At 69.1% G+C, this 115,343-nt stretch carries 99 protein-coding genes (2 of these 99 running past the window's edge); 45 read left to right on the forward strand and 54 right to left on the reverse strand.

Going from position 1 to position 115,343, the window contains the following annotated elements; genetic code table 11:
* Both GNT64_RS17285 and GNT64_RS17290 read left to right on the forward strand, forming a co-directional pair.
* Positions 1–239, forward strand: the 3' portion of a protein-coding gene (locus GNT64_RS17285) for an electron transfer flavoprotein subunit beta/FixA family protein (protein ID WP_156680644.1). 511 nt of this gene lie to the left of the window's left edge; 239 of the gene's 750 nt are visible here — the last part of the coding sequence; its start codon lies beyond the left edge, outside the window; its stop codon occupies positions 237–239.
* Positions 236–1,165, forward strand: coding sequence for an electron transfer flavoprotein subunit alpha/FixB family protein (locus tag GNT64_RS17290; protein WP_156680645.1), 930 nt, complete (start codon positions 236–238; stop codon positions 1,163–1,165). The genes GNT64_RS17285 and GNT64_RS17290 overlap by 4 nt, the downstream gene beginning before the upstream one ends.
* A 56-nt stretch (positions 1,166–1,221) precedes the next feature.
* Here GNT64_RS17290 and GNT64_RS17295 read toward each other — a convergent pair whose 3' ends face one another.
* Entirely contained in the window at positions 1,222–2,091 is an 870-nt protein-coding gene (locus tag GNT64_RS17295) for a peptidylprolyl isomerase (RefSeq protein WP_156681724.1), read from the reverse strand.
* 162 nt (positions 2,092–2,253) lie between these two features.
* On the opposite strand from GNT64_RS17295, the gene GNT64_RS17300 reads away from it, so the two are divergent.
* Positions 2,254–3,318 (forward strand): extracellular catalytic domain type 1 short-chain-length polyhydroxyalkanoate depolymerase, encoded by a 1,065-nt coding sequence (locus tag GNT64_RS17300; protein WP_156680646.1) that lies wholly within the window; start codon positions 2,254–2,256, stop codon positions 3,316–3,318.
* Here the strand turns inward: GNT64_RS17300 and alkB are convergent, their stop codons facing one another.
* The 3 genes from alkB to ada are packed head-to-tail and all read right to left on the reverse strand — an operon-like array spanning position 3,319 to position 5,700.
* Entirely contained in the window at positions 3,319–3,960 is a 642-nt protein-coding gene (alkB, locus tag GNT64_RS17305; protein ID WP_156680647.1) for a DNA oxidative demethylase AlkB, read from the reverse strand.
* Positions 3,950–4,642: a 2OG-Fe(II) oxygenase gene (locus GNT64_RS17310; RefSeq protein WP_197277056.1), complete on the reverse strand. Its 693-nt coding sequence runs from the start codon at positions 4,640–4,642 to the stop codon at positions 3,950–3,952. Before GNT64_RS17310 ends, alkB begins: the two co-directional genes overlap by 11 nt.
* Positions 4,639–5,700 (reverse strand): bifunctional DNA-binding transcriptional regulator/O6-methylguanine-DNA methyltransferase Ada, encoded by a 1,062-nt coding sequence (ada, locus tag GNT64_RS17315; protein ID WP_156680648.1) that lies wholly within the window; start codon positions 5,698–5,700, stop codon positions 4,639–4,641. Before ada ends, GNT64_RS17310 begins: the two co-directional genes overlap by 4 nt.
* A 163-nt stretch (positions 5,701–5,863) precedes the next feature.
* On the opposite strand from ada, the gene GNT64_RS17320 reads away from it, so the two are divergent.
* From GNT64_RS17320 to csgH, 9 genes are all read left to right on the forward strand, one after another.
* A complete protein-coding gene (locus GNT64_RS17320; RefSeq protein WP_231639072.1) occupies positions 5,864–6,460 on the forward strand; it encodes a peptidylprolyl isomerase in 597 nt (198 codons plus the stop codon).
* Positions 6,461–6,473: 13 nt separating this feature from the next.
* Positions 6,474–7,967, forward strand: coding sequence for a helicase HerA domain-containing protein (locus GNT64_RS17325; protein WP_156680650.1), 1,494 nt, complete (start codon positions 6,474–6,476; stop codon positions 7,965–7,967).
* A gap of 303 nt (positions 7,968–8,270) precedes the next feature.
* Positions 8,271–8,708 (forward strand): curli assembly protein CsgF, encoded by a 438-nt coding sequence (locus tag GNT64_RS17330; RefSeq protein ID WP_231639073.1) that lies wholly within the window; start codon positions 8,271–8,273, stop codon positions 8,706–8,708.
* A complete protein-coding gene (locus GNT64_RS17335) occupies positions 8,708–9,700 on the forward strand; it encodes a CsgG/HfaB family protein (protein ID WP_156680651.1) in 993 nt (330 codons plus the stop codon). Before GNT64_RS17330 ends, GNT64_RS17335 begins: the two co-directional genes overlap by 1 nt.
* A 187-nt stretch (positions 9,701–9,887) precedes the next feature.
* Positions 9,888–11,744 (forward strand): beta strand repeat-containing protein, encoded by a 1,857-nt coding sequence (locus tag GNT64_RS17340; protein WP_197277058.1) that lies wholly within the window; start codon positions 9,888–9,890, stop codon positions 11,742–11,744.
* 115 nt (positions 11,745–11,859) lie between these two features.
* On the forward strand, positions 11,860–13,359 hold the full coding sequence (locus tag GNT64_RS17345) for a hypothetical protein (protein WP_156680653.1): 1,500 nt from the start codon (positions 11,860–11,862) through the stop codon (positions 13,357–13,359).
* Positions 13,360–13,426: 67 nt separating this feature from the next.
* The gene (locus GNT64_RS17350) at positions 13,427–14,014 is read left to right on the forward strand and encodes a hypothetical protein (protein ID WP_156680654.1); all 588 of its coding nucleotides are present in this window, start codon (positions 13,427–13,429) and stop codon (positions 14,012–14,014) included.
* Positions 14,015–14,242: 228 nt separating this feature from the next.
* A complete protein-coding gene (locus tag GNT64_RS17355) occupies positions 14,243–14,752 on the forward strand; it encodes a hypothetical protein (protein ID WP_156680655.1) in 510 nt (169 codons plus the stop codon).
* On the forward strand, positions 14,749–15,093 hold the full coding sequence (gene csgH, locus GNT64_RS17360) for a curli-like amyloid fiber formation chaperone CsgH (protein ID WP_156680656.1): 345 nt from the start codon (positions 14,749–14,751) through the stop codon (positions 15,091–15,093). Before GNT64_RS17355 ends, csgH begins: the two co-directional genes overlap by 4 nt.
* A 106-nt stretch (positions 15,094–15,199) precedes the next feature.
* Here the strand turns inward: csgH and GNT64_RS17365 are convergent, their stop codons facing one another.
* From GNT64_RS17365 to GNT64_RS17375, 3 genes are all read right to left on the reverse strand, one after another.
* Positions 15,200–16,123: an SDR family oxidoreductase gene (locus GNT64_RS17365; protein WP_156680657.1), complete on the reverse strand. Its 924-nt coding sequence runs from the start codon at positions 16,121–16,123 to the stop codon at positions 15,200–15,202.
* Entirely contained in the window at positions 16,123–18,459 is a 2,337-nt protein-coding gene (locus GNT64_RS17370) for a TonB-dependent receptor (protein ID WP_197277059.1), read from the reverse strand. The genes GNT64_RS17365 and GNT64_RS17370 overlap by 1 nt, the downstream gene beginning before the upstream one ends.
* Before the next feature lie 233 nt (positions 18,460–18,692).
* Positions 18,693–19,628 carry a LysR family transcriptional regulator gene (locus GNT64_RS17375; RefSeq protein WP_156680659.1) on the reverse strand — a complete coding sequence of 312 codons (936 nt, stop codon included), beginning with the start codon at positions 19,626–19,628 and terminating at the stop codon, positions 18,693–18,695.
* Positions 19,629–19,749: 121 nt separating this feature from the next.
* Here GNT64_RS17375 and GNT64_RS17380 point away from each other — a divergent pair, with 121 nt between their 5' ends.
* Positions 19,750–22,050: an FdhF/YdeP family oxidoreductase gene (locus GNT64_RS17380; protein WP_156680660.1), complete on the forward strand. Its 2,301-nt coding sequence runs from the start codon at positions 19,750–19,752 to the stop codon at positions 22,048–22,050.
* A 171-nt stretch (positions 22,051–22,221) separates the two neighbouring features.
* On the opposite strand, the gene GNT64_RS17385 is transcribed toward GNT64_RS17380, so the two are convergent.
* Genes GNT64_RS17385 through GNT64_RS17410 form a run of 6 tightly spaced genes read right to left on the reverse strand, consistent with a single transcriptional unit; the run spans position 22,222 to position 28,916 of the window.
* Positions 22,222–23,193, reverse strand: coding sequence for a DUF7064 domain-containing protein (locus tag GNT64_RS17385; RefSeq protein WP_156680661.1), 972 nt, complete (start codon positions 23,191–23,193; stop codon positions 22,222–22,224).
* A gap of 22 nt (positions 23,194–23,215) precedes the next feature.
* Positions 23,216–24,244, reverse strand: coding sequence for an NADP-dependent oxidoreductase (locus tag GNT64_RS17390; RefSeq protein ID WP_156680662.1), 1,029 nt, complete (start codon positions 24,242–24,244; stop codon positions 23,216–23,218).
* Positions 24,244–25,767: an AMP-binding protein gene (locus GNT64_RS17395; RefSeq protein WP_231639574.1), complete on the reverse strand. Its 1,524-nt coding sequence runs from the start codon at positions 25,765–25,767 to the stop codon at positions 24,244–24,246. The genes GNT64_RS17390 and GNT64_RS17395 overlap by 1 nt, the downstream gene beginning before the upstream one ends.
* 37 nt (positions 25,768–25,804) lie before the next feature.
* On the reverse strand, positions 25,805–26,596 hold the full coding sequence (locus tag GNT64_RS17400) for an enoyl-CoA hydratase/isomerase family protein (RefSeq protein WP_156680664.1): 792 nt from the start codon (positions 26,594–26,596) through the stop codon (positions 25,805–25,807).
* 30 nt (positions 26,597–26,626) lie between these two features.
* Positions 26,627–27,769: an acyl-CoA dehydrogenase family protein gene (locus GNT64_RS17405; protein ID WP_156680665.1), complete on the reverse strand. Its 1,143-nt coding sequence runs from the start codon at positions 27,767–27,769 to the stop codon at positions 26,627–26,629.
* A 43-nt stretch (positions 27,770–27,812) separates the two neighbouring features.
* Positions 27,813–28,916 carry an NAD(P)-dependent alcohol dehydrogenase gene (locus GNT64_RS17410; protein ID WP_231639074.1) on the reverse strand — a complete coding sequence of 368 codons (1,104 nt, stop codon included), beginning with the start codon at positions 28,914–28,916 and terminating at the stop codon, positions 27,813–27,815.
* A 110-nt stretch (positions 28,917–29,026) separates the two neighbouring features.
* Between GNT64_RS17410 and GNT64_RS17415 the strand changes: the two genes are divergently transcribed.
* Positions 29,027–30,505, forward strand: coding sequence for an aldehyde dehydrogenase (locus GNT64_RS17415; protein ID WP_197277061.1), 1,479 nt, complete (start codon positions 29,027–29,029; stop codon positions 30,503–30,505).
* 8 nt (positions 30,506–30,513) lie between these two features.
* Here the strand turns inward: GNT64_RS17415 and GNT64_RS17420 are convergent, their stop codons facing one another.
* From GNT64_RS17420 to GNT64_RS17440, 5 genes are read right to left on the reverse strand one after another with little or no spacing between them, the layout of a single operon-like run.
* Positions 30,514–31,293: a tyrosine-protein phosphatase gene (locus tag GNT64_RS17420; RefSeq protein ID WP_156680666.1), complete on the reverse strand. Its 780-nt coding sequence runs from the start codon at positions 31,291–31,293 to the stop codon at positions 30,514–30,516.
* A 6-nt stretch (positions 31,294–31,299) separates the two neighbouring features.
* Entirely contained in the window at positions 31,300–31,776 is a 477-nt protein-coding gene (locus GNT64_RS17425) for a hypothetical protein (protein ID WP_156680667.1), read from the reverse strand.
* On the reverse strand, positions 31,773–33,020 hold the full coding sequence (locus tag GNT64_RS17430) for a phosphotransferase family protein (protein WP_197277062.1): 1,248 nt from the start codon (positions 33,018–33,020) through the stop codon (positions 31,773–31,775). The genes GNT64_RS17425 and GNT64_RS17430 overlap by 4 nt, the downstream gene beginning before the upstream one ends.
* Positions 33,013–33,984 carry a DUF7064 domain-containing protein gene (locus tag GNT64_RS17435; RefSeq protein WP_156680668.1) on the reverse strand — a complete coding sequence of 324 codons (972 nt, stop codon included), beginning with the start codon at positions 33,982–33,984 and terminating at the stop codon, positions 33,013–33,015. The genes GNT64_RS17430 and GNT64_RS17435 overlap by 8 nt, the downstream gene beginning before the upstream one ends.
* A gap of 28 nt (positions 33,985–34,012) precedes the next feature.
* Positions 34,013–36,319 carry a TonB-dependent receptor gene (locus GNT64_RS17440; RefSeq protein ID WP_277873279.1) on the reverse strand — a complete coding sequence of 769 codons (2,307 nt, stop codon included), beginning with the start codon at positions 36,317–36,319 and terminating at the stop codon, positions 34,013–34,015.
* On the opposite strand from GNT64_RS17440, the gene GNT64_RS21635 reads away from it, so the two are divergent.
* Positions 36,201–36,542, forward strand: a complete 342-nt coding sequence (locus tag GNT64_RS21635; protein ID WP_197277064.1) for a hypothetical protein — start codon at positions 36,201–36,203, stop codon at positions 36,540–36,542. The genes GNT64_RS17440 and GNT64_RS21635 overlap by 119 nt on opposite strands.
* On the opposite strand, the gene GNT64_RS17445 is transcribed toward GNT64_RS21635, so the two are convergent.
* A complete protein-coding gene (locus GNT64_RS17445) occupies positions 36,539–37,552 on the reverse strand; it encodes a DUF7064 domain-containing protein (protein ID WP_156680670.1) in 1,014 nt (337 codons plus the stop codon). The genes GNT64_RS21635 and GNT64_RS17445 overlap by 4 nt on opposite strands.
* Before the next feature lie 90 nt (positions 37,553–37,642).
* On the opposite strand from GNT64_RS17445, the gene GNT64_RS17450 reads away from it, so the two are divergent.
* From GNT64_RS17450 to GNT64_RS17460, 3 genes are read left to right on the forward strand one after another with little or no spacing between them, the layout of a single operon-like run.
* Positions 37,643–38,728, forward strand: a complete 1,086-nt coding sequence (locus GNT64_RS17450) for a DUF7064 domain-containing protein (RefSeq protein WP_156680671.1) — start codon at positions 37,643–37,645, stop codon at positions 38,726–38,728.
* 47 nt (positions 38,729–38,775) lie between these two features.
* Positions 38,776–39,900, forward strand: coding sequence for a phosphotransferase family protein (locus GNT64_RS17455; protein WP_231639075.1), 1,125 nt, complete (start codon positions 38,776–38,778; stop codon positions 39,898–39,900).
* Entirely contained in the window at positions 39,897–40,403 is a 507-nt protein-coding gene (locus GNT64_RS17460; RefSeq protein WP_156680673.1) for a hypothetical protein, read from the forward strand. Before GNT64_RS17455 ends, GNT64_RS17460 begins: the two co-directional genes overlap by 4 nt.
* Before the next feature lie 40 nt (positions 40,404–40,443).
* Here the strand turns inward: GNT64_RS17460 and GNT64_RS17465 are convergent, their stop codons facing one another.
* The 7 genes from GNT64_RS17465 to GNT64_RS17495 are packed head-to-tail and all read right to left on the reverse strand — an operon-like array spanning position 40,444 to position 47,554.
* A complete protein-coding gene (locus GNT64_RS17465) occupies positions 40,444–41,322 on the reverse strand; it encodes an NAD(P)H-dependent flavin oxidoreductase (RefSeq protein ID WP_338420391.1) in 879 nt (292 codons plus the stop codon).
* Positions 41,323–41,375: 53 nt separating this feature from the next.
* Complete coding sequence (locus GNT64_RS17470; RefSeq protein WP_156680675.1) at positions 41,376–42,290, reverse strand: SDR family NAD(P)-dependent oxidoreductase; 915 nt, start codon at positions 42,288–42,290, stop codon at positions 41,376–41,378.
* 11 nt (positions 42,291–42,301) lie between these two features.
* Positions 42,302–43,480 (reverse strand): acyl-CoA dehydrogenase family protein, encoded by a 1,179-nt coding sequence (locus GNT64_RS17475; RefSeq protein ID WP_231639076.1) that lies wholly within the window; start codon positions 43,478–43,480, stop codon positions 42,302–42,304.
* A 2-nt stretch (positions 43,481–43,482) separates the two neighbouring features.
* Positions 43,483–44,352 carry an HpcH/HpaI aldolase/citrate lyase family protein gene (locus GNT64_RS17480; protein WP_156680677.1) on the reverse strand — a complete coding sequence of 290 codons (870 nt, stop codon included), beginning with the start codon at positions 44,350–44,352 and terminating at the stop codon, positions 43,483–43,485.
* Positions 44,349–44,801 (reverse strand): MaoC family dehydratase, encoded by a 453-nt coding sequence (locus GNT64_RS17485; protein ID WP_156680678.1) that lies wholly within the window; start codon positions 44,799–44,801, stop codon positions 44,349–44,351. The genes GNT64_RS17480 and GNT64_RS17485 overlap by 4 nt, the downstream gene beginning before the upstream one ends.
* Positions 44,802–44,810: 9 nt before the next feature.
* Complete coding sequence (locus tag GNT64_RS17490) at positions 44,811–46,010, reverse strand: acetyl-CoA acetyltransferase (protein WP_156680679.1); 1,200 nt, start codon at positions 46,008–46,010, stop codon at positions 44,811–44,813.
* A 2-nt stretch (positions 46,011–46,012) separates the two neighbouring features.
* A complete protein-coding gene (locus tag GNT64_RS17495; protein WP_156680680.1) occupies positions 46,013–47,554 on the reverse strand; it encodes a hypothetical protein in 1,542 nt (513 codons plus the stop codon).
* A gap of 29 nt (positions 47,555–47,583) precedes the next feature.
* Here GNT64_RS17495 and GNT64_RS17500 point away from each other — a divergent pair, with 29 nt between their 5' ends.
* The 11 genes from GNT64_RS17500 to GNT64_RS17550 all read left to right on the forward strand — a co-directional run bounded on the left by GNT64_RS17500 (position 47,584) and on the right by GNT64_RS17550 (position 58,356).
* Positions 47,584–48,462 (forward strand): SDR family oxidoreductase, encoded by an 879-nt coding sequence (locus tag GNT64_RS17500; protein ID WP_231639077.1) that lies wholly within the window; start codon positions 47,584–47,586, stop codon positions 48,460–48,462.
* On the forward strand, positions 48,459–49,655 hold the full coding sequence (locus GNT64_RS17505) for an acyl-CoA dehydrogenase family protein (RefSeq protein ID WP_156680681.1): 1,197 nt from the start codon (positions 48,459–48,461) through the stop codon (positions 49,653–49,655). The genes GNT64_RS17500 and GNT64_RS17505 overlap by 4 nt, the downstream gene beginning before the upstream one ends.
* A gap of 33 nt (positions 49,656–49,688) precedes the next feature.
* Positions 49,689–50,219: a MarR family winged helix-turn-helix transcriptional regulator gene (locus tag GNT64_RS17510; RefSeq protein WP_197277065.1), complete on the forward strand. Its 531-nt coding sequence runs from the start codon at positions 49,689–49,691 to the stop codon at positions 50,217–50,219.
* A gap of 14 nt (positions 50,220–50,233) precedes the next feature.
* Positions 50,234–50,992, forward strand: a complete 759-nt coding sequence (locus GNT64_RS17515) for a glucose 1-dehydrogenase (RefSeq protein WP_156680683.1) — start codon at positions 50,234–50,236, stop codon at positions 50,990–50,992.
* 7 nt (positions 50,993–50,999) lie between these two features.
* Positions 51,000–51,413 carry a PaaI family thioesterase gene (locus tag GNT64_RS17520; protein WP_156680684.1) on the forward strand — a complete coding sequence of 138 codons (414 nt, stop codon included), beginning with the start codon at positions 51,000–51,002 and terminating at the stop codon, positions 51,411–51,413.
* 1 nt (position 51,414) lies between these two features.
* The gene (locus GNT64_RS17525) at positions 51,415–52,206 is read left to right on the forward strand and encodes an enoyl-CoA hydratase-related protein (RefSeq protein ID WP_156680685.1); all 792 of its coding nucleotides are present in this window, start codon (positions 51,415–51,417) and stop codon (positions 52,204–52,206) included.
* A 20-nt stretch (positions 52,207–52,226) separates the two neighbouring features.
* Positions 52,227–53,462 carry an acetyl-CoA hydrolase/transferase family protein gene (locus tag GNT64_RS17530; RefSeq protein ID WP_156680686.1) on the forward strand — a complete coding sequence of 412 codons (1,236 nt, stop codon included), beginning with the start codon at positions 52,227–52,229 and terminating at the stop codon, positions 53,460–53,462.
* Between the two features lie 15 nt (positions 53,463–53,477).
* A complete protein-coding gene (gene kce / locus GNT64_RS17535) occupies positions 53,478–54,407 on the forward strand; it encodes a 3,5-dioxohexanoate:acetyl-CoA acetone transferase (RefSeq protein WP_156680687.1) in 930 nt (309 codons plus the stop codon).
* Complete coding sequence (locus GNT64_RS17540; protein WP_156680688.1) at positions 54,407–55,795, forward strand: AMP-binding protein; 1,389 nt, start codon at positions 54,407–54,409, stop codon at positions 55,793–55,795. Before kce ends, GNT64_RS17540 begins: the two co-directional genes overlap by 1 nt.
* Complete coding sequence (locus GNT64_RS17545; protein ID WP_156680689.1) at positions 55,792–57,075, forward strand: enoyl-CoA hydratase-related protein; 1,284 nt, start codon at positions 55,792–55,794, stop codon at positions 57,073–57,075. The genes GNT64_RS17540 and GNT64_RS17545 overlap by 4 nt, the downstream gene beginning before the upstream one ends.
* Before the next feature lie 198 nt (positions 57,076–57,273).
* Entirely contained in the window at positions 57,274–58,356 is a 1,083-nt protein-coding gene (locus tag GNT64_RS17550) for a DNA topoisomerase IB (protein WP_156680690.1), read from the forward strand.
* A 110-nt stretch (positions 58,357–58,466) separates the two neighbouring features.
* Here the strand turns inward: GNT64_RS17550 and GNT64_RS17555 are convergent, their stop codons facing one another.
* The 5 genes from GNT64_RS17555 to GNT64_RS17575 form a co-directional block, all read right to left on the reverse strand.
* On the reverse strand, positions 58,467–59,318 hold the full coding sequence (locus GNT64_RS17555) for a hypothetical protein (RefSeq protein ID WP_156680691.1): 852 nt from the start codon (positions 59,316–59,318) through the stop codon (positions 58,467–58,469).
* Positions 59,319–59,385: 67 nt separating this feature from the next.
* Positions 59,386–59,889 carry an acyloxyacyl hydrolase gene (locus tag GNT64_RS17560; RefSeq protein WP_197277067.1) on the reverse strand — a complete coding sequence of 168 codons (504 nt, stop codon included), beginning with the start codon at positions 59,887–59,889 and terminating at the stop codon, positions 59,386–59,388.
* Positions 59,890–60,056: 167 nt separating this feature from the next.
* The gene (locus GNT64_RS17565) at positions 60,057–61,346 is read right to left on the reverse strand and encodes a Xaa-Pro dipeptidase (protein WP_156680693.1); all 1,290 of its coding nucleotides are present in this window, start codon (positions 61,344–61,346) and stop codon (positions 60,057–60,059) included.
* Positions 61,347–61,514: 168 nt separating this feature from the next.
* Complete coding sequence (locus GNT64_RS17570) at positions 61,515–63,125, reverse strand: phytoene desaturase family protein (RefSeq protein WP_156680694.1); 1,611 nt, start codon at positions 63,123–63,125, stop codon at positions 61,515–61,517.
* Positions 63,122–64,309, reverse strand: coding sequence for an aromatic ring-hydroxylating oxygenase subunit alpha (locus GNT64_RS17575; RefSeq protein WP_156680695.1), 1,188 nt, complete (start codon positions 64,307–64,309; stop codon positions 63,122–63,124). The genes GNT64_RS17570 and GNT64_RS17575 overlap by 4 nt, the downstream gene beginning before the upstream one ends.
* Before the next feature lie 78 nt (positions 64,310–64,387).
* On the opposite strand from GNT64_RS17575, the gene GNT64_RS17580 reads away from it, so the two are divergent.
* A complete protein-coding gene (locus GNT64_RS17580; RefSeq protein WP_156680696.1) occupies positions 64,388–65,665 on the forward strand; it encodes a Xaa-Pro dipeptidase in 1,278 nt (425 codons plus the stop codon).
* On the opposite strand, the gene GNT64_RS17585 is transcribed toward GNT64_RS17580, so the two are convergent.
* The 3 genes from GNT64_RS17585 to GNT64_RS17595 are packed head-to-tail and all read right to left on the reverse strand — an operon-like array spanning position 65,662 to position 69,302.
* Entirely contained in the window at positions 65,662–66,264 is a 603-nt protein-coding gene (locus GNT64_RS17585; protein WP_156680697.1) for a TetR family transcriptional regulator C-terminal domain-containing protein, read from the reverse strand. The genes GNT64_RS17580 and GNT64_RS17585 overlap by 4 nt on opposite strands.
* The gene (locus tag GNT64_RS17590; protein WP_156680698.1) at positions 66,264–67,682 is read right to left on the reverse strand and encodes an APC family permease; all 1,419 of its coding nucleotides are present in this window, start codon (positions 67,680–67,682) and stop codon (positions 66,264–66,266) included. Before GNT64_RS17590 ends, GNT64_RS17585 begins: the two co-directional genes overlap by 1 nt.
* A 3-nt stretch (positions 67,683–67,685) precedes the next feature.
* Complete coding sequence (locus GNT64_RS17595; RefSeq protein WP_156680699.1) at positions 67,686–69,302, reverse strand: phytoene desaturase family protein; 1,617 nt, start codon at positions 69,300–69,302, stop codon at positions 67,686–67,688.
* 75 nt (positions 69,303–69,377) lie between these two features.
* Between GNT64_RS17595 and GNT64_RS17600 the strand changes: the two genes are divergently transcribed.
* From GNT64_RS17600 to solA, 4 genes are all read left to right on the forward strand, one after another.
* Positions 69,378–70,469 (forward strand): aromatic ring-hydroxylating oxygenase subunit alpha, encoded by a 1,092-nt coding sequence (locus GNT64_RS17600; protein ID WP_156680700.1) that lies wholly within the window; start codon positions 69,378–69,380, stop codon positions 70,467–70,469.
* A 33-nt stretch (positions 70,470–70,502) separates the two neighbouring features.
* Positions 70,503–72,404, forward strand: a complete 1,902-nt coding sequence (locus GNT64_RS17605; RefSeq protein ID WP_156680701.1) for a tetratricopeptide repeat-containing sulfotransferase family protein — start codon at positions 70,503–70,505, stop codon at positions 72,402–72,404.
* 141 nt (positions 72,405–72,545) lie between these two features.
* Complete coding sequence (locus GNT64_RS17610) at positions 72,546–74,915, forward strand: TonB-dependent receptor (RefSeq protein WP_231639078.1); 2,370 nt, start codon at positions 72,546–72,548, stop codon at positions 74,913–74,915.
* A 20-nt stretch (positions 74,916–74,935) separates the two neighbouring features.
* A complete protein-coding gene (gene solA / locus GNT64_RS17615; protein WP_156680703.1) occupies positions 74,936–76,111 on the forward strand; it encodes an N-methyl-L-tryptophan oxidase in 1,176 nt (391 codons plus the stop codon).
* Positions 76,112–76,183: 72 nt separating this feature from the next.
* On the opposite strand, the gene GNT64_RS17620 is transcribed toward solA, so the two are convergent.
* The 10 genes from GNT64_RS17620 to GNT64_RS17665 all read right to left on the reverse strand — a co-directional run bounded on the left by GNT64_RS17620 (position 76,184) and on the right by GNT64_RS17665 (position 90,525).
* On the reverse strand, positions 76,184–77,359 hold the full coding sequence (locus tag GNT64_RS17620) for an acyl-CoA dehydrogenase family protein (protein ID WP_197277068.1): 1,176 nt from the start codon (positions 77,357–77,359) through the stop codon (positions 76,184–76,186).
* Positions 77,359–78,561, reverse strand: a complete 1,203-nt coding sequence (locus GNT64_RS17625) for an acetyl-CoA acetyltransferase (RefSeq protein WP_156680704.1) — start codon at positions 78,559–78,561, stop codon at positions 77,359–77,361. Before GNT64_RS17625 ends, GNT64_RS17620 begins: the two co-directional genes overlap by 1 nt.
* 11 nt (positions 78,562–78,572) lie before the next feature.
* On the reverse strand, positions 78,573–80,006 hold the full coding sequence (locus GNT64_RS17630; RefSeq protein ID WP_156680705.1) for a hypothetical protein: 1,434 nt from the start codon (positions 80,004–80,006) through the stop codon (positions 78,573–78,575).
* A gap of 190 nt (positions 80,007–80,196) precedes the next feature.
* Positions 80,197–81,096, reverse strand: coding sequence for an SDR family NAD(P)-dependent oxidoreductase (locus GNT64_RS17635; protein WP_156680706.1), 900 nt, complete (start codon positions 81,094–81,096; stop codon positions 80,197–80,199).
* Positions 81,093–82,691 (reverse strand): class I adenylate-forming enzyme family protein, encoded by a 1,599-nt coding sequence (locus tag GNT64_RS17640; RefSeq protein WP_156680707.1) that lies wholly within the window; start codon positions 82,689–82,691, stop codon positions 81,093–81,095. Before GNT64_RS17640 ends, GNT64_RS17635 begins: the two co-directional genes overlap by 4 nt.
* The gene (locus tag GNT64_RS17645; protein WP_156680708.1) at positions 82,688–84,523 is read right to left on the reverse strand and encodes a flavin-containing monooxygenase; all 1,836 of its coding nucleotides are present in this window, start codon (positions 84,521–84,523) and stop codon (positions 82,688–82,690) included. The genes GNT64_RS17640 and GNT64_RS17645 overlap by 4 nt, the downstream gene beginning before the upstream one ends.
* Complete coding sequence (locus GNT64_RS17650) at positions 84,523–85,314, reverse strand: enoyl-CoA hydratase/isomerase family protein (RefSeq protein WP_156680709.1); 792 nt, start codon at positions 85,312–85,314, stop codon at positions 84,523–84,525. Before GNT64_RS17650 ends, GNT64_RS17645 begins: the two co-directional genes overlap by 1 nt.
* The gene (locus tag GNT64_RS17655) at positions 85,311–86,255 is read right to left on the reverse strand and encodes an SDR family NAD(P)-dependent oxidoreductase (protein ID WP_156680710.1); all 945 of its coding nucleotides are present in this window, start codon (positions 86,253–86,255) and stop codon (positions 85,311–85,313) included. The genes GNT64_RS17650 and GNT64_RS17655 overlap by 4 nt, the downstream gene beginning before the upstream one ends.
* Positions 86,252–89,497, reverse strand: a complete 3,246-nt coding sequence (locus tag GNT64_RS17660) for a carboxyl transferase domain-containing protein (RefSeq protein WP_156680711.1) — start codon at positions 89,495–89,497, stop codon at positions 86,252–86,254. Before GNT64_RS17660 ends, GNT64_RS17655 begins: the two co-directional genes overlap by 4 nt.
* Entirely contained in the window at positions 89,494–90,525 is a 1,032-nt protein-coding gene (locus tag GNT64_RS17665) for an alpha/beta hydrolase fold domain-containing protein (protein ID WP_197277069.1), read from the reverse strand. The genes GNT64_RS17660 and GNT64_RS17665 overlap by 4 nt, the downstream gene beginning before the upstream one ends.
* 163 nt (positions 90,526–90,688) lie before the next feature.
* Between GNT64_RS17665 and GNT64_RS17670 the strand changes: the two genes are divergently transcribed.
* Genes GNT64_RS17670 through GNT64_RS17680 form a run of 3 tightly spaced genes read left to right on the forward strand, consistent with a single transcriptional unit; the run spans position 90,689 to position 92,874 of the window.
* Positions 90,689–91,198, forward strand: coding sequence for a MarR family winged helix-turn-helix transcriptional regulator (locus GNT64_RS17670; RefSeq protein WP_156680712.1), 510 nt, complete (start codon positions 90,689–90,691; stop codon positions 91,196–91,198).
* 25 nt (positions 91,199–91,223) lie between these two features.
* Complete coding sequence (locus GNT64_RS17675; RefSeq protein ID WP_156680713.1) at positions 91,224–92,066, forward strand: MaoC/PaaZ C-terminal domain-containing protein; 843 nt, start codon at positions 91,224–91,226, stop codon at positions 92,064–92,066.
* A gap of 4 nt (positions 92,067–92,070) precedes the next feature.
* On the forward strand, positions 92,071–92,874 hold the full coding sequence (locus tag GNT64_RS17680; protein ID WP_197277070.1) for an enoyl-CoA hydratase/isomerase family protein: 804 nt from the start codon (positions 92,071–92,073) through the stop codon (positions 92,872–92,874).
* A gap of 9 nt (positions 92,875–92,883) precedes the next feature.
* Here GNT64_RS17680 and GNT64_RS17685 read toward each other — a convergent pair whose 3' ends face one another.
* The 7 genes from GNT64_RS17685 to GNT64_RS17715 all read right to left on the reverse strand — a co-directional run bounded on the left by GNT64_RS17685 (position 92,884) and on the right by GNT64_RS17715 (position 102,502).
* Positions 92,884–93,606: a GntR family transcriptional regulator gene (locus tag GNT64_RS17685; protein WP_156680715.1), complete on the reverse strand. Its 723-nt coding sequence runs from the start codon at positions 93,604–93,606 to the stop codon at positions 92,884–92,886.
* Positions 93,607–93,647: 41 nt separating this feature from the next.
* Positions 93,648–94,847, reverse strand: coding sequence for a cytochrome P450 (locus tag GNT64_RS17690; RefSeq protein WP_156680716.1), 1,200 nt, complete (start codon positions 94,845–94,847; stop codon positions 93,648–93,650).
* A gap of 54 nt (positions 94,848–94,901) precedes the next feature.
* Positions 94,902–96,359, reverse strand: a complete 1,458-nt coding sequence (locus tag GNT64_RS17695; protein WP_156680717.1) for an aldehyde dehydrogenase family protein — start codon at positions 96,357–96,359, stop codon at positions 94,902–94,904.
* 14 nt (positions 96,360–96,373) lie between these two features.
* Entirely contained in the window at positions 96,374–98,407 is a 2,034-nt protein-coding gene (locus tag GNT64_RS17700; RefSeq protein WP_231639079.1) for a PQQ-dependent dehydrogenase, methanol/ethanol family, read from the reverse strand.
* A 109-nt stretch (positions 98,408–98,516) separates the two neighbouring features.
* Positions 98,517–100,760, reverse strand: coding sequence for a TonB-dependent receptor (locus GNT64_RS17705; protein ID WP_156680719.1), 2,244 nt, complete (start codon positions 100,758–100,760; stop codon positions 98,517–98,519).
* Positions 100,761–100,865: 105 nt separating this feature from the next.
* Positions 100,866–101,780: an alpha/beta hydrolase gene (locus tag GNT64_RS17710; protein WP_156680720.1), complete on the reverse strand. Its 915-nt coding sequence runs from the start codon at positions 101,778–101,780 to the stop codon at positions 100,866–100,868.
* Positions 101,777–102,502 (reverse strand): alpha/beta fold hydrolase, encoded by a 726-nt coding sequence (locus GNT64_RS17715; protein ID WP_156680721.1) that lies wholly within the window; start codon positions 102,500–102,502, stop codon positions 101,777–101,779. Before GNT64_RS17715 ends, GNT64_RS17710 begins: the two co-directional genes overlap by 4 nt.
* Positions 102,503–102,570: 68 nt before the next feature.
* On the opposite strand from GNT64_RS17715, the gene GNT64_RS17720 reads away from it, so the two are divergent.
* Positions 102,571–102,921: an NIPSNAP family protein gene (locus GNT64_RS17720; RefSeq protein WP_197277071.1), complete on the forward strand. Its 351-nt coding sequence runs from the start codon at positions 102,571–102,573 to the stop codon at positions 102,919–102,921.
* A 49-nt stretch (positions 102,922–102,970) separates the two neighbouring features.
* Positions 102,971–104,281, forward strand: a complete 1,311-nt coding sequence (gene hmgA, locus GNT64_RS17725) for a homogentisate 1,2-dioxygenase (RefSeq protein ID WP_156680723.1) — start codon at positions 102,971–102,973, stop codon at positions 104,279–104,281.
* 3 nt (positions 104,282–104,284) lie between these two features.
* On the opposite strand, the gene GNT64_RS17730 is transcribed toward hmgA, so the two are convergent.
* A complete protein-coding gene (locus GNT64_RS17730) occupies positions 104,285–106,003 on the reverse strand; it encodes an N-acyl-D-amino-acid deacylase family protein (protein ID WP_156680724.1) in 1,719 nt (572 codons plus the stop codon).
* A 103-nt stretch (positions 106,004–106,106) separates the two neighbouring features.
* The gene (locus GNT64_RS17735) at positions 106,107–107,015 is read right to left on the reverse strand and encodes a LysR family transcriptional regulator (protein ID WP_156680725.1); all 909 of its coding nucleotides are present in this window, start codon (positions 107,013–107,015) and stop codon (positions 106,107–106,109) included.
* Between the two features lie 117 nt (positions 107,016–107,132).
* Here GNT64_RS17735 and GNT64_RS17740 point away from each other — a divergent pair, with 117 nt between their 5' ends.
* Genes GNT64_RS17740 through GNT64_RS17755 form a run of 4 tightly spaced genes read left to right on the forward strand, consistent with a single transcriptional unit; the run spans position 107,133 to position 113,066 of the window.
* Positions 107,133–108,260: an amidohydrolase family protein gene (locus GNT64_RS17740; protein WP_156680726.1), complete on the forward strand. Its 1,128-nt coding sequence runs from the start codon at positions 107,133–107,135 to the stop codon at positions 108,258–108,260.
* 9 nt (positions 108,261–108,269) lie between these two features.
* Positions 108,270–109,766 (forward strand): aldehyde dehydrogenase family protein, encoded by a 1,497-nt coding sequence (locus tag GNT64_RS17745; RefSeq protein WP_197277072.1) that lies wholly within the window; start codon positions 108,270–108,272, stop codon positions 109,764–109,766.
* The gene (locus GNT64_RS17750) at positions 109,759–111,432 is read left to right on the forward strand and encodes a flavin-containing monooxygenase (protein ID WP_231639080.1); all 1,674 of its coding nucleotides are present in this window, start codon (positions 109,759–109,761) and stop codon (positions 111,430–111,432) included. The genes GNT64_RS17745 and GNT64_RS17750 overlap by 8 nt, the downstream gene beginning before the upstream one ends.
* Entirely contained in the window at positions 111,429–113,066 is a 1,638-nt protein-coding gene (locus tag GNT64_RS17755; protein ID WP_197277073.1) for a GMC family oxidoreductase, read from the forward strand. Before GNT64_RS17750 ends, GNT64_RS17755 begins: the two co-directional genes overlap by 4 nt.
* 3 nt (positions 113,067–113,069) lie before the next feature.
* Here GNT64_RS17755 and GNT64_RS17760 read toward each other — a convergent pair whose 3' ends face one another.
* Positions 113,070–114,242: a serine aminopeptidase domain-containing protein gene (locus GNT64_RS17760; RefSeq protein WP_156680728.1), complete on the reverse strand. Its 1,173-nt coding sequence runs from the start codon at positions 114,240–114,242 to the stop codon at positions 113,070–113,072.
* Positions 114,243–114,336: 94 nt separating this feature from the next.
* Here GNT64_RS17760 and GNT64_RS17765 point away from each other — a divergent pair, with 94 nt between their 5' ends.
* The gene (locus GNT64_RS17765) at positions 114,337–115,095 is read left to right on the forward strand and encodes an SDR family NAD(P)-dependent oxidoreductase (RefSeq protein WP_197277074.1); all 759 of its coding nucleotides are present in this window, start codon (positions 114,337–114,339) and stop codon (positions 115,093–115,095) included.
* A 10-nt stretch (positions 115,096–115,105) separates the two neighbouring features.
* Positions 115,106–115,343 carry the 5' portion of a putative quinol monooxygenase gene (locus GNT64_RS17770; protein ID WP_197277075.1) on the forward strand. 47 nt of this gene lie beyond the right edge of the window, so only the first 238 of its 285 coding nucleotides appear in the window; its start codon is at positions 115,106–115,108; its stop codon lies beyond the right edge, outside the window.

The raw sequence follows: 115,343 nt of genomic DNA on the forward strand, positions 1-115,343 counted from the left end.
CGGCGATCGTGACGACCGACCTGCGCCTGAACGAGCCGCGCTACGCCAGCCTGCCCAACATCATGAAGGCCAAGTCCAAGCCGCTCGCGAACAAGACCCCGGCGGACTATGGCGTCGACACCGCGCCGCGCCTGAAGACGCTGAAGGTGGAGGAGCCCGCCAAGCGCCAGGCCGGCGTGAAGGTGGGCGATGTCGACGAGCTGATCGGCAAGCTCAAGGTGCTGGGAGTGGTGGCATGAAGACGCTCGTCTGGGTCGAACATGACAATGCAAGCGTGAAGGACGCGACGCTCGCGACCGTCACCGCCGCGAGCCAGCTGGGCGACGTCGATCTGCTGGTCGCCGGCTCCGGCTGCGCCGCCGTGGCGGACGAGGCGGCCGGCATCGCCGGTGTCGGCACCGTCTACCTGGCGGACGACGCAGCCTACGAGAATGCGCTGGCCGAGAATGTCGCGCCGCTGGTGGTGCAGCTGATGGGCGATCACGACGCGTTCGTCGCGCCCGCCACCTCCAACGGCAAGAATATCGCGCCGCGGGTGGCGGCCCTGCTCGATGTCGTGCAGGTGTCGGAGATCCTGTCGGTCGTCTCGGCCGATACGTTCACCCGGCCGATCTACGCCGGCAACGCGATCGCCACGGTGCAGGCGCCGGCGGGCAAGCTGGTGCTCACGGTGCGCGGCACGGCCTTCGCCAAGGCGGAGAAGACCGGCGGCGCGGGCACCGTGCAGGCGGCGGCCGCCGGCGGCGACCAGGGCCTCTCGACCTTCGTCGGGTCCGAGATCTCCAAGTCGGAACGTCCGGAGCTCACCTCCGCCAAGATCATCGTGTCCGGCGGACGGGCGCTGCAGAACAGCGAGAATTTCCACACGCTGATCGAGCCGCTGGCCGACAAGCTGGGCGCCGGCGTCGGCGCCAGCCGCGCGGCGGTGGATGCCGGCTACGTGCCGAACGACTATCAGGTCGGCCAGACGGGCAAGATCGTGGCGCCGGAAGTCTATATTGCGGTCGGCATCTCGGGCGCGATCCAGCATCTGGCGGGCATGAAGGACTCGAAGGTCATCATCGCCATCAACAAGGATGAGGATGCGCCGATCTTCCAGGTGGCCGATGTCGGCCTGGTCGGCGACCTGTTCAAGATCGTGCCGGAGCTGACCGGCAAGCTCTGAGGGCGCCGCCCGTAATCTATCCCTGCCCCGGCCTGCGCCGGGGCAGGAGCAGGCGATCAGCCTTTGCGGCGCGCCGGCGGGATCGCATTGCACACGTCCAGCGCGCCCGCGGCTCTGACGAAGAAGCCGTCGCCCCGGTTCGCCCGCGCGCCCACCCACTGCGCGAAGGCGGCGGAGTTCGTGTCCAGCACCTGCCATGCCGGGCGCGCTGCCGCGGGCAGGTCGGCGGCGATGCGCGTGGAGACGATCGGGGTGCGCTCGCTGGCTTTCTCGTAGAAGCCGAGCGCCCCGCCGCCGCGCGGCAGCGCCGCCATGCGCTCCATCCCGTCCAGCACCCGGCCGACGAGGGCGATGTTGCGATCGAGGTGGCGCGGCGCGTGGCCGATCACGGCGTAGAGTTCGGCGCCGTTGCCGGTGTCCGGCGGATTGTCCCGCCCCACGCCGACCATGCCGTAGCAGTGCACCAGCCAGCGCGCGCGGCCGTCGCTCGCCACCGGCCAGCCGGCGACGTGGCCGGTCTGCGCGGCATAGGCGTCACGATAGCCCAGCGGGCGGAATGGCGCGCCGCCGGCCGCGCCCTCATATTCCGCCGGCGGCGTGGGGTTCGCGCCCGGCGGCAGCGGCTTCCCCTCTGCGGCGGCCCATTGCACGACATAATTGTCCTGCACGCGCACGATCGCGCCGCCATCGAACCAGCCCGCGCGGATGAAGGCGCGGATGTTGGCGACATGCACCGGCGCGAAGGCGGGCGCGAGCTGCAGCACCACCTGCCCGCCATCCCGCAGCGTGATCGTCACCAGATCCTCGGCCGGCACGTCCGCCCAGGCGGCGGCGGGCGCGCGGTCGACGATCTGCTGCGGCGTCGGTGCCGGGGCGGCGCCTGCGAGGGCGAGCGCGGCGGCCATGACGACAAGCGAACGGGGCATCGGCATCGCGGCAGTCTCCCTCCGCACATCCTAGAAGTGGCGCGGCCGGCGACACAAGGGCGGTTTATGCTGCACTGCGGGATAGATCGGCGCTATGCTGCGTTCGTGTCGGCGGGTGCAGGTTGTTCGCCCGGATCGCGCCGCAACAGGGGGCACGTGTCGATGAAGCTGTTTCCCGCGCTGATGAGGGCCGGGCGCCTGTCCCGCAAGGGGCGGCCGCTCTCGGCGCTGCTGGCGATCCAGGAGGCGGTGATGGCGCCGCTCACGGCGAAGCCGAAGCGCAAGGCCCCGGCCCGCGCGCGCGTGGCCGCGCCCCGGGTGAAGGCGCCGCGCGCGTCCTCGTCGGCGGCGGTGAAGCGGATGCCGCCGGGCAGCTTCGTCGATGGCGTCCATGCCTGCCCGCAGGGGCGGCTCGCCTACAAGCTCTACACCCCCGTCGGCGCCGGGCGGCGCAGCCTGCCGCTGGTGGTGATGCTGCACGGCTGCACCCAGAATGCCGCCGACTTTGCCGCCGGCACGGCAATGAACGCGCTGGCCGACGAGCAGGGCTTCCTCGTCCTCTATCCGGAGCAGTCGGGCAGCGCCAATGCCGGCCGCTGCTGGAACTGGCACCTGCCCGCCAATCAGGAGCGCGGCGGCGGCGAACCGGCGGTGATCGCGGCGACGACGCGGCGGATCATGCGCACGGCCGGCGCCGATCCGGCGCGCGTCTACATCGCCGGCCTGTCGGCGGGCGGTGCGGCGGCGGCGATCGTCGGCGCGGCCTATCCCGATCTCTACTGCGCGGTCGGCGTCCATTCCGGTCTGGCCCGAGGCAATGTCAGCACCTTCTCCGGCGCGGTCGAGGCGATGCGCAAGGGCAGCGGCGAGCGGATCGGCGCGGTGAAGCGCGCCGCCCGGGCGCTGCCGCTGATCGTGTTCCACGGCGATCAGGATCGGGTGGTCTATCCGTGCAACGCCGGCGGCTTCCTCAGCGAGCTGCGCCGGGCGAGCCCGCAGGCGCTGCGCGAGCGCACCGATCGCGGGATCGCACCGGGCGGGCGCGGCTACACCCGCACCGTCTATCGCGGGGCGGACGGGCAGGTGGCGCTGGAGGGCTGGATCGTCCACGGCAGCGGCCACGGCTGGTCGGGCGGGCGTGCGGCCGGCTCCTATACCGATCCGGCCGGGCCGGATGCCTCGCGCGAGATGGTCCGCTTCTTCCTCGCCCGTCGCAAGGCGGCCTGATCACAGCGCCTTGCGGAAGGTGAGGTTGTAGCGCAGCGGCCCGGTAAGCGGATGATCGCCGGGCTTCAGCGTGTCGACGCCGTGAAAGGTCAGCCGCGCCGGCCCGCCCCACACCACCACGTCGCCATGGTGCAGCGGCACGCGGCGCGGCCGATCCCCGCGCGCCTGCCCGCCCCACAGGAACACGGCCGCCACGCCGAGCGAGACGGAGACGATCGGCGCGGCGAGATCCGCCTCGTCGCGATCCTGATGCGGCGCCATCCGCGCGCCGGGTTCGTAGCGGTTGACCAGGCAGGCGTCGGGCACGAAGCTGGCGAACCCCGCACGCGCGGCGGCTCGGCCGGCAAGGGCGACGAAGGCGAGCGGCAGCGGCGGCCACGGCAGCCCGCCCAGCGGATCGGCCGCGGTGTAGCGATAGCCGCGCCGGCTGGTCGTCCACCCGGCCGCGCCGGCGTTGGTCATCGCGACGGACATCGCGCGGCCGCCGGGCGTCTCCATGCGGCGAAACGGCGCCGCCGCCGCGATCGCCGCGATGCCGGCGAGCAGTTCCTCCGCCGCGTCCAGCGCGAAGCCGCCGAGCAGGACCGCGCCGGGATCGAGCGGCAGCGCCACGCGCGTCTCGGGGAACAGCTCAGGCGGCATCGTGGAAGATGATGCCCAGCGTGTGCCGCCGGCCGGAGCGGACGGTGCTGACGCCGTGGCGCAACGCCACCCGCCGATCGCCGCGCGCCCCCGCCTGCGGCCGCACGTTCACCGCGAACACCACCGTGTCGCCCCGCTCCAGCGGCACCACCTCCACGCGGGACTGCATGCGCGGCCGCTGCTCCGTCAGCACGAACTCGCCACCCGTGAAGTCCTCGCCCGGGCGTGAGAGCAGGACGGCGAGCTGGAGCGGGAAGACGTGGGCGCCGTAGAGATCCTGGTGCAGGCAGTTATGGTCGCCCGGCCCGTAGCGCAGCAGCAGCGGCGTCGGCCGCGTCTGGCCGGCGGCGTGGCAGCGGGCCAGGAAGGCGGCGTGATCGGCCGGGAAGCGCGGCGCCAGCCCCATCCGCTCGTGCCAGCGGTTCGCGATGCCGGCCAGCGGCGGGTAGAGCGCCGTGCGCAGCGCCGCGACGTGCGGCGGCAGCGGATAGGCGAAGTAGCGATACTCGCCCCGGCCGTAGCCGTGCCGCGCCATGTGGACGTGGCTGCGAAAGCCGACGCCGCCATCGTAGAGCGCGGCGGTGGCGGCGCACGCATCGGCATCGAGCAGGGCCGGCAGCAGTGCCCAGCCCTGCCCATCCAGCGCGGCGGCGATCTCCGCCCAGTCGATCGCTGGCGTCACTCCGCCGCCTCCAGTGCGAGCAGGCGGCGCTTGCGCTCGACACCCCAGCGATAGCCGGAGAGGGCGCCGTCGGTGCGGACGACGCGGTGGCACGGGATGGCGACGGCGTGGGAGTTGGCGGCGCAGGCACCGGCCACGGCGCGTACGGCGGACGGCGCGCCGATGGCCGCCGCGATCTCGGCATAGCTCGCCGTCCGCCCGGCGGGGATGCGGCGCAGCGCCTGCCACACGCGCTGCTGGAAGGCGGTGCCGCGCACGTCCAGCGGCAGGTCCAGCCCGGTTGCCGGCGCCTCGACGAAGCCGATCACCTGCGCCACCAGCGCCTGATAGCCGGCATCGTCGCCGATCAGGGTGGCGGCGGGAAAGCGATCCTGCAGATCCTCCACCAGATCCGCCGGATCGTCGCCGATCAGGATGGCGGCGATGCCCTTGTCGCTGGCGGCGACCAGGATGGCGCCCAGCGCGCATTGGCCCACGGCGAAGCGCAACGTCTCGGCGGCGCCGCCGGCGCGATAGCGCGTCGGCGTCATGCCCAGCATCGCGGCGGCGCCCTCGTAGAAGCGGCCGTGGGAGGCGAAGCCGGCGGCGTTGATCGCCTCCGTCACCGTGTCCGCCGCGCGCAGCTCCTCGCGCACGCGGGCGGCGCGATGGGCGGCGGCATAGTCGCGCGGGGTGAGGCCGGTGCGCGCCTTGAACAGACGGTGGAAATAGCCGGGGCTGAGGCCCGCCGCCGCCGCCAGCGCCGCCAGCGCGGGCGGCTGCTCGGCCGTCTCGATCGTCTTGCATGCCGCCACGATGCGCGCCGCCATCGCCGCCGCGCCGGTGCCTTCCGGGTCGCAGCGCCGGCACGGCCGCGCGCCGGTGGCCCGCGCCCCCGCCAGGCTGTCATGGATCGTCACGTTGGCCGGGTTGGCCGCACGCGACGCGCAGGACGGGCGGCAGTAGACGCCGGTCGTCAGCACCGAATACCAGAAGGCGCCGTCGGCGCTCGCGTCGCGTGCGCGGATGCGCGCCCAGCGCGGGTCGTCGGCGGTCTGCACGGGTCTGCTCGCGTTCATCACATCATCCTTATCGCATTCTCCGGCCGGCATGTGGCATCGCTTCGTGCCCGTGCGCGCTCCGCCGCTTGCGATCGAATCCAAGATGGGGTGCGCTGCGTTGCGGCGGAAGCGATTGACCCGCCTTCATGTCGGATGGCAGGTGGATGGAGTGAGCGTTACCGTGCGTCCGAAATACCGTGCCTTCTTCTGCGGCCTGCTGGCGCTGATCGCCACTGCGGCGCCGGCCGCGCCGCCGGCCGGTCCGCGCGTGCGGATCGAGACGACGATGGGGCCGATCGTGATCGCGCTCGCGACGAAGCAGGCGCCGATCACGACGCAGAACTTCCTGCGCTACGCCGACGAGAAGAGGTTCGACGGCACGACCTTCTATCGCGCCGCGCGTGGCAAGCGCGATCCGAAGGCCGGGCTGCTGCAGGGCGGGATCGATCACCACATCCCGCGCGCGCTGCCGCCGATCGCGCACGAGCCGACGAGCAGGACGGGCCTGAGCCACGTCGACGGCACCGTATCGATGGCGCGCAACGCGCCCGGCACCGCGATGGGCGACTTCTTCATCATCGTCGGCGCCGGATCGACCTATCTGGACGCGCGGCCCGGCAGCCCCGGCTACGCCGCCTTCGGCACGGTGGTGAGCGGGATGCCGCTGGTGCGGCGCATCCTGGCCATGCCGACATGGCCGGGCGGCTTCTCGAAGGAGACGATCGGCCAGTCGCTCCGCGCGCCGGTGCGCATCGTCTCCGTGCGCCGCGTGCCGTGAGCCGGACGGCGCGATGACCGTATCGATCGACATGGGGATCGGCCCCGCCGGCAAGCCGGCGCTGCTCGATCTGGAGGAGCTGCTCGCCACCCGGCTGCTGGTGCAGGGCAATTCGGGATCGGGCAAGTCGCACCTGCTGCGCCGCCTGATCGAGGGCAGCGCGCCTTGGGTGCAGCAGGTGGTGATCGATCCGGAGGGCGATTTCGTCACGCTCGCCGATCGCTTTGGCCATGTCGCGGTGGAGGCGGCCGACTATAGCGAGGGGGAGATCGCCCGCGTCGCCGCCCGCATCCGCGCGCACCGCGCCTCGGTGGTGCTGAACCTGGAGGGGCTGGAGATCGACGCGCAGATGAAGTGCGCCGCCGCTTTCCTGGCCGCGCTGTTCGATGCGCCGCGCGAGCAATGGTATCCGGTGCTAGTGGTGGTGGACGAGGCGCAACTGTTCGCCCCCGCCGTTGCCGGCGAGGTCTCGGAAGACGCGCGCAAGGCCTCGCTGGCGGCGATGACGAACCTGATGTGCCGCGGCCGCAAGCGCGGCCTGGCCGGCGTGATCGCGACGCAGCGGCTGGCCAAGCTCGCCAAGAACGTGGCGGCGGAGGCATCGAACTTCCTGATGGGTCGCACCTTCCTGGATATCGACATGCTGCGCGCGGCCGACCTGCTGGGCATGGAGCGGCGGCAGGCCGAGCAGATCCGCGACCTGGAGCGCGGCCACTTCCTCGCGCTCGGCCCCGCTCTCTCGCGCCGGCCGCTGGCGATCCGCATCGGCGATGTGGAGACCGGCGCGCGCAGCGCCAGCCCCAGGCTGATGCCGCTGCCGCAGGCCGGCGGCAGCGAGATGCAGGATCTGCTGTTCGGCGATCTGGGCCTGCCCGCCGCCGCCCCGCCGCCGCCCCCCGCACCCGTGCCGGCGGACGAGCTGATCCGCGGCATCAACCGCCCGGTGTTCGGCGAACCCTCGCCCGAGCCGTTGTTCCCGCTGATCGAGGCGGACGAGCGCGAGACCAAGACGGCGGCGGTGCTGCGCGACATCGTGGCGGATGCGGAGGCGACCTATCGCACGCCGGCGCAGCTCTACCAGGATTTCGGCGTGCGCTGCCGTATGCGCGGCCTGGCCGAGCCGCCGCTCGATCTCACCGCGTTCAAACGCCGGCTCGCGATGGCGCGGGCGGGCGAGCCGGCGGGCGCGACCGACGATCCCGAATGGGCGGCGGCGCTGGCCATGGCCGACGACCTGCCGGAGGACATGCTGGGCGTGTTCCTGCTGATCGCCCGCGCGGCGCGCGACGGGCGACCATGTCCATCCGACGAGGAGGTGGCGCGGGTCTACGGCACCCATTCGCTCGGGCGGACGCGGCGGCTGATCGGCTATATGGAGGCGCGCGGCATCCTGGTGCCGCGCACCGATATGCGCGGCCGGCGCGCGATCGGCATCCCGCGACTCGGCTGGACGACGGCGGCTGGCGATCCGGCGAGCATGAACGAGGCGGACGCGGCACTGATCTGAGCGGCGTCGACCGGGCAAAACCGTGCCGTTATCTGACAACCGCAGCAAGTCTATCCGAAACGGCGAGTAATAACGAGCTCCGTGCATCGTCGAATGGGTCAGAACGGGCGATTTGATACTATGACAGTCCGTTATGGACGAATGAACAGGAGGTTATCGCCAAGAAATCCCGTCGACGCATTGCGATGCAAAACAAATAAAAATATACGGACCTGCACGTTGGATCTTTAGCCCCGAACAACTGAGGCGATCGGTTCGACATCCGGCTCAGCCGGATCTTGGTGCCGGGGGGAGGGCTGCCTCGTGTCGTATGCTTTGTCATGCGCGAATGTTTCGCGCGTCGCTTTCCTGTGCCTGGCCGTTCTTGGCTCGACACCCGCTGCCGCCGAGATCGTCTATCAGCCGGTCAATCCTTCGTTCGGCGGCAATCCGTTCAACTCGTCCCATCTGCTCGGCATCGCGAACGCGCAGAACACCTACACCGATCCGAAATCGACGGCGAACGCGTCGGACGCCGATCTGTTCGCCCGCCAGCTGCAATCGCGGCTGCTCTCGGCGCTGTCGTCGCAGATTACCGATGCGATTTTCGGCGCGAACCCGCAGGAGCGCGGCACGATCACCTTCGGCGGCCAGACGATCAGCTTCGTCCGCTCGCTGGAGAGCGTGCAGCTGGCGATCACCAACAACCAGACCGGCGAGGTCACGAACATCGAGATCCCGACCTTCGTGAAGGTCAATTGATGCGCGGTGGCGCGATCCGCGGGGCGGGCACGGCGCTGGCGGCGGCGCTGCTGCTGGGCGGTTGCGCCTATACCAGGAGCCTGCCGACGACCGCGACCCAGCCGGTCTTCCCCAAGAAGACGGACATCCAGCTGGCGCTGAACCTGATCCCGCCGCCCTCGCGCCCGGTGGCGGTGGCGGTCTACGGCTTCTCCGACCAGACCGGCCAGTTCAAGCCGACCGAGACGACGCAGACGCTCTCCCGCGCGGTGACGCAGGGTGCCGGCTCGATCCTGGTCAAGGCGCTGCAGGATGCCGGCAACCGCCAGTGGTTCACCATTGTGGAGCGGGAGCAGCTGCGCAACCTGCTGAACGAGCGGCAAATCATCCGCGAGATGCGCGAGCGCTATCTGGGCGAGACCAACGTCAACCCGCAGGCGCTGCCGGCCCTGCTGTTCGCCGGCGTGCTGCTGGAAGGCGGCATCATCGGCTACGACACGAACACGCTGACCGGCGGGCTGGGGGCGAGCTTTCTCGGCATCGGCGCGCACACCGAGTATCAGCAGCATACCGCCACCGTCTATCTCCGCGCCGTGTCGGTGCGCACCGGCGAGGTGCTGACCTCGATCACCACGTCCAAGACGATCGCGTCCTACGGCATCAGCGCCAGCGCCTTCCGCTACGTGGCGTTCAAGGAGCTGCTGGAGGCGGAAGGCGGCATCACCACCAACGAGCCCGGCACCATCGCGCTTCAGCAGGCGATCGAGAAGGCCGTCTACGGCTTGGTCATGGAAGGCGTGGAGCTGAAGCTGTGGGATTTCGCCAGCCCGGCGACCGGCCAGCCCTTCCTGCTGAAATACCGGCAGGAGCGGGACGGGAAATATCCGCAGGAAGCCGTGGCCGCGGCGATGCGGCGATCGCGGCTGGCACCGAAGGCAAGACAGGTTCGCAACGAGACGCGCGGCGGCGAGGACGGCCCGGTGCCGCAGCCGCCGCGCCGGAACGGCGGCTGATCGCCGGCGCGGCCGGCGACGGACATGGGATCAGGAGGGGCGGCGTGTCAGCGCCGTCCCTCCCGAACAACACCTCCGCAGAGAGGTGATCGTCCGGGGCGGGTCGCCCCGGACGATGGGCACATGCGAACAACTCCGCTCCACCCCCGCAGGCAATTGCGGCTGGGGCACAACAGAGGACCTCTTCATGAAACGCATCATTCTCGGTTCGGTTTCGTCGCTGGCGCTCATGCTGTCGGCAGGTACGGCGATGGCGCAGAGCAGCGGCAACACCGCCACGATCAACCAGCAGGGCGCATCACAGTCCGCAACGACTGATCAGACCGCGGCGCGCCTGTCCACGGCGACGACCACGCAGTCGGGCGCCAGCAACTCGGCCGGCACCACCCAGGCCGGCGGCGACAGCCTGTCCGTGATCACGCAGAGCGCGACCGGCAACGGCGCGACCGCCACCGTCAACCAGAACCGCTCGCAGACCCTGTTCCCGCGCCAGAACAACGATAACGGGCCGAGCAACTCCTCGCGGATCACGCAGGATGCCGCAGCCGAGGATGCGAGCGCCAGCCTGACACAGATGGGCGAGCTCAACCAGTCGACCATCAGCCAGAGCGGCGGCGCGACCGCCACCACCTCGCAGACCGGCATCGCGAACGAATCGACGACGCGGCAGACCGCCGACGGTGCCAGCGCCACCGTGATCCAGGCCGGCGATCCGGCGGCGGGCGGCCCGGGCGTGGGCTTCGGCGACAACCGCTCCCGCGTGACGCAGAATGCCGCCGCGAGCGCCTTCGTGTCGCAGACCAACACCAACGTGCCCGACGGCTCGCCGACCAACGAGTCGACGATCATGCAGAGCGGCGACGGTTCGCAGGCCATCACGCTGCAGAGCGGCGACAACAATGTCGCCGACGTGACGCAGGACGGGGAGGACAATTACTCTCTCGTCGATCAGCTCTCCAATGGATCGAGCGCGACCGTTGTGCAGAGCAGCGACGAGAACGTCTCGCTGATCACCCAGCGCGGCACGGGCACGGCCTCCGTTACGCAAAGCGGCGGCAACACCCTCGGCAGCTTCGGCGGGCGCAACAACAATGTCGCGGTCGTCGATCAGCGGGCGAACGCACAGGGTGCCGAGGCCAACCTTACCCAGGATGGCGAGCTGAACCTCGCGACGGTGACGCAGAACGGGCTGCGCACCAAGGCCACCGTCTCGCAGCAGGGCATCTACAACACCGCCGGCGTGACGCAGACCGGCCAGGATGCGACCGCCACCGTCACCCAGGGTGGTATTGCCGGCGGCGCCTATGGCGACAACGTGGCCTCGGTGAACCAGAGCGGGGCGAACACCACCGCCACCGTTAACCAGCAGGGCGGCCCGGCCTCGATCGGCCCGCGCTTCACCAACATCGCCACCGTCGATCAGAGCGGCGGCGGCAGCCTCGCCTCGGTTGCCCAGACCGGCGCCGGTCAGGGCGCCAACATCAGCCAGTCGGCGACCTCGTCGGATGCCTATGTGCTGCAGATCGGCGGTTCGGCGCCGGGCACGGCGGCGGACAACAATGCCGGCATCACGCAATCGGGCAACGAACAGCTCGCCGGCATCGGCCAGGGGGGCACCGGCAACACCGGCAGCATCAACCAGAGCGGCAACCGCAACGCGGCCGGCATCGGTCAGGCGCAGGCCACCGTCGGCAATCCCGAGGCGGTGCTGATGGGCAATCTCAGCAGCGTGAGCGCCACCGGCTTTGCCAGCGACAACAATGCGGGCATCACGCAGAGCGGCGACGACAACCGCACGCTGGTGCTGCAGAGCGGCGACGGCAACACCGCCGGCGTGACCCAGGGCGGCACCAACAACCTCGTCCTCGTCACCCAGTCCGGCACAACCGGGCAGGCCTATGTCACCCAGGGCGGCACGAACAACGATGCGCTGGTGAACCAGTCCGGCACCGACGGGCAGGCCTATGTCAACCAGGGCGGCACGAGCAACGATGCGCTGGTGAACCAGGGCGGCACCGGCAACTACGCCGCCATCACCCAGTAAGGCCATGTCCGCGGCTCCCCCCCTTGGCCGGGGCGGGGCCGCGGCAGGTCGTTGCGACCGAACTGCCGTTCCCGACCATCCCGATCGTGAACGAACGAGAGACAAGGACAAGACCATGAAGCGTCTCATACTCGCATCCGCTTCCGCCACCGCCCTGTTCGCGGCGAGCCCCGCGCTCGCGGCGAGCTCGACGAGCACGATCAACCAGAACGGCACCTCGAACAGCGCCACGGCCGACCAGACCGGATCATCGAGCGACAGCAACTCGACGATCAGCCAGAACATCGCCGACACGAGCGGCGGCAACAACAGCGCCAGCGTCACGCAGAGCGACGTCGGCGTCGTCTACCACCCGGCCAACACCTCCACCGTGAAGCAGGAGGGCACCGGCAACGCCGCGACGGTGCTGCAGACCCAACGCATCGGCGCCTATTACAACTCGTCGTCGATCACCCAGATCGGCCAGGGCGCCGGCGCGGGCGGCGGCAGCGTGGCGGACGTGGCGCAATATGGCCACAACGATTCCACCGTGGACCAGTCCGGTATCCGCGCGACCGCGATCGTGCGGCAGGGCCTGAACGGCCAGCCGGTCGGCGGCAACACCTCGCTCGTCTCGCAGGACGATGACGACAGCGTGTTCGTCGGCCAGAACGCCGTCGCGCCGCCGACTGTCGCGGGCAATTACGGCGGCAACAGCTCGGTCGTCATCCAGGGCCGCGGCGGCAACGCCGGCAATGTCGAGCAGAGCGGGCTCTTCGCCATCTCCACCCTGACGCAGTCGGGCGGGGCGTCGGCCGGCATCGTCCAGCACGGTGCGTTCAACGAGAGCGGCGTCTTCCAGATCGGTGACGGCGCCGCCGCGCAGGTGACGCAGACCGGCACCCGCAACCTGGCGGCGGTGGCCCAGAATGGCGACGGCAACTTCGCCGGCGTCTCGCAGAGCGGCACCGAAGGCACGGTACGCGTACTCCAGATCGGCGCCGACCAGACCGCCGGCGTCACCCAGAACACCACCGGAGACTCCAGCAGCCTCGTCGCCCAGCTGAACGGACCCGACAATATCGCCGGGATCGACCAGAGGGGCGACGACGTCCTCGCCGGCATCGTCCAGCTCGGCGGCGACAACACCGCCATGCTGACCCAGAACGCGCAGAGCAGCGCCGCCGGCATCGCCCAGATCGGCGCGTCGAACGTCGCCTCCGTCCAGCAGACGGGCGCGGCGAACATGGCCGGCGCCGGCCAATATGGCAGCGGCAACCGGGCCGGGCTGACGCAGAGCGGCACCGCCAACGCCGCCGGCGTGGTGCAGGCCGACGTGTTCGTCGTCGATCTGGCGGCTGCCCTCAACGGCGACTTCCAGCCGCTGCTGGCCAATGCCCGGCAGGCCTACGACAATCAGGCCACCGTGGTGCAGGGCGGCACCAGCAACGAGCTGCTGGCGCTGCAGAAGGGCAGCGACAATCTGGCGAGCCTGACGCAGACCGGCATCAACGGCTTCGTCTCCGTCATCCAGGGCGGCACCGACGGGTTCGCGCTGGTGAGCCAGGCCGGCACGGACAATCAGGCCCGCATCCTTCAGGGCGGATCGCTGAACGTGGCGGCGATCTACCAGTAAGGCCGTCGCGGCCGGCTTCGGTGGAGCCGGCCGCATCCGCCCCGGGGGCACGAGAGGATCGAGGAAGATGACGCGTTCGCTGGGATTTCTGATCGCCTTGGCCGGTATCGGCGCGATCGGGGCCGCCTGCCCGGCCGGGGCGGCGGCGGGCGGCGGCAGCGCCTATGTCGACCAGATCGGCGACGGCCATGTCGCGCGGATCGTCCAGTCCGGCGGGCAGGCGGTGGCCGAGATCCGCCAGGAGGGCGATCGCAACGAGGCGAACGTGACGCAGGCCGGCGCCGCCCACGCGACCTTGCACCAGGCCGGCACGCTGAACCGGGCGGAGGCGAACCAGTCGGGCAGTGCCGTGCTGCTGCTGAGCCAGTCCGGCATCGCCAACGTCGCCCGCGCCAGCCAGACCGCCGGCGACGCCGCGAGCTACGCGGCGATGCGCCAGACGGGCAGCGGCAACGCCATGACGCTGGCGCAGAACGGCGCGGCCAACCAGGCGACGCTGAGCCAGGCCGGTGACGGCAACGCCATGACCGCCACGCAGAACGGGGCGGGCAACATGCTCGTCTGGAACCAGATCGGCAGCAACCTCGCCGATCTTGGCATCGTGCAGAGCGGGCAGCAGCAGATGACCGTCACGCAGACGGCGGCCGGCCGGTGACCGGCTGGTGGGCCGCCGCGGCGCTCGCCGGGGCGGCCGTGCCCGCAGCGGAATCGCCGCAGGCGATTCCGCAGATCGCGCCGGCGGCCGCCCCGGCCGAGGATGCGCGATCGAGCCAGATCGGCACCGCCACCCGCGACGTTTCGGGCTCCGCCGATCCCGCCGCGCGCACCGCTCTGCCGCCGCCGCAGCTCGCCGCCCCGCGCGACGCGGCGGCGCCCGCAGCTGGTGCGCGAGACGCGCACGGCGCGCGGATCGACCCAGCTGAGCAGCGGTCGGCCGAGCGCGCAGCCGCCCGCGCCGCTCTCCCGCCCGGCGGACGGGCGCACCGGCGCCGTCGCCCGGGTGTACGGGCGCGATCGCTGCGATCCGGCGACCGGCGCGAAGACGGCCGCATGCCGCACCGTGATCGAGACGCGCAGCGCCAGCTTCCCGCCGCCGGACGCCGAGCCGCTCTCGGCGGAGCAGCGGTTGCTGGTGGAGCAGCGCGTGATCGCGCCGCGCGAGGCCGAGCGACGCGGCACCGCCGGCGACACGATCGCGCGCACGGCCGAGCGCCGGATCGCGCCGGCGGGCGCCGATGCGGATGCGGCGGCGATGCAGGGCCTCGCCTCCGTCGTGCTCGGCACCGCCACTCCGCCGCCGCCGAAGGCGGACGATCCCGTCCAGGGCCTCACGCCCGAGCAGGCCGCCGCCGCCACCAGCGTGCTGGGCGCCATCCAGGGCACGTCGCCGTGACGGCGCTGCTGCTCGCCGCGCTGGCCGCCAGCCAGCCCGCGCCGCCGATCACCCTGATCGTGCTGCACGAGAAGGACATGCTGCGGCTGAACGTCGTCGGCCTCTCCCCGGCCAGCTATCGCGCCCGCTACACGCTGGAGGTGGCCGGGCAGGGGCCTTCGGGCGTGAACCGGACGAGCCAGAGCGGCGCCGCGACCCTGACGCCGGGCAAGCCGGCGACCTTGCTGAGCGTCGTGCTGGGCCGAGGCGGCGCGGGTCGCTGGACGGCGACCCTGGTCGTCACGCCCGCGGAGGGGGCGCCCTACCGCCAGCAGCGCGACTCGGCGGAATCGCAACCATAGGTGCGATCCGGCTGGCGGTGCCCTTGTCCGCTGCTCTCGTCTGTCCGGCGTAACGAACGCGCCGGTCGCCGTTGAGTGGGGAGCAGACCCGCTCTGCCGTGACCGCTCAGTCGGCGCGCCAATGCTGCCGGCCGGCCCAGCTCTCCAGATCCACCGGATCGCGGCCCATCAGGTCGCGTGCGGCGGCGGGATCGCAGGCGAGCGGGGAGGAGGGCTGGGCGTTGTACCAGGCGTAGAGCCGGGCCATGCCGTCATAGACGCTCGCCGGCCTGACCTCGCGCGAGCCGGTGACGAGGGCCGACATGTCGGCGGCAAAGGTCTCCGGCGGCAGGCTGCGGAACGCGACGGGGCGGCCGAGCGCGCGGGCGAGGCGGATCGCCGTCTCCGCCCCGGCAAGCGCCTCCGGCCCGCCGATCGCGATCCGGGCATCGGTCAGCCCGTCCCGCTCCACGGCCGCCGCCATGCACGCGGCGACGTCGTCGATCGCGATCCACGAGATCGCCAGCGCGGGCGCGGCGGGATAGGCGAACACGCCGTCGCGGACGATCGCCGGCCGTGCCCACGGGCGCGTCAGATTGTCCATGAACACCATCGGGCGCAGACTGACGAAGGCGGCGCCGGCGCCGGCGAAAACCCGCTCGATCGCGCGCCGCCCGTCATGCCCGGCCACGCCCAGGTCGCGGTCGGCCACGAAGCAGCTTGTGTTGAACACGATGCGGCCGATGCCGGCGGCCTGCGCCGCTTCGGCGATCGCCCGCGCCATCGCCTCGGCCCGCGCGACATCGTGGACGAACGGCAGGTGCAGCGCCAGCGCGTCATGCCCCGCCATCGCCGCCGCCATCCCGCCCGCGTCGCCGATGTCGGCGGCGGCGAGGGGCACGCCGAGGTCGGCGGCCCTCGCCGATGCCGGATCGCGCACGCCGGCCGTCACCCGGTGGCCGCGGGCGCGCAGCGCGGCGATCAGCGGCCGCCCCTGGTCGCCGGTGCCGCCCAGCACGAAGACCCGCCGGGCGGCGGCGGCCGCCGCCATCAGTAGGTGAAGCCGAGCTCGACGCCGAAGGTGCGCCCCACCTCGCGGCTGCCGAACGAGAACGGCCCCGTGATGACCTTGCGATAGAGCCGGCCATCCTTGTGGAAGGCGTTCTGGGCGAACACCGAGAGCTTGGCCTTGCTGCGCGCGCCGACGCTCAGCTCGTAGCCGATCGAGGCGTCGAACGTGCCGTAATTGTCGATGAAGTCCCGGTTCAGGCCCAGCGTGTCCTTCACGATCGCGGTGGCGAACTTGTCGGTCCACTTGTAGTTGGCGTTCGCCAGCAGCGTGTTGTCGCCGATCGGGATCGTCGCCTCGCCACCGATGCTGGTGGACCATTCCGGCGCGTAGCGCAGGTTGCGGAGCGCGCGGATATCGACGCCGCCCTGGATGAAACTGTCATATTTGGCGTCGAGATAGCCCGCGCTGCCACGGATGCGCAGCCAGTCCGTCATCGCCAGGTCCAGCTCCAGCTCGCCGCCGTTGATGGTCGCCTTGCCGGCATTCTCGACGAGCGTCTGGGTGACGGCCGGGTTCACCGGCGATGCGGTGATGACCTCCTCCTGCTTGTTCTTGTACTTGGTGTGGAAGCCGGTGAGGTTCAGGTGCAGGCGCCGCTCGATCAGGGTGGTGCGGATGCCGGCCTCGTAGCTGTCCACCGTCTCCGGCTCGTACGGCCCGATCGCGGTGATGACGGAGGCGCGGCTGTTCCACCCGCCGGAACGGTAGCCGCGCGACCAGCTGCCATAGATCATCACGTCGGGCGTGAAGTGATAATCGAGGATGATGCGCGGGGTGAACTTCTTGAAGGTCACGTCCGGATCGCGGCAGCTGTCGAAGGCGGGGTTGGCGGTGAGGCTCGCATCCGGGCAGCGCGCCGTAACGGCGCCGGTGGCCGGGTTGCGGAACGTGATGTGGAACGCCTTCTTCTCGATCGTGTAGCGTCCGCCGACGGTCAGCCGCAGCCCCTTGGCGAGATCGAGATAGCCCTCGGCATAGGCCGCGTAGGCATCCAGCGCCTGCCCCGCGCTGAAATTCTGCGAGGGCGTACCGTTCAGCAGCGCGATCTGCGGGTTCAGGTCGAAGGTGGAGCGCATGTAGTAGAGGCCGGCGACGAAGTTGAACGCGCCATCGAAGCTGCTGATCGCGCGCAGCTCCTGGCTGATCTGCTCGGCCTTCTGGTCGCGCATCGAGACGAAGATCGGCCGGCCGGGCAGGAAGTTGGCGCCGCCGGTATTCTCGATGTTCAGCGCATCCTTCTGGTGCATGTAGCCGGTGATCGATTCGATCGAGAGGCCGCCGAACTGCTTCTTCATGTTGAGGGCGGTGGCGATGCTCTCCAGCGAGGCGGCGAACGGATAGTCGTTCAGCGCCGCCTTGAAGCCGCTATTCTTGATCTGCTGATACTGCGTGCCGTAGCAGGCGCGGAAGGCCGAGCAGAACAGCTGGTTGTTCGACGCCGGCACCAGCCCCGGCCCGGCCGAGAGCGGCACGAGCGACGGATAGTGCGACTTGTCGTCGATATAGTCGACGCTGAGCGTGGCATCGAAGCTGTCGTCCGGCGCGTAGCGGATGGCGCCGAACAGCGAGACGCGATCGATGCCGTCCTCCCGCTTGCCGTCGCTCAGGCGGCGGGTGAAGCTGTCCGATCGCTCATAATAGCCGCCCAGCTTCACGCCGAGCACGTCCTTCACGATCGGCGCGTTCAGGATGCCGCGCACCTCGCGGCGATCGTAGCTGCCATAGGTGCCCTGCAGCTTGGCGCCCCAGTCCAGGGTGGGCTTGGTGCGCTTGATGTTGATGACGCCGCCGATCGTGTTGCGGCCGAACAGCGTGCCCTGCGGCCCGCGCAGCACCTCGATCTGCGCGACGTCGAACGCGTCCGTCATGGCGCCGGTGTTCGAGGCGAGGAACACCCCGTCCACCGCCACCGCCACGGCCGGCTCGAACGCGCGATCGAGATCGCCGAAGCTGACGCCGCGGATGGAGGCGGAGAGGCCGCCGCCGGTGAACGGGTGGCGGCCGAGCTCCACGTTCGGGATGTACCGCTCGATCGCGTCGACATTCTGGATCTGCGCATTCTCCAGCAGCGCCCCGCCCAGCGCGGAGACGGCGACCGGCACGTCCTGCAGCGACTCGGCGCGCTGCCGCGCGGTGACGACGATCTCGCCGATGCCGGCCGCCTCGGACGAGGCATCGCTGACGCCGGCGGCGGGCGTCGCCGGCGTCACGGGCGCGGGAACGGTGGACGGCCCCGCCGCCGGATCGGCGGTCTGGGCGAAAGCCGGCGCCGCGATGGCGGCAAGCGCGGTGGAAGCCAGGAAGGCGTAGCGCATCGAACATCCCCTCATTATCGTTATGCGATCATTCTCCGCCGTCGCGAGCGATCGGCTGCCTGTTCAAAAGGCGAGGATCGGGTGTGCGGCCGCGCGACATCCGCCTGGTTCGGCCTTCGCCCGCGCGGCGTCATGCAACCCCCTCCCCGCCTGTTGCTGCCGCGCCCGTCGATGTGGCTGCGGGTGTCGGCACGTGGCAGGATAGGCGGCCGCGCGGCGCTGTCTAATATCTATCACGCGCGGCTTGATACGGCTTTCTTATCAACCCGCGCCGGCGCCGCGCCGGCGGCGGCGGCCCAGAAGGCGGCCACGGCCGGCCGGTCGTCACCGCGCCGCCGTTCCAGGCAGAGGTCGAAGGTCGGCATCGGCGGGGTCAGCCGCACCACGCGCATGCCGGGCGGCAGCGGCCGCTCCAGCCCGTGCCACTCACCGACCATCACCGGCACGGGCGATCGTTCGAGCTGATGATGAAGGCCGGGGATCGACGCCTCGGTCAGCGTCACCACGCCGATGCCCAGGCGGGAGAGCTCGCGCACCAGCCCGTCGTACAGCGGCGGGTTGATGTTGCGGCGGAACACCGCCACGCCGATGCCGGCCAGCGCCGCTAGCGGCAGCTCCGCCATAGGCCATCGCGGCTCGTCCCGCACCAGCAGCGCCCAGCGATAGCGGCCGAGGCGGGTGGCCTCGCAGGCGGGCTGCGCCGGCGTGCCGCCGATGGTGAGCGCCACGTCCAGCGTGCCCGCGCGCAACTGCTCGCGCAGCACCATCGACCAGGCGTTCACCACCTCCACCTCGATATCGGGGTGGCGCGCGGTGAAATCGTCGATCAGGCGGCCGCGCTCGGGAATGTCGGCGGAGAAATCGGGCGCGCCCACGCGCAGGATCGTCCGCGCGCGGCGGTTGATCGCCTGCGCGGCGGCGGCGGCATCCTCTGCGGCGCGGACATAGGCGCGCGCGGCCGGCAGGAAGGCGCGGCCCTCCGGCGTCAGCGTGACGATGCGGTTGCGATCGCGATCGACGAAGCGGAAGCCCAGTTGCTCCTCCAGCCGGCGGATCTGCACCGACAGCCACGGCTGGGCTACGTGCAGCTGCTCGGCGGCGCGGCGGAAGGAGAGCATGTCGGCCACCGCCACGAACATGCGCACGCCGCGGATATCGAGCTGCTGCATAATCCTCTCCTTCCGGCGGCCAGCATAGCCTGCGCCACCGTCGTGGCGAACTTCTGACAAGTGCCAGCCGGAGCGATCGGCAATCGGCAGCGTTATCGCCGGGCAAACGGAGAATATGGGTATGAGCGAGCGTGGTCCGGACGAGGCGGAGATCGAGCCCTACACCGGCCCGGCGGGCGGCTGGGGCTCGCTGCGGTCGGTCTCGGAGATATTGCCGCGCGAGCGCGTGTCGCCCGCGGCACTGGCCGAGCTTGCCCGGCAGAACAAGCCGGACGGCTTCCAGTGCGTCAGCTGCGCCTGGTCCAAGCCCCATCCGCCCCACGCGGCCGAGTTCTGCGAGGAGGGCGCCAAGGCGACCGCGTGGGAGCTGACCACCCGCCGCACCACGCCCGCCTTCTTCCAGGAGCATAGCCTGACGGAACTGCGCGGCTGGGCGGACTATGATCTGGAGCAGCATGGCCGCCTGACCGATCCACTGCGCTACGACGCCGCGACCGACCGCTACGTGGTGGTGCCGTGGGAGACCGCCTTCGCCGAGATCGGCGCGCGGCTGAAGACGATCGAGCCGGAGCGGACGATCTTCTACGCCTCCGGCCGGGCGAGCCTGGAGACATCGTACATGTACCAGCTGCTGGCGCGCATGTACGGCCACCAGAACCTGCCCGACAGCTCGAACATGTGCCACGAATCGACCTCCGTGGGGTTGAAGGCGGCGATCGGCGTGCCGGTGGGCACGGTGCGGCTCGAAGATTTCGAGACGTGCGACGCGATCTTCTTCTTCGGCCAGAATGTCGGCACGAACAGCCCGCGAATGCTCCACCAGCTGCGCTCGGCGCGCAAGCGCGGGGTGGAGATCATCACCTTCAACCCGCTGCGGGAGCGCGGGCTGGAGCGGTTCACCGATCCGCAGAACCCGATCGAGATGGCGACGCGCGGCGAGACGGTGATCTCGACCCAATATCACCAGGTCCGCGCCGGCGGCGACCTCGCCGCGATGACGGGCATCGCGAAATATGTGATCGCGGCGGACGACGCGGCGCAGGCATCCGGCGGCCCGCGCGTGATCGATCACGCCTTCATCGCCGAGCATTGCCACGATTACGCGGCCTTCGCTGATTATGTCCGCGCGACGGACTGGGACGAGATCGTCCGCGCATCGGGCCTGCCGCGCGAGGCGATCGAGCAGGCGGCGGCCGTCTACGCCCGGTCCAAGGCGGTGCTCGGCATCTACGGCATGGGGCTGACGCAGCATGTGAAGGGCGTCGAGAATGTCCGCATGCTGGTGAACCTGCTGCTGATGCGCGGCAATGTCGGGCGGCCCGGCGCCGGGCCGTGCCCGGTGCGCGGCCACAGCAACGTGCAGGGCCAGCGGACGGTGGGCATCACCGAGAAGCCGGAGCTCGCGCCGCTCGACAGCCTGAAGGCGCGCTACGGTTTCGAGCCCCCGCGCGAGAAGGGGCGCGACACGATCGCGGCCTGCGAGGGCGTGATCGACGGCAGCGTGCGGGCTTTCGTGTCGCTGGGCGGCAACTTCCTGCGCGCGGTGCCGGAGACGGTGCTGATGGAGGAGGGCTGGGCGAAGCTCGACCTCTCCGTGCAGATCGCCACCAAGCTCAACCGCAGCCATCTGGTGCCGGCGGCCGGTGCGACCTACCTGCTGCCCTGCCTCGGCCGGATCGAGCTCGACGAACAGGCGAGCGGCCCGCAGATCGTGACGATGGAGGATTCCACCAGCGTGATCCACCCCTCGCGCGGGCGGGTGACGCCGGCGAGCCCGAACCTGCGATCCGAGCCGGCGATCGTCGCCGGCATCGCCAAGGCGCTGCTGCCACCGAACCCCAGCGTCGACTGGGACGGCTGGGTGGCGGACTATGCCCGCGTGCGGGACGAGATCGCCGCCATATTCCCCAACTTCTTCAACGATTTCAACGCGCGCTTGAAGGAGCCCGGCGGCTTCTGGAAAGGCAACAAGGCGGCCGGGCGGATCTGGGCGACGCCATCCGGCAAGGCGGAGTTCCTCGTCCCCTCCGATCTCGACGCGGCGGGCTTCGCCGATGCCGAGGGACGGCTGCGACTGATCACCGTGCGATCGAACGACCAGTTCAACACGACGGTCTACGGCTACGACGATCGCTTCCGTGGCATCAAGGGCACGCGCAAGGTGGTGATGATGAACCGTGCCGACATCGCTCGCTGGGGCCTGACGGACGGCCAGATCGTCACCCTCGAGAGCGATGCCGAGGATGGCCGCGCCCGCGCGGTGCCCGATCTGCGCATCGTGGAATATGATGTGCCGGACGGCTGCATCGCGGCTTATTATCCGGAGTGCAATCCGCTGATCGCCGTCTCCCACCACGCCGAGGAGAGCCATGTGCCGGCGGCCAAGACGGTGCCGGTCCGCATCCGCGCCCAAGCGGCCTGACGCACGGGCGCTGAGTGCGCACTAGGCATAGGATCACGAAGTGCACGCGCGCGACGAGCGCCCTCGCGCGCACGCACGCCTGTCGCCAGTCGTCACGATCGCCGCTTCTGTCGACCTAGTGGGGGCGGTCATCGTCCACGAGGGTCTGGTTGCCGCCCATCGCCGGACCCTTCAGGCGTAGAGCTGATCCGCCAGCTTCTGCGACAGATAGTAATTGCCCCAGAAATCGGCGATGTGGCTGTAACCCGTCCGTTCGCCCGACTCCCACCGCATCAGCGTCTGGAAGCCCGAGCTGGAGGGGTTGAAATTATACCAGGGGCCGGCGGCGATCGTCGTTCCTCGCGCGACGTAGGTGTCGCCGCGATCGTCGACGAAGCGGACGTTGGCGCTCGTCACCAGCATGTCGTTGCGCTTGGCGGTCATCTCGGCGTCCATCAGGGGGCGGCGCTCGCCATCGACCACCACATAGCCATATTTGAAGGGGCCGTAGGTCACTCGACCGTCCTCGATCGCCATGCCCATCACCATGAACGCGCCGAGGCCCTCGCCCAGCTCGACATGGATCCATGAGGCGCCCTTGTTGCCCCAGTCGTTGCGCGGGCCCCAGCTCTTGTTGACACCTTCGATGCAATCGACCCGATAGCTCTTGTCGCGCAGGCGCAGCGTGCCTTGCACCCGCCCCTTGCCTTCGAGATGGCCGTTGTTCCAGCCATCATAACCATCGACCCTGCTGTCGCTCAACTGCGGCACCTGCGCGGGGTCGCGCGCGTCGGTGGGATCGCAGGTCGCCTCGTAGGTGAAGTCAAGCGAACAGACACCGTCGCGCGAGGCGTAGTGCCACTCGTGCCGACGCTCGTCATGCGCCTTGAAGGAGAGGCCGTTCGGCAGGGTGAAATCGGAGAAATCGTCGGGGCAGCGCATGTGCATCTGCGAATCATTGTGGTGCAACTGCCAGGGCTGGAAGCAGATGCCCTGATGGATCTCCACCGAACTGTGGCAAACGCCGAGATTTGGCCGGGTCAGGACGTAAAGATTGCCGCTGATGGCATATTCGGGAATCGAGAAGATGACGAAGACCGTTTCCGTCCACGTCTCATCGGCGGGATCGCGATCGTGGAACCTGTAGTCGTCGGCAACAATCATCGCGGTCCTCCCGAAAGGCGGATTACTCGGTGTCGTGAAGCTGGATGATGCGCTTGCCGGCATTCTCGCCGCGATAGAGCCCCGCCAGCGCATCGGGGGCGCTCTCGATCCCGTCGAGTATGTCCTCGCGGTAGCGGAGCCGGCCGTCGCGCACCCATGTCGCAAGCTGGTCGACCGCGGCCTGATATGCGTCGGCATGATCGAAGATGACGAAGCCTTCCATCCGCGCGCGCTTGACGAGCAGATGCCGCTCGACCCTGGGGCCGGATGGCCACACGCTCCAGTCGGCGATAGACGCGGTGCCGCACACCACCACGCGCGCGCGGTTGGCGAGCAGTGGCATCACGGTGTCGCTGATGCGCCCGGCGACATTGTCGAAATAGACGTGGACGCCGTCCGGGCAGTGATGCGCGATGGCCTCCCCCAGGCCATCCGCGCGGTAGTCGATCGCGGCGTCATAGCCGAAATCCTCGATGCAGGAGCGCGCCTTGGCGGCGCCGCCCGCGATCCCCACGGCGCGGCAGCCCAGGATCTTCGCGATCTGGCCGACGGCGGACCCGACCGCGCCGGCGGCCGTGGACACGAGCACGGTCTCGCCGGGCGCGGGCTGGCCGATCCTCGTGAGCGCGAGCAGGGCGGTGACGCCGTTGATGCCGAGCACGCCGAGCGACAGCGACAGCGGCAGATCGTCCTGCATCACCTTGCGGACCACCGCATCGGGGCGGACGGTCGCATAATCCTGCCAGCCGAACCAGCCGGCCACCCTGTCCCCCGGCGCGTAGCCCGCCGCGTTGGAGGCGACGACCTCGCCCGCCGCGAGCGCGCGCATCACCGAGCCGATCGCGACGGGATCGGCATAATTGCCCGCGTCCGCGATCCAGCCGCGCATCGCCGGCTCGACGGACAGGAAGCGGTTGCGGATCAACAGTTCGCCATCGTCGGGCGCGCGGGCGCTGCCGGTGCGGACAGCGAAATGCTCGGCCTGCGCGATGCCGGTCGGCCGCGCGACCAGGATGACCTGGCGGCTGGCGAGCCCGGTCGACCCGCCCATCAGGCCACGCCCCGGCCGTGCCCGGCCCAGTAGGGCGCGCGCAGATCCTTCTTGGAAATCTTCCCCGAGGGCACCAGCGGGAAGCTTTCGCGAAACTCGATCGACTTGGGCACCTTGTAGCCGGCGAGGTGGGCGCGGCAGTGCGCGATCAGATCCGGTTCCGTCACCACATGGCCCTCGCGCAGGATCACCAGGGCCTTGACGCATTCGCCCCAGCGCGGATCGGGCACGCCGATCACCGCTACGCTCGCTATGGCGGCGTGGGTGGAGAGGGCGCTCTCGACCTCGCTGGAATAGATGTTTTCCCCGCCCGAAACGATCATGTCCTTGGCGCGATCGACGATGTAGAACAGCCCGTCGGCATCGCGGCGGGCGATGTCGCCGGTGCGATACCAGCCATGGCGGATCGCCTCCGCGGTCATCGCCGGCCGGCGCCAATAGCCTTTCGTGATCGACGGTTGGCGGATCAGCAGTTCGCCGCTCTCGCCGTCAGGTACGTCGCGATCGGCGGCGTCGACGATCCGCATCGCGACCAGCGGCAGCGGGCGCCCGCAGCTCTTGAGCCGCTCCTCGTCGGAGAGGTCGTGTTCCTCGGGCCGCAGCAGAGCGATCGCGCCGCCGGCCTCGGTCGAGCCGTAGAACTGCATGAAGCGGCATGGCATGTAGGCGATGGCGCGCTTGATGAGACCGAGCGAGATCGGCGAGCCGGCATAGAGCGTCAACCGCAACGACGAGAAATCGGCGGTCTGCGCGGCGGGATGATCGAGCAGGATCTGCAGCATCGTCGGCGTCAGCGTCAGCAGGGTGGGCCGGCGCGCGCCGATCGCATCCAGCATCGCCGCCGGATCGAACTGCCGCACGATGTCTATCGCCACGCCGTTGTAGATGCATTGCAGCGCGATGCCGATGTGGAGCAGGTGGAAATTAGGTAACCCGTTGATGAAACTGTCGCCGTCCTGCCAGTCGTACGCCGGTTCGAGATGTTCGCACAGCCGCATGGCGTTGATCGCCGCATGCGAGAACATCACGCCCTTGGGCTCGCCCGTGGTGCCCGATGTGTAGAGCTGGAACGCGACATCGTCATGCTCGACGGCGATGGCGGGGCGGGTATCGGGCTGACCGGCGGCGCTGGCTTCGAGCGTGTCGTCCGCATCGATCCACAGCGTCTCGGGCGGTTCTGCCATCAGCGCGAGCGCGGCCTGCCACAATGTCTCGCTGTCGCGTTCGACGATCACCATGTGCGCCTGGCTGTCCGCCACCTGTGCGGCGATCTCACCGGGCGACAGCCGCCAATTGTAGATCACCATGCCGCTGCGCGTCTTCGCCGCGCCGAACAGCGCGAAATAGAGATCGGGGCTGTTCTTGCCGAGGAAGCCGACGAAGCCACCCGGCACGGTCGGCCCGGCCGCGATCAGATGCGCGACCTGGTTGGTGATCCGATCGAATGCATCGAAGGCGATCGCACGGTCGGCGGTGCGCAGCGCCAGCCGCGAAGGATCGTGCCGCGCCCAGTAATCGGGCACGTCTCCCAAGGTCCGGATTTCAGGATAGGCCCACATCTCAATACCCCCGGAAGATCGGCTTTCGTCGCTCCGAAAAGGCGATGATGGCCTCGCGCGCGTCTGCGCTCCCGGCGCAGCGGGCGAGCGCCTGCGCCTCGAGTTCAAGCTGCGCGTCGAGCGGCTGGTCCTCGACGGAGGTCAGCAGTCGCCGCATCTCGCCGAACGCCTTGGTCGGCCCCGTGGCGAACCGAAGCGCTATCGCCTCCGCGCGCGCCGCGCAGGCGTCTTGGGCATGGACCTCATCGACGAGCCCGATGGCGAGCGCCGCCTCTGCGTCCAGCGTCTCGTTCATCAGAAGAAAGCGCCGCGCCCGCGCGATCCCCATGCGCCGGCTGAGCATCACGGACGTGCCCGCATCGTTGGCGAAGCCGATCCCGGCATAAGCGGCGACGAACTTCGCATCCTCAGACGCGATCAGCAGGTCGGCGCCGGCGGCGAGGCCGACCATACCGCCGGCGCACACGCCCTGGACGGACGCCACGACCGGCGCGTCGATGCGTTGCAGCCGGGAAACGGCGCTGTGCAAGGTCATCGTCCAGCGTTTGATGTTGCGCGGCAGCTCGTCCAGATTGCCGATGAAGCTCGCAATGTCGCCGCCATAGCCGAACGCCTTGCCCTCCGCGCGGATCAGCACGCAGCGCACGCCGGTCTCTTCGGACAGACGGATGACGGCCTCCGCCATCTCGTCGCAGAAACGTCCGTCGATCGGGTTGCCGCGCTCGGCGCAGCAGAAGGTGAGCCGCGCAAGCCCGTCGACGACCTCTAGCCTCAAGCGTTCGAAATCCATCATCGTCCCTGCCTGCGCGAAACCCGCCGCTCCTCAGAGCGAACGGCCGATCAATTCCTTCATGATCTCGGACGAGCCGCCGTAGATCCGGCGGACCCGCGCATCGCGCCAGATCCGCGCGATGGGATATTCGTTCATGTAGCCCGCACCGCCGTGCAGCTGGAGCGCGGCATCGCAGACCAGCCACTGCGTCTCGGTATGCCAGAGCTTGGCCTTCGCGGCCTGCGCGGCATCGAGCGTTCCGGCGACATGCTCGGCGATCGCCCAGTCGATGTGCGCCCAGCCCACCTGAAGGCGCGCGTCGAGGTCGGCGAGCGTGAAGCGCGTGTTCTGGAAATCGAGGATCGCCTTGCCGAACGCCTTGCGCTCGCGCACGAAGGCGATCGCCTCGTCATAGGCGCGCTGGGCTGCGGCCTGCGCGGTGATCGCGATCGAGAGCCGTTCCTGGACGAGCTCGTTCATCAGATAGGCGAAACCGCGATTTTCCGCGCCCAGCAGGTTGGCGGCGGGCACGCGCACATCCTCGAAGAACAGCTCGGACGTGTCGGCCGACCACTGCCCGATCTTGTCGAGATTGCGCCCGCGCGAGAAACCCGGGCGATCCGCCTCGATGAAGATCAGCGACGTGCCCTTGGCACCGTCCTGCGGGCTGGTCTTGCACACCGCGATGACGAGATCGGCATTCTGCCCGTTGGTGATATATGTCTTCGATCCGTTGACGACATAATCGTCGCCATCGCGAACTGCCGTCGTGCGGACGCCCTGCAGATCCGATCCCGCGCCAGGTTCGGTCATCGCGATGCAGGTGATGATCGATCCCGCTGCCATGCCCGGCAGATACGTCTGCTTCTGCGCGTCGCTGGCGTGATGCAGGACATAGGGGAGGGTAATATCGGTCTGGAGCGTCAGGCAGTCCGACATCATCGCATAGCTGAATTCCTCGTTCAGCACCGCGTTGAAGGTGAAATCGAGCCCGAGGCCGCCATATTCGGCAGGAACGTTTGGGCATAGTAGGCCAAGGGCGCCCGCCTGCTCCCAGAGCGCCCGGCTGACCTTGCCCTCCGCTTCGAAGGCGGGCAGTTGCGGCGTGAACGCATCGGCCAGAAACCGGCGCACGGTTTCCCGGAACTGGTCATGCTCGGCGCCGTAGGCTCCACGGCCGCTGCGCTTCAACAACGGAGCCTCCCCGGCGCCGCGGCCCGATCCCCGCCCGATCCGCTCACAGCGTCAGCACGACCTTGATCGCCTTGCCCGAATGCGCATCGGCGATCGCCTGGTTGATCTCGGCGAACGGATAGGTGGTGACGAAGCGATCGAACGGCAGCCGCCCGGCGCGGTGCAGCGCGGCCAGCTCAGGCAGAAAGCGGTCGGGATCGCTGTCGCCCTCGACGATCCCGCGGACCGTTCCGCCCTGGGTAAGCCACTGGATTACGGGCAAGGCCAGGGTCGCATCCATCGCCGCCGGCAGGCCGACCAGCCCGACCCGGCCCTTGTTCGCGATCAGCCCCAGCGCGGCCGTCATCGCGCCGGCATTGCCGCTGGTATCGACGAGCAGGTCCGCGCCCCCGGGCAGGATCGCGCGCACCGCCTCGGCGAGATCGCCGGCCATCGGATCGATCACGTGGGTGGCGCCCACCTCGACGCCGATGTCGCGCCGGCCCTGCTGCGGCTCGATCAGGATGATCGGCGCGCAGCCGGCTACCACGCCGCCGAGCACCGCGCTCAACCCCACCGAACCGCCGCCGATCACCACCAGCGACTGGCCCGGCTTCGCCTCGAGCGAGCGCATCACCGCGCCCGCGCCCGTCTGGATGCCGCAGCCGAGCGGCGCGAGCAGCGCGAGGTCGGCGTCGTCGTCCAGCTTGACCACGTTGCGCTCGGTCGCGATCGCCCGGCTGGCGAAGGACGACTGGCCGAAGAAGTTGTCGGACAGCGCGTGGCCGTGGCTGTGCAGCCGCGACGAACCGTCGGCACGTGCGCACGCCATGTTGAGCGCCGTGAAATGCTCGCAATAGGCCGGATCATCGGCGCGGCAGTGGCGGCATTCGCCACAGCTGTTGAAGGTGAGCAGAACCTTGTCGCCCGGCGCCACCTTGCGAACGCCTTCGCCCACGGCAAGGACGATACCGGCGCCCTCATGGCCGAAGACGGCGGGGAAGGCGGTGCCGAACGCGCCCGACACCATCACCAGGTCGCTGTGGCAGATGCCGACCGCCTTGACGTCGACCAGCACCTCGCCCGGCCCGGGGGCGGCGACTGAGATGTCCTGGATTTCGAAGGCCGCGTTGGCGGCGGGCATCACGGCGGCGATGGCGTCGATCACGGCAGTCCCTCTCGAGCGACGCCGTCTCGCGAGCGTCTTTTCCGAGTGCGAGGATCGAACAGCGCCGGATTAAAGTCAACCACTTTACTAACTTTCGGGTGACGGGTAGGATGATGCGCAACGACAACAGATTGTTCGAGGATGCCGAGATGATCATGGACCGGAGCGCATTCTTCATCGGCGCGGAATGGGTCGCCCCCGCGTCGACCCGCCGCTTCGAGATCGTCGGTGCGTCGACGGGCGACGTCGTGGCGACCGTTCCCGAGGCGGTCGAGGCCGATATCGATCGCGCGGTCGCGGCCGCGCGGCACGCGTTCGACTCGACCGACTGGGCGACGCGCGCCCCTGCCGAGCGGGCCGCCGTGATGCGGCGCTTCCTGGCCGCGCTGGCGGCGCGGTCCGGCGATCTGGCGCATGCGGTGAGCATCCAGAACGGGATGCCGATCGCGCTGAGCGGCCTGCTTGAAGCGCAGTTCTCGCTCGGCGTGCTCGATTATTATGCCGGGCTTGCCGAGGCTGGTAGCAGAGACGACGTGCGGCCGTCGCAGATGGGGCGGCACACGCTTGTCGAGCGATCCGCCGTCGGGGTGGTCGCCGCGATCGTGCCGTGGAATTTTCCGGTGACGCTGGCGCTCAGCAAGATCGCGCCGGCGATGGCGGCCGGATGCACCCTGGTCATCAAGCCGTCACCCGGCACGATCCTCGACAGCTATGTGATGGCGGAGGCCGCGCTGGAGGCCGGCGTGCCGCCGGGCGTGCTCAACTGGGTGGCGGCGGATCGGGCGGCGGGCGCCTATCTCGTCTCGCATCCCGGCGTCGACAAGGTGGCGTTCACCGGCTCGACGGGTGCCGGCCGCGCAATCGCGGCGCGCTGCGGGGAATTGCTGCGCCCGGTCACGCTCGAACTGGGCGGCAAGTCCGCCGCGATCCTGCTCGACGACGTCGACCTGCCGACCTTTCTGGCGGGCGTGCCGATGGCGTCGCTGCTCAACAACGGGCAGGCCTGCTATAACGGCACGCGCGTGCTGGCGCCGGTGCGGCGTTACGGCGAGGTGGTGGATGCGCTCGCCGCGACGATGGCGTCGCTCACGGTCGGCGACGCGCTCGATCCCTCCACCCAGGTCGGCCCGATGGCGTCGGCGGCGCATCGCGACCGGGTTGAGGGCTATATCGCGCAGGGCAAGCAGGAGGCGCGGCTGGTGCAGGGCGGCGGCCGGCCGACGACGACCAACCAGGGCTGGTTCGTGGAGCCGACGCTGTTCGCCGACGTGGACAATTCCGCCACCATCGCCCGCGAGGAGATCTTCGGTCCGGTGCTTTCCGTGATCCCCTACGAGTCCGATGCCGATGCGGTGCGGATCGCCAACGACAGCGCCTTCGGCCTCGGCGGGTCGGTGTGGAGCGGAGATGCCGATCGCGCGCTGGGCGTCGCCCGGCAGGTGCAGACCGGCACGATCGGGATCAACGGCTACATGCCCTCGCTCGGCTCGCCGTTCGGTGGCGTGAAAGCCAGCGGCATGGGGCGCGAGTTCGGCCCCGAGGCGCTCGGCAGCTATCAGCAGCTCAAGTCCATCTATGTGATGGGCTGAACGCCGCGCTACGCGACCATGCGATCGCGGAGCGCGGCAAGCTCGCTCCGCGTCAGGCCGGCGGCGAGCAGATAGGCGTCGACCCCGCCATGCGCCCGCATGATCGCGGCGAAGCTCTCGGCCAGATAGGATTCGTCCACGCCCATCATTACGTCGAGCGCGTCGGCCGGCAAGGCGAAGCCGAGATGGGCGGTGGCCAGCGCCTGCGTCGCCGCGATGGCCTCCGCCGATTTGCGGATGCGGCTGGCGAGATAGTCCGCGACGATCGCATCGTACGGCACGTCGAGCGCAGCGAGGAGCACGGCAGACACGAACCCCGTACGGTCCTTGCCCGCGGTGCAGTGGATCAGCAGCGGCAAGCTACCTTCGGCGATCCGACGGAACAGATAGGCGATATGGCCAGCCGCCGCCGCCGGAAGCCCGGCATAGACGGCACGCATCGCAGCCCGCGCACCCGCCGCGTCCGGTGCCTCGCGGAGCTTCGGCCAGGGCTGGTGCTCCGGCGCCAGCGCACCCAGCAAATCGAGGTCGATGGTTTCCGTGCCGCCGGCCGCCCACCACCGATTGGGCGCGCGACGCCGTTCCGTTGCACCACGCAGATCGCAGACCAGCCGGATGGACTTGGCGGCCAGCCGGTTCGCATCGTCCTCGCCGGGTTCGAGCAGGGCTTCCGAGCGGTATATCAGCCCCGAACGGACCGTCCCGCCCGTTCGGGTAGGCTCGCCGCCCAGCGCCCGAAAGTTCGGGAACGCCGCGAATATATCCGGCGGGGCGGGCGATCCGACCATGCGGGCCTACCACGCCGGCGCAGGCAGCGTTTCGGGCTTGAGTTCGAAGCCGAACGGCCGGCACCACTGGCGCTGCTGGTCGATTATCGCGGCGCTGTGCTTGAGGATAAGCCGCTCGACCTCGACCGAACCGTCGGCCTCGGCGAAGGCGGCGATCGCCTCGCGGCCCTGATGCGTCACCTTCTCGTAGTCGGCTATGTCGGCCTCGGGCCGCGCCAGCACGGCGGTGCCCGCCTCGACGAACGCCCCCAGCGCCGCATCGCCCTCGTGCCCCAGTTCACGCGCGAGATCGAGGCAGGCGGACAATTCCCAGCGATAGTAGCGGCGCGCCTCCGGCAGCCGCTCCGCGACGAAGGCCAGCGTGGCTATGCTGAGATGGACCTGCTCGGCGACATGCTTTTCCGCGCCGGCCAGTGCCGGCGCGACCACCTCACGCAGGGCGCGCATCACGACCTGCAACTGCTTGTCGATCGACTGGATCATGCGACGACCTCCGCATAAGCGGCGCGCAGATCGGCGAGCGCGATGTAGCCCAGAATCGCGACGAAGTTGGTGACGATATCCTGGTGCGTGCCCGCCATCAGCGATGCGCGCGCCGACGATCCCAGGGTGAGCACGCAGACGAGATAGCGGTTGTAGATGCGGAAGTAGCGGATACGCTCGGGATCGACCGGCATCCCCGACGCCTCTCCATAGGCCGCGTACAGTTCCGCCTCGGTCATCATGCCCGAGGCGAGCACCGCGTCGCCATCCTCGGCGACGTGCTGGAAGGTCGGCATCGCCGCATAGGTCAGATCCTGGTGACGGTCGCCGAGCGCGGCGCCTTCCCAGTCCAGCCACGCGGTGATCGTGCCGCTATCCTCGTCGAACAGGAAGTTGCCGCTGCGATAGTCGCCGTGGACGATCGAGACGCGATCGAGCACCGGCGCGTGCGCGATCAACCAGCGATAGACCATGTCCATCACAGGCTCCTCCTCGATGCGATCCTCCTCCCAGAGACGCCGCATCGCGTTGACCTGCCGGATCACCGAGGCGTTCGATCCCACGGTCGCGCCATCGAAGCTCGGCAGGTGGCTGGCGACTTCGCTCGTGTCGATGGCGTGCAGCGTCGCCAGCAGGTTCACGAAATGCGGGGCCAGCCTGGCCCGCAGGGCGGGGCCGTAATTCTGGCCGAGGCCAGTCACCTTGGCGGCGTCGTGCGTCGGCTTCGCCGATCCGCGCGCGAAGCTGTAGATCATCGCCGGATAGGGGAGGTGGCGCGCCTCTGCATCGACCCAATAGGGTCTTGGTGCGGGAATGCGGCCGTCGACCGCATTGAGGATCTCGAACTCGCGCCGCCGGCTGGATTCGGTCACCGACGCGGCAGGCTCCATGCGGAGCACCAGCGTGACGGTCTCGCCGGGTGGCAGGCCGTTCACGTCGTTGCCCTTCAGGTCGAAGACCATCTGCAGTTTCGACGCGCCGCCCGACAGCCAGCGCGCATTGTCGATCTCGGCCGGCTCGCCTGTCTCCGCGAGGATCAGCGCGGCCGCACCCTCGACCAGGCGTTCCAGCGACACGGCGCTGTAGCCCGGGCCGTGGCGTCGCTGCATCTTGCGGGTGAGGACGACGTCGATCTCGCGTTCGGTGGGGAAACGGTCGCGGATCGCGCCGATCACCGCCTCGTCCGGCGCGCGGCGCTGCGTCTCGTCGAAGCGTAGCCGGTCGTCGGCCATCCGATCAGCCACCGAATCGATCCGCCATGCCGGCGGAGAGGAAGGCGTGGCCGGTGAAATCGGCGATGTGGCTGTAGCCGGTGCCATGCTCGCTCTCCCAGCGCATCAGCGTCTGGTAGGCGACGCTCGACGGATTGAAATTGTACCATGGTGCGGCAGCGATGGTCGTGCCGCGTGCCGCGTAGGCGATCCCGCGATCGTCCTCGAAGGTGACGTCGGCACGCGTCACCAGCATGTCCGAACGCTTGGCCGACATCCGGGCCGAGAGCAGCGGCCGGCGCTCGCCATGATCGGCGAGGAAGCCGTATTTGAACGTCTCGTAGACGATCTCCTTCTCGCGGAACACGAGCGAGAAGACGAGGAACGCGCTGAGATCGTCGTTCAGGTTGACCTGGATCCAGCTCGCGCCCTTGTTGCCCCAGTCGCGGCGCGGACCCCAGCTCTTGTCCATGCCGTCGATGCAGTCGATCCTGAACTCCCGGCCACGCAGGACGAGCGAACCGGTGATGCGGCCCTTGCTCTCCATGTGCCCGTTGTTCCAGCCGTCATAGCCCTCGACCTTGCCCTGGCCGAGCGACGGGACATGCGCGGGATCGTGCGGATCGAACGGATCGCAGATCCCGCGATAGGCCAGTTCGAGCGAGCAATTGCCGTCCAGCGACGTGTAGCGGAAGTCGCTGTCGCGTTCGTTGTGCGCCTTGAACGACAGCCCGTTGTCGAGCGTGAAATCGTCAAACCGCTCCGGACAGCGCAGGTGCATCTGCGCGTCATTATGATCGATCTGCCACGGATGAAAGCACATCCCCCGGTGGATCTCGATCGAGCTGTGGCAGATGCCGCGATTGGGGCGCGCCAGGACGTAGAGATTGCCGCTGATGCCATCGGCCGGCGACGAGAAGATGACGAACTGGGTTTCGGTCCAGTCGAGATCGTTCGGGTCGCAAGGATGGAACTTAAAATCGTCAGCGGTAATCATCGCGGAACAATCCTCTCCAGCGCCGGGCTCAGAAGCGGTATCGCGCCTCGATCAGGAAGGTGCGCGGCTCCGCCGGCACGGCGACGCTGAGCGCGAAGATGCTCGCGAAGCCGATGCCGCCCGTATAATAGGTCTTGGCGAAGGCGTTCTTGACGAGGCCCGACAGCGCCCAGCCCTTGCCGCCGGACTGTTCAAGCCCGACGCGGAAGTTGGCGACGGCGTAGCCGGGGATCTTGGTGCCGGGATTGAGCGAACGGCCGGTCGAGCTGAAGAAGTTCGACGTCTGCGCGAACACATCGCCGTGCAGCACCGCGTTCACCCGCTCCGTCACCGGCGCGGTCACGTCGGCATAGGCCAGCCCCGACCATTTGGGCGTATCGGGGTAGCTGTCATAGATGGCGATCGCCGTCGTGCCGTCGGTTCCGAGCACCGCGACGCGGTTCTTGGTGAAGCGAGCGTGGGTGTAGTTGATGTTGCCGCCCAGCGTCAGCCAGCTGACCGGCCGGATGTTGCCGTCAAACTCGACGCCGGTGATCTGCGCTTGCGGCACGTTCACTGTGGTCGCCGCGATGAACCCGTAGATCGAGCCGTAGAAGGCGCGCTGAACGTTGTCGACCCAGGTGTGATAGACGGCGAGGTTGGCGTTCACCGGCATGGTGCCGAGATAGCCGTGATATTTGGCGCCGCCCTCGACATCGGTCGCGACCTCGGGCCGGTACTCGCCGCCCGACTGATCCGCGAACCCCGGCGTCGGCGGCCCCTGATTGTTGAAGCCGCCGCTGCGGAAGCTGCGGCTGCCCTTCGCATACAGCAGCAGGTTCGACGTGACCTGGTTGTTGATGCCCGCCGTCCAGCTCAGCCGGCTGAACGTGTCCTTCTGCGGGGCGATGAACCGCCCATCGGCGTAGAAGGGCACCAGCGTCGGGTTCGCGGTCGGGCTGTAGAGATCGTTGGCGTCGCGCGCGAACGTGACCTCTTCCGAGGTGTAGCGAACGCCACCCGTCAGCTTGAAGCCCGCCAGCCCGGTGTCGAACGTGGCCTGCGTGTAGCCCGCGATCGATCGGCTGCGCGTCGTGCCGGCGTTGATCTGAACCGGCGCGCCCAGCTCGGCCTCGATGAAGCTGTTGTTCACCGTGTGGTCGCGAATATCCGCCGCATAGCCGCCGATGACATATTCGAGCCGGTCGTCGAAGATCTTGCCGAGCAGCTGGAGCTCGTCCGAATATTGCCGGATCACGCCGAAGCTGCCCAGCTCGCCCGTCTTGGCGGTGCCGCGACCGTCGATGCCGAACTGCGTGCCGTCGATATCGCCGCCGTCGAAGAACTTGGTGCGGACATAGCCGAACACATTCTTGATCGTAGTGTCCTCACCGATCTTCCACGAGGTGATGTTCGACACCACCACCTTGGTGAGATGATGGGAGTTGAGGGAGTCGACGTTGACCGTATAAGGCCCGCGCGCGCGCTGATCGATGCCGGCCTGGACAAGACCCGGGATCAGCACGTTGTTGGGGACGACCGGGTTGCCGGGCACGTTCGCGCTGGGCGGCAGCACGCTGTAGACGGGCGCCACGATACTGGTTCCGTCGTCGTTGAGATAATCGACGACGAGGCTGTTCGTGATCGTCGAGGTGGGCATGAAATCGACGCTGAGGCGGCCCGCCTTGCGATCGATCTCACCCAGCCGCGAGCCGTAGAACAGATTGGTCTGATAGCCGTCGCGCACGCGGTAGGAGCCGGCGACGCGCACCCGCAGCACGTCGGGCACCAGCGCGCCGCCGATCGCGCCCTCGACGCGCATCTCGTCAAAGCGGCCGACGCCGACCGAGCCGTAGCCGGACAGTTCCTCGGTCGGCTTGGCGGTGGTGAACAGCACCGCGCCGCCGGTGGCGTTGCGGCCGAACAGCGTGCCCTGCGGACCCTTGACCACCTGCACCGACTGCAGATCATAGAAGGCGCTCTGGCCAACGCCGCCGACCTGCACCTCGTTGACGTAGGGCAGCACCGCCGGCAGCGAGTTCGAGTAGGTATCGACAGTCTGGCCGCGCAGCGAATAGTTGAGCTGGTTGTCGTTTTGCGACGCACGCACGGTCAGCCCCGGCACCGCCACCTGGAGATCGCGCTCGGACGAGATCGCCTGGTTGGCGAGCGTGGTGCCCGAGAGGACCGACACCGCCACCGGCGTCCGCTGGAGAGCCTCGGAACGGCGCTGGGCGGTGACGATGATCTCCGTCTGGTCGCCATCGGCCGGCCGCTGCGCGGGCTGCGAGCCATCCGGCGGCGTGGCCTGCCCGCTGCTGCTTATCTGTGCGAACGCGGGAGTTCCAACGCCCAACAGCGTCGCTGCGCCAGAGACCAGCAAAGCCGTCCGCAAGGTCATCATCATCCTCTCCCATTTCCTGACGCGCCGGTTGGCCCGGGCGCTCGCGCATGCCGAACTGTCGTCGGCTGTGATCTTGGTCGTACCTGTACGTAAACGTGTTTACAAGAATTATTTGCGCCGTCGTGATCGCTCGCGCTGCCGACGGCGATCGGGCGCCAGCTTCGTCCGGATCTAGGTGCGCGCGCGGATCAGGCCGCGATTGCGTGTCGTGTAGACGCGACTCAGGCCGATCTGCTGCACGCCGTTGCCGATGAGATCCCCGTGCGCGACCCGCATCGACGCCTGCAGATAGGTGTTCGATGGATAGGGCGCCCAGTAGCAGCCGTTGACCGTGGAGTAGGTGAAGCGAAACGCCTTGCCGCGCGTGTCGACCACGTCGACCATCCCGCCCATCGGCATCGCGTTGCGATATTCCTGCGTGCCGGTTGACGAGACGACGCCGTAAAGTCCACCGTCGTCAAGCACATAGCCGCTGACATGTGGCCCGAGTGAGTCGCGCCGCGCCAGATCGTGCACCGTGAACAGGTGGCAGGTCAGCGCCTCGCCGAAGCTTGCGTGCCACCAGATCACCGCCGAATTGTCACGCTCCTCGCGCGGTCCCCAGCTCCGGTCGCCCGTATCGACGCAATCGACCCGGTAGCGTTTGCCGCGAACGACCAGCTCGCCGGTAATGCGATACGTCACATCGTAATGGCCCGACCATGACGTGTCCCACGCCGGACCGACGCGCGCGGCGGCCGTGGGATCCATCGCCGGATCGTTGATGTCGAACGGCGCATGCAGCGCGACATAGTCGAGATGAAAGCTCGTATCGTCGAACCCTTCATAGTCCACGCGATAATGGCGCGTCGGATCGACCGCCTTGATCGACAACCCGTTTTCGAGCGTGAAGGCGGTAAAGTCCTTCGGGCAGGGAAGATGCTGCATGTCGTCGACGTAGAGCTGTTCCTCCCAGAGGTCGGTGATCTTGTCCATGATCGTGATATCGACGGCGCATACGCCGAGCCGCGGCCGAGCGACGACATAGACCGTGGCATTGATATTGGCGTCCGGCACGGCGAACGGCAGAGCGAGCGTCTCCACCCAATTCCACGCGCTTTGTTCGGTGAAATGGAATTGTGCGTCCTGATCGACGATCATCCTGCGCTCTCCTGCTGCCGCCTTCTTGCCGAAGCCCGCGGCCATTCTATCTCAGCCCACAGACTAGTTCACCAGTTTGCGTTTCGCAAGGGCGTCAGGTGCGCACCGGGCAGGGGGAAACGGGCTGTCGGGGCGGTGAATCGCGCGATTGGCCGAGCAGTCAGCCATGTTCGTCATCCTGATCTCGCATCAAAACGTCTTGAACAAGAACACCGCTTTACGATAAGTCCAATGTCGTCGGACGCGCGGCAGGATGCGTCCCGGAGAGGATGCCCCATGCGCTTTGAGGATATTGTTTCGGACGTCCCGACGCTCGCGGACGAGCATGACGACCGGCACCGGCTGAGCGCCGAATCGCATGCGCGCGAGGCGGCGGCATTCATGTTCGCGCTGCCCGAGAAGGGCTTGGCGGGCTTCCTCTACCCGTGGGTGGACAATAAGGGGCTGGCCGGTTCGGCGGTGTGCCTGTTCGGCCCCTCCCTGGCCGAGCCGGTCAAGGAACGGTTCGAAGAGGTGCCCGTGCCCGATTCGATGACCTTCCACGACTGGCAGGTCAGCGGCCTGACGATGCGGCTCGGCGAACCGCATCGCAGCGTCGATCTGTCGTTTCAGGGCCAGCGCGTCCAGATCGAATGCCATTATGAGGCGATGCACCCTCCTTATGCCTTCAGCTCGCACGAGGATGGCTGCCCGTCTTACTATGCGGACGATCGCACCGAGCAACATGGCCGGCTGACCGGCACGCTGACGATCGACGGAACGCGGCACGAGATCGATACCTTCATGCAGCGCGACCATAGCTGGGGCACGCGCATCTGGGGACTCAATCAGCACTATAAGTGGTTTCACGCGACGACCGCGAGCGCTGCCGTGCATTTCTTCGAGATGCAGTCCTTCGGTCGCACGCTGCTGCGCGGCTACGTGTTCAAGGACGGTCGCATGAGCGAGATCCGCAGCGTCCGCTACGATTTCGTCTATGACGACAACATGCACCACGAATCGATCGACGTCGTGGCAGTGGACGCCGCCGGCCGTACCACCGCGATCGCGAGCAAGGTGTTCGCCAAGTTCCAGTACGATGCCGATCCGATGATCATGCTCAACGAAGGCGCGACCATCGTCGAGATCGAAGGAGAGACCGGCAGCGGCTGGTGCGAATTCTGCTGGAACATGACCTATTACCAGTTCGCCAGGCAGCACGTCGCGCAGTTCGGCAAATGACGGCGGAGCCCGACGTCGAGGCCGTGCCAGTCGGCAAGGTCGGAAATATGCGGGACATCGAGCCGGCCGTCGCCGCGGTCCTGGACAGGCGCCGGCTGCGCAAGGCCGCCGGTGTCTATCGCGCGCGCACCGAGGATGATGTCCAGGCGCGTCTCAACGCCTTTCTTGCCGAGGAGGCGCCGGGTGCGCGCGCCGATGCGCTGCAGCGGATGGGCGGCGGGGCGTCGAAGGAGCAGTTCAGCTTTACCATCGCCGATGGCGAGCATGCGGGCCGCTATGTGCTGCGCATGGAGCCGGCGCAATCGATTTCCGAATCGGATCGTCGCCGCGAGTTTGAGATACTGGACGTCTTTCGCGGCATCGTGCCTGCGCCCGAACCCGTCTGGCTCGACGCCGAGGGCGACAGGCTCGGTCAGCCGGGGGCGATCATGCGCTTCGTCGGCGGCGTCACGAAGCCGAGCCATAACGGCCGAACGGTCTCCGGGCTGGGCACGTTGCTGGGCGCTGACCTGCGTGAGCGGATCGGCCCGCAGTTCATCGATCATCTGGTCGCGATCCACGCGCTCGACTGGCGGACCGCGCATCTGCCGACGTTCCAGGTGCCCGATGCCGATCCGCAGCAGGCCGCGCGCTGGCAGCTGAACTGGTGGGCGCAGGTCTGGCGCGAGGATCGCGTCCACCCGATCCCGGCGGTCGCGATGGCCGAGCGCTGGATGCGCGAGAATCTTCCCGCCGCACACGAACTGGTGCTGGTCCACGGCGACTATCGCACCGGCAACTACCTGTTCGACGAGGAGAGCGGCGAGATCGTCGCGGTGCTCGACTGGGAACTTGCCCATATCGGCGATTTTCACGAGGACCTGGCCTGGGCGATGCAGCGTGCGTTCGGCGCCTATGAGGATGGCGCCTATCGGGCAAGCGGGCTCTATCCGCGCGAGGAGATGATCGCGCGGTACGAGGCGGCGTCGGGCCGACGCGTCGACCGCCGCACGCTGCGCTTCTACGAGGTGCTGGCGGCGTACAAGACCATCATCATCGTGCTGGCGACCGGGCTGAGATCGGCCCGCGATCACCACAACCATCAGGACGTGCTGCTCACCTGGATCGCGCCGGCGGGGCATATCTTCCACGCCGAGATGTGCGATCTTCTGCGGCAGGAGATTGCCTCGTGATCCCTTCGATCGACGATCGCCTCGACAGCATGGCGCGCGCACTCGCCGAGGTGATCCTGCCGGCGCTTCCGGCCGACCGTTCGCTGGCGATCGAGCAGGCGTCGCTCGTCCTCGCCCATATCGGCATCCTGCGCGATCATATCGACGCGGCGGCGCGCTTCGAACGGCGCGAGGCCGATGCGATGCTCGCCCTTGCACGGGACCTTTGCGACGGGGCGGCGGGGGGTGAACGCACGATGGCGGCCGCCGCTGCGCTGCGCACGGCGATCGACGCCGCCAGCGTCGACACGCCGGCGGATGCGCGCGCCACCACCTGTCGGATCGGCGAGGCGGTCGAGGCCCTGATCGACGCCAGCGGCGTCGATGGGCGTGCCGACTTCAAGGCGCGTTCGTTCGACAGCGTCGTCGCGGCGGGGCAGGTGAGCGCGGCCCGCGACCGGGCGTGGAATCAGGCCGCCGGTTTCGAGGCGGCGGACACGCAGCACGCGCCTGCAGACTGGTAATCCACGGCCAAGTCTCGACGAGATGGCTGGCCGAGCCCGGTCAGGCCGTCATGCCCATCGCCGCGCGCGCCTCTGCATAGTCGGCGACGAGCCAGTCGATATAGTCGGCCGCCGGTTCCGATCGCGTCACCGCGCCGATCCCCTGGCCCGCGCTCCAGATATCGCGCCACGCCTTGCTGTTCGAACCGCCACCGGCGATGCTGATTTCGGCGCCCTCCGCGCGCACCAGCGCCGCCGGATCGAGCCCGTTCTCCCGGATCGACGGGATCAGGAAATTGGCGTTCACGCCGGTAAAGCAGTTGGTCAGCGCGATATCCTTGGCGGCGCTGTCGACGATCATCTGCTTGAAGGCGGCCTGCGTGTTCGCCTCTGTGCTGGCGAGGAAGGCGGAGCCGATATAAGCGAGATCCGCACCGAGCACCTCCGCGGCCAGCACCGATCGGCCGGTGGCGATACAGCCGGACAGGATGAGCAGCCCATCCCACCAGCGCCGTATCTCCTGCATCAGCGCGAAGGGTGAGAGATCGCCGGTATGACCGCCGGCGCCCGCGCCGATCGCGATGATGCCGTCCACGCCCATCTCGGCGCACTTGCGCGCATGCCGGTCCTTGATGACATCCTGGAAGACCAGCGAACCATTGGCCTGTAGCGCCCTGACCAGATCGGCGTTGGCGGCGAGTGCCAGGACGACGATCGGCACCTTGTGGCGCAGGATGACATCGAGATCGGCATGGAGGCGATCGTTGGAGCGGTGCGCGACGAGGTTGATGCAGTAGGGCGCCCCGCCCACGGCCTCGCGGATACGTGCGATATCCTCGTCGAGCGCGGCGGTGCTGCGCGGATTGAGCGCGGGCATGGAGCCGATGATGCCGGCGCGGCACTGCGCGATCACCAGATCGGCGGTCGATGCGATAAACATCGGACCCGCCATGACGGGCAGGCGGAGCCGGGCGCGCAGGTCCGCCGCCAGGCTCATACCGGATCCCAGGTGAAGACGTCGCCCGATCGATGCAGCGGATAGAAATCATTGGCGAACTGATCGAACACCCGCTCGGCGATCGCCTCAGGCGTCCAGCCCTCGGCGGTGTGCGCGGTGCGGATCGGGCGCGGCTGCGAGAAGAGGTAGATCTCGTTGTTGCGAACGCCGAAGATCTGGCCCGTCACCCGCGCGCCCTCATCCGCGCAGAGCGCCACGACGAACGGCGCGATCTTTTCCGCGACGAGCTTCTTCAGGCCCTCAACGCGCTTCTGCTGTTCGGGCGTCTCGTTGGGGATCGAACTCACCATGCGCGTCCAGGCGAACGGCGCGACCGCGTTGGAGCGGACGTTGAACCGCTGCATGTCGAGCGCGATCGACTTGGAGAGGCCGACGATACCGAGCTTGGCCGCCGCGTAGTTCGCCTGGCCCATGTTGCCGACCAGCCCCGAGGTGGACGTCATGTGGACGAACGCGCCCGACGCCTGCTCCTTGAAATAGGGCGCGGCGGCGCGGCTGGTGTGGAAGCTGCCCCTCAGATGCACGGCCAGCACCGCGTCGAAATCGTCGGGCGTCATCTTGTGGAACAGCACGTCGCGCAGATTGCCGGCATTGTTCACGACGGCATCGATCCTTCCGAAATGGTCAATCGCCGTCTTCACCATCGCGCAGCCGCCGGCCCACTCGGCGACGCTGTCGTGATTGGCGACCGCCCGGCCGCCCATCGCGACGATCTCGGCGGCGACCTGCTCGGCCGGCGATCCCTCGTCTGCGCCGCTGCCGTCAAGCGCGACGCCGAGATCGTTGACCACCACCGCCGCGCCGGCACGCGCGAGATCAAGCGCGATGCCGCGCCCGACGCCGCGCCCGGCGCCGGTGACGAGCGCGACCTTGCCGTCCATCATTCCCATGGGTGTCGTCCTCAATAGCTCTTGGGCAGGCCGAGGACCTTCTCGGCGATGAAGCTCATGATGAGCTGTTCGGTGATCGGCGCCAGCCGGGTCAGCGCGGCTTCGCGGTACAGGCGCTCGACATGATATTCCTTGGCGTAGCCGAAGCCGCCATGCGTCGCCACCGCCTGCCAGGCCGCATCGTGGCAGGCGCGCGCGGCGAGGAACTTGGCGCTGTTGGCCTCGGCGCCGCACGGAAGCCCGCTATCGTAAAGCGCGGCCGCCTTCTGGACCATCAGCCACGCGCTTTCCAGATACATCCACCGCTCGGCGAGCGGATGCTGGATACCCTGGTTCATGCCGATCGGCCGATCGAAGACGGTGCGTTCCTTGGCGTAGTTGGCTGCGCGGCGCAGGGCGTCCGATCCGATGCCCATCGCCGCCGCCGCGATGAGGATACGCTCGGGATTGAGGCTGTGGAGGATGTAGCCGAAACCCTTGCCCTCCTCGCCGATCCGGTCCTCGTCGGGGATGAACAGGCCGTCGATGAAGATCGCGTTCGAGTCGACGGCCTTGCGGCCCATCTTCGGTATCAGGTGCACGTCGATCTTGCTGCGATCGAGATCGGTGTAGAAGATGGTGATGCCGTCGGTCGGCCGGCTCACATCCTCGAACTTGGTCGTCCGGGTCAGCAGCATGATCTTGTTGGCGACCTGCGCGGTCGAGGTCCAGACCTTCTGGCCATGGACGACATAGCCGCCGGGCACCTTCTCCGCGAAGGTCTTGATCCGCGTCGTGTTGAGGCCGGCATCGGGCTCGGTGAAGCCGAAGCAGCACTGGTCCTCTCCCGAAACCAGCCGCGGCACCCAGCGCGCCTTCTGATCGGGCGTGCCCTTCACGACGATGGGGTGCGGGCCGAACAGATTGATATGGATGGTGGACGAGGCGGCGAAGCCGCCGCCGCACGACGCCACCTCGCGTATCATCGTCATCGCCTCGGTGACGCCAAGGCCCGAGCCGCCATATTCCTCGGGCATGGTGATGCCGAGCCAGCCACCGTCGGCCATCGCGCGATGAAAGTCCTTCGGGAACTCTCCGGTATCGTCGCGGTCGAGCCAATATTCGTCGTCGAACGGTGCGCAGACGGCGCGCACGCCCTCGCGGATGGCGTCGAGGTCTTCCTGGGTGGGGAGGGGGCGGGAATCGCTCACGGTCATTCTCCGACGGTGGCCAGCGTGCGCCTGGCGGCCTTGAGATGGGGGATGTCGTACATCTTGCCGCCGATGCCGAGCGTGCCGGCATCCGGCTGCGCGGCAAAGGCGTCGACGATCAGGCGCGCCTCCGCGATCTCCGCGTCGGACGGCGAGAAGCAGCGGTTGATCGTGGCGACCTGATCGGGGTGGATCGCTATCCGGCCGACGAAGCCGTCGCGGCGGGCGTCCCGGCACGATCGCTCCAGGCCGGCATCGTCGCGGAAATCGGCGTAGAGCGTGTCCAGCGGCGCGACGCCGGCCGATGCGGCGGCGAACAGGCATTGCGCGCGGGCGACCTGATAGGGAAAGGTCCAGCTTCCGTCGTCGCCCTTGTTGCCGGTCGCGCCGATCGCGGCGGCGAGATCCTCGGCGCCCCAGGTCAACCCGACGAGGCGCGGATGCACCGGCGCGTAGCTGCCGAGCGCGAACATCGCCGCCGGCGTCTCTGTCGCGACGACCATCAGCCTGACGGTGCCGATCGCCATCCCCGCTTTCTGCTCCAGCGCGTCGAGATAGTGGCCGATCTGTGCGATATCGTGGGCGCCATTGGCCTTGGGGATCAGCAGGCCGTCGAGGCCCGGCTTCACCACCGCCGCCATGTCCGCCAGCGTCAGCCCGGTATCGAACGGATTGACCCGCACGAAGAAGGCGAAATCGCGGGGCGCGGTGTCGTCCAGCAGCGTGGCCACCGTCGCGCGGGCCTCGTCCTTGCGCGACGGCGCCACCGCATCCTCCAGATCGAGGATCAGCACGTCGGCACCGATGCCGCGGGCCTTGGCGAACTTGCGTTCGCTGTCGCCCGGCACGAACAGGAGCGAACGCAGCTTCATGCCGGCCGCGCCAGCATCAGCGCGGATCGCGTCGTCCGGCACACCACCTCGTCATGCTGGTTGAGCCCGACATGCTCGAAGGTGACGATGCCCTGACCCGGGCGAGACTTGCTTGGCCGCAGCGCCTTGACGGTGGTTTCGGAGCGGATCGTGTCGCCCGAGAATACCGGCTTCGGGAACACCGTATCCGTCATCCCGAGATTGGCGACGGTGGTGCCGAACGTCGTATCCTGCACCGACAGGCCGACCACCAGGCCGAGCGTGAAGATCGAGTTCATCAGCGGCCTGCCGAACTCCGTCGAGGCCGCATAGGCGTGGTCGATATGGATCGCCGCCGGATTGTACGTGAGCGACGAGAACAGCATGTTGTCCATGTCGGTCACGGTGCGGCGGATCTCGTGGACGAACACGCGCCCGATCTCGAATTGCTCGAAATACAGTCCTGCCAAGACAACCTCCTAGTTCAGACGACCGAGAATCGAGACGGCGGCCACGCTGTTGTACGGCGACCCCCCCAGATTGTGAGTCAGCCCAAGATCGACCTTGCCCCGCTGGCGGGCGCCGGCACGATCCTGAAGCTGGGTGTAGACTTCATACGCCATGCGCAACCCGGATGCGCCGACCGGGTGGCCGAAGCATTTCAGGCCGCCGTCTATCTGGCAGGGCAGGGCGCCCTCGCTGTCATACCGGCCATCGAGAATGTCGAAGATCGCGCGGCCGCCATCGGAGAGGCCAAGATCCTCCATCGTCACCAGTTCGGTGATCGAGAAGCAGTCGTGCACTTCGGTCAGCGAAAGCTCGGCGCGGGGATCGGCGATGCCCGCCTCGGCATAGGCGCGCCTGGCGGCGACCTGCGTGTTGCGCACCGAGGCGCCGTCCCATTCGCCATATTGCATCTCCCAGCCATTGCTGGCCGAAAGCTGGATCGCCTTGATCGTCACCGGATTCATGCGACCGAGCGAACGCGCGATCTCCGGCGTCGTCACGATCGCGCACGCCGCACCGTCGGACACGCCGCAGCAATCGAACAGGCCGAGCGGATCGGCGATCATCGGCGCGTTCAGGATCCTGTCCATCTCGACGGGCTTCTGCAGATGCGCCTTGGCGTTGCGGGCGCCGTTCTGGTGGCTCTTCCATGAAACATGCGCCATCGCGCGCTTGAGGTCGGCAGGGTCGACGCCGTGTCGCGCGGTATAGGCGCCGGCCAACTGGGCGAAGGTGCCGGGCGCCGATCCGTACGGCATCCACAGATCGTTCGCGAGGCCCTTGGTGCGCAGCGGCAGGCCGCCATAGCCCGTGTCCTTGAGCTTCTCGACGCCGAGTGCCAGCGCGATGTCGACGGCCCCCGCCGCCACCGCATAGGCCGCCGCGCGCAACGCCTCGGTGCCGGTCGCGCACATATTCTCGACGCGCGAGACCGGGATCGTCTCCAGCCGCAGTGCGTGCGCCAGCGGCAGCGCGCTGTTGCCGACGTTGATGTCGTCCAGCGCGTTGCCCACCCACGCCGCTTCGATCCGGCTGCGTTCGATGCCGGCGTCGGCGATCGCCTCGGCGAACGCGTCGACCATCAGATCCTCCGGCCCCTTGTCCCAATGTTCGCCGAACGCGGTGCAGCCCATGCCGATGATCGCGACGCGATCCTTGATCCCGGTGGCCATGATCAGTTCTCCAGCAAAGGCCGCGCGGCGGGCGCGGCCTTCCAGAAATAGGTGCGGAAACCGCGCCGGCGATCGATCGACTTGATCCGCAGCCGCATCCGCAGCGCGTCGCCGACGGTGAAGCCGGCCGCATCCGCGTCGACCAGCTCCATCGGCAGACGCGCGCCATTGTCGAACTGGACAAGCCCGAACCAGAAGGGCGGATCGGGCGTGTAGTTGAGACGATCGGCAGTGACCGAAACGAGCGTCGCCGGGCAATCGGCCAGCCGCACGTCCGTCATCGCTTCCGGGCCGGCCGCGCCGGGTCGAACGGGGATGCGGCTCTTGGGGAATTGCACGTTGCCCGATTCGTCCCGACCGCCGATGAAGCCGATCGTATCGCGGCCATGCCGTTCCAGAACGGTGCCCTGCGCCTTCTGCTCGGTCTCCGAGCGGACGCCCCAGTCGAGATCGATCTCCCCGGTCAGCGACAGGAAGCGCACATAGTCCTGCGTGACAAGGCCGGAACCCAGCATCGCCACGGCGTCCGCCGCGCCCGTCACCTCTCCGGTGATCTCGAAGACGAGCGCGTCGCAGCCCGAGCCGAACCCCGCGACAAGGACGATGTCGCCGGGCGAGGATGCGGCGAAGGCCAGTGCCATCGCATACAGGATGTGCGCCGCGCCGAGATCGCCCGCCTGCGCATCGAGCGCGCCGGCATGGTTCGTGGCGGTCATGCCGGTGAGGCTGGCGATGTCCCGCCACATGCCGCCAAGCGGTTCGTGGACGGCCGCGTGGATCACCGCCGACGGCTCGATCCCCGCCGCCGCGCAGGCCGCACGGATCGTCGGCGCGATCACCTCGCGCGCGGCGGTCTCGCGCACGAAGCGTTCCTCATAGGCGTATGGCGTCGGCATCTCGCGCGAGGCGTACATGTCGACCAGATCGTGCGACAGGCTGGCATGGCCGATCAGCCGCGCGCCACCGGCATCTCCGACCCGCGCGGCGGCGCCGCCGTCGCCGAAGGCGAGATGTTGCGGGCTGCCGGCGCGAGCGGGGCGCCGTTCGCCGGCAGCGACAACCACTTCACCATTTCCCAGCAGCGCGTCGAGCAATGCCGACACGGCACAGCGCCGGGACCCGGCGACGTCGTTCGATCGCGTCGTGGCGGGCCATCCCAGCGCCTCCAGCGCGATCGCCGCGTGCGCGCGCTCGTAGAAGGGGGCAGAGGTCGAGGCGAAGGCGAATCGATCGATCGGCCGATCGCCGCCGAGTCGCCGCGCGGCCTCGACAGCGAGCGTGAGCGCATCCTCGTCCCATCCGGCGATCGCCCGGCGCCCGCCGCCGCGGCCGCCAAGGCCGGCGAATCGCAGCGCCTTCGACGCCGCCGCCCGATCGAGACGGAGCATCGGCAGATATCCGCCGACGGCCGATATGAATCTCTCGGTCATCCTCACCGCTTCTGCTGTTCGACACCCGCTTGTTGACAGGATCGAACATACTTGTAAACAGGTTGACGGACGGAAGCGATGGCGTTCAGCCGCGCACCGGGAGGGGACTGCCACACGTGAGCATCGCTATTTTTCTGGATGACGTGCTGGCCGGCAAGTCGGTCCTGGTGACAGGCGGCGGTTCCGGGCTCGGCAAGGAGATCGCCAGGGCGCTCGTCGCCAAGGGCGCGGTCGTGCATATCTGCGGGCGCCGGGCGAGCGTGCTCGAAGCGGCCGCGGCGGAGATCGGGGGCGCGGTGCACTGGCACGTCTGCGATATACGCGATGCCGACCAGGTCGACCAGTTGATGGACGCCATCTGGGCGGTGGGCCCGTTGACCTGCCTCGTCAACAACGCCGCGGCGAACTTCATCGCGCCGACCAAGGACCTGAGCCCACGCGGATTTCGCGCGGTGACGTCGACCGTGATGGACGGCAGCTTCCACGTCACGCTCGCCGCCGGCAAGCGCTGGATCGCCGAGGGCATCGCCGGATCGGTCGTCAGCAATCTGGTGACATGGGTATGGACGGGATCGGCCTTCGTCGTGCCCTCCGCGATGGCGAAGACCGCGCTTCATGCCATGACGATGTCGCTTGCGGTGGAGTGGGGACGCTACGGCATCCGGCTCAACGCCACCGCTCCAGGGCCGTTTCCGACCGAGAGCGCCTGGGAGAAGCTCAGTCCCATTCCCGGCGCGAAATCGAGCGCGACGAGCGACGATACCGTTCCGCTCGGCCGGTTCGGGGAAATGGCCGAGCTGCAGAACCTGATCGTCTTCCTGCTGTCCGACGGTTGCAGATACCTGACCGGCCAGACGATCGCGATCGACGGCGGGCAGCATCTCGCCGGCCCCGGCACGTTCGCCGACCTCACGAGCATGACCGACACCCAGTGGAACGATGCGCGTGACGCCATCCGCCGCTCGACCGAACGGGACAAGGCCGAGCGCGCCGCCCCTGCCAACGAAGGAACAGTCCGGTGATCGAACGCCGCATCTTCAACGAAGAACATGATATGTGGCGCGAGACGGTTCGCCGTTTCGTCGAGAAGGAGATCGTGCCCTACCACGCGCAGTGGGAAGAAGACGGCATCGTCCCGCGCGAGCTGTGGCTGAAGGCCGGCGAGGCCGGGCTGCTGTGCTGCACCGTGCCGGAGGAATATGGCGGGCTGGGCGCCGACTATCTGTTCGACGTGGTCGTGTTCGAGGAATTGTGGCGGGTCGGCGCCAGCGGCCCGGGGTTCCTGATCCATACCGATCTCGTCGCGACCTACATCAAGAGCTTCGGCACGGAGGAGCAGAAGCGCCAGTGGCTGCCGCGCATGGTGAAGGGTGAGGCGATCGGCTCGCTAGGCATGACCGAGCCGCACGCCGGCAGCGATCTGAAGGCGGTGAAGACCCGCGCGGTGCGCGATCCCAATGCCGCGCCCGGCGACAACGACGCCGATTTCATCATCGACGGGCAGAAGGTGTTCATCTCGAACGGCCAGCTGTGCGACGTCCTCGTCCTCGCGACGAAGACCGACAGCGCGGCGGGAGCGAATGGCGTGTCCCTGTTCCTGGTGGATGCGACGACACCCGGCTTCAATCGCGGCCAGAACCTCGAGAAGCTGGGCATGAAGGCGCAGGATACGTCGGAGCTGTTCTTCTCGGACATGCGCGTGCCGGCCTCGGCGATGCTTGGGGCCGAGGGTCAGGGTTTCAAGCTGATGATGACCAAGCTGTCGCAGGAGCGGCTGGCGCAGGCGATCCGATCGGCGACCGTCATCGAGGAGATGATCCAGTGGACGGTCGACTATACCGCCGAGCGCCAGGCGTTCGGCCAGTCGATCGGCGACTTCCAGAACACCCAGTTCGTACTGGCGGATCTCAAGGCGCGTTCGGTGATGGCGCGCGTCTTCACCGATCGCTGCATCGAACTGTTCATGGCCGGCGAGCTCGACTCGGTCGATGCCGCGATGGCCAAGATGACGACGGCCGAACTGCACTGCGAAACCGCCGACAAGTGCCTCCAGCTGTTCGGCGGCTGGGGATATATGTGGGAATATCCGATCTGCCGGGCCTATGCCGATGCGCGGATCGTCAAGATCGCGGGTGGCTCGATCGAGATCATGAAGACGATCATCGGCCGCGACATGTTCAAGGGCAAGCTCAACCCCAAGCCCAAGGCGGCTTGAGGCCGGTTCATGATAGGCGCAAGGCACCCTCTTTTGGCCGCGTCGCGCGGCGACGTTTCGGGTAACAGCCTCTGGCTGCGCTCGATCAGGGGAGATGTCGTGCCCAAGGATCTTAATACCAACCTTCGTTTCGGTTTCCTCATTCACGATGTCTCGCGGCTGCGCCGGATCGTCGTCGATCGCGCGCTCAAGCCCGTCGGCATCACCCGCTCCCAATGGTGGGTGCTTGCCTTCCTGTCGCGCCGCGACGGAATGACCCAGACCGCGCTGGCCGCCGATCTCGACGTCACCAAGGTCGGCATGGGCGGCCTGATCGAGCGCATGGAAAGCGCGGGTTATGTCGAGCGCCGCGCCGATCCGCGCGATGGCCGGATCAGGCGCGTCTACCTCACTTCGGCCGGCGCGAAGCTGGTCAACACGATCCGCGTCAACGTCGGCGAAGTGGAGGACGAGATCCTGTCCGACGTTTCCGACGAGGCGATGCAGACTACCGCCGAAACGCTGGTGACGCTCAAGCGCAAGCTGCTCGCCATGTCGGGCGGCGACACGGACGATGACGATTGACAGGAGGATGAAGCGTGCAGGGACTTGAAGGCAAGGTCGCCATCGTCACGGGCGGCGGGCAGGGGATCGGTCGCGCGCTGACGCTGCGGCTGGCGGCCGAGGGGTGCAAGGTCGCGATCTTCGATCTGAAGCCGGAGGCGGGCGAGGAGACCGCCGGGCTGGCCGGCGATGCGACCGTCAAGACCTATGCCGTCGATGTCGGCGATCAGGAGCAGGTGCAGGCGGCCGTCGCCGCTGTCGAGGCGGATCTCGGCCCGGTCTGGGCGCTGGTGAACAATGCGGGCTGGGATCAGCCGGCCCCGTTCCTCGCCACCGAGAAGCCGCTGTGGGACAAGATCATCCGCATCAACCTGTATGGCGCGCTCTACACGCATCATGCGGTGGCACCGCTGATGGTGGCACGCGGCGGCGGGCGCATCATCAATATCGCGTCGGACGCGGCGCGCGTCGGCACCAGCACCGAGGCCGTCTATTCGGCGTGCAAGGGCGGCGTCATCAGCTTCACCAAGTCGATCGCGCGCGAACTGGCCTCCAAGAACGTGCTGCTCAACGTCGTCTGCCCCGGCCCGACGAACACGCCGATGATGGCATCGGTGCTCGGCGAAGGCGAGCGCGCGGTGAAGTGGAAGGACGCCATGGTGCGCGGCATCCCGCTGAAGCGGATGGGCGAGCCTGACGACTATGCCGGCATCGTCGCGTTCCTGGCGTCCGACGATGCGAGCTTCATCACCGGGCAGACCTTCTCGGTCGCCGGCGGCATGAACATGATCTGATCGTACCGTGGCGGAGGATGTTCCCGACGGATTTGTACGTGCCGATCCCGGACCCGGCTTCGGGGCCGATTTCGGCGCGGTCTATCTCGACCGGGGCCGTGGCCGGATCGGCTTCCGCGTGACCGCGCGGCACGGCAATCCCGTCGGCGCCTGCCACGGCGGCGCGATGGCGACGTTCGCCGACATGCAGCTCATGGCGATCCGTGCGGGGGCCGAGGAAGGCCGGCCGCACAGCCCGACGATCAGCCTGTCGCTCGATTATCTGGCGCCGGCGCCGGTCGGCGCGTGGGTGGAGGCGGCGGTCACGCTCGTCAGGGCGACCCGAACGATGCTGTTCACCCAGGCGGTGATGACGGTCGACGGCGAGGCCGTCGCGCGCGCCACCGCGATCTACAAGAATCCCGAGAGGAAAGGAGCCTGACATGGCCGCACCGGAGTTCGAAGACATCATCTACGAGGTGCGCAAGCGCGCCGCCTGGATCATCATCAACCGCCCTAAGCTGTACAATGCGTTCCGCGCGCAGACCATCGAGGAGCTGATCGCGGCGTTCAAGCTCGCCGCCGACGACAAAGGCGTGTCCTCGGTCGTGCTCACCGGCGCGGGGGACAAGGCGTTCTGCACCGGCGGCGACCAGTCCGCGCACGAGGGGCAGTATGACGGGCGCGGCATCGTCGGCCTGCCGATCGACGAGTTGCAGTCGATCATCCGCGACATCCCCAAGCCGGTGATCGCCCGGGTCAACGGCTTCGCGATCGGCGGCGGCAACGTGTTCGCCACGCTCTGCGATCTCACCATCGCCGCCGACACCGCCAAGATGGGCCAGGTCGGCCCGAAGGTCGGCTCGGTCGATGGCGGCTGGGGCACGGCGCTGCTGGCGCGTCACGTCGGCGACAAGAAGGCGCGCGAGATCTGGTTTCTCAACGAGCAATATACCGCGCAGCAGGCGCTGGAGATGGGCCTCGTCAACAAGGTCGTGCCCGCAGCCGAACTGGACGCCGCGGTCGACGCGTGGACCGACACGATCGGCGAACGCTCGCCGACGGCGCTGGCGCTGGCCAAGCGCTCGTTCAACGCCGACAGCGAGAATATCCGGGGGATCAGCCAGATGGCGCTCAACGCCGTCAAGCTGTTCTACGACACCGCCGAATCGAAAGAGGGTGTCAACGCCTTCAACGAACGCCGCAAGCCCGACTTTCACGCTTTCGTGAAGTAAGCGACGGTAGGCGCCGGCCCGTGCCGCAGCGGATCGAACCGGACGGGCTGGCGGCGGTGCTGCCGCCGGGTGGGCTGACCCTGGTGTCGGCCTGCTCGGCGGAGTCGACGGTGCTTGCCGATGCGGTGATGGCCGCGGGCGATGCGCTTGGGCCAATGACGTTCAGCGGCATCTTCGTCGGCGGCCTCAACCGGCAGACCTGGCTTGCGAACGATCGCTGCCGGGTGCTGACATTCTTCCTGACGCCCGAACTGCGGGCGGTGGCTGATCGCGTCGAGTTCCTGCCGCTCTGCTATCGGGATATCCTGGCGGAACTGCGTCGGCGCAAGCCCGCCGCGGCGCTGTTCATGTGTTCGCCGCCCGATGCCGACGGGATGTGCAGCTTCGGCACGGAGGTGGCCTTCATCGCCGACATGTGGCGCGACGTGCCCGTTCGGATCGCGCACATCAACCCGCTGATGCCGCGGACATCGGGCGATCCCGGCATCCCCTTCGCTAGCCTCACCGCCTATATCGATGCCGGGCAGCCGTTGGCCTGCCTGCCCGCAGCGCCCGCCGACGCGACAGCGGCGGCGATCGCCGGCCATGTCGCGCCGTTCGTGCGCGACGGGGCGACGATCCAGACGGGCCTGGGCAAGATTCCCGATGCGGTGCTGCGCGCGCTGGTCGACCGGCGGGCGTTGCGCATCCACACTGGCCTGATCGGCGACGGCGTCCTCGCGCTGATGGAGAGCGGCGCGATCAGCGATCCCGGCGCCGCCACGGTCGGCGTCGCGATCGGCAGCGAGCGGCTCTACGCCGCGCTCGGCGATCCGGTCTTCCGGTTCCGCCCCGTGTCGGTGACGCATGGGCAGGACATATTGTCGACGATCGACGATCTGGTGACGATCAACTCGGCGATCGAGGTGGATCTGTTCGGCCAGGCCTATGCCGAACTGACGCCCAAAGGCCTGATGTCGGGGCCGGGCGGCGCTTCCGATTTCGCGCGCGGCGCGCGCAACGGCGGCGTTCGGATCGTCGCGCTGCCCTCGGACGCCGCCAACGGACAAATCGCCCGGATCGTCACGCCGGGAAGGGCAAACGGTCCGGTCTCGCTCGGCCGGATGGATATCGACGTGGTGGTGACCGAACATGGCGCCGCCGACCTGCGCGCGCTGACCTACGAGGCCCGCGCGCAGGCGCTCATCGCCATCGCACCGCCCGCCCATCGCGATCGTCTGCACGCCGAATGGGCCGATTACTCGAAGCGACTTTAAGGACAGGAGGCCGCCATGGCATCGAACAAGGTCATCATCTCCTGCGCCGTCACCGGCTCGATCCATACGCCCTCGATGTCGCCGCACCTGCCCGTCACCGCGCAGGAAATCGCCGAGTCGGCGCTCGGCGCGGCGGCGGCCGGGGCCGCAATCGTCCACCTCCATGCGCGTAATCCGGAGGACGGCCGGCCGGACCAGAGCCCGGAGGCGTTCGCGCCGTTCCTCAAGGTGATCAAGCAATCGTCCGACGTCGTCGTCAACCTGACGACGGGCGGGTCGCCGTACATGTCGGTCGAGGAGCGCGTCCGCCCCGCCGAGCATTGGCAGCCGGAGGTCGCGAGCCTCAACATGGGATCGATGAACTTCGGCCTGTTCCCGATGCTCAGGCGGTACAAGGAATTCAAGCATGCGTGGGAGCCGGCGATGCTGGAAGGGTCGCACGACCTCGTCTTCCGCAACAGCTTCAAGGACATCCGCTACGCGCTCGACACGCTGAACGCGACCGGCGCGCGCTATGAGTTCGAGTGTTACGACACCAGCCATCTCCACAACCTCCATTATTTCTGGAGCGAGGGCCTGGTGAAGGCGCCTTTGTTCATCCAGACGTGCTTCGGCCTGCTCGGCGGCATCGGCGCGCATCCCGAGGAGGTGCTGCACATGAAGCGCACCGCCGATCGCCTGTTCGGCGATGATTATCGCTGGTCGGTGCTGGGCGCGGGCGCATCGCAGATGAAGGTCGCGGCGCAGGCGGCGGCGATGGGCGGCCATGTCCGCGTCGGGCTGGAGGACAATCTCTGGCTCGACAAGGGCGTGCTCGCGCCGACCAACGCGGCGCAGGTGACGCGCGTGCGGCAGATTCTCGAAGGACTGGGCCTCGCGATCGCGTCGCCCGACGAAGCCCGCGAGATCCTCGACCTGAAGGGCGGGGACCGGGTCGGCTTCTGATGCGCCCGCTCGCCGACACGCCCGCGCTCCATCCCGAGGACCGGCCGGCGCTGGTGCATGGCGACCGGCGCTGGACGTTCGGCGATCTCGATGCGCGCTCGGCGGCGTGGGCGCGCGCGCTGGTGGCACGCGGGGTGCGCGGCGACGATCTGGTCGCCTTCTCGCTGCCCAACGGCCCCGACTTCATCGCGCTCACCTTCGCGATCTATCGCGCCGGCGCGACGCCCGCGCCGATCTCCGGCAAGCTCCCCGCTGCCGAGCGCGACGCGATCCTCGCTGTCATGCAACCACGACTGTTCGTCGACGCCGTGAACCTGCCCGGGGAGCCGTCACCCGGATACGAACCGCGTCCCGTGGCCATGTCGTGGAAGGCCTGCACCAGCGGCGGCAGCACGGGGCGGCCCAAGGTGATCGTCGATGGCCGGCCCGCCGCGTTCGCCGAAGGCAGCGAGTTCATCGCCATCCCCGCGAACGAGGCCGTGCTCGTCCCCGGCCCGCTGTACCACAATGCGCCGTTCAGCGCGGCCGTGTTCGCGCTCTGGCGCGGCAACACGCTGGTGACGATGGACCGCTTCGATGCCGAGGGCGCGTTGCGGCTGATCGCACGCGAGCATGTCGTCTGGTCGATCATGGTGCCGACCATGCTGCACCGGATCCGCAAGCTTCCCGCCAGCGTCCGCGCGGCGATCGACCTGTCGCGCTGGCGCACCGTCGTCCACACCGCCGCGACGATGCCGGACTGGCTGAAGCGCGACTGGATCGACTGGCGCGGCGCGGACCATATCTGGGAAGTGTATGGGGCGACCGAGGGGCTGGTGCGCTGCTGGATCGGCGGCGCCGAATGGCTCGAACGTCCCGGCTCGGTGGGCCGCCCGGTCGGCGGCGCCCGTCTGCGCATCCTGGACGATCGAGGCGCGGACGTGCCGACCGGCACGATCGGCGAGGTGTTCGCGATGCCGGCGGGCGGCCCGCGATCGAGCTACCGCTATATCGGCGCCGAAAGCCGGGCTACGGCCGACGGCTGGGAGTCGGTCGGCGACTGCGGTCGGGTGGACGCGGACGGCTATCTGTACCTCGCCGATCGCCGGACCGATCTGATCATATCGGGCGGGGTCAACATCTGGCCGGCCGAGGTGGAGGCCGCCCTGCTCCGCCATCCCGAGATCCTGTCTTGCGCGGTCTTCGGCGAAGCCGACGACGATCTCGGCCAGCGCGTCCATGCTGTCGTGCAGGCGCGCGATCCGGTGACGCTCGACGAGGTAAGCGCCTTTCTACGCAGTCACCTGGCGCGAGAGAAGATCCCGCGGGCGATCACCTGCCGCACCGATGCGGTGCGCGACGATGCCGGCAAGTTCCGCAAGCCCGTCTCCCAGAAGGTCGCACCATGAACGATCAGCCAGTCCTCCAGCAGTTTCGGATCGAGCATCGCGACAACGGGCTCGTCCATCTCGTGTTCGATTGTCCGGGGCGGACGATGAACGTCTTTTCCGAGGCCGCGATCGCCGAATTCGGCGCGTTCGCGCACTGGCTCGCGGATGCGGACGTCAGGGGCGTCGTGGTCCGGTCCGGCAAAGCCAACGCCTTCTGCGCCGGCGCGGATCTCTCCGAACTCGGTGTCGCGTACGACATGATCATGAAGGCGCCGCCGCGGGCGCGGTTCGGCATCGCGTTCGACCACTTCTTTCGCCTCAGCAGCGCGATCCGCGCGCTTGAGACGGCCGGCAAGCCGGTTGCGGCGGCGATCGCCGGGCTGGCGCTGGGTGGCGGCTGCGAACTTGCGCTCGGTGCGCATCATCGCGTGCTGGTCGATGATCCGAAGATCGGCCTGGGCCTGCCCGAATCGCTGGTCGGCCTGCTGCCCGGGGCGGGCGGTACGCAGCGCCTGCCGAGGCTGATCGGGTGCGAGGCCGCGCTGCCGATCCTGCTGGATGGCCGGCGACTGGCCGGCACGGCGGCGCTTGAGGCGGGGCTGGTCGACGCGCTCGCCGCGCCGGGCGAGGAGATCGCACGGGCCGAGGCCTGGCTGTTGTCCGCCCCCGAACCATCCCAGCCATGGGATCGCGACGGCTGGGTGCCGGCCCAGTCGGCGACCGTCAGTGCCGCCATCGCTCCGTGGCGCGAGCGGATCCTTGCCGAGACGCTCGGCCACTATCCCGCGCCGCTCGCCATACTGGATTGCGTGGAGTTCGGCCTGCCGCAGGTCTTCGACGGCGCGATCCGCAGCGAGATGGCGATCTTCGCTCATCTCATCCAGCGCGAGGAGCCGCGCAACATGATCCAGACGCTGTTTCTCGGGAAGACCGATCACGATCGGCTGGTCCGGAAGGATGCGCTGCCGGGCTTCGTGGCCGAGGCGGTCAGCGCCGCGCAGGCGGCACTGGAGGGCGTCGACGGCAGTGCCCACAGCCTCGCCGGTTTCGCCGGGACGATGAAGGCGCCCCCCGTGCGCTCGCGGGCGACATCCGGCTACTGGATCGACGGCGATATGCCGGAAGCGGCGGCCGCGCGTCATTGTCTCGACGTGATCGGCGGCGCCGTCCTGCCCATCGCCACGACGCTGACGCCGGAGGAGCGGCGCCTGGTCGATTACGCGATCGTCCAGGCGACCGGCTATCCCGCCTATCTCGGCGGGCCGCTGGCCTATGCGGCGCGCGCCTCTGCTCCATGATCGTGCGCCACCTGTCGGCTTGCCGGTCTTCCCGGCCATCTTCTCGGCTGCCTTGGTCTCGCGCTTCGTCGCCGTGCGATCGGCCAAGACCGCGCCCATGATCCCCATCATGCGGAGACGTCGACGCGCTCGCCTGTCCTCGACGGAAACAGCGGGGAGACGGCACGTTCAGCGATCATGGCAGGAGCGGAGCGACCGATGGCTGACGAGGCAGGCGAGAACATCATCGACGCGCGCGACGCGGCGGAGAGTGCGGGGCTGGTCTACGTCACGGATCAGGAGGTCGGCATAACGCGGCGCAAGAGCGGCAAGGGTTGGAGCTACCGCGACGCGAGCGGCACGAAGATCAGCGACAAGGCGGTGATCGAGCGCATCAACAAGATCGGCATTCCGCCCGCTTATACGGACGTGTGGATCTGCGCCGACGATCGCGGCCACATCCAGGCGACAGGACGCGACGCCAAGGGCCGCAAGCAGTACCGCTACCACGAGCGCTTCCGCGAGGTGCGCGACAGCACCAAGTACGAGCACATGCTGACCTTCGCCGAGGTTCTGCCCGGCATCCGCGAGCGGATCGACGCCGACATGGGCCGACGCGGCCTGCCGCGCGAGAAGGTGCTGGCGACCGTCGTCCGCCTGCTCGAAACGACGATGATCCGTGTCGGCAACGCCGATTACGCCAGGCAGAACCAGAGCTACGGGCTGACCACCCTCAACGACCGGCACGTCAAGGTGGAGGGCGGCGAGCTGCGCTTCCGCTTCAAGGGCAAGAGCGGCAAGCAGTGGAACCTGAAGCTCGCCGACCGCCGTGTCGCCAGGATCGTCAAGCAGAGCCAGGACCTGCCCGGTCAGCACCTGTTCCAGTATCTCGACGAGGAGGGAGAGCAGCGCGAGGTCACATCGAGCGACGTCAACGCCTATCTGCGCGAGATCAGCGGCAGCGACATCACCGCCAAGGACTTCCGCACCTGGACCGGCACGGTGCTGGCCGCGCTCGCACTGGCCGAGTTCGAGAAGTTCGACAGCGAGGCGGCCGCCAAGAAGAACGTCCGCGCCGCGATCGAGAAAGTGTCGGCCAAGCTCGGCAACACGCCTGCGGTGTGCCGGCGATGCTACGTGCACCCGGAAGTGATCGACAGCTACATGTCGGAAGCGCTGGTGCTGGAGATCGAACAGCAGGTGGAGCGCGAGCTGCGCGACAACGTCGCGGGATTGCGGCCTGAGGAGGCGCTGGTGCTCGCCTTCCTGCAGCGGCGCTTGTCGGAGAAGCTGACCGCCTAGAGCCTGATCGACGCGGGTTTGGCCGGGAGGGGAGCGGCAGGTGCGGGTCGAGACTATTCGAACGATCTTCGGGAGAGTATAGCGCCGTCGGCAACGGGCGGCCGGTCATGTCAGCCGACGTCGCTCTTGGCTCCGCCGATCTCGTTCATCACGCCTTTCGAGAAGATGCTGCCACCGAAGCTCGTCAGGCTGCCCTGGGTGCGGCCCTTGTCGATCAGGAACTTCTGCGCACCATCCTTGTAGGCGCTCATGGCGATCTTGGGCGCGATCTTGGTTCCCTTGGCGTAATAGGCGCCGTTCTTGGTGGATCCCTTGCCGTGCTTCTCATCGCGGCGGCCGAGATGCGCCAGGATCTTCTTTTCATTCTCCGTGATGAGACGGGTGCGTTCCGTCTCGGCCAGCAGCCAGTCCCAGCTCTGCTTCGTGCCGCCGATCTCCAGCACCCAACGCTTGATCTTCAGCGGCGTCCAGATCAGGCTGTGCCGGTCCAGAACGCCGCCCTTGTCGGTGCCGGCCCGCAGCACGCGTGAGACCATGTTCGAGCAGTTGTTGCGGTAGAACCCGTACTTCTCGCCTTTCTCTCGAATATCGCGCCACTCCTTGACCGCTTTCGACTCGTCGAACGTATCGAGCAGCAGGATGTGGTCCGGCGCGTAGCCCTCGTAGGCGAGATCATCCACTATCGTCAGCTTGTGCGGCTTGCTCGAGTCATCGCTGGGGAGCCAGCTGACGAAGCGGGTGGACGTCGTCCAATCCTTGCCGATCAGCATGGACGCGTGCCCGGTATAGCTGTGGCTGACGGTAACGAGATTGTTGTTCCAGATCAGGATCACCGCGCTCATCGTGCCAGCCCTCCCGTTGCCGTCGATGTGTTGCGCCACATTGTTATCCGCGCCCAGACCGGACGTCGAGAGTGCCGATCGGCCGTTACTGCGGGCGAAAGGCGCTCGCACCGCGATCATCGCACGCCAAATTCAACTGGCTCACGTCAGGCGTGCGAAGCGGTGGGGAGGTCCAGAGCGCGGTCGCTCAGCGCAGCCTCGCCACGGCGCGGATACCCCAGCTGTCGAGGCCGCGATTCTGCCGGCTGAAGAGGGTCGCGTGGCTCAGGTGGATCCACGAGGCCTCCAGCGCCAGGCCGGGCAGAACCTTCCAGCCGACGGCTATCTCCGGCTCGAAGGTGATCGGCGAGCCGAGATCGACCCGCTTTCCCCTGCGGTAAGCGCGCCTGTCGTCGTTCACCGCGAGGCCGATCCCGGGCCGCGCATAGAGGATGGACCCGAACGTCCAGTTCAGGCCGATGGCGGCGTAGTTCGTGGCGCCGTTCAGGCTGATCGAGGCGAGGGCGTGCGGCGCCGGCGACCCGATCGCGTGCAGCGCGCCGATAGGCTCGCCGATCCACCCGCCCTTGATGTCAAAACCGCCCTGATAGTGCGTCTGCGCCAGGGTTATGTCGTGGCGGTACACGCCGGCCCAGAGGCTGTCGGCAAGGGCGGGCGCGGCCATCCCGATCACTGCCGGCAAGAAGATCATGCGGGCGAGTGTCCACCCGGCGCGATCATGCCGGTGCCGGTGCATCCTCCCGGTTCCGCCCCCCGCCCGTCCGGTCGCGGAGATGATCTCGCGGACAATGTCGCGTGTCGGCGGCGACGCCATGGACGAGCGGACCTTCGGCAAGGGTCTGGCGCGGGCGAGGCGGTTCAGCCGCCGTTCGGCGCGCCGGCCGCCTTCACCACCTCGCCACCCTTGATGACCGCGGCGACATGTTCCAGCACGCGAACGTCCGCCAGCGGATCGCCGTCGACCGCGATGATGTCGCCGTAGCGCCCGGGTGCGATCGCGCCCACGTCGGCCGTGCGGGCGAGCGCCTGCGCGGCGCTGCTGGTCGCCGCCTGGATCGCCTCCATCGGCGTCATTCCCCATTCCACCATCTTGGCGAACTGCAGGGCGTTGTTGCCGTTCGGGTAGACGCCCGCATCGGTGCCGAACAGCATCTTCACGCCGGCGGCGTGCGCGGCACGGAAGGTCTCGCGCTGCCTGCGGCCGACCGCGCGCTCCTTCTCCAGGCTCTCGGCGAAGACGCCGTTCCGCGCTCCCTCGGCCAGGATGTAGTCGTCGTCGTAGATGTCCATGTCGAACCATGCGCCGTGCGCCTTGGCCAGCTTGAAGCTCTCGGCATCCGCCAGGCTCGCATGCTCGATCGTGTCGACGCCGGCGCGCAGCGCGTCGTTGATGCCGGCGGCGCCGTGCGCGTGCACCGCCACCTTCATGCCGAGCATGTGCGCCTCCTCGACGATGGCGCTGATCTCGGCGAGGCTGAGCTGCTGCCCGCCGACGCTATCGGTCTTGGAGAGGACCCCGCCGGTCATGCAGACCTTGATGACTTCGGCGCCGTACTTGCGCAGCGTGCGCACGACGCCGCGGAACGCATCCGGCCCGTTGGCGATCTGCGGACTGTCCATGTGCACGGAGGGCGGGAATTCGGTGGCGTCGCAGTGGCCGCCGGTGGCGCCGATCGCGTAGGTCGCGGGTATGATGCGCGGGCCGGGTATGTAGCCGCCGGCGATGCCCTGCTTGATCGCCACGTCGTCATAATTGGCCGAGCCGACGTTGCGCACGGTGGTGAAGCCCGCCTCCACCGTCTTCTTCGCGTTGGCCACGCCCACCACCGTCCAGAAATTGTCGGTGAACTCCAGCCCACGGTAGCCGCTCAGGGTGGGGTCGATGGTCAGGTGGACATGCATGTCGATCAGGCCGGGCAGGATCGTGCGGTTGCCCAGATCGAGCCGCCGGGCGCCGGCCGGAACGGCATCGCCCTGCCGCCCGACGGTGGTGATGCGCCCGTCGACGATCGTCACCTGCGGGCGGTCGACCGCCTTGCCCGCGATCACGTCGATCATGCGGGCGGCCGTCACCACGACCGTGGCGGCCGGAGCCGCGCCAGCCGAGACGAGCGACGCGAGAGCGATGCAGAACCGCAAGGCGACCATCGGGCATTCTCCTTCGAAAAGACGGGCTTGGGCGCTTGATCGCGCTCTTGCGAACCGTGCCGGGTTTTGCCGGAGGCCGTCGGTTGAGTCACGCTGCCATATCGATGCTGTCCGCGGCACGCGAGGACGACGGGTATGACGAGGAGGCGGCGCGCGATCCTCGCGCGGTCACTGCCGGCGCAGCAGCCGCCCCACCACGCCGCGATCCGCCAGGATCGCACGCGCCGCATTATGTCCCGGCGCGCCGGTGACGCCGCCGCCGGGATGGGTGCCCGCGCCGCACATGTAGAGGCCCCGGATCGGCGCGCGATAGCTGCCATGCCCCAGCATCGGCCGCGCCGACCATAATTGGTCGAGCGTCATGTTGCCGTGCATGATGTCGCCGCCGATCAGCCCGAACTTGCGCTCCAGATCCAGCGGCGAATGGATCTGCCGGCCGATCAGCGAAGCGCGGAAGCCCGGTGCCGCCGCCTCGACGGTGTCGATGATCGTATCCGCGGCCGCCTCGCGCTCGTCGTCCCACGATCGCGCGTCGGGCAGTTCGGGTGCGAACTGCTGGCAGAACAGGCTGGCGACGTGCCGGCCCGCGGGCGCGAGGCTGTCGTCGATGGTCGATGGGATCAGCATCTCGACGATCGGCGCCTTCGACCAGCCATGCCGCTTGGCGTCCACGAAGGCGCGGTCCATATAGTCCAGCGTCGGCGCTATGATGATGCCCGATTGATGATGTTCCCCCGCCTCCGGCAAGGCGGTGAAGCGCGGCAGCTCGCTGAGCGCGACGTTCATCCGGAACGTCCCCGATCCCGCCTTGAAGGTGGCGATCCGCCGCGCGAAATCGGCCGGCAGATCGGCGCGATCGACCAGCCGGTCGTACAGCAGCCGCGGCCCGACGTTCGCGGCGACCAGCGGTGCCACGATCTCCTCGCCGCTTTCCAGCCGGACGCCCGCGACCCTGCCGCCGTCGACGAGCACGCGCGCGACCGGCGCCTCCAGCGTGATCTCCACCCCGGCATCGCGGCAGGCCGCCGCCATCGCCTGGGTGATCGCGCCCATGCCGCCCACGGCGTGGCCCCAGGCGCCCTTCTTGCCGTTGACCTCGCCGAAGACGTGGTGGAGCAGCACATAGGCCGATCCCGGCGTGTCCGGGCTCGCATAATTGCCCACCACCGCATCGAAGCCGAAGGCCGCCTTCACCGCCTCGCTCTCGAACCAGCCGTCGAGGAAGGTGCGCGCCGACTTGACGAACAGGTCCAGCACGTCGCGTTGGCGCTCGATCGACAGGCCGGCGAGCCGTCGTCCCTGCCGCACCGCATCGATCAGCGTCCGCGCGCCCTCGCCGACATTGGGCGGAGCCTTCATCGCCAGATCGCGCAGCACCTCGGCCACGCCTTCCAGCGCGTCGTAATAGGCCGGCAGCGTCTCGGCATCCTTCGTCGAGAAGCGCCGGAACTCGGCCTGCGTGCGCGCCAACCCGCCGCCCAGCTTCAGGTAGCCGCCGTCGGGCTGCGGCAGGAAATTGGAGATCGGCCGCTCGATCACGCGATAGCCGCGCGCGACCAGCCCCATGTCGGCGATCACCTTGGGCTGGAGCAGGCTGACGGTGTAGCTGGCGGTGGAATTGCGGAAGCCGGGATGGAACTCCTCCGTCACCGCCGCGCCGCCGACGACATGGCGCCGCTCCAGCACGCGCACCTTCAGTCCGGCACGGGCGAGATAGAAGGCGCAGACGAGGCCGTTATGCCCGCCGCCGAGGACGAGGGCATCGTAGCGCTCGGTCATGCCGGCTGCACCGCGCGCGGGCGCCGGCTCCAGCCCGGCAGCGGTGGCTGTGGGTGCCGCGCCTCCGGGATCAGGCGGCGGATGCGGCCGGCGAAGGCGCGCAGCGCGACCTCGCTCTCGCTCAGCGGCCCGGCGGTGAAGCTGGCCGAGGCCATGCCCTGCTGCACGCGTGCGACCAGCCCGGTGTCCTCCGCATTGACCTGCCGGTTGATCCGCCAGTTGAGATAGCGCGCCGCCTTCATCTCGCGACGCCCGTCTGGAAGGGCATAAGCGATCTCGCGGATCAGTGTCTCGGTGGGCGAGACGGGCAGCCACTGCATGAAGTCGACCTGATCCGGATAGATGTCGAAGGCGACGTTCGGCCACAGCTTGAAATAGGTCCACAGCCGCTGCCGCGCGGGTGGCAGATGGGGCACGTCGGGCAGGAAATGCTGGTACGCGCGCTCTGAGCGGTCGGCCGAGGGGCGCTGCTCGATCGGCCCCCACATCTTGTCGACGAGGCCCGTCGACTCGACGCCATAGCCGTCGCCCATCAGCCGCCGGAGGCCGGGATGCGCCACGGTAATGTGCAGGCCGTCGGAATAATTGTCGCCGATATTCTTCCAGTTCACCGCGCGCGGCCGCAGCGTGACCCGCCCGAAGGCGCGCAGGTCGGCGAAGCGGTAGGGCGCGACCTCCGCCTCGTAGGGCGCCATCATCGTCGCGACCGAAGGGCCGCCGTCATCCTCCAGCCGGACGAAGACGAAGCCGTGCCACAGCTCGATCGCGACGCCGACGAGCCCCTGCGCCGCCATGTCCAACGTCGGATAGCTGGCGCGCATCGGCACCCCCGCCAAGCGCCCGTCCAGGTCATAGGTCCAGGCGTGATAGGGGCAGACGATCCTGCGCGTGCAGCCGGAAGGCCCGTCAAGCAGGCGCGCGCCGCGATGCCGGCAGACGTTGGTGAATGCGCGCAAGGCGCCATCCTGCCCCCGGATCACCACCACGCTCTCGCCGAGATAGTCGAGCGTGTGGAAATCGCCGACGTTCGGCACATCGCTTTCGTGGCACACCACCTGCCACGACGGCCGCATCACCCGCGCCATCTCGACAGCGAAATATTCGGGATCGGCATAGGTCCACGCCGGCAGGCCCCAGCCGGCGTCGGGATCGGGCACGTCGTGCGCGTGGAGATCGGCGATCATGGATTTTCCGTCACTGCTATTGGACAGTTGTAAAACAAGCGCGCATCCAGCACAACAGCGCTTGGTTCGGGAGGTGACATGGCCCTATCGAAGATGCTGATCGGCGTGGCGGCGGCCCTGCTCGCGATGCCCGCGCAGGCCGCGACCAGCTATGTCCGCGCGGGCCGCCTGATCGATACCGAGAAGGGTGTCGTGCTGACGGACCGGCTGATCCGCATCGATGACGGTCGCGTCGCCGCGATCATGCCCTATGCGCCGCCACCCGCCGGTGCGACCGTGCTCGACTGGTCGGGCTATACCGTGCTGCCCGGCTTGATCGACATGCACACCCATCTCGCCGACTGGGGCCAGACCAACAACGTCGCCGAACCGCTGCTGCACAGCGCGCAGGAGATCGCCTATGTCGGTGCGCGCAACGCCCGGACGACCCTGCGCGCCGGCTTCACCAGCGTTCACGATGTCGGCTGCTTCCGCGCGTTCAGCGATGTCGAGCTGCGCAACGCGATCGCGCGCGGCGATGTCGAGGGGCCGCGGATGAGCGTGGTCGGCGCCTATATCACCACGCCGGGCGGCGGCGGCGAGGTGACGGGCTTCGCGCCCGACGTGACGGTGCCCGCCGACATGCGCGTCGGCGTGGCGAGCGGGCCGGACGAGGTGCGGCGCAAGGTGAACTACCTGTTCCAGCACGGCGTCGACTCGATCAAGCTGATCGCCACCGGCGCGGTGCTGGCCGAGGGCACCGAGCCCGGCCAGCAGGAACTGACCGAGGCCGAGATGCACGCCGCGGTCGAAGCGGCGGCGGCGCGGGGCGGGTGGGTGACGGCGCACGCCCACGGCGCCGAGGGGATCAAGGCGGCGATCCGCGCCGGCGTCCGCTCGATCGAGCACGCCTCGCTGATCGACGACGAAGGCATCGCGCTGGCCAAGGCGAAGGGCGTGTTCCTCGACATGGACGTCTACAATGGCGACTATATCGAGGAGATCGGCACGAAGGAGGGCTGGCCCGCCGGCTATCTGCGCAAGAACCGCGAGACCACCGATGCGCAGCGCGCGGGTTTCGCCAAGGCGGTGAAGGCGGGGGTGAAGCTCAGCTTCGGCACCGATGCCGGCGTCTATCCGCACGGCAAGAACGCGCGCCAGTTCAGATATATGGTCCGCTTCGGCATGACCCCGATGCAGGCGATCCAGGCGGCCACGGTGACTTCGGCGGCACTGCTCGGGTGGAGCCGCGATGTCGGCGCGCTCTCGCCCGGCCATTATGCCGACATGGTCGCGGTGGCGCGCGATCCGCTGGCCGACGTAAGCGCGCTGGAGTCAGTCGACCATGTGATGAAGGGCGGAGCGGTGGTCCGCTAGGCCGCGATCCGCCGCAAAGCCGCATTGCACAGCGCCAGCGCCTGTTCCGGCGGCAGCCGATCGGGCGCGAGGCAGAAGTCCAGCCAGATGCCGTCCATCACCGCCGACAGGATCGGCACCGCCTGCCTGTCCGGCATCGGCCTGTCACCCGGCAACCGGCGCAGGGCCGATGTCAGCAGCGCCCGCAGGCGATCGTTGTAGCTTTCGCTCACGCCGGCGAAATCGGCGTTGCCGCGCACCAGGGTCCAGAAGGCGATCCATGCGCCGAGGATGTCCTTGCTCGCCCAGTCGTCGAAGAACAGAACCGCGAAGAAGCGATCGAACGCCGCCCACGGATCCAGCGCGGGCTCGGCCAGCGCCGCCTCGAACCTGGCGATGAAATGGTCGCACAGCTGCTGGTAGGTCTCCAGCAGCAGATTTTCGGGATTGACGAAATAATGCCGCAGCAGGCCGTGCGACACCCCCGCGCGCCGGCAGATCTCGCGCCCGGTCGCCCCGCGCGGGCCGAGTTCGGCGAGGCAGCGCATCGTCACTTCCAGCAGATCCCGCCGGCGCAGTTCGGGCGCCTGTCGCGCGGGCCGGGCCAGGATCCGCGTCATCAGGCGAACGCCGCCTCGCGCGCGGCGCGGCGGCGCGATGCGGCGTAGATCGCCCAGCCGATGCCGAGCAGCATCGCGGTGAGGCCGAGGATCTTGGCGACGGCGAGCGGCTTGTTCGGCTCGTCCGCCGCCGGCATGCTCGCCAGGAGGATACCGGCCAGCGTCGTCACCAGCCCGAGGCAGGCCAGCGCCGTCGACGAGACCCGCCCGCCGGGCAGCCGCCAGATCTCCGGCCCGGCCGGCTCCCGCTGCAACCTGATCACGGCGAGGAACACCAGCGCGAAGGGGATGAAGGCGGCGATGATACCCATGCTGACCAGCACGTCATACGCCCCCTTCACCCCGGTGCCCAGCTGTCCCAGAACGACGAACAGCGCCCCCAGCCCGCCCTGCAGCATCAGCGCGACATAAGGCGTGCCCCAGCGCGGGTGGACCCGCCCGAACACCGGCGGCAGCGATCGCTCGATCCCGATCACGAAGGGTATCCGCGCCGCCGCGCCGAGGAAACCGCTCGCCGCGCCGAGATTGCCGATCGTGATCAGGATCGCCAGCGGCACGATCACCCATGCCATGTTCAGCTTCAGCGCGGTGGCCGCACCCGCCTGAATCAGGCCCTGCAACGTGTTCACCTCGCTCGCCGGCATCGCCACCAGCACCGCGACCGTGCCGACGACGTAGCAGAAGACGATGATCGCCCCGCCCACGATCAGCGCGCGCGGGATCGTGCGGCGCGCGTCCTTGATCTCGCCGCTCATGAACGATGCCGCCTCGCACCCCGAGAGGGCGAAGGTGAGCGAGGCCCAGAACAGCATGTCCTTGATCTGCACGCTCGGCGTCATCGTCGTCGCGGAGAAATCGGTCGCCGATCCGAAGCGCGTCCACGCCAGCGCGCCCATCGCGATCACGATCAGCGCCGGCAGCCACATCCCCACCGCGCCGACATTGTTCATCCACTTGGCGAAGCGCAGGCCGAAGATGTTGAGCGCCGTGATCGCGGCCAGCGCCACCAGCGAGAACAGCATGAAATAGGCCGGGTCGTCGTGCAGGTGCCGCCAGCTCTCCCCGCCGATGAAGAGCGCATTGCCCGCATCGAAATAGAAGACCGCCGGAAAATAGGGCAGGTTCGAGGTGAAATAGCTCCACCCCGCCATGAAGCCGGCGAGCGGGCCGAACGCCTGCCTCGTCCAGATGTAGAGCCCGCCCTCCTGCGGATAGCGCGACGACAGCTCGATCACCGCGCAGGCCAGCGGTACGAAGAAGCACAGCATCGCGCCGATCCAGATGACGATCGCGCTCGGCCCGGCCGCGGCGGCGGTGGCGATCCAGCGCAGGCTGATCCCGGTGACGACGTAGAAGAGGACGAGATCGGTGAAGCCGAGCACGCGCGGCGGATGTGCTCCCGATCCCGCGCCCGCCATCCGCTACCGCCTCCGCCCGAGATCTTTGAGCACCGCCTGCGCCGCATTATGCCCCGGCGCGCCGGTCACGCCGCCGCCAGGATGCGCGCCGGCCCCGCATAGATACAGCCCCGCGATCGGCGAGCGATATTGCGAGTAGCCCGGCACCGGCCGCATCGAGAACAGCTGCCCCAGGTTCAGATCGCCGTGAAAGATGTTGCCTTCGGTGAGGTCGTAGGTCCGCTCCAGATCCAGCGGGCTGAGCAGCCGCCGCGCCACGATCAGGCCGGGCAGGTCGGGCATGTGCCGTGCGATCTGCGCGACGATGCGATCGATCAGCTCCTCGCGCCGGCCGTCCCAATCGCCCTCGGCCAGATCGAACGGCAGATATTGGATGAAGCAGGTCATCACCTGCTGGCCGGGCGGGCACAGGCCGGGATCGACCAGACTGGGAAGGACGCAGTCGATCCACAGTTCGTCGGCGATCGCGCCGCGCCGCGCCGCCTCGGCGATCCGCTGCGCGCCTTCCAGGCTGGGGGTGATCGAGAGCAGGCTGCGCTCGGCCGGCGTGGCATCGGCCGGGCGGCCGGGCACGGTCGGTTCGCCGGACAGGACGAGGTTGAGCTTGGCGCACGGGCCGGCCATCCTGATCGCGGCGATGTCGCGGCGGAAATCGTCGGCAAGATGCTCGGGCGCGACCAGGCCGAGGAAGGTGCGCTTGGGGTCGGCGTTCGACAGCACCGCCCGCGCGCTCACCGTGCGCCCGTCGGCCAGCGTGACGCCGGTGGCGCGCGCGTGATCGATCCGGATCGATGCGACGGGCGCGTCCGTCACCAGTTCCGCGCCATGCGCCCGCGCCGCAGAGGCGATCGCGGCGGTGATCGCGCCCATTCCGCCCATGACATGGCCGTTGAAGCCCTGCACCGCATCGTCCCCGCCGGCGAGCAGGTGGAACAGCAGGCCGCCCGCCGATCCGGGATCATAGGGGCCGCCATGCTTGCCGTAGACGTTGTTGGCCAGGATCATCCGCTTGACCGCCGCCGACTCGAAATGGCGGTCGAGGAAATCACCGAGGCTGCCGGTGAGGAAGGCGATCAGCCGCGCCATCTCCGGCCCCTGCATCCGGCGGAAGCGTCTGGCGACGCGCCAGCCTTCCTTCAGCCGCGCAACCCCGGTGGCGGCAAGATCGGGCGGCGGTTCGAGAAAGAAGGGCTGGAGGTAGGCGGCAAGCGCCTTCAGCTCGCGCTCGACGCGGACGAACGCCACCGCATCGCGCGGCGAGTAGCGGGCGATCTCGGCGGCGGTGCGATCGGTATCGGCCCACCAGCGGATGATGCTGCCGTCTTCCAGCGGCACGGTCAGTATCGGATCGCACGGCACCATCGCGAGGCCGTGCCGCCCCAGATCGAGATCGCGGATCACGGTGGGCATCAGCATGCTGGCGATGTACGAGCAGGACGAGACGCGGGCGCCCGGCGCGGCGACGGCATCGACCTCCTCGGTCACGCAGGCGCCGCCCAGCACGCCGCGCCGCTCCAGCACGATCACCGATCTGCCGGCCCTGGCGAGATAGGCGGCGGCGGTCAGCCCGTTGTGGCCGCCGCCGACGATGACGGCATCGTAGCCTTCGCGCAAAGCCAATGCCCCTTCGCCCTTCCCGCTTCACGATAGGCAGGTTCGGCGCTATGAGGCAACTGTCTAACAAGGGGCTGCGCGATGGAACCTTCGCTACCCAGCGACGCCTATGTCACCGCCGCGGGCTTCGCCGCCGATGCGGCACGCATCCTGACGCGCGACTGGTTCTGCGCGGGCCGCGTCGAGGATGTCGCGGCGCCCGGCGATCATGTCGTGCTGGAGATCGCAGGCGAGAGCATCCTCGTCACCCGCACCCGCACCGGAGACCTGCGCGCATTCTACAACGTCTGCCGGCATCGTGGATCCAGCCTGTGCGACGGCGCCAACGATGCGCGATGGGGCGTGAGCCTGAACGGCGGTGTGGTCGGCGGGGTGATCCGCTGCCCCTATCACGGCTGGTCCTACGGACTGGACGGCGCGCTGCTGGCAACGCCGCAGATGCGCGTGGACAAGGCGGCGTTCGGCCTCCACCCGGTCGGCGTCGAGACCTGGGGCGGGTTCCTGTTCCTCAATCTCACCCCGGCGACCGCGGCCGATCTCGCCGACGCGCTGGGCGAGGCGCCGCGCCGGCTCGGCAATTATCCGCTTGCGGATCTGCGCACGGGACGGACGATCCGATATGATGTCGCGGCGAACTGGAAGCTGATCCTCGAGAACTACAACGAATGCTATCATTGCGCAGGCGTGCATCCGGAGCTGTGCGATCTGGTTCCCGGATTTCGCGAGGCGGGCGGCAGCCAGCTCGATTGGGAGGCGGGCATTTCCCACCGCCCCGGCGCGACCACCTACACGGCAAGCGGCACCACCGCGCGCGCCACCTTCCCCGGTCTGACCGCCGAGGAACAGGTCCGTCACAAGGGTGAGCTGCTCTATCCCAACCTGATGCTGAGCGTGTCGAGCGATCATGCCGCCGCCTTTCTGCTGTGGCCGCTGGCGGCGGACCGCACCCGCATCGAATGCCGCTTCCTGTTCCACCGCGACGAGATCGCCCGCGACGGTTTCGATCCGGCCGACGCCGTCGACTTCTGGGACATGGTCAATCGCCAGGACTGGGCCGTGTGCGAACGCGTCCAGCGCGGCATGGGCGCGCGCGTCCACGATCACGGCTGGTACTCGCCGATGGAGGATGCCAGCCTCGACATCCGCCGCTACGTCGCGCGCCACGCCGAGTAGCGTGGCGACCGCCGACCTGCCTATAGTCGCGCGGTGACGACCGGAAACGCACGACCGCGCGAGGCGACGGGGACGCTGGAAGCGGCGATCGCTCACACCCGCCTGCTGCTGGCACGCGATCCGGCGCTGGCGCTGGCGCAGACCGAAGAGATATTGCGGGTGGTGCGCGAGGATTCCGCCGCGCTGCTGCTGCGCGGGCAGGCGCTGGCGGCGCTGGGCCGTGCGCGCGAGGCGGTGACGGCGCTGCGCCGGGCGGCCGAGCGCGATCGGGGATCGGCCGGGGTGTGGCGCGCGCTGGCCGACCAGCTCGTCCTCACCGGCGACGGCGCCGCGGCGGACGCGGCCTATGCGCGCGCGATCCGCGCGTCGGTTCACGTGCCGGTGCTGATCGAGGCGGCCGAGGCGCTGGTCGACAATCGCCTCGCGGTGGCCGAACGGCTGCTCAAGCCGCACCTTAAAGCGCATCCCACCGACGTCGCCGCGATCCGCATGCTGGCCGAGCTGGCGGGCCGGATCGGCCGCAACGCCGATGCCGAGGCGCTGCTGAGGCGCGCGATCGAGCTGGCGCCGAGCTTCGCGCCCGCCCGCTTCAATCTCGCCACCCTGCTCTACCGCACCAACCAGCTGCCCGCCGCGCTGGAACAGCTCCGCCGCCTCGCTGCCGAGGAGCCGGGCAACGCCGCCTATCGCAACCTCGCCGCCGCGGCGCTCGCACAACTGGGCGACACCGCGGAGGCGATCGATCATTTCGAGGCGGTGCTGGGCGCACATCCCGATTACACCAGGATCCGCCTGAGCTATGGCCACGCGCTGAAGACGGTAGGCCGGCAGGGCGACAGCGTGGCCGCCTACCGCCGCTGCATCGCCGACGCGCCGGGCTTCGGCGAGGCATGGTGGAGCCTCGCCAACCTCAAGACCGTGCGCCTCGGCGACGACGACGTGGCGGCGATGACGGCGGCACTGGCGCTCCCCACGCTCTCGCCCGAGGATCGCCTTCACCTCCACTTCGCGCTTGGCAAGGCGGAGGAGGATGCCGGTCGCGTCGAGGCGGCGTTCGGCCACTACGCCACCGCCAACCGGCTGCGCCTGGAGCTCGTCCCATATGATCCCGCCGAGACTTGCGAACGCGTCGATCGCACGATCGCCCTGTTCACCGGCCCGTTCCTCGCCGCCCGCGTAAGCCAGGGCTGCCCGGCACCCGATCCGATCTTCGTGCTCGGCATGCCCCGCGCCGGATCGACCCTGATCGAACAGATCCTCGCCAGTCACCCTCGGGTGGAAGGCACGCAGGAACTGCCCGATATCCAGATGATGGCGCAGCGCCTCGGGCTGGACGCGCCGTATCCCGCGTGCCTCGCCACCTTGAACGCCGCCGCCCTTCGCGCGCTCGGCGAGGAGTATCTCGATCGCGCGCGGGCGCACCGCAAGACCGACCGACCCTTCTTCGTCGACAAGATGCCAAACAACTGGCTGCACATCGGGCTGATCCAGCTGATTCTGCCGAACGCCCGGATCGTCGATGCCCGACGTCATCCGATCGCCTGCGGCTTCTCCAATTTCAAACAGCATTTCGCGCGTGGTCAGGCCTTCGCCTATGATCTCGGGCATATGGGGCGTTACTATGCCGACTATGTCAGGCTGATGGCGCATTTCGACGCCGTTCTGCCCGGCCGCATCCACCGCGTCTTTCACGAAGCGCTGGTCGCGGATACCGAAAGCGAGGTGCGCCGCCTGCTCGCCGCTCTCGGCCTGCCGTTCGATCCCGCCTGCCTGCGCTTCCACGAAACCGAGCGGCCGGTGCGCACCGCGAGTTCGGAGCAGGTGCGTCGCCCGATCAGCCGCTCCGGCATCGATGCGTGGCGCGCGTTCGCGCCGTGGCTGGAGCCGTTGCGCACCGCGCTGGGGCCGGTCGTTGCCGAATATCCTCACCCCTGACCGCATCATTGCTGTTGCGCGACAGCCGACTTGACAGCTGTCAAGCAACGCGGGAGCCTGATGCGGCCGCGACAGACGCCGACAAGGCGCGTCGCGCGAAATGGGGGTCACATCATGTCCTGTTCCGCCTCTCGTCCCGCCTTGACCCCGCGCCGCAGCCTGCTGCTGGCGCTGGCCTGTTCCACCAGCCTGATCGCCGCCCCCGCGCTGGCGCAGGAGGCCGGGCAAGGCGTTGCGGATGTCGATCGGCCGGCCGACATCATCGTCACCGCCACCAAGCGTTCCGAGAGCCTGCAGAAGGTGCCGATCAGCATCCAGGTGCTGGGCGAGCAGCTGCTGGATCAGCGCCAGGTCCAGAGTTCCGACGATTATGCCAAGCTGCTGCCCAGCGTCAGCTTCCAGTCGTTCGGCCCCAGCCAGAGCCAGCTCTATTTCCGCGGCGTGACCAGCGGCGGCGACGGTCTTCACGGCGGGTCGCTGCCCACCGCCGGCGTCTATCTGGACGAGACGCCCGTCACCACGATCGCCAACAATGTCGATATCCACATCTACGATATCGCCCGTGTCGAGGCGCTGTCGGGGCCGCAGGGCACCCTGTTCGGCGCGTCGTCGCTGGCCGGCACGCTGCGGATCATCACCAACAAGCCCGATCCGAGCAAGTTTTCCGCCGGCTACGATCTGCAGGGCAACAAGTTCGGCAAGGGCGATTATGGCGGGGTGGGCGAGGCGTTCGTCAACATCCCGCTGTCCGAAGCTGCGGCGATCCGGCTCGTCGGCTTCTACCAGCACGATGGCGGCTACATCGACAACACGCCCGGCACGCGCACCTACACGCTGGGCGATCTGGACGACACCACCAATCTTACCGTCAACAACAATGCGTTGGTGAAGAAGGACTTCAACGACGTCGACACCTATGGCGGCCGCGCCGCGCTGAAGGTGGATCTGGACGAGGATTGGACGGTGACGCCGTCGGTGGTCTACCAGCATCAGAAGACCAGGGGCGCCTTCCTGTTCGATCCCAAGGTCGGTGATCTGCAGGTCCACGATTTCACGCCCAGTGAAAATCTCGATCGCTGGTTTCAGTCGGCACTCACGATCGAGGGCAAGCTGGGTGACTGGAACGTGCTCTATTCGGGCGGCTACTTCGAGCGCAAGGTGGATAACCGCACGGATTATTCCTACTACACCGTCGCCTACGATACGCCCGGTTATTACTATACCAATTTTCCCACCGGCACGGGCGGCTTCCTCGATCCCACGCAGACCCAGATCCTCAGGGACAAATATACCAAGCAGACTCACGAACTGCGCGTCACCTCGCCGGCCGACAATCGGCTGCGGCTGGTCGCGGGCCTGTTCTTCCAGCGGCAGACCGATGCGATCGCCGCCGACTATATCGTGCCGGGGATCAGCGGCATCCCGACCCCGCCGGTCACGGTGCCGATTCCGGGTTTCGGCGATTCCGTGTTCCGCACCCGCCTGCACCGCAGCGACAATGATTATGCCGCCTTCGCCGAAGCCGCGTTCGATATCGTGCCCGACGTCACGCTCAACGCCGGCATTCGCGGCTTCATCGCACATAATGAGCTGGCGGGCTTCTCGGGTTTCGCCTTCAACGTCGATCCCGCGGTCTGCCTGCCGACCGCCGCGACCAACCGCCCGTGCGACAATGTCGACAAGGCCAATGACGAATCCGGCGAGACCCACAAGGTGAACCTCACATGGCGGGTCACACCGGATCAGATGGTCTACGCCACCTATTCCACCGGCTTCCGCCCGGGCGGCAACAATCGCCGGCCTGGCATCCTGCCGTACAAGTCCGATACGCTGAACAATTACGAGATCGGCTTCAAGACCAGCCTCTTCGATCGCCGCCTGCGCTTCAACGGCGCGATCTTCCACGAGACCTGGAAGAACCTGCAATACGGCCTGAGCCCCGTCGGATCGCTGGGCGTCACCAACATCTACAATGCGGGCAACGCGCGGATCAACGGGGCCGAGGGTGACTTCGCGCTCAGTCTCGGCGGGTTCGTCCTGTCCGGATCGGGCACCTATATCGATGCCAAGCTGACCACCGACTTCTGCCAGTTCGATGCGGCCGGCAACAGCATCTGCACCCCCGGCGTGGCGCCCGCGGCCTCGCGCGGCACGCGGCTGCCGATCCAGCCCAGGTTCAAGGGCAATCTCACCGCGCGCTACAATCTGCAACTCGGCACGCTCGCCAGCTTCGCGCAGGGCACGGTCAACTATCAGGGCGGCACGCGATCGTACCTGACCGAAAAGGAGGCGACGGCGCTTGGCCGGACGAGCCGGTTCGCCACCGCCGATTTCTCGATCGGTGTCTCGCGCGACAACTGGACGTTCGAGCTGTTCGTCCAGAACGCCTTCGACAAGCGCGGCATCCTGTCCAAGAACACCGCGTGCGCGCCCGGTTTCTGCGCTCCGTTCGCGCGGCTCTATCCGATCAAGCCGCAGATCTTCGGGGTGAAGGCGGGCCAGCGCTTCTGAGCGGGGCGACCACCTGTGACGTGATCGTCGTGGGGCTCGGCGCGGTGGGCAGCGCCGCGCTGTATCAACTCGCGCGGCGCGGGGTGCAGGCGATCGGTATCGACCGCTTCTCGCCCCCGCACGCGCAAGGCTCCAGCCACGGCGAGACCCGCATCACCCGTTGCGGCGTGGGCGAGGGCGCGGCCTACGGCCCGCTGGTCGCGCGCAGCCACGCCATCTGGGACGAGATCGCGGCCGAGACCGGCGAGCAGCTTCTGCTGCGCTGCGGCTTCATGCTGATCGACGGCGTGTCGGGCGAAGCGCGCCCGCAGCAGGATCCGGGCTTTCTCGACGGCACCCTCGCCTCGGCGCGCGCGAACCATGTGCCGCACGCGTTGCTGGATGCCGGGGAGGCGGCGAGGCGCTTCCCGCAATTCCTGCTGCGCGGGCACGAGCGCGTCTATTTCGAGCCCGGCGGCGGCCTCGTATATCCCGAGCGCTGTATCGCCGCGCAGCTGCGGCTCGCCGAAGCGCACGGCGCCACCGTGCGGCGCGACGAGACGGTCGTCGCCGTCACGCCGGCGGGCGATGGCGTGGCCGTGCGCACCGATCGCGCCACCTATTCCGCCGCGCGCGCGATCCTCGCGGCGGGAAGCTGGCTGCCGGGACTGGTCGGCGCGCCGCTCGCCCCGATACGGTTGCTGCGGCAGGTGCTCCACTGGTTCGCGGTCGACGATCCCGCCGCTTATGCTCCGTCGCGCAGCCCGACCTTCATCTGGGTGCACGACGATCCGCCGCACGACAGCTTCTACGGCTTTCCGATCCTGCCGGGGCTGACGCCGGGCCTAAAGGTCGCGACGGAGCAATATACCGCCGTGACACCGCTGCCCGAACGCCTCGACCGGGCCGTTGCGCCGTCCGAAGTCGCGGCGATGTTCGCGCGCCACGTCTCCGGCCGTATGCGCGGCGCGCACCGAACGGCGCGACAATCGACCGCCTGCGTTTATACGACGGCGCCCGACAATGATTTCGTGATCGATCGCCTCGACCCCGGCGGCGCTGTCTCGCTCGTCTCGGCCTGCTCGGGTCACGGCTTCAAGCATTCCGCGGCGGTCGGCGAACTGGCCGCGGAAAATGCGCTTGGTCTGGCGATGCCGGACGATCGCTTCCGGCTCTCCCGCCTTGCCGGAGCGGCTGCCGTGCCCGACCCGGTCTGAGCAACGTCCCGCGCGATGAGCTTGCCATGATCATGGACGACCGCGTCGAGCGCAGCGGCCGGCGCGTCACGGTCAGTTCCGTCGGAACAGATCGCGTGCGATCAGCTGGCGCATGACCTCGTTGGCCCCGCCGGCGATACGGCTGATCCGGGCGTCGACATAGGCCTGCGCGATCGGATATTCGCTCATATACCCGTAGCCGCCGAAGAACTGGAGGCACTGGTCGACGACACGGCCGTTCAGCTCGGTGACGAGAAGCTTGATCTTGGACGCGTCGGTCGGCGTCAGCCGCCCGGCCATGAAGCGGCTTATGCCCCAATCCACCAATATGCGGCCTTGACTGACCTCGGCTGCGAGCTGCGCGAGGGCGAACTGCGTGTTCTGCATGTCGCCCAGCTTGCCGCCGAACAGGTCGCGTTCCTGTACATAGTCGACGGTCCAGCGGATCGCCGCCTCGCACGCCGCCATGCCCTTGACGCCGATCGACAGCCGCTCCTGCGCGAGCTTGGTCATCAGCTGGGTGAAACCCCGGCCCTCCTCGCCGAGCAGGTTGCCGGTGGGCGCGATCGCATCGTGGAAGAACAGCTCGGAGGTGTCCTGCGCCTTCAGGCCGATCTTCTCCAGGCGGCGGCCCCGCTCGAAGCCGGGCTGATCGGCGTCGACCGCTATCAGGCTCACGCCGCGGGCGCCGGCGGCCGGATCGGTCTTGCAGGCCAGGACCAGGATGTCGCACTGGCCGCCGTTCGAGATGTAGGTCTTCTGCCCGTTGATCCGATAGGTCTCGCCCTCGCGCACGGCACTCGTCCGCATGGCCTTCAGGTCGCTGCCGGCGCCCGGTTCGGTCATGCCGACGGCGCCGATCGCCTCGCCGCTGATCATGCGCGGCAGCCACTCGCGTTTCAGCGCCTCGCCGCCCCAGGCGAGGATGTACGGCGCCACCATCTCGGAGTGGACCATGAAGCCCGGCCCGGTGACGTTGGCGCGGGTGATCTCCTCGATCACCACCACGGCGTACAACCAGTCGGCGCCGATGCCGCCGTAGGCCTCGGGGATGGTCGGGCAGAGCATGCCGAGCGCGCCTGCCTTGCGCCAGGCCTCGCGCGGCACGATCCCGGCCTTTTCCCACTCCGCGTGATATGGCTGAAGCTCGGCCTCGACGAACCGGCGCACCGTCGCGCGAAATGCGTCGTGCTCGGGCTCGAACAGGTCGCGCTCGACCAGGCTGCCGCTCTCGTGCGCGACGTTCATCATCGGCCCATCAATCCCAGGATCGAGATCGCGGCGACACCCTGATAGGGCACCCCGCCGAGATTGTGGGCCAGGCCGAGCGAGGGATCGGCAAGCTGGCGGCCGCCGGCGCGGCCGAGCAGCTGGCTGTAGATCTCGTAGGCCATGCGCAGCCCGGATGCGGCGATCGGATGGCCGAAGCATTTGAGCCCGCCGTCGATCTGGCAGGGCAGGCGCCCGTCGCGGTCGAACGCGCCGTCCAGCACATCGAAGACCGCGCGTCCGTCGTCGGAGAGGCCGAGATCCTCCATCGTCACGAGTTCCGTGATCGAGAAACAGTCGTGCACCTCGGTCAGGCCCAGCTGCGTGCGCGGATCGGTGATCCCCGCCTCGCGATAGGCGCGCGCGGCGGCGTTGCGGGTGTTGGGCACGCTGCTGCCGTCCCATTCCGCCAGCTGCGTCTCCCGCCCCGAGCTCGCCGAGATCTGCAGGGCCTTGATCGACACGATGTCGGTCTTGCCCAGCGCGCGCGCCATCTCGGGCGTCGTCACGATCGCGCAGGCGGCGCCGTCCGATACGCCCGAACAGTCGAACAGGCCGAGCGGATCGGCGATCATCGGCGCGCGCAGGATCGTCTCCATCGGCACGGGCTTGCGGAAGTGCGCCTTCGGGCTGTGCTGGCCATTCTGGTGGCTCTTCCACGAGACATGGCCGATCGCGCGCTTCAGATCGTCGCGTGAGATGCCGTGGCGCGCACGGTAGCCGGAAGCGAGCTGCGCGAACCCGGCGGGAGCGGAACCCATCGGCATCCACAGGTCGTTGAACGTGCCCTTGAACGGGGTCGGCAGACCGCCGTAGCCGGTGTCCTTCAATTTCTCCGAACCGATCGCGAGCGCCACGTCGACCGCCCCTGCGGCGACCGCGTAGGCGGCCGCGCGCAGCGTCTCCGTGCCGGTCGCGCACATATTCTCCATGCGGCTGACGGGGATGCCGTCCAGCCGCAGCGCGGTGGCCGCGGGGATCGCGGAATTGCCGACGTTCACCGCGTCGCCGTAGCAGCCGAACCACGCCGCCTCGATCTGCTCTCGCCCGATGCCGGCGTCGGCCAGCGCCTCCTCGAACGCCTCCGCCATCAGCTCGGGCGAGCCCGCGTCCCAACGCTCGCCGAACCGCGAGCACCCCATGCCGAGGATCGCGACCTTGTCCTTGATACCCGTTGCCATACGCCCGACCCTCAAGCCGCACCGAGCGGCGTCGACTTCCAGAAATAGCGGCGATAGCCACGCTGCCGGTCATGCTCCTTGATCCGGAACACCATGCGCAGCGCCGCATCCACCTCGATCCCGCCCGCGCCCACGTCGACCAGTTCCATCTGCACGCGCGCGCCGTTGTCGAACTGCACGAAGCCGACATGCAGCGGCGGGCTCGGGTGGTAGGACAGCCAGTCGGCGGTGACGGTGAGCAGCTTCGCCGGCTCGTCCCGCAGGGGCACCGGGCTGAAGCTGGCGGCGGGGGCGTGGCAGTTAGCGCAATATTGCAGCTGCGGGAACTGCACCGCGCCGCACGCGCCGCACGCGCCGGCGACGAACGCGTCGATCTGCCCGGCCGAGCGGTACTGTTCGGTCAGCGCGGTCTTGGCGCTCTTCTCCGCACGCATGCCCCAGTCCATGTCGATGCCGCCCTGGAACGAGAGCATCCGCAGATAGCTGTCGGTCGGCAGTGCATCGGCGATCGCCGCTGTCACGCCGCGCGCTGGTCGCGCGTCGGGCAGGTGCCCGGTCGTCTCCAGCACCAGCGCATCGGCGCCCTGGCCGAAGCCGACCAGCAGGATCCGCTCGCCCGGCCCGGCCGTCTCCAGCGTGCCGGCGAGCATCAGCAGGGCATGCGCCGCGCCCGCATAGCCGACACCGTCGTCGAGTGGATCGGCGATCGTGCCGGCGAACCTCACCGATTTCGCCACCGCCGGTGCGGCGCCGCGAAGATAGGAGGGCATCACGAAATGCTGGATGTCGCCGATCGACACCCCCGCATCGGCGAGCGCCGCCGCGATCGCGGCGGGCACGACGCGGCCATAGCCCTCGTCGCGGATCCAGCGTTCCTCCCACTGATAGTCCGTGTCCCTCCCCGCCGCGCGGAAATGATCGACGAACGGTGCGGAGATGCTCGCCGCGCCCAGCAGGCGCAACGCCACATCGGTGTCGGTGACGAGGAACGCCGCCGCGCCCGCGCCGAAGTGCAGCTCCTGCGTGCTGCCCGGCCTGGCGATCGGGTCCTCGGAAGCGATCACCAGCGTCGGCTCGGTGCCGCGCAGCGCCTGCAGCAGCGCCGAGGTTCCGGCGCGCTGCGATCCGCCCACGTCGGCGGTGGCCAGCATCGCCAGCAGGTCGAGAGCGCCCGCGACGATCGTGGCGTTGTGCAGGTCGGCATAAGGCAGGCGTGTCGAGGCGAGGCGCAAGGCCGCCGGCGCGGCGCGGCCGGCGATCGCGCCACGGGCGGCCTCCACCGCCATGGTGATCGCGTCCTCGTCCCACGAGGCGAACGCGCGGCTGCCTCTGGCCTGTGCCTTCAGCGACGGCATGGCCCAGCGATGCGCCTCCGCGATGATCGCGCGGTCCAGCCGAAGGCGCGGCACATAGGCGCCGAACGCCGCGATGCCGAGCGCGCTCATCGTGCCGGAACCCGGCTCGCCGACGCGACGTTCGTTCGCGCAGGCCTGTCCAGAGGAGCGATCATGTCCGCATCCGTCCCCCCGCCCGAAGAGCCCGAGACCCAGCCCGACGTGGCGGAACCGCCAATCGACGTCGAGCGGCCGATCGAGCCGGGCGATCCAAACGCCCAGCCGGTCTGAACCGCGCCGCTCACGGGTTCAGCCATGTGTCGCGGTCGATGCCGGCGTTCGCCCGCGCGAACCGCGTGATCTTCTCGATGTGCGGACCAAGGTCCGTCGGATCGCGCGCGGCGTCCGTCACCGGCCCGTGCTGCCAGCTCTCGATGACCGAGTAGCCGTAGCCCCATGCCGCGAACACGCGCCCGCTGATCTCCCGCGATTCCGCGCTCGCCAGCCAGCAGACCAGGGCGGCGATCCATTCCGGATCGCGCCGCGCCACCTGTTCCGGCGTGTAGTCGCGCAAGCCCTCCGTCATCCGCGTCTGCGCGCGCGGCGCCACGGCGTTGACCGTGACGCCGATCCGCTGAAGCTCGCGCGCGGCGATCTGCGTCAGCGAAGCGATCCCACCCTTGGCCGCGGCGTAATTGGCCTGGCCGATATTGGCGAACAGGGCCGAGTGCGAGGTCGTGTTGATGACCCGCGCGTCCGGCTGATCGCCAGCCTTCGATCGCGCCCGCCAGTGGTTGGCGGCGTGGTGCAGCGGCGCGAACGTGCCCTTCAGGTGCACGCGGACCACCATGTCCCACTCGTCCTCCGTCATGTTGACGATCATCCGGTCGCGCAGGATGCCGGCATTGTTGATGAGCACGTCCAGGCCGCCGAACCGATCGACGGCCTGCTCCACCATCTGTCTGGCGCCCTGCCAATCAGCCACGTCGGAGGTGTTGATCTCGGCCTCGCCCCCGGCGGCGCGGATCGTCGACACCACCTCCTCGGCGGGCGTCTGGTCCGCGCCCACGCCGGCCGCGGACGAGCCGAGATCGTTGACGATCACGCGCGCGCCATGTGCCGCCAGCATGATGGCGTAGGTGCGGCCGAGGCCGCGCCCGCCGCCGGTCACGATCGCGACCCTTCCTTCCAGCAGACTCATCTCTCTTCCGCCTCCCTCGCGTTGACGTGGTCCGAGAACTCGCGGCGCAGCGCCGGCTTGTCGATCTTGCCGGTGGGCAGCACCGGCAGCGGCGCCGCGCGCAGCAGCCAGCGCGTCGGCACCTCGAAGTAAGCGAGCCGCGCGCGCAGCCCGGCGGCGATCGCGGCGGGATCGGGCGTGGTGCCCGGTCGGGGATGGAGCACCGCCGCCACCGCCTCGCCGAACTCCGCGTCCGGCACGCCGATCACCGCCGCTTCCAGCACGTCCGCGTGCGCGAGCAGCGCGTCCTCGACATGCTGGCAGGAGATGTTCTCACCGCCGCGTATCACCATGTCCTTGGCGCGGCCGGTGATGAACACGAAGCCGTCCGCGTCCATCCGGCCGATGTCGCCGGTGGCGTACCAGCCGTCGGCGTCGATCGGCCGCTCCGGCCCGTCCAGATAGCCGATCATCAGCGCCGCCGATCGCGCGAGCAGCTCGCCCTCGCCGCCGGGCGGCGCCTCGATGCGAAGCTCGACGCCCGGCAGCACGCGCCCGACCGTGCCGGGCCGCGCCGCCAGATCCGACGCGCCGACCAGGGTGACAAACGACATCTCGGTCATGCCGTAGCCGGACGAGAATCCACGCGCGGCGTGCGGCAAGGCGGCAGTCACTTCGGCGACGAACTCCGCGCTGACCGCCGCGCCGCCGGACGCGGGCGCGATCAGGCTCGAAAGGTCGCGTGCCGGGCGATCGGGGTGACGCAGCAGGCGCTGGAACATCGTGGGCACTGCGGACCAGCTCGTGACCCGCTCCGCCTCGATCAGGCGCAGCGCCTCGGCCGGGTCGAAGCGCCCGGACAGGAAAACGATGCGGCCGCCGTCAAGCTGGTTCCCGAGCGTGGCGACCATCCCGCCATTGTGGAACAGCGGCGTCGTGGCGAGCGCCACTTTCTGCGCGCCCGCAGCCGGCGGCAGGAGAGGGCGGCCACCGCGCAGCACATGCGCGGTCTGCTGCGACCAGACCAGCGCGCGATGCGAGAGCTGGACGGACTTGGGCTCGCCCGTCGAGCCGGCGGTGAAGACGATCACCGCGACATCGTCCTCGTCGACCGCGGGCACGGGCAGCGGCCGGGCGGGCGCGGGCAGCCGCCACCAGCCGGCGATCCCGTCCGGCGTCAGCCGGGCTGCGGGCGCCTCGACCGGAAGATCGGTCGCGACCAGCGCCGGTCCGATCCGCGCGATCGCGCGGGCCAGCGCATGCGGGCTCCACCAGCGATTCCCGAGCACCGGCACCGCGCCGAGCGCCCAGGCGGCACATTGCACCAGCCAGAATTCGGGCGCGTTGTAGAGCACGATCAGCACGCGGTCGCCGGGCTGCACGCCAGCCGCCGCCAGCGCCCCCGCACCGGCCGCCACCGCCCGGCGGAACGCCCCGTGCGTGAAGCGCCGCTCGCCCTGCACGAGGAAGTCGTCCTCGTCGCGGCGCACGCCGAGCGCCATCAGCTCCGTCACGCTGCGCGGTCGCCGCCGCCACACCGCGACCGGCCGCCCGAGCACCTCGACGGGCTCCAGCGTCGCCCACTCGGGCGAGGTCATGTAGCCGTCTATGCTCATCTGAGCTCGGTTCCCGCCATGTCGCCCGCCTCGCGCCACGCGGCGAGGATCTCGAGGAACCGCATCGGGCCGCCGCCATAGGTGGAGGCGCGCACGCCGAACGGGTTCTGGAGATTGCCCTCGTCGTTATAGTAGCCGGGCGTGCAGCTGGCGTAGAAGGCGTCGGAGAGGTGCGCCTTGGCGGCCATCTCGTCGCACCATCCGGTCTCTCCCGCCGCGGTCGCCTCGATCACCTCGGCGCCGCGCGCGCCCACCTCGCCGATGATGTGCGCGATCTGCGATGCCTGCTGGCCCAGCGAGAAGGGGACGAGGAAGGTGAACGCGGTCTGCGTCGATCCCATGAAGAAGATGTTCGGGAAGCCGTGCGACTGCAGGCCGTGCAGCGTGCGCACCCCGCGCCGCCAATGGTCCGAGAGCCTGATTCCGTCGCGCCCGGCAACGTCGAAGCCGGTACGCTTGACGAACGCGCTGTTGGTCTCGAACCCGGTGGCGAAGATCAGGCAGTCGAGCGCGATCTCGCGCCCACCTACGATCACGCCGCCGGGCGTCACCCGCTCGATGCCGTGCCCGTCCGTATCCACCAGCGTGACGTTCGGGCGGGTGAACGCCTCCAGATAGCCGTCGTTGAAGCATGGTCGCTTGCAGAACTGACGATACCAAGGCTTCAGCGCCTCCGCCGTGGCGCCCTCGCCGACGACGGCGTCCACCCGACGGCGGATCTTCTCCATCTTCTTGAAGTCGGCCAGTTCCGTCATCGCGCGCTGCTCGATCCGGGTCAGCGGCCGGCCGAGCGCCGCCGCCCGGCGTTTGGCGGCGGCGCCCGTGATGTCGGTGAACATGTCGGTCCAGCCGTCGTCGACCAGATCGACGTCGGCGTCGCCGCCGTGGATGATCGTCACGAAATTGTTCATCCGCTCGGCCTGCCAGCCCGCGCGCAGCGAGGCGGCCCAGGCGGGATCGGTCTCGCGATTGTTGCGCGCGTCCACCGACGAGGGGGTACGCTGGAAGACGTGGAGGTGCCCCGCCCCGGCGGCCAGATGCGGTACGCACTGGATGGCGGTCGCGCCGGTGCCGACGATGCCGATGGCCTTGTCGCCGATCCTGTCGAGCCCGCCGTCGGCGCTGCCGCCGGTATAGTCATAGTCCCAGCGGCTGGTGTGGAAGGTGTGGCCCGCGAACGTCTCGATGCCGGGGATGCCGGGCAGCTTCGGCCGATCGAGCGCGCCGCTCGACACGATCACGAACTGCGCGCGCATCCGGTCGCCGCGATCGGTCTCGACATGCCAGCGCCGCGCCGCCTCGTCCCAGCGCATGTCCGTGACCGAAGTCTGGAAGCACGCGTCGCGGTACAGGTCGAAGTGGCGGGCGAAGCGGCGGCTATAGTCCAGTATCTCGGGCGCGAACGAATATTTGTGACGGGGCACGTAGCCGGTCTCTTCGAGCAGCGGCAGGTAGACGTATGACTCGACGTCGCACGCGGCCCCCGGATATCGGTTCCAGTACCACGTGCCGCCGAAGTCGCCCGCTTTCTCGATATAGCGGATGCGCTCGATCCCCGCGCCGCGCAGCCGTGCGCCCATCAGCATCCCGCCGAAGCCGCCCCCGACGATGATCGCCCCCACCTCGTCGCAGAGCGGCGCGCGCGTGAAGCCCGGCGCGACATACGGATCCTCGACATAGGACGAGAACTGCTTCGCCGTGGCGATATACTGCTGGTCGCCGCCTGGCCGCAGCCGCTTGTCGCGCTCGGCATCGTAACGCGCGCGCAGCGCGTCGGGATCGAAGTCGACGCCGCCGACAAGAGCCTTCAGCACCTCGACATCGGCGGTCATCAGCGGCCCTCCCAACGCGGCGCGCGCTTGCCCTTGAACGCGCTCACCGCCTCCTGCAGGTCGGCCGAGCCGAACGTGATCCCCTCCAGATAGAAACCGAGATCGAGCACCTCGCCGGTGCGCGCCATCATCACCTTGTTGAGCGCGCGCTTGGTCAGCTGCACGGCGAGCGGCGGCAGCGCGGCGATCCGCGCGGCGAGCGCGAGCGCCGCCGGCAGCACCGCGTCCGCCGTGGCCTCCATGTCGGTGACGACGCCCATCCGGAACGCGTCGTCGGCGCTCAGCGGATCGCCGGTCAGCAGATGGCGCTTGGCGCGGATCATGCCCATGGCCGTCGGCCACGACACGCAGCCGCCATCACCCGCGACCAGCGCCATTACGACATGCGGATCGGAGAATTCGACGCCGGGACAGGACACGATCGCGTCGGCCGCGAGCACCAGCGAAGTGCCCAGCCCGTAGCTGTTCGCGGAAAGCGCCACCACCAGCGGCTTGGGGAAGTCCGCCACGGCGCGAAACAGCCGCCGTCCCTCGTCGATCAGGTCGAGGCGCTTGGCCATGTCGCCCGCGCATTCGAGCATCACGTCGGTGTCGCCGCCCGCGGAGAAGACCCGCCCGGTCGAACTCAGCACCACCGCGAGCACCTCCGCGTCGCGGCCCAGTTCGCCCAGCATGTATTCCAGCTCGCGATGGAGCTGCATGTCGAAGCGGTTGAGCAGTTCCGGCCGGCACAGCCGCAGTTCGGCGACGCGATCGTGGCGGATGAGTTCGATCGCTGGGTGGTCGGTCATGCTGATGTTCCCGCGCTGTTGTTCGGCAGGCTGATCTCGGGCAGCAGCGGCGATCGCGCGTCTCCCGGCCGATAGCCCATCACGTCCGGATGGTCGTCGCTCCGCGCGAGCAGGTCGGGCATCGCCGCGTCCAGCGCCGCCAGGCTCCAGCCCTCCGCCCGGTCGATCGCCGCGTCGACCCGCGCGCGGGAGACGGTGGCGATGTGGCCGCCGCCCACCTGGAAGACCTGGCCGGTGATGCCGGCTGCGGCGTCGCTCGCCAGCCAGCATACCAGCCGGGCGACATGATCGACGGTGAACCGCTCGGGCGCGATGCCCTCGCTCATCCGCGTGAGCGCGGTCGGCGAGATCGCGTTGGCGGTCGCGCCGTAGCGGCCGAGCTCGGCGGCCGCGACCTGCGTCAAGGCGACTATGCCGGCCTTGGCGGCGGCGTAATTGGCCTGACCGTGGCCGTAGAGGCCCGCGCCGGAGGTCGTGTTCACAAGCCGGAACGCGCCGGGCTCGTCCGCCTTGGCGCGTGCGCGCCAGTGCAGCCCGGCGAAATGCGCGGTCGCGGCGCTGCCGATCAGGTGGACGCGGATCACCGAGCCGAATTCGTCCTCGCTCATGCCGATCAGCGTGCGCGGACGCAGGATGCCGGCATTGTTGACGAGGATGTCGAGCGCGCCGAACGCGTCTATCGCATGGCCGACGAGCGCCTCCGCGCCCGCCCAGCCGCCCACGTCGGCGGTGTCCGCCACGGCGCGACCGCCGGCCGAGACGATCTCTGCCACGACGTCGGACGCGGCGCTTCTCGCACTGCCGCCGTCGAGCGCGCTGCCGCGATCGTTGACGAGCACCGCCGCGCCCTCGGCGGCAAGCGCCAGCGCGTGCGCCCGGCCGATACCGCCACCGGCGCCGGTCACGACCGCGACGCGGCCGGCAAGGCGCGCGGCGCTCACCACGGATCCACGAACGGCACGGTCTTGGGCGATCCTATCGCACGCGGCTCGTGCGCCATGATCGCCATGTCGATCCAGCGTCGCGTCTCGGCGGGATCGATCACGTCGTCTATCTCGTAGTGAGTGGCCACGCTCAGCGCCTTGCCGACCTCGTGCATGCCCGCCACGAGCGCATCGAAGCGCGCCTGCCGCTCGGCCGGATCGGCGATCGCCGCCAGCTCGGCTGCGTGGCCGAGCTTCACGTTGCCCTCGATGTTCATGCCGCCGAACTCGCCCGTGGGCCAGCTGACCAGGAAGCGCGGCGCCTTGAACCAGCCCGCCGCCATCAGCTCGGCGCCGATGCCATAGGCCTTGCGGAGCACCACCGTGAACACCGGCACGGTCAGGTTCGCGCCGGTGACGAACATCCGGCCCATCTTGCGCACCGTCGCCTGCGCCTCCGCCTCCGGCCCCACCATCACGCCGGGCGTGTCGCAGAGCATCAGGATCGGCAGCCCGAACGCCTCGCACAGCCGCATGAAGCGCGACGCCTTGTCCGCCCCGTCCGCCCCGATCGCGCCGCCGAGATGGAGCGGATTGTTGGCGACGATGCCGATCGCCCGCCCCTCGACGCGCGCGAGCGCGGTGACGACCTCGACGCCGAAGTCGCGGCGCAGCTCCATGACCGAGCCTGTGTCGGCGACGAGTTCGATCGCCCGGCGCACCTCGTAGACGCGCAGCCGGTTCTCCGGGACGACATGGCGCAGCGCGCGCTGGTCCGCGCACGACCATTCGCCGCGCCGGCCCTGGAAATAGCCGAGATAGGCACGCGCCGCCGCCGCCGCCTCCGCCTCGTCCGCCACGACGAGGTCGACCACCCCGTTCGCGGCCTGCAAGGCGACCGGGCCGATCTCTTCCGGCGTGAACCGGCCGAGCCGCCCGCCCTCGATCATCGCCGGTCCGCCGACGCCGATGTTGCTGCGCTCGGTCGCGATGATGACGTCGCAGCAGGCGAGCATGCCGGCGTTCGCCGCGAAGCAGCGCCCGCTCGTCACGCCGATCAGCGGCGCGAGCCCGCTCATCCGGCCGAGCTGGTGGTAGGTCGAGACGTCCATCGTCCAGCCGGTCAGCGCGAGCTTGAAGTCGGTGTCGCCGGCGCGGCCGCCGCCGCCCTCGGCGAACAGCACCACCGGTCGCCGCGCGGCATAGGCGGTCGCAAGCGCGTGCTTCATCTTCTCGCGAGCCAACTCGCCGACCGTGCCGGCGAGGACGGTCTCGTCGAACGCGATCACCAGCGCCTGCGCGGCGGCCGGCGGGCAGCTGTCGGCGTTGACCGTGCCGAAGCCCACCACCACCCCGTCCGCCGGCGTCCGTCGTACGAGGTCGTCGAGCGAGCGCCGCGCGCGCTGGCCGGCGACGACCAGCGGCCCGAACTCCACGAAGCTGCCGGGATCGCACACCGCCTCCACGTTGGCCCGCGCGGTGCGCTGCCCCCGCGCGGCCCGCCTGGCCACGGCCTCCGGCCGCGCCTCATCGCGGGTGCCGGCGTGCCGACCGATCACCTCGGCAAGGTCGGCGCGTGGCGCGTCGAGATCCTGCTCGGTCGCGCCGGCCTCCGCCACGTCGGCGTCGTGCAGGTCGGCGAGCGTGAGCAGCGCCTCGCCCGCGCGGACCGCCGCGCCCGCCGCCGCCAGCACCGCCGTCACGCGTCCGCCGCGGGGCGCCGCGACGAGATGCTCCATCTTCATCGCCTCCACCACCGCGACCGGCTGGCCCGCCGCGACGTCCGCGCCCGTCCCGACCAGCAGGCCGACGAGCACGCCCGTGACGGGAGCAGCGATCGCCGCGACGTCATCGGACGGCGTCTCGGCCGGGGTCGCCATGTCGGTCTCCCCGGCGGCGGCGCGCAGCTCCGCCAGATGCTCGTCGACGAAGCGCGTGGTCAGCCCGGCGCCCGCGAGCAGCGGATGCGCCAGGATCGCGCGCAGCAGGCCGATACTGGTGTCGACGCCCTCGATCCGGAACTCGGCGAGCGCCCGCGCCGTCGTCGCGGCGACCTCCTCGAACGATCCGGCGCCGTGGACGATCAGCTTGGCGAGCAGCGGATCGAAGCGCGGATTGGTGGCGTAGCCGCCATAGCCGAAGCCGTCGACGCGCACCCCCGGGCCGCCCGGCGGCTCGTAGGCGGCGAGCGTGCCGCCCGAGAAGACCGGCGTGCCGTCCGCCGACAGCCGCTCCATGTTGATGCGCGCCTGGATGGCGAATCCTGGCAGCGGCTGTCGCTCCGTCACCCCCAGCGCATCGAGCCCGGCGCCGTCCGCGATCCGCAGCTGCGCCTCGACCAGGTCGACGCCCCACAGCGCCTCGGTGACGGTATGCTCGACCTGGAGGCGCGGATTGACCTCGAGGAAGACATGCTCCCCGCGCACCGGATCGACGAGAAACTCGACCGTTCCGGCATTGGCATAGCCGATCGCGGCGGTCAGGCGGCAGGCGTCGGCGTACAGCCGGGCGGCGAGTGCTGCGGGCAGGCATGGGGAGGGCGCGATCTCGACCAGCTTCTGGTTGCGGCGCTGCACCGTGCAGTCCCGCTCGCCCAGGTGGATGACCGCACCGCGCCCGTCGCCGAGCACCTGAACCTCGATGTGGCGCGCGTCGAGCATCGCCCGCTCAAGATAGACCCGGCCGTCGCCGAACGCGCGTTCCGCCTCCGACCGGCAGCGGTCCATCGCCGCATCCAGCTCGTCGGCGTCGCGCACGAGCCGGATGCCGCGGCCGCCGCCGCCGGCCACCGCCTTGGCCATCACCGGCCCGCCGAGCGTCGCCATGAACGCGCGCCCGTCCGCCGCCGAGATGCCGGCCGGCGTGCCGGCGAGCACCGGCACTCCCGTCTCGATCGCGAGTGCGCGCGCGCGGGCCTTGTCGCCGAGCGCGTCGAGCTGGTCAGGCGCCGGTCCCACGAAGATCAGCCCGGCGTCAGCGCACGCGCGGGCGAACGCGCCCGATTCGCTCAGGAAGCCGTAGCCGGGGTGGACCGCGTCGCACCCGGTCTCCCGCGCCACCGCGATTAGCGCGGCGATGTCGAGATAGGCGGAGGGGCCGCCGCCCGGCAGCAGCCGGAACAGGTCGGCGCGCCGGCAGTGAAGCGATCCGCGATCGTCGTCCGGCGCCACGGCCACCGTCACGATGCCGAGCCGGGCCGCCGTCCTTGCGACGCGGATCGCGATCTCCCCGCGATTGGCGATCAGCAGGCGGCCGATCATCGTCCGCCCCGCTCGGCAAGCCGGCGTCGCAGCCACGCCAGGCGCGTCGCCCGAGCCGTCGCGGCAAGCGCGCTGTCCCGGGCGATCACGTCGAAGCCGTGGAACGCGCCCGCCCAGACGTGCAGCTCGATCGGCACGTCGGCCTGCGCCAGCCGCGCGGCGAACGCGATCGTCTCGTCGCGGAACGTCTCCACGCCACCCACGTCGAGGAAGGTGGGCGGCAGGCCGGAGAGATCGTGCGCGCGGATCGGGGCGGCGCAGTCCGGCACGTCCGGTCCGCCCACGGCTGCGCCCAGCAGCGCCGACCAGCCGGTGCGATTGGAAGCGCGATCCCACGGCACGTCGCCGTCATAGGCTACGCTCGACGCGAAGCGTTCCGCATCGTCCAGCATCGGCGCCATCAGCATGAGCCCGGCAAGCGCCGGCCCGCCTCGCTCCCGCGCGAGCAGCGCCGCGCCGGCCGCCAGCCCGCCGCCGGCGCTGGCGCCCGCGAGCAGCAGCGGCGCGTCGTCGAGCCCCAGCCCGGCGCGGCCGGCATCGATCCAGCGCAACGCGGCCAGACAATCCTCGACGGGCACGGGGTGCGGGTGTTCCGGCGCCAGGCGATAGTCGACCGAGACGAGGCCGATGCCGAGCGTGTCGACCCAGTCGAGCACGGCATCCAGCCCGCTGCGCGCGTCGCCGGCGATCATCCCGCCGCCGTGCAGGAAGACGATGCCCGGCAGCGGTGCCGTCGCGTGCGCCGGCCTCAGCAGCAGCGCCTCGATCTCGCCGCCGGCCACCGGCACGCGCCGGATGTCGATCGTCCGCCGGCCATCGCCCGCGAGAACCGCATCGGACGGACCGAGCCGCGCGGCGCCGGCCCGCAGCATGCCGATATGCTCGCGGCCGATCGACGAGAGCAGCGCCGGCGCACGGCGCAGGCACGCGGCCAGTTCGGGATCAAGCGGTGCGGCGGTGCGCGCCGGCCGTGCGATGCCCGTCCTCTCGCGCGCCTCTTCCAGCTGACCCTCTCCGTTCCCTGCCACCCGAACTCATGCGAACGGCTTGGTTAGTACACTTACGATCTGATAACGTAAGCTGTGCGCGGCTGGCAAGCGTTACGTTCGCGGATGAGTGCGATCGGCGAAGGAGGCTTGAGCGGCCCACGATACGATGCAATGGTAAGCTGACTTTCAAGAAGGATTTCGAATGTCCGAACCGGCGCTGCGTTCCTCCACGGCCACCCGCGTCAAGCCGTTCCGCCTGGGCTTCCTCGTTCACGACGTGTCGCGCCTGCGCCGCCGCGTGGTCGACAAGGCGCTCAAGCCGCTCGGCGTCACGCGGTCGCAATGGTGGGTGCTCGCCAACCTGTCCCGACACGAAGGGGGCAGCATGATGCAGTCGGAGCTCGCCAACGTGCTCGACATGAGCAAAGTCGCGCTGGGCGATCTGCTCGATCGGCTCGGCGAGAACGGGTTCGTCGTCCGTGAGGCGGACCCGTACGACAAGCGCGTGCGCCGCGTTCGGCTGAGCCGCGCGGGCGAGGCGCTGCTCTCGACTATCCAGGAGCGGGCGGAGGCGCTGAACCGGCAGATGCTGCAGGACTATGGCGAGGACGAGATCCGCATGGTCGAGGATGTGCTGCACGGCCTCAAGCAGCGCCTGCTGCAGATGAGCGAGGAACAGCGTGCCGAGCCGCCGTTCCAGGTGATCGGATGACGCGCGCGCGACGGGGAGAATAGCGATGGACGTCGACGCGATCAGAGCCTTGGCATTCCCGCCGGTCGAGCACGCCTATGTGGCCCGCGACACGATCCTCTACGCGCTCGGGCTGGGCTATGGCGCGGATCCGGCGGAACTCCCGTTCGTCTACGAGCGCGATCTGCTGGCGGTGCCGGCGATGGTCAACGTCCTCGCCCATCCGGGCTTCTGGGCGCAGCGGCCGGAATATGGCATCGATTGGGTGCGGCTGCTGCACGCCGAGCAGGCGTTTGAGATTCATGCGCCGCTGCCGGCGACGGGCACCGTGCGCGGCGAGTATCGGATCGCGAGCATCGAGGACAAGGGTGCCGGCAAGGGCGCGCTGCTGCATCAGGACAAGACGCTGGTGGACGTGAGCGGCGGCGCGCGGATCGCCACCGTCCGCTCCACTTTGTTCCTGCGCGGCAATGGCGGCGAAGGCGGCTTCGGCGATCCGCCCGCGCCCGCCGATCCTCTGCCCGATCGCGCGCCGGACCGCACGCTGTCGATCCCGACGCTGGCACGCCAGGCGCTGATCTACCGGCTGAGCGGCGACTGGAACCCGCTCCATGCCGATCCCGATATCGCACGCAAGGCCGGTTTTCCGGCGCCGATCCTGCACGGCCTGTGCACCAACGGCATCGCCTGCCGCGCCGTGCTGGCGGCCTATGCGGACAATCGGCCGGAGCGGCTGCGGCGCATGTTCACCCGCTTCTCGCGGCCGGTCTTCCCGGGTGAGACGATCCGCGTGGAGTTCTTCGAGACGGCGGGAGGGCTGCGCTTCCGCGCGGTGGCGGCGGAACGCGGCGAGGTCGTGCTCGATCGCTGCTCGGCCGAGATCGGCTGACGCCGTGGAGACGAGCGAAGACCTGCTGACCGAAACGCGCGACGGCGTAGGCATCATCACGCTGGATCGACCGGCCAAGCGCAACGCGCTGACGCCCGCGATGATCGACGGGCTGCTCGCCGCGACGCAGCGTTTCGAGCGCGATGAGGCCATCCGCTGCGTGCTGCTGCGCGCCTCGGGCAAAAGCTTCATGGCGGGTGGTGACGTCGCCGGGTTCCGCGATGCGCTGCTCGGCGACCGCGAAACCTATCTCGCGCAGCGCGAGCAGCGGCTGGTGATCGGCCACCTGATGATCCATCGCTTCCGGCGCATGCCCAAGCCTGTCGTCGTCGCGGTGCAGGGGGCCGCGACCGGCTACGGCTTCAGCATGCTGCTCGCCGCCGACTATGCGATAGCCGCCGACGACGCGCAGTTCGCCGTCGCGCACCGCCACATGGGCCTGACGGGGGACGGCGGCGTCAGCTACTTTCTGCCGCGCATCGTGGGTGAGCGGCGCGCGCTGGAGATCATGCTGCTCGGCGCGCGGTTCGACGCCGCGCAGGCGCTCGACTGGGGCCTGATCAACCGGCTCGTGGCGGCCGACCGCCTGCAGGACGAGGCGATCGGCTTCGCGTGCGAGCTGGCGGCGGGGCCGACGCGGGCGCTCGCCGGGATCAAGCGGCTCGTCCGCACCTCACTCGACACGGGCTGGGATCAGCAGCTGGCGCGCGAGGCGGAGCTGATCGCCGAGATGTTCGGCAGCGACGACCATCTCGAAGGCGTGACCGCGTTCCTGGAGAAGCGCCGGCCGAGCTTCTCCGGCCGCTGAGCCGGATGCTCAGGCCGCCTCGGCGATCCCCGCCTTCGCGGCCGCGAACTGCTTGTGCACGTGATCGGCCGCGTAGGCGATGTGCCCGCGCATCAGCGTCTCGGCGCGGTAGCTCTCGCCCGCGGCGATCGCCTCGACGATCGCATGATGCTGCCGGTGGACCATGCGGAGCTGGTAGAGCCCTTCCAGATCCTCGTCCTCGAACCAGTGGACGACGCGGCTGCCGGAATAGGGAATGCGCGTCGCGGCGGCGAGCGCCTGCTCCAGCGGCGGATTGGCGGCGGCCGCGAGCAGCAGGCGATGCAGTTCGTCGTTGACCTCGCGCCAGGGATCGCGGAGCGCGGCACTGAGGCGGCGCCCGGCAAGGATGTCGTCACCGCGCGCGAGCGCCGCCTCCATCCGCCGCTTCAACTCGGGATCGAGCGGGCGCTCGGCCGCGAGCCGGCAGGCAAGGCTCTCCAGCGCCTCGCGCACCACATAGGCGTTGAGCACGTAATCGATCGAGAACGCACGGACGACATAGCCGCGGTTCAGCCGGTAATCGACGAGCCCATCCTCGGCGAGCACGATCAACGCCTCGCGCACCGGCGTGCGCGACACGCCGAGCTGCTCGCTGAGCGACACTTCGAGCAGCCGCTGGTCGCCCTTCAGCACGCCGGTCATGATCATCTCGCGCAGCCGTTCGACCACGGTCTGCTGGCGGTTGCGAAGCGTGCGGGCAGGGGCTGTCATCAGATCAGGCTAGCAGATCGGCGGCATGGGCCCAATCGGGTTCATGCCGCCACGATGCGCAGCGGCAGTCGATCGAGGATGCGCAGATTGTTGAGCGGACGATAGGCCGGCGCGCCGGCCGGCTCGATGCGCTCGATGCGGTCGAGCAGCGCGTTGAACAGCGCCTCCGCCTCGGCGCGCGCGATGTTCTGGCCGATGCACTGGTGGACGCCCCAGCCGAGCGCCAGATGGCCCATCGCCGGCCGGTCTATGTCGTAGCGGTCGGGATCGCGGAAGCGGCGCGGATCACGGTTGGCCGATGCGGTAAGCAGGTGGATCTTCATGCCCTCGCGCAGCCGGGCGCCGCCGAGTTCGGCCTCGCCGTTGGTCTTGCGATACCAGGTCGTCGCCGGCGTCTCCAGCCGCAGCGCCTCCTCGAACGCCACCTTCACGCGCGCCCGGTCGGCACGCAGCCGTGCCCACAGATCGGGATCGGCGGCCAGGTGCATCAGCGTCGAGCCCAGTCCCGAGATCGTGGTGTGCAGGCCGCCGCCGAAGAAGCTCATCATCACGCTCTGCGCGACGCCGGGGCGCAGCCGGCCGTCGTCCTCGGCGGCGAAGATCTGCTCGCCGAAGCCGCCCGGCAGCAGGTTCTCGCGGCGTTGCGCGGCGTAATACCACTCGGCGATATGATCGAACCTGGCGCGCGCGGCGACGTAGAAGTCGTTGGCCGGGCCCAGCGAGCTGAAACGGTAATCGCCCTGGATCATCAGGTTGCCGCGCTGGTCGCCGGGCACGCCCAGCGCGTGCGGGAAGACGGTGGCGACATAGGGGATCGCCACGTCGTCCATCCCGTCGATCTCGGTCCGGCGCACCAGATCGTCGGCCAGCGCGCGCGCCGCCCGCTCGAAATCGTCGCGCCAGCCCTTGATGACCTTCGGCGAGATGATCTTGGTCATCACCCCGCGCACGTCGGTGTGGACCGGCGGATCGACCTCGACCAGGGCGCTGCCGGGGCGCAGCGCGCCGGGCTGCGTGATGTCGGTCAGGCCGACGCCGCCCGTCGAGCTGAAATGCGCCCAGTCGTCGAGCGCCGCGCGGACCTCGTCGTAGCGGCCCGTCGCATAGGTGTCATAGCGCGTGAGATAGACGACCGGCGCCGCCTCGCGGATCGCCGCCCATACGGGATAGGGATCGGCCGCGTGCGCCTGGTCGTAGGGATCGATGTCGAGGGTGGGAACGTCGTCGATCACGTCGCTCATCGGCTGCTCCGTAGGCCTGTGCGTCCAGTCCGGTCCGCGCGTGTCAGAAGGCGGTCATGTCTCGCGCATCGGCGGCGCGGTCTCCGGAATGCCCGCCTTCGGGATGTAGACCGTCTTGGCCTGCGTGAACTCGATCAGGCCGGCCAGCCCGCCCTCCACGCCGATGCCCGATTGCTTGGCGCCGCCCGCCGGGCTCATCGGCGTCAGCGTGAAGATCTGGTTGATCCACACGGTGCCGCACTCCAGCCGCCCGGCGATCTCGGTGGCGCGCGCGATGTCCCGCGTCCAGATCGAGGCGGTGAGCCCGTAGCTGGTGGCGTTGGCCCGCGCGATCGCCTCCTCGACGTCGTGGAAGCGAAGCATCGGCAGGATCGGGCCGAATGCCTCCTCGGCGACGACGCGGGACTCGTCGGGCGGGTTGTCGACGATGGTGAGCGGCACGAAGAAGCCACCGCCCGCCGGCGCGTCCGCCCCCTTCAGCACGGCAAGGCCGTCGCGTTCGGCCGCATCCAGCAACGCGCGCACGCGGGCGAACTGGCGTTCGTTCTGGATCGGGCCGAACATCGTGCCGGGCTCGGCCCCGTCGCCGAGCTTCGCGCCCCGCGCCATCGCGTGCAGCCGGTCGCGGAGCGCGTCGTAGACGGCATCCTGGACGAACAACCGCTTCGTCGCCGCGCATATCTGCGCCGAATTGTAGAAGGCGCCGAAGAATATCTGCTCGGCTATCGCATCGACATCGACGTCGTCGAGCACGATCGCCGGATCGTTGCCGCCGAGTTCGAGCGTCACGCGCTTCAGGTCGCGCGCGGCGGTCTCCATCACGCGCTTGCCCGTGGCGGTCGAGCCGGTGAAGCTGATCTTGCGGAAGCCGGGATGCGCCGTCATCGCCGGGCCGAGCGCATCGCCGCCCGACACGATGTTGAGCACGCCCAGCGGGAACACGCCGCGCAGCAGCTCCCCCATCTTCAGCGTCGCCAGCGGCGTGAACGGCGACGGCTTGATGACCACGGTATTGCCGGCGATCAGCGGCGGGCCGATCTTCCAGCTGGCCTGCGCGATCGGGAAGTTCCACGGCACGATGCCGCAGACCGCGCCGAGCGGTTCGTGCCGCACCTCGATCCGGCGCTCGGGCGTGTCCTCGATCACGTCGATCGGCAGGCGCAGGTCGGCGCTGGCGCGCAGCCAGTACGCCGCGCCCGCGATCTCCTCGCGCGCGAAGGCGGTCGGCCGGCCCTGCTCGCGCGTGAACAGCACGGCAAGCTCGTCGAGATGCGCCTGAATGATGTCGGCCGCGCGCACGAGGCAGCCGCCGCGCTCCTCCGGCGAGAGCGCCCGCCACGCCGGGAAGGCGGCGTTGGCCGCCGCTACCGCGCGGTCAAGCTGCGCCGCCGTGGCGTCGGGCGCCGTGGCGAAGGCCTGCCCGGTGGCCGGATTGACCACCGGCAGCGTCGCCTCGCCTTTAACGAGTTCGCCGTCGATCAGCATCCGATAGTTCGCCGCGAAATCGATCATGCGCGCATCCCCGTTCACAGGCCCACCCCGGTAGAGGCCGGGCGCGGCTTGACCGGCGCGGTCTCGTCGCGCTTCGCCAGCTGGGCCTGCGCGATCACATAGGCGCGGATCGCGGTCACGCGATCGCGGCTCAGCACCGGCGCGAAGCTCGCCATGCCGTTCTCGGTCAGGGCGCCCTTCAGCAGCACCTCGTACCAGCCGTCATTGCCCAGCAGACCACTGTGGCGCAGGTCGGGCACCACCCCGCCGCTGATCGCATTCACGCCGTGGCAGCGGCTGCAATAGGCGAAATAGTCATGCTCGCCCGAAGCGACCTGCGCGCCGGGCTGCGTCGCCGCCGGCGGATCGAGCGGCGGGAGCGAGACTGCGGGCGCCGGCGGCAGCTTGGCCGCCCCGCCCAGCCTGAAGATCAGCAGGCGGTTCGGGCCGATCGCACCCGCCCGCGCACCGCCGACCATGGCCAGGCTGCCGCCCCATCCCGCCATGACCGCGACATACTGCACGCCGCCGATCGCATAGCTGATCGGCGCGGCGACGATGCCGGTCTGCGCGTCGAACGACCATAGCCGCTTGCCGCTGGCCGCGGCATAGGCCGCGAACTGCCCCTGCGCGTCGCCCTGGAACACCAGGCCGCCGGCCGTGGAAAGAACCCCGCCATTCACCGGAACGGGATGCGGCACGCGCCACCGCTCCTTGCCGGCGATCGGATCCCAGGCGGCGAGCCAACCCTTGGGCTCAAGCCCGGCCGGCGGCGTGACCAGCGCGTAGTCCGCGCCGAGATTGAGCTTCTGCGGGCCGATCGCCTGCTGCTTGGCATCGACATAGGTGACGGGCAGCTGCTGGACGGGGATGTAGACCAGCCCCGTCTTCGGGCTGAACGACATAGGCTGCCAATTGTGCGCGCCCAGACCGCTCGGTGCCGTAAGGAACGGCTTGCCCGTCGCCCAGTAGCGCGCGCCCGGCACTTCGACCGGCCGGCCGGTCTTCAGGTCGACGCCCGTCGCCCAGGTCATCGGCACGAACGGCTTGGCCGAGAGCAGTTCGCCGGTCTTCCGGTCGAGCACGTAGAAGAAGCCGTTCTTCGGCGCCTGCATCAGCACCTGCCGCACCCGTCCGCCGATCGCGAGGTCGGCCAGCACGATGTGCTGCGTCGCCGTGAAATCCCAGCTGTCGCCCGGCGTCGTCTGATAGTGCCAGACATATTCTCCCGTCTCTGGCCTGAGCGCCACGATCGAGGACAGGAACAGGTTGTCGCCGCGCCCGGCGCTGCGGATCGCCTGGTTGTACGGGCCGCCGTTGCCCGTGCCGATGTAGAGCAGATCCAGCTTCGGATCGTAGGCCATCGCATCCCACACGGTGCCGCCGCCGCCGAGCCGCCAGTAGCGATCCCCGAACCACGTGTTGCGCGCATGCGCGGCGAGCGCGTCGTCCGACGCGGCGCCGTCGCGCCGGGCGGGATCGCCGGGCACCGTGTAGAAGCGCCAGGCGAGCGCGCCCGTTTCCGCATCATAGGCGGAGACGTAGCCGCGGACGCCCAGATCGGCCCCGCCATTGCCGATGATGACCTTGCCGCGGATGATGCGCGGCGCACCGGTGATGGTGTACGGCCGGCTCGCGTCGGTGGTCCTGACCTGCCACCGCAACGCGCCCGTCCTCGCGTCGAGCGCGATCAGCCGGCCGTCGAGCGCGCCGACATAGATCCGGCCGCGCCACGCCGCCACGCCCCGGTTGACCGGACCGCAACATGCATTGACCATCGATGTCCTGACGCCGGGATCGTAGCTCCACAGCTCGCGCCCGGTGGTCGCGTCGATCGCCTTCACGATGCTCCAGTCGGTGGCGACGTAGATCACGCCGTCCACCACGAGCGGCGTCGCTTCCTGCCCCATCTGGGTCGGGACGTCGGTGCTCGCCACGAGCCCCAGCCTGCCGACGTTCGTCGCATCGATCGTCGCCAGCGGGCTGAAGCGCTGCTCGTCATAGGTGCGGCCCGTGGTCATCCACTGATCGGGATCGGGCGCGTCGGTTTCCAGCCGCGCCTCGACCACGCCGGCCGGCCCGGTGGGCGTGCCGCCGCCGCTGCCGGCGAGGGCGAGCGCGATCAGCGGCGCGGCGATCCGCTTGGCGATAAGGCTGTTCAGGATCGCTGCGCTCCCGTCAGTATTTCACGTCCAGCGCGACGCCGAACGTGGCGGGGGCCGCCGATGCGTGGGTATCGCCGCCGGAGCTGATGCGGTTGGTATAATATTGCTTGTCGAAGATGTTGCGACCGAAGACGCGCACGCCGAAATGCTCGTTGCTGGACAGCCAGCCCAGCTGGGCGTTGAAGACGCCATATGCCGGCTGCTTCAGGCGTTGCCCGGCCTCATACGGAAATCTGGAGCTGTGGAAGTAATTGCCGGTCGCGGTGAAGCGGCCGACGCTCGTTTCCAGCTCGTACCGCGCGCCGAGCGTGAACGAGAGGGTGGGCGAACGGATCATGCGGAAGCCGCTGGCATCGATCGGGCAGTTGATGTTGCCGCCGGTCCGCGGCCCCGGCAGCAGCGCGGGCGGCGGGCCGCAGGTGGCGGGGATCGCGAAGGTGCCGGGCGCGTTCGGAAAGCGGTCGTAGCGGCCGTGCAGATACTCCGCACCGACGTCGAACTGCAGGCCACGCGTGGGCAGCACGCTGATGTCGGCATCGACGCCCTTCACCGTCGCCTTGGCGGCATTGACCAGCGTGGACGCGGTGAGGCCGGCGGATGAGAGCTGGATGTCCTTGTACTTGTACAGGAATGGCGACACGTTCAGCCGCAGCCGCCGGTCGAGAAATTCGGACTTCACGCCGACCTCGAACGCGTCGAGCACCTCCGGCCGCGCGGCGGGATCGTTGACCGCGAGCAGGTTGAAGATACCGCTCTTGAAGCCGCGATTGTAGCTGGCGAAGACCATGACGTCATCGTTGAAGTGATGGTCGATCGCGGCGCGCCACGTCACCTTGTCGAAGTTGATCTTGTGATCGGGGTTCGGAATGGTCAGCCCGAACACCGGCAGCACCGTCTCGGACGCGACGCGCCGGCGATCGTCGGTGTAGCGCAGTCCGCCCGTCACGTTGGTGCGATCGTCGAGCGGCACCGTCACCTGCGCGTAGCCGGCGAGCGAGCGCGTGCGCTGCCGCGCCGGCAGGTCGACACGCCCGCCGGCGGAGGCCACGGCCGCGCCGACCAGCGTGAAATGCTCCATGTCCGTCTTCGCGTTCAGGTAGAAGCCGCCCACGATCCACGTGATCTTGCTGCCCGGCAGCGACTGGAGCTGAAGCTCCTGCGTGAACTGCTTGTCGTGGACGGTGAAGAAGACGTCCGCGATCGCGGTGGGCCCGCGATCATTGTCGAACTGGTCCTTCAGGTTGCTGAAGCGGTATGCCGTCGTGCTGACCAGCTGGGCGAAGCCGAGATCCTGCTGGATGCGGCCCATGCCGCCGCCGGTGGAATTCTCGTCGAGCGGTTGCAGGCTGAGCTCGACATCGTAGAAGTCGCTCAGCCCACGATTGCCGCCGATGCCGATCGCGCCCTCGTCCACCGCGCCGGCCGAGCTCGAGTCCTTGCGCTTTGAATAGTCGCCGCCCAGCAGGATTTCGGTCGTGTCGGTGAGATTGACCAGCAGCTTGGAGCGGAAGGCATATTCATAGCCTTTGTAAACGTCCTTACCGTTGAAGACGTTCTTGCCCCAGCCATCGCGCTGATCGCTGCCGTAGGCGGATGCGTTGAACGCGATCTTCGAGCTTAGCGGCGCAGTGACATACGCTTCGCCGCCGATCGTGTCGTAGCTGCCATAGTTCACGCTGGCGAAGGCCGACGGCGTGAACGACGGCGTCTTGGTGATGATGTTGATGAGGCCGCCGGTGGCGTTGCGGCCGAACAGCGTGCCTTGCGGCCCCTTCAGCACCTCGATCCGCTCGACATTGGCGAGCGAGGAGAAGGCGGCGGGCAGGCTGGAGATCGGAACGCCGTCGATATAGGTGGCGATGCTGCCCTCGTCGCCGAAGCCGGTATTCTGCGTGCCGACGCCGCGCAGGTAAATCGCCGGACCGATGCCGGAATCGGCGAAGATCAGCCCCGGCGTCACGATCTGCAGGTCGGACGTGTCGACGACGCCCTTCTGCGCCGCGATGTCGCCTGTGATCGCGCTCACGGTAAGCGGCGTGTCCTGCAGCTTCTCGCCGCGCCGCTGGGCCGTGACGACGATATCGGCCAGGCCGGTCTCGGATCCCGCCTCCGCGGTCGCGGGTGGCGCCGCGTCCTGCGCCTGCGCGCTGGGCGCCCCGCCCGACTGGGTCTGCGCCGCGGCGGGCGAAGCCGCCAGCGCGAGCGCGAGCGCGGAACCGCCCGCCAGATGCCACCGCCGACCGACCGAATGCGTCATGCGTTCTCCCCCTGGAAATGCGACGCGGTTCTTCTGCCCGTCACACCGTGTATGCATAAAGTAAGCTACCGTGCGAAGTCAACGGATCCTCGCACATGGTAAGCTTCAGACGTGCGCGGCCACATAGGTTGCGATGTCGTCGAGCGCGGCGGCGCCGCCATCGAACATGCCGACCAGCGTGAGGAAGCCGTGGATCTGGCCGGAATAGCGCCGGCAGATCACCGGCACGCCCGCGCGAAGCAGCGCCGCGCCGTAAGCCTCGCCCTCGTCGCGCAGCACATCGTTCTCCGCCGTCAGCACGAAGGCCGGCGGAAGCCCCGCCAGCGACTCGGCGCGCAGTGGCGACGCGCGCGGATCGTTGCGGGCCGCCGCGTCCGCATAATGCCGCCAGAACCAGGCCATCAGGTCGGGCGTGAGCAGCAGATCCTCGCCGAAGGCGGCGTATGAGGCGGTGTCCATCGCGGCGTCGGTCACGGGGTAAGCGAGGATCTGGAATGTCGGTGCCATCCCCGCGTCACGCGCAAGACGGGCGGCGACGGCGACCAGATTGGCGCCCGCGCTGTCGCCGATCAGCCCGACCGGCGGTTCGCCGCCGAACAGCCGCTGGCGCGCCGCGATCAGCCACGTCAGCGCCGCGACGGTGTCGTCGATCGCCGCCGGGAACGGATGCTCGGGCGCAAGGCGATAGTCGACCGACACGACCGCGCATGCCGTGCGCGCGGCGAGCACGCGGGCGAAACCGTCGCTGTCCTCGACGCTGCCAACCACCCAGCCGCCGCCGTGGCAGTAGAGCAGGCACGCGGCGACATCTCCTTCGGGCACGTAGAGGCGCACCGGCACCGCGAGCCCGGCGGCTTCCGCGACATGATCCTCGACGCGGGCGAGCGGCGGCGCCGCTATCGCGCGGCGCACCAGCCGCATCGCCGCGCGGGCCGCCTCCGGCGTTCCCTCGTTCATCGGCGGCAGCGCGGCTGCCCGCAGCGCGTCGAGGAAGGCGCGCGCCTTCGGCTCCAGGTTCATCGTCCGCTCTCCCCGCGTGCAATCGCCACCAGCAGCGCCGCCGTCTCTGCCGGATGCGAGATCATGCAGTCATGCGCGGCATCGAACGCCACATGCCGCCAGGCCGCATCGGCGCGAAGACGCGCGGCGATCGCGCGGATCGTGGCCAGTGGCGGGTCGCCGGGCAGATCGCGGCACTCGACGTACCAGCGCTCGATCGTTGCCACCGCGCCAGATAGCGACACCTTCTCGGTCACGGTCCGCCGCGGCTGCGCGGTGAGCCGCCGGCGCAGCCACGCGATATCGGCCGGGTCGGTCACGCCGAAATCATAGCCTTCGGGAACGGGCACGTCGGCCGGCACGGCGGCGGCCAGCGCACCGAGTGCCGGATCGAGATCCGCGACGCTCTGCCCGTCATCGGGGACGAGCGCGTCGAGATAGACCAGCCGCGCGACGCGATGGGCGAGGCGATCGGCCGCGCCCGTCACCGCCATGCCGCCATAGCTGTGGCCGACAAGGACAACGCCCGCCAGTTCCTCGCACTCGATGCAGGCGATCACATCCTCGATATGCGTCGCCAGCCCGATCGTGTCGCCGCGCAGGTGCGCGCGCTCGCCAAGCCCGGTCAGCGTGGGGGTGAACACCGCATGGCCCGCGATTGCGAGCAGCGGCCGCACATCGCGCCAGCACCAGCCGCCATGCAGCCCGCCATGCACCAGGACGAAGGGAGACGGTGCGCCCACGCTTTGGCCCTTTCCCCTGCCACGATATGGAATGTATGCATCGAGCGCAACGATGCGCAGGGGGCGGGATGATCCACGAATATCGGACCTATCGGCTGAAGCCCGGTGCGCTCTCCACCTATCTCGCCGCCTTCGAGTCGATCGCGCTGCCGCTGATCCGGCGGCACATGGACCTGATCGGCTTCTGGAGCGCGGATACCGGCCTGCTGAACCGGGTCCATCACCTCTGGGCGTTCGCCGACCACGCGGAACGCGCCACGCGCTTCGCTGCTTTGCGTGCCGAGCCGGACTATCAGCAGCGTTTCCTGCCGGTGGCGCTGCCGCTGATCGAGGACATGACCAGCCAGATCCTGCTGCCCGTATCGTTCGCGGCGGGCCTTCCGCTCGGCGCCATCGAGCCTCGACGCGGTGCCGGCTGATTGATCGTCAGCGGATTGTATGCGATGCGCGGCCTGGGAGGGCCTTCACATGACGACGATCGCCCGCAGCGGCGGCGGCCGTGGCTATCAGACTGGCTTCGGCAACGAACTCGAAAGCGAGGCGCTGGCCGGCGCGTTGCCGATCGGCCAGAACAGCCCGCAACGCCCGCCGTTCGGCCTCGTCAGCGAACTCGTGTCCGGCACCACCTTCTCCGCGCCGCGCGCGCATAACCGCCGCACATACCTCTTCCGCGCGCGCCCATCGGTTATCCACGGCCGCTTCGCGCCGATCGAGCATCCGACCTTGCTCACCCCGCCGCTACCGCTCGGCCCGGATCCCAACCAGATGCGCTGGGATCCGTGGCCGCTGCCCGATGTGCCGACCGACTTCCTCGATGGGCTGACGACGATCTGCGGCAACGGCTCGCCGCAGGAGCAGGCCGGCGCCGCGATCCACCTGTTCCGCGCCAACCGCGCGATGGACGATCGCTATTTCATGAACGCCGATGGCGAGATGCTGTTCGTACCCGATCACGGCCGCATCCGCATCACGACCGAGCTTGGCCGGATGGAGATCGGGCCGTGCGAGCTTGCGATCGTGCCGCGCGGGATCAAGTTCCAGGTCGATCCGATCGGCGACAGCGCACGCGGCTTCGTCTGCGAGAATTTCGGGCTTCCCTTCCGCTTGCCGGATTTGGGATTGATCGGATCGAACGGTCTTGCCAACGCGGCCGACTTCCATGTGCCCGCCGCCGCCTACGAGGTGCGCGAGACCCCCGGCACGCTGGTAGAGAAGTTCGCCGGCAGGCTGTGGCAGGCGCCTTTGGCGCATGTGCCGTTCGATGTCGTCGCGTGGCGCGGCAACTATCTGCCGGCCAGCTTCGACATGCGCCGCTTCGTCGCGATCGGCACGGCCACTGTCGATCACCCCGATCCTTCCGTTTTCTGCGCGTTGACGTCGCCGGGCGATCCGGTGCTCGGCGCGAACGCCGATTTCCTGGTGCTGCCGCCGCGCTGGCTGGTGGCCGAGCACAGCTTCCGCCCGCCCGGCTTCCACCGCAATTGCGTGGCGGAGTTCCTCGCGATCGTCGTCGGGCGGCACGACAGCAAGGCGCACGGGTTCAGCGCGGGCGGCGCCAGCCTGCACAACAGCTGGGCGGCGCACGGCCCCGATGCCGAGACCTATGCGATGGGCCGCGCCGCGCCGGCCGACCCGCGCAAGATCGAGGATGCGCTCGTCTTCATGATCGAGACGCGCCGGCCGATGCAGCTGTCCCGCGCGGCGGCGGAGGCTCCCGGCCTGCAGCGCGATTACCGCGAGTCCTGGCAGCGGGTCGAGCTGAGCTTCCCAGAGGCGTAGGCGTCAGCCGGCCGCCACCGCGGTCGCCGCACGCAGCAGCTTGCCCGGCAACGCGCCGGTGGGCACGCCGTCCTCCAAGATCACCTCGCCGTTGACCACGGTCGCGACCATGCCGGCGCAGGCTTGCACCAGCCTTGGTCCCCCGCCGGGCAGATCGTGCGCGAGGGCCGGGATCTGCGGCAGGAGTCTCTCGAGATCGATCACGTTGATGTCGGCGGCGGCCCCTTCGCGCAGCTGGCCGCGATCGGTGAAGCCCCACGCGCGTGCCGGCGCCAGCGTCACCATCCGCACCGCCTCCTCCAGCCCGAACGCGCCGACCGAGCGGGTCCAGTAGGCCAGAAGGTGCGTCTGGATCGAGCTGTCGCTGATCTGGCTGACATGCGCGCCGCTATCGGAAAAGGTCATGATCGCGTGCGGATGGCGCATCACCTGCATGGCGATCGCGGGAGCGGGCGGATGGAAGAACTGCATGAAGAATATCCTGAGGTCGTGCTCCAGCGCGATCTCGATCATCACCTCGACGGGATGCTGCTTGCGCTCCGCCGCCAGTTCCGCGAGCGACCGGAACGGCGGCAGCGCGCGATCATAGACGAAGATCCGGTCCCACTCGGGCGGGCGCGCGTCGGCGCCGACGGTCCGCTCGAAGCTTGCCGCGTCGATCGCGGCGATCAGGTCGCGCCGCACGGCGGGATCGCGCAGCATGAAGGCCTGCTCGGCAAGCGGCTTCGCGCGCAGCGCCTGCCACGCCGGCAGCCTGTCGAACGGCAGCCGCGTCTCGAACGAGAGGAGGACGGTGATGCCCTTGCTGTGGCTCTGCACGAACACGCGACCGCCGGCGTCGTTCATCGCGCTTACCCGATCGAGCACCTCGGGGATGGTGTCCACGCTGTGGAACGATCCCAGGTGCATGCCGAAGGTGAGCGGCACGCCGGTGCGGATCGTGAGCGCCGCGAGCCGGTCAATCGACTCGGTGCGCGCCGCGGCATCGTTGCTCCGCATCTCGTCCTCCACCGCGAGTTCGAAGATGCCGCTCTTCTCCTCGCCGAGCACGTCGACCAGCGCCTCCACCTCGCTCCACGCCGCGAGTCGCGAGGCGACGGGGCGGTCGTCGGCGGTCTGGTGGTTCTCCGTGCGGGACGTCGTGAAGCCGATCGCGCCGGCCCTGATCGCGGCGCGCAGTTCCTCGCGCATCAGCGCCAGCTCGTCGTCGCTCGCCGTTTCGGTGAAGGCGCGCGTGCCCATCGCCCAGGTGCGCAGGGCCGAGTGGCCGACGTTGACCGCACAGTTGAGCGCCTTGGGGAGCGCATCGACGCGCTCCATATACTCCGTGAAATGCTCCCAGCTCCAGTCGACGCCAAGCTCCATCGCCTCGGCCGAGATGTCCTCCGCGCGCTCCAGGTTGCGTGTCACCATCGCTTTCTCGCCGGGGCGGACCGGCGCGATCGAGAAGCCGCAATTGCCCATGACAACGCTGGTGACGCCGTGCGTCGACGAATTGGTCAGGTACGGATCCCAGTTGAGCTGCGCGTCATAATGGGTGTGGCCGTCGATGAAGCCGGGCGTCACGATCTTGCCGCGCGCGTCGATCTCCCGCGCGCCCGTGCTCGCGCCGACGCGGCCGATGCGGGCGATGCGTCCGCCCTTGATCGCCAGATCGGCGTGGAACGCCGGCAGGCCGGTGCCGTCTATGATCCGGCCGCCGCGGATCACGAGATCATACATGGCATCTCTCCCGTCACGCCGGTTCGCGCCGTATCGCTACGCCTCGGCGCTGCCATAGTCTAAGATCAAGTCTTGCCGCGCGTTATGCCGTCGCGGCATGGCGTCAGTCCGGTCGCCACTGAAACGTCTCGGCGCGTTCGCGCACGATCCGCAGCAGCTCCTCTTCCACCGCGCGGATCGCCGCGCTCGGCTGGCGGCCCAGCTGATGCGCCAGCACCAGCGTGCGCGCGGCGCCTGGCCGTTCGAGCGCGAACACGGCCACGCGCCGGGCCGCCGCCTCGGCCGCGACACCCGAGTAGGTCGTCACGGTGTAACCCTGCCCGGCCTCGACCATCGCCATGATCGCGCCGTGCGACTCCACCTCGGCGACGACGTTCGCCTGCCCTTCGCCGGCGAGCTGCTCCACCAGCAGCCGGTGGCGGTTGGGGCGGCCCGGCAGGATCAGCGGCAACGCGCGCACGAGCGCACCGGAGGCAAGCCCGCGATCGACCGACGCGTCGGCAGCGCCGACCAGCACCAGCGACTCGCTCAGCAGGGGCGCCGTCGCGAGCGGACCCTGGTTGCGATCCTCATAGAGGATGGCGAGATCGAGCTCGCCGGCGAGCAGCCGGGCCTGGAGGGCGAGCCCCGCGCCATCGATGAAATGGGGCCGCAACGCGGGATATTTCGCCCGGAGCGAGGCCGTGAGCGGCGGGATCAGCGGCGCGGCGAGCGACATCGGCATGCCGAGCGCCACCCGCCCGGTGGGGTCCGCCGCGTGCGTCGTCGCCGCGTCGCGCGCACCTTCCACCGCGCGCAGCACCTTGCGCGCCTCGACGAGGAAGGCCTCGCCCGCCGGGGTCGGTGTGACGCCCCAGCCGTGCCGCACGAGCAGGTGCACGCCGAGTTCATCCTCCAGTGCCCGCATCTGGCGCGAGAGCGCGGGCTGCGCGACGCGGATGACGGCGGCCGCATGGGACATGTTCCGCAGCTCGGCGACGCGGACGAAGTTGCTGATCTGGGTGAGCGTCATGCCATGCCTTCAAGTTATGACGGGCTGTCGCTTATTATCTTGGACGCATGGCGTCGCGCGATCTAGCCTGCATTCAAAGGCGTGCGGCAGGCGCCTTCCCGATGACGGAGAGACGCGATGCAAGCCGCCCAGTTCGCCGACATGCGGCCGGTTTCGGCCGACAGCCACGTCACCGAGCCACCCGGCTGCTTTCTCGACCGCATCGATCGCCGCTACGCCGATCGCGCGCCCCGGCTGATCGACGATCCCGCCAAGGGCGCGACCTTCCTGGTCGATGGCCTGGAACCGATCCGCGTCGGCTCGGCGGCGGGCATTTCGGCCGACGATCTCGCCAAGCCGATGGTGCGCACGTTCGACAAGATGCATCGCGGTGGCTGGGACGCGAAGGCCAGGCTTGCCGACATGGACCGCGACGGCGTCCATGCCGAGGTGGTCTATCCGACGGTGGGCATGGTCCTCTATCTGCTAGAGGATCGCGCGTTCATGTCGGCCTGCTTCGATGCCTATAATGGCTGGCTGGAGGGCTATTGCGCCGATGTTCCCGATCGGCTGTTCGGCGTCGGGCAGACGGCCGGCCGCTCGCCCGCCGCGCTGATCCGCGACTTCGAGGATGCCAAGCGGCGCGGCTTCAAGTCGATCATGATGCCGACCGAGCCGGAGATCGCCGACTATGACGATCCGATGTACGACGAGGTTTGGGCGGCGGCGGTGGCGCTGGACCTGCCGCTCTCGTTTCACGTCCTCACGCATACCAGGAAGGGTCAGGTGTTCCACGCCGGCGTGCGCGGCAGCAAGCTGAACAACATCATGAACGTCATCCGCGCGAATCAGGATATTTTGGGCGTGCTGGTGTTCGGTGGCGTGTTCGAACGCCATCCCGCGCTCAAGGTGGTCTTCGTCGAGGGTGACGCGGGCTGGCTGCCGCACTTCATGCACCGTGCGGATCACAGCTATGATCGCTATGCCAAGATGCTGAAATCCACCCCGCTCAGCCGCGCGCCGAGCGATTATATCCGCGCGAACCTGTACTTCACCTTCCAGGACGACAAGGCGGCGTTCCAGGTGTCGCACCTGCTCAACCACAAGCGGCTGCTCTGGGCGACGGACTTTCCGCACACCGATTCGACGTGGCCGCACAGCATGGCGCTGCTGGAAGACTATACGAAGGGGCTTGATCGCGCGGTGATTAAGGACATCGTCCACGACAATGTCGTCGCGCTCTACGATCTGAAGCTGGCGGCGTAAGCGCGCGGCGTGACCATCCATAAGCCGATCGCCTCACCGCTGGCCGACTGGCTGGCAGCCCCGCGCCCTCTGCTGATCGGGGGCGAATGGCGGCAGGCACGCGACGGCGCCGCGATCGATGTCGAGGATCCGGCCACCGGCGACGTCATCGGCCAGGCGGCCGCCGCCGGACCCAACGAGATCGACGAGGCCGTGCGCGCCGCGCGCATCGCGTTCGATCGGCGGATCTGGCGCGACAAGGATGCGGATGCGCGCGCGCGCGTGCTGTGGCGGGTCGGCGAACTGATCGAGCAGCGGCTGGAGATACTCGCCGAGCTGCAGACGCGCGAGGTGGGCATGACGCTGGAGGTGTCGCGCGCGCTGGTCGGCTTCTCGGCGGAGGGATGGCGCTTCGCGGCGGGGCTCTGCGCGCGCGCCCACGGCCACACCGCGCCGATGCGGCGCGGCGCGTTCCAGGGGCTCGCTTACTCGCTGAAGGAGCCGGTCGGCGTCGTCGCGGGGATCAGCGCCTGGAACGGGCCGATCACGATGGGCACATGGAAGACCGCGCCGGCGCTCGCCGCCGGTTGCGCCTGCGTGCTGAAGCCCGCGGCGGAGGCGCCGCTTTCCGCGCTGATGCTGGCCGAGCTGATCGTCGAGGCGGGCGTGCCGGCCGGCATCGTCAACGTCGTGCCGGGGGGCGGCGCGGCCGGCGCCGCGCTGGTCGATCATGCGCAGGTCGACAAGATCACGTTCACCGGCTCGACCGCCACGGGCAAGCGCATCCTCGCCGCCGCCGCCGCGACGGTGAAGCGGGTGACGCTGGAACTGGGCGGCAAATCGCCGTTCATCATCTTCGACGACGCCGATCTGGATCGCGCGATCCCGATGGCGACGATGTCGATCTGCGCCAATGCCGGGCAGATCTGCGTCGCGGGCTCCCGCCTGCTCGTGCAGCGCGGCGTCTACGAGCAGGTCGTCGCCGGCGTCGCGGCGCGCGCCGCCGCGCTGCGGATCGGCAACGGGCTCGATCCCGCCACGCAGATGGGTCCGCTGATCTCCGAGCGGCAACTGGAGCGCGTGGCGGGCTACATCGCCGGCGGGCGCGCCGGCGGCGCCGAACTGGTCACTGGCGGCGAGCGCGTGGGAACGCGCGGCTGGTTCGTCCAGCCGACCGTGTTCGCGGGCGTCGCGCCCGACATGGCGATCGTGCGCGAGGAGATCTTCGGGCCGGTGCTGAGCGTTATCCCCTTCGACGACGAGGCGGAGGCCCTGAGCATCGCCAACGACACCCGCTACGGCCTCTCCTCCTACGTCTGGACGCGCGATCATGCCCGCGCGCTGCGGATGAGCGACGGCATCCGTGCCGGCACCGTCCACGTCAATTCCGCGATGTTCCGCGCCTACGAGTTCGCGATGGGCGGCTTCAAGGAGTCGGGGCTCGGCCGCGAGAACGGGCCTGACGCGCTGGCTCCGTTCCAGGAGACCAAGTGGGTGGTCAACGATCTGGAGCCCTCCGGTGGCTGAGCCGCCGACGATCGATGCGGTGGTGATCGGCGCCGGCTTCGGCGGCCTCTACATGGTGCATCGGCTGCGCGAGCTCGGCTTCTCCGTGCAGGGGTTCGAGGCCGCGGCGGATCTGGGCGGCGTGTGGTATTGGAACAATTATCCCGGCGCGCGCTGCGACGGCGAGAGCCTCGCTTACTCCTACTCTTTCTCGGACGCGCTGCAGCAGGACTGGTCGTGGTCGGAACGATATGGCGGGCAGCCGGAGATCCTGCGCTACCTGAACGCCGTTGCCGACCGCTTCGACCTGCGGCGGCTGTTCCGGTTCTCGACGCGCGTACTCGCCGCGCGCTGGGACGAGGACGCGGCCCGCTGGATCGTCGAAACCGACGATGGCGGGCAGGTGGCGGCGCGCTTCCTGATCTCGGCTTCCGGCTGCCTGTCGGCGGCGCGCGTACCGGACTTCCCGGGGATGGAGACCTTTTCCGGCGAATCCTATCATACCGGCCAGTGGCCGAAGGAGCCGGTAGACTTCGCCGGCAAGCGCGTGGCGGTGGTCGGCACCGGCTCTTCGGGCATCCAGATCGTCACCGCCATCGCGCCAGAGGTGGCCTCGCTCACGGTGTTCCAGCGCACGCCGAACTTCAGCGTGCCGGCGCGCAACCGATCGATGGACCGGACGCACGAGGCGCGCGTCAAGGCCGACTATCGCGGCTACCGCGACGAGGCACGCGGGCTGATCCTGCCGAAGGAAGCGGGAAAGCCGGCGTCAGGCTTCAACCGACCGCCGATGGGGAGCGGCCACGACTTCACCGCGGCGGAGCGCGAGGCCGAACTGCTGGCGCGCTGGAATCACGGCTATGGCGGCGCGCCGCTGCTGTTCGCGTTCCGCGACATGATGACCGATCCCGAGATCAACGAGTTCGCGGCCGACTTCGTCCGCGCGCGCATCCGGGAGACGGTGGCGGATCCCGCCACGGCCGAGCTGCTGTCACCGAAGGGCTATCCGCTCGGCGCCAAGCGCATCTGCGTCGACACCGGCTATTACGAAACCTTCAACCGCGACAACGTCGCGCTGGTGGACGTCAAGGCCGATCCGATCGAGCGGATCACGCCGAGCGGGATCATGCTGGCGAGCGGCCGTGCCTTCGCGGTCGACACGATCGTCTTCGCGACCGGATATGATGCGATGACGGGTGCGCTCTCCCGCATCGACATTCGCGGGCGGAACGGCCAGCGGCTGCGCGACAAGTGGGCGGAGGGGCCGCGCGCCTATCTCGGGCTGATGGCGGCGGGCTTTCCCAACCTGTTCCTGATGACCGGCCCGGGCAGTCCCTCGGTCATCAGCAACGTGGTCGACAGCCTGGAGCAGCATGCCGACCTGATCGGCGATGCGCTGACCATGATGCGCGCGGCGGGCCACATCACGATCGAGCCGGAGCGCGATGCCGAGGATCGCTGGGTCGCGCATGTCGACGATGTCGCCAACACCACGCTGTGGCCGCGCGCCGCCTCCTGGTACAAGGGCTGCAACATTCCCGGCAAGCCGCAGGTGTTCATGGTCTATGTCGGCGGGCCGGCGGCCTACCGGCGGATCTGCGACGAGGTGAAGGCGGACGGCTGGCGCGGCTTCCGACTGGCCGGGCAGGCGCCGGCGCGCGAGCCGGCGCGGGCCGGCGCGAGGTGACGGACACGGCGGCGGCCGAGGGCTACGACTATTTGATCCTGGGCGGCGGCTCCGCCGGCTGCGTGCTCGCCAACCGGCTTTCCGCCGATCCGGCCGTCCGCGTGTGCCTGGTCGAGGCGGGGCCGTCCGATCGCAGCGCGCTGATCCGAACGCCGATCGGCATCATGCGGCTGATCGATCATCCGCGCTACAATTGGCGATCGGCCACGGTGCCGCAGGCGAATGCCGGCGGACGCCCCCTGTACGTGCCACGCGGTCGCGTGCTGGGCGGGGGGAGCTCGATCAACGGCATGGTCTACATGCGCGGCGACGCGCTCGACTATGACGGCTGGGCGGCGGGCGGCGCGGCGGGCTGGTCCTATGCGGAGGTGCTGCCGTATTTCCTGCGGTCGGAGGATAATGAGGTGTGGCGGGCCTCGCCGTGGCACGGCACCGGCGGCGCGCTGCACGTCACCGACATGCGCACGCACAATCAGGTCGCGCGCGATTTTCTGGCCGCGGCGGAACTGCTCCAGATCCCGCGCTCGACGGACTTCAACGTGCCGCATCCGATCGGCGCCGGCTTTCGCCAGGTGACGCAGCGGCGCGGCCGACGCGAGTCGGCCGTGACGGCGTTCCTCGATCCCGTGAGGCATCGGCCCAACCTGACGATGCTGACCGATGCGCTCGTCGATCGGGTGCTCGTGGCGGACCGGCGCGCGATCGGCGCCCGGGTGATGCACGGTGGCGCCTCGCGGACGCTTGCCGCGCGGCGCGAGGTGGTGGTGACGGCCGGCGCGCTGGGATCTGCGGCGATCCTGGAGCGGTCCGGCATCGGCGATCCGGCGATCCTGTGGGCCGCGGGCGTCGCGCCGGTCCACGCGCTGCCGGGCGTCGGCGCGAACCTCCAGGACCATGGCACGGCATCGGTCACGCATCGGACGCGCAGCCTGGTGCCCTACGGCCTGTCCTGGCGCGCCGTGCCCCGGCTCGCCTGGGAGGGGCTGCGCTACGTCGCCGCCCGGCGCGGCCTGCTGTCGAGCAACGCGAGCGAGGCCGCCGCCTTCTTGCGGACCGATCCCGACGATCCGCGCGCCACGCTCCAGCTGAGTTTCGTCTCCGGCCGCCGGGGCACCCGTTTCGGCGCGGGCGATTGGGGCCATGGCTACGGGATCACCGCCATCCAGCTCCATCCGTGGAGCCGGGGCTCCGTCCACATCCTAGACGCCGACGCCGCGACGGAGCCGGCGATCGATTTCGCCGCGTTCGACGATCCGCGCGATCTGATGCTGATGATGGAAGGCGTCACGCTCGCGCGCCGGCTGCTCGCCACACCGCCGTTCGCCCGCTATGCGAGCGAGGAGGTGCTGCCCGGCGCCGGGCGTATCGGCGCCGAGGCGATCGCGGACCATATCCGGCGGACCAGCGGCACCGCATACCATCCCGTCGGCACCTGCGCGATGGGGACCGGGCCGATGGCGGTCGTCGATCCGGCATTGCGGCTCCATGGAATGACTGGACTGCGCGTGGCGGACGCCTCGATCATGCCGACGATCGTCGGCGGCAACACCAACGCGCCCGTGATCATGATCGCCGAAAAGGCCGCCGACCTGATCCTCGGCCGGCCGCCGCCGCCGCCGGTCGCGATCGCCTGATCGTCAGTCGATCAGCCCGCGCGCGCCCAGCCAGTCGATCGTCAGCCTCACTACCCGGTCCAGTTCCTCGGGCTGCGCGGCATAATAATGGTTCGCGCCCTCGATCACGGCGAACTGCTTGTCGGCGCTGCCCGCCGCATCGTGGAACAGGCGCGAATGCGGCTGCGGCACGGCGTCGTCGGCCGAATTCTCGATCACCAGCAGCGGCACGGTGATCGCGGGCGCGTTGTCGAGCGCCTTGGCCCGGCTGTCGTCGATCGACCATTGCGACAGCCAGGCGCGCAGCGTCGAGAAGCGCGCGATACCCGCCGGGCTGGAGTTCGCCATCTCCGGATCGCCCAGGAAGCTCCAGCCGACCCGCCGGTCATTGGGATCGATGTGGCCATCTAGGAAGCGCGGCTCGGCGAGCGTGCGGTGGAGCAGCAGACCACGCTCCCGCTCGCGCGAGCCGCCGGCGCTCAGCTCGGCGAGCAGTTCCTTCACGTGCGCCGTCCGCCGCCGCACGCGCGCGAGCTGCGCGGCGCGGAAGCGGGCGAGATACTCGGCCGAGTAAGGCGGCCGGTGCGGGTTGCGCGGATCGTAGAGATCAAGCTCCACGTCGCGGCGGCTCGGATCCTCCTCGTCGAGCACCGACGGATCGATGAAGTCGGCCAGCACCTGGCAGCGGGACAGATGCGCGGCGTGGAATATCATCGCGTCGGCGGCGATCAGGTGCGACAGGTCGACCGGATCGCCGGCCGGCGTCACGGTGATCGTAGGTCGCTCGGCCTGCGCCTGGTAGAAGGCGGTCAGCGAACCGCCGCCCGACCAGCCCGCCGCCACGATGCGATCATATCCCCATATCTCCCGCGCGTGCGCGACATAGGCGGCATAGTCGCGCAACACGTTTTCGAGGATCAGCGGCGTGTCGTTGCGCGCGTAGCGGCTGCCCGCGCACAAGACATGCAGCCCCGCCGCCGCCATCGCGCGCGGCACCGGCAGCAGCTGCAGCGTGGAAGCCGGATGCATGTAGATGACGAGCGTGCGCGACGGCCGACCAACCGGCAGGAAGCGCACGCCCTCCAGATGGATCCGGCCCTGGCCGCCGGCAAAGCCGTAGACCTCGCGCATCGGCGAAGCTTCCGTGAAGCTGACCGTGATCCACTCGGCGGCGACCTCGAAGCATTCCGCTGCCATTCCGCCCTCCCGTGTCCGCAGCTTGGACTATGATGCGCGAACTATGTATGCAATCCTGATTCTGTCAGAAGCGACAAGGCCGAGGAGGGCGGACGTGGAGCGGTTTACCGGCAAGGTCGTGCTCGTCACCGGCGCCGCGTCCGGCATCGGGGCCGCCGCGGCGCGGCGCTTCGCGGCCGAAGGCGCGCGCGTGATCGTAGCCGATCTCCAGCGTGCCGCGGGCGAGGCGCTGGCGGCCGAGATCGGCGCCGGCGCGCTGTTCGCGGATCTCGACGTGGCGGACGAAACATCCTGGGCCGCGCTGGATGCGACGGTCGACACATGCGGCAGGCTCGACGTCTTGGCGCACTGCGCGGGCGTACCCGGCTTCGGCACGATCGAGGATACGAGCGTGGCGACGTGGCGTCGCGTGATGGACGTGAACGCGCTGGGCACCTTCCTGGCCGATCGCTTCGCGGTCGCGCGGATGCGGCGCGGCGGCGGCGGCGCGATCGTCAACGTCGCGTCCTCCGCGTCCTTGCGCGCGGTGCCGGGCCAGATCGCCTATTCGGCCAGCAAGGCGGCGGTCCTGCACATCACCCGCTGCACCGCGATCCAGTGCGGGCGCGAGGGCTACGGCATCCGCTGCAACGCGGTGCTGCCCGGCCTTACCGACACCGCGATGGCGATCGAGCTGGAGGATCGGCTGGGTGGCCGCGCCGTGATGGAGGAGGCCGCGGCGCGAAGCCATCCGGTCGGTCGTATGGCGCAGCCGGCCGAGATCGCGGGGGTGATCGCGTTCCTCGCATCCGACGACGCAAGCTTCGTCACCGCCTCCGCCTACGCCGCCGACGGCGGTAAAATGGAGGTATGAGGACGCCATGATGTCCAGCCATGTCGTCGTGCGGCCGAGACCGGAATGCGTGGACGCGTTCGTCACCGCGTTCAACGCGCTCGCGGCGGCGGTCGTCGCGAACGAGCCGGGCGCGATCGACTATTACCTGCTGAGAAGCCGGCGTGACCCCACGTCCTTCCGCGTGGTCGAACGCTATCGGGACGACGACGCATATCAGGCGCATCGCGCCGCGCCACATTTCATGATCTGCATCGATCACATATTGT

The organism is Sphingomonas profundi (genome assembly GCF_009739515.1).
GTDB classification, from domain to species: domain Bacteria; phylum Pseudomonadota; class Alphaproteobacteria; order Sphingomonadales; family Sphingomonadaceae; genus Alterirhizorhabdus; species Alterirhizorhabdus profundi.

What these genes read in the sequence shown, in the direction of transcription:
- GNT64_RS17290 (WP_156680645.1), top strand. Translation starts at nt 236, where the DNA reads ATGAAGACGCTCGTCTGGGTCGAACATGACAATGCAAGCGTGAAGGAC.
- GNT64_RS17295 (WP_156681724.1), bottom strand. Translation starts at nt 2,091, where the DNA reads ATGCCCCGTTCGCTTGTCGTCATGGCCGCCGCGCTCGCCCTCGCAGGC.
- GNT64_RS17300 (WP_156680646.1), top strand. Translation starts at nt 2,254, where the DNA reads ATGAAGCTGTTTCCCGCGCTGATGAGGGCCGGGCGCCTGTCCCGCAAG.
- alkB (WP_156680647.1), bottom strand. Translation starts at nt 3,960, where the DNA reads ATGCCGCCTGAGCTGTTCCCCGAGACGCGCGTGGCGCTGCCGCTCGAT.
- ada (WP_156680648.1), bottom strand. Translation starts at nt 5,700, where the DNA reads ATGAACGCGAGCAGACCCGTGCAGACCGCCGACGACCCGCGCTGGGCG.
- GNT64_RS17325 (WP_156680650.1), top strand. Translation starts at nt 6,474, where the DNA reads ATGACCGTATCGATCGACATGGGGATCGGCCCCGCCGGCAAGCCGGCG.
- GNT64_RS17335 (WP_156680651.1), top strand. Translation starts at nt 8,708, where the DNA reads ATGCGCGGTGGCGCGATCCGCGGGGCGGGCACGGCGCTGGCGGCGGCG.
- GNT64_RS17340 (WP_197277058.1), top strand. Translation starts at nt 9,888, where the DNA reads ATGAAACGCATCATTCTCGGTTCGGTTTCGTCGCTGGCGCTCATGCTG.
- GNT64_RS17345 (WP_156680653.1), top strand. Translation starts at nt 11,860, where the DNA reads ATGAAGCGTCTCATACTCGCATCCGCTTCCGCCACCGCCCTGTTCGCG.
- GNT64_RS17350 (WP_156680654.1), top strand. Translation starts at nt 13,427, where the DNA reads ATGACGCGTTCGCTGGGATTTCTGATCGCCTTGGCCGGTATCGGCGCG.
- GNT64_RS17365 (WP_156680657.1), bottom strand. Translation starts at nt 16,123, where the DNA reads ATGGCGGCGGCCGCCGCCGCCCGGCGGGTCTTCGTGCTGGGCGGCACC.
- GNT64_RS17370 (WP_197277059.1), bottom strand. Translation starts at nt 18,459, where the DNA reads ATGCGCTACGCCTTCCTGGCTTCCACCGCGCTTGCCGCCATCGCGGCG.
- GNT64_RS17375 (WP_156680659.1), bottom strand. Translation starts at nt 19,628, where the DNA reads ATGCAGCAGCTCGATATCCGCGGCGTGCGCATGTTCGTGGCGGTGGCC.
- GNT64_RS17380 (WP_156680660.1), top strand. Translation starts at nt 19,750, where the DNA reads ATGAGCGAGCGTGGTCCGGACGAGGCGGAGATCGAGCCCTACACCGGC.
- GNT64_RS17385 (WP_156680661.1), bottom strand. Translation starts at nt 23,193, where the DNA reads ATGATTGTTGCCGACGACTACAGGTTCCACGATCGCGATCCCGCCGAT.
- GNT64_RS17390 (WP_156680662.1), bottom strand. Translation starts at nt 24,244, where the DNA reads ATGGGCGGGTCGACCGGGCTCGCCAGCCGCCAGGTCATCCTGGTCGCG.
- GNT64_RS17400 (WP_156680664.1), bottom strand. Translation starts at nt 26,596, where the DNA reads ATGATGGATTTCGAACGCTTGAGGCTAGAGGTCGTCGACGGGCTTGCG.
- GNT64_RS17415 (WP_197277061.1), top strand. Translation starts at nt 29,027, where the DNA reads ATGATGCGCAACGACAACAGATTGTTCGAGGATGCCGAGATGATCATG.
- GNT64_RS17420 (WP_156680666.1), bottom strand. Translation starts at nt 31,293, where the DNA reads ATGGTCGGATCGCCCGCCCCGCCGGATATATTCGCGGCGTTCCCGAAC.
- GNT64_RS17425 (WP_156680667.1), bottom strand. Translation starts at nt 31,776, where the DNA reads ATGATCCAGTCGATCGACAAGCAGTTGCAGGTCGTGATGCGCGCCCTG.
- GNT64_RS17435 (WP_156680668.1), bottom strand. Translation starts at nt 33,984, where the DNA reads ATGATTACCGCTGACGATTTTAAGTTCCATCCTTGCGACCCGAACGAT.
- GNT64_RS17445 (WP_156680670.1), bottom strand. Translation starts at nt 37,552, where the DNA reads ATGGCCGCGGGCTTCGGCAAGAAGGCGGCAGCAGGAGAGCGCAGGATG.
- GNT64_RS17455 (WP_231639075.1), top strand. Translation starts at nt 38,776, where the DNA reads ATGCGGGACATCGAGCCGGCCGTCGCCGCGGTCCTGGACAGGCGCCGG.
- GNT64_RS17465 (WP_338420391.1), bottom strand. Translation starts at nt 41,322, where the DNA reads ATGTTTATCGCATCGACCGCCGATCTGGTGATCGCGCAGTGCCGCGCC.
- GNT64_RS17470 (WP_156680675.1), bottom strand. Translation starts at nt 42,290, where the DNA reads ATGGGAATGATGGACGGCAAGGTCGCGCTCGTCACCGGCGCCGGGCGC.
- GNT64_RS17480 (WP_156680677.1), bottom strand. Translation starts at nt 44,352, where the DNA reads ATGAAGCTGCGTTCGCTCCTGTTCGTGCCGGGCGACAGCGAACGCAAG.
- GNT64_RS17490 (WP_156680679.1), bottom strand. Translation starts at nt 46,010, where the DNA reads ATGGCCACCGGGATCAAGGATCGCGTCGCGATCATCGGCATGGGCTGC.
- GNT64_RS17525 (WP_156680685.1), top strand. Translation starts at nt 51,415, where the DNA reads ATGGCCGCACCGGAGTTCGAAGACATCATCTACGAGGTGCGCAAGCGC.
- kce (WP_156680687.1), top strand. Translation starts at nt 53,478, where the DNA reads ATGGCATCGAACAAGGTCATCATCTCCTGCGCCGTCACCGGCTCGATC.
- GNT64_RS17540 (WP_156680688.1), top strand. Translation starts at nt 54,407, where the DNA reads ATGCGCCCGCTCGCCGACACGCCCGCGCTCCATCCCGAGGACCGGCCG.
- GNT64_RS17545 (WP_156680689.1), top strand. Translation starts at nt 55,792, where the DNA reads ATGAACGATCAGCCAGTCCTCCAGCAGTTTCGGATCGAGCATCGCGAC.
- GNT64_RS17550 (WP_156680690.1), top strand. Translation starts at nt 57,274, where the DNA reads ATGGCTGACGAGGCAGGCGAGAACATCATCGACGCGCGCGACGCGGCG.
- GNT64_RS17555 (WP_156680691.1), bottom strand. Translation starts at nt 59,318, where the DNA reads ATGATCGCGGTGCGAGCGCCTTTCGCCCGCAGTAACGGCCGATCGGCA.
- GNT64_RS17560 (WP_197277067.1), bottom strand. Translation starts at nt 59,889, where the DNA reads ATGATCTTCTTGCCGGCAGTGATCGGGATGGCCGCGCCCGCCCTTGCC.
- GNT64_RS17565 (WP_156680693.1), bottom strand. Translation starts at nt 61,346, where the DNA reads ATGGTCGCCTTGCGGTTCTGCATCGCTCTCGCGTCGCTCGTCTCGGCT.
- GNT64_RS17570 (WP_156680694.1), bottom strand. Translation starts at nt 63,125, where the DNA reads ATGACCGAGCGCTACGATGCCCTCGTCCTCGGCGGCGGGCATAACGGC.
- GNT64_RS17575 (WP_156680695.1), bottom strand. Translation starts at nt 64,309, where the DNA reads ATGATCGCCGATCTCCACGCGCACGACGTGCCCGATCCCGACGCCGGC.
- GNT64_RS17580 (WP_156680696.1), top strand. Translation starts at nt 64,388, where the DNA reads ATGGCCCTATCGAAGATGCTGATCGGCGTGGCGGCGGCCCTGCTCGCG.
- GNT64_RS17585 (WP_156680697.1), bottom strand. Translation starts at nt 66,264, where the DNA reads ATGACGCGGATCCTGGCCCGGCCCGCGCGACAGGCGCCCGAACTGCGC.
- GNT64_RS17590 (WP_156680698.1), bottom strand. Translation starts at nt 67,682, where the DNA reads ATGGCGGGCGCGGGATCGGGAGCACATCCGCCGCGCGTGCTCGGCTTC.
- GNT64_RS17600 (WP_156680700.1), top strand. Translation starts at nt 69,378, where the DNA reads ATGGAACCTTCGCTACCCAGCGACGCCTATGTCACCGCCGCGGGCTTC.
- GNT64_RS17620 (WP_197277068.1), bottom strand. Translation starts at nt 77,359, where the DNA reads ATGAACGTCGCGCACGAGAGCGGCAGCCTGGTCGAGCGCGACCTGTTC.
- GNT64_RS17625 (WP_156680704.1), bottom strand. Translation starts at nt 78,561, where the DNA reads ATGGCAACGGGTATCAAGGACAAGGTCGCGATCCTCGGCATGGGGTGC.
- GNT64_RS17630 (WP_156680705.1), bottom strand. Translation starts at nt 80,006, where the DNA reads ATGAGCGCGCTCGGCATCGCGGCGTTCGGCGCCTATGTGCCGCGCCTT.
- GNT64_RS17635 (WP_156680706.1), bottom strand. Translation starts at nt 81,096, where the DNA reads ATGAGTCTGCTGGAAGGAAGGGTCGCGATCGTGACCGGCGGCGGGCGC.
- GNT64_RS17640 (WP_156680707.1), bottom strand. Translation starts at nt 82,691, where the DNA reads ATGAGCATAGACGGCTACATGACCTCGCCCGAGTGGGCGACGCTGGAG.
- GNT64_RS17645 (WP_156680708.1), bottom strand. Translation starts at nt 84,523, where the DNA reads ATGACCGCCGATGTCGAGGTGCTGAAGGCTCTTGTCGGCGGCGTCGAC.
- GNT64_RS17650 (WP_156680709.1), bottom strand. Translation starts at nt 85,314, where the DNA reads ATGACCGACCACCCAGCGATCGAACTCATCCGCCACGATCGCGTCGCC.
- GNT64_RS17660 (WP_156680711.1), bottom strand. Translation starts at nt 89,497, where the DNA reads ATGATCGGCCGCCTGCTGATCGCCAATCGCGGGGAGATCGCGATCCGC.
- GNT64_RS17670 (WP_156680712.1), top strand. Translation starts at nt 90,689, where the DNA reads ATGTCCGAACCGGCGCTGCGTTCCTCCACGGCCACCCGCGTCAAGCCG.
- GNT64_RS17675 (WP_156680713.1), top strand. Translation starts at nt 91,224, where the DNA reads ATGGACGTCGACGCGATCAGAGCCTTGGCATTCCCGCCGGTCGAGCAC.
- GNT64_RS17685 (WP_156680715.1), bottom strand. Translation starts at nt 93,606, where the DNA reads ATGACAGCCCCTGCCCGCACGCTTCGCAACCGCCAGCAGACCGTGGTC.
- GNT64_RS17690 (WP_156680716.1), bottom strand. Translation starts at nt 94,847, where the DNA reads ATGAGCGACGTGATCGACGACGTTCCCACCCTCGACATCGATCCCTAC.
- GNT64_RS17695 (WP_156680717.1), bottom strand. Translation starts at nt 96,359, where the DNA reads ATGATCGATTTCGCGGCGAACTATCGGATGCTGATCGACGGCGAACTC.
- GNT64_RS17705 (WP_156680719.1), bottom strand. Translation starts at nt 100,760, where the DNA reads ATGACGCATTCGGTCGGTCGGCGGTGGCATCTGGCGGGCGGTTCCGCG.
- GNT64_RS17710 (WP_156680720.1), bottom strand. Translation starts at nt 101,780, where the DNA reads ATGAACCTGGAGCCGAAGGCGCGCGCCTTCCTCGACGCGCTGCGGGCA.
- GNT64_RS17720 (WP_197277071.1), top strand. Translation starts at nt 102,571, where the DNA reads ATGATCCACGAATATCGGACCTATCGGCTGAAGCCCGGTGCGCTCTCC.
- hmgA (WP_156680723.1), top strand. Translation starts at nt 102,971, where the DNA reads ATGACGACGATCGCCCGCAGCGGCGGCGGCCGTGGCTATCAGACTGGC.
- GNT64_RS17730 (WP_156680724.1), bottom strand. Translation starts at nt 106,003, where the DNA reads ATGTATGATCTCGTGATCCGCGGCGGCCGGATCATAGACGGCACCGGC.
- GNT64_RS17735 (WP_156680725.1), bottom strand. Translation starts at nt 107,015, where the DNA reads ATGACGCTCACCCAGATCAGCAACTTCGTCCGCGTCGCCGAGCTGCGG.
- GNT64_RS17740 (WP_156680726.1), top strand. Translation starts at nt 107,133, where the DNA reads ATGCAAGCCGCCCAGTTCGCCGACATGCGGCCGGTTTCGGCCGACAGC.
- GNT64_RS17760 (WP_156680728.1), bottom strand. Translation starts at nt 114,242, where the DNA reads ATGGCAGCGGAATGCTTCGAGGTCGCCGCCGAGTGGATCACGGTCAGC.